At 54.4% G+C, this 82,074-nt stretch carries 67 protein-coding genes, 1 pseudogene and 3 riboswitches; of the genes and pseudogenes, 53 read left to right on the top strand and 15 right to left on the bottom strand.

The window, feature by feature from the left end:
• The first annotated feature begins 201 nt into the window (after positions 1–201).
• The 5 genes from FPZ49_RS23065 (at position 202) to arsC (ending at position 3,378) form a co-directional block, all read left to right on the top strand.
• Positions 202–423 carry a hypothetical protein gene (locus FPZ49_RS23065; RefSeq protein ID WP_144851474.1) on the top strand — a complete coding sequence of 74 codons (222 nt, stop codon included), beginning with the start codon at positions 202–204 and terminating at the stop codon, positions 421–423.
• A 143-nt stretch (positions 424–566) separates the two neighbouring features.
• Positions 567–1,724, top strand: coding sequence for a hypothetical protein (locus FPZ49_RS23060; protein ID WP_144851472.1), 1,158 nt, complete (start codon positions 567–569; stop codon positions 1,722–1,724).
• 176 nt (positions 1,725–1,900) lie between these two features.
• Complete coding sequence (locus tag FPZ49_RS23055) at positions 1,901–2,245, top strand: ArsR/SmtB family transcription factor (RefSeq protein ID WP_144851488.1); 345 nt, start codon at positions 1,901–1,903, stop codon at positions 2,243–2,245.
• A 59-nt stretch (positions 2,246–2,304) separates the two neighbouring features.
• A complete protein-coding gene (locus FPZ49_RS23050; protein WP_144851470.1) occupies positions 2,305–2,943 on the top strand; it encodes an MIP/aquaporin family protein in 639 nt (212 codons plus the stop codon).
• Between the two features lie 12 nt (positions 2,944–2,955).
• Complete coding sequence (arsC, locus tag FPZ49_RS23045; protein WP_144851468.1) at positions 2,956–3,378, top strand: arsenate reductase (thioredoxin); 423 nt, start codon at positions 2,956–2,958, stop codon at positions 3,376–3,378.
• 186 nt (positions 3,379–3,564) lie between these two features.
• Here arsC and FPZ49_RS23035 read toward each other — a convergent pair whose 3' ends face one another.
• Complete coding sequence (locus tag FPZ49_RS23035) at positions 3,565–4,257, bottom strand: CAP domain-containing protein (protein ID WP_144851466.1); 693 nt, start codon at positions 4,255–4,257, stop codon at positions 3,565–3,567.
• Between the two features lie 8 nt (positions 4,258–4,265).
• Positions 4,266–4,406, bottom strand: a riboswitch (cyclic di-AMP (ydaO/yuaA leader).
• Between the two features lie 233 nt (positions 4,407–4,639).
• On the opposite strand from FPZ49_RS23035, the gene FPZ49_RS23030 reads away from it, so the two are divergent.
• From FPZ49_RS23030 to FPZ49_RS23005, 6 genes are all read left to right on the top strand, one after another.
• Positions 4,640–5,968: an extracellular solute-binding protein gene (locus FPZ49_RS23030; protein ID WP_144851464.1), complete on the top strand. Its 1,329-nt coding sequence runs from the start codon at positions 4,640–4,642 to the stop codon at positions 5,966–5,968.
• A gap of 74 nt (positions 5,969–6,042) precedes the next feature.
• Entirely contained in the window at positions 6,043–6,918 is an 876-nt protein-coding gene (locus FPZ49_RS23025) for a carbohydrate ABC transporter permease (protein WP_144851462.1), read from the top strand.
• Positions 6,919–6,947: 29 nt separating this feature from the next.
• Positions 6,948–7,814 carry a carbohydrate ABC transporter permease gene (locus FPZ49_RS23020; RefSeq protein WP_144851486.1) on the top strand — a complete coding sequence of 289 codons (867 nt, stop codon included), beginning with the start codon at positions 6,948–6,950 and terminating at the stop codon, positions 7,812–7,814.
• A gap of 148 nt (positions 7,815–7,962) precedes the next feature.
• A complete protein-coding gene (locus FPZ49_RS23015; protein ID WP_315899202.1) occupies positions 7,963–9,633 on the top strand; it encodes a cache domain-containing sensor histidine kinase in 1,671 nt (556 codons plus the stop codon).
• Complete coding sequence (locus tag FPZ49_RS23010) at positions 9,630–11,204, top strand: response regulator transcription factor (RefSeq protein ID WP_144851460.1); 1,575 nt, start codon at positions 9,630–9,632, stop codon at positions 11,202–11,204. Before FPZ49_RS23015 ends, FPZ49_RS23010 begins: the two co-directional genes overlap by 4 nt.
• Positions 11,201–13,714 (top strand): beta-mannosidase, encoded by a 2,514-nt coding sequence (locus FPZ49_RS23005; RefSeq protein ID WP_144851458.1) that lies wholly within the window; start codon positions 11,201–11,203, stop codon positions 13,712–13,714. The genes FPZ49_RS23010 and FPZ49_RS23005 overlap by 4 nt, the downstream gene beginning before the upstream one ends.
• A 57-nt stretch (positions 13,715–13,771) precedes the next feature.
• Here FPZ49_RS23005 and FPZ49_RS23000 read toward each other — a convergent pair whose 3' ends face one another.
• Positions 13,772–14,086, bottom strand: a complete 315-nt coding sequence (locus FPZ49_RS23000; protein ID WP_261381554.1) for a glycoside hydrolase family 73 protein — start codon at positions 14,084–14,086, stop codon at positions 13,772–13,774.
• A 204-nt stretch (positions 14,087–14,290) separates the two neighbouring features.
• Here FPZ49_RS23000 and FPZ49_RS22995 point away from each other — a divergent pair, with 204 nt between their 5' ends.
• Positions 14,291–15,313 carry a glycoside hydrolase family protein gene (locus FPZ49_RS22995; protein ID WP_261381553.1) on the top strand — a complete coding sequence of 341 codons (1,023 nt, stop codon included), beginning with the start codon at positions 14,291–14,293 and terminating at the stop codon, positions 15,311–15,313.
• Between the two features lie 63 nt (positions 15,314–15,376).
• Here FPZ49_RS22995 and FPZ49_RS22990 read toward each other — a convergent pair whose 3' ends face one another.
• The gene (locus FPZ49_RS22990) at positions 15,377–16,369 is read right to left on the bottom strand and encodes a Gfo/Idh/MocA family protein (protein ID WP_144851454.1); all 993 of its coding nucleotides are present in this window, start codon (positions 16,367–16,369) and stop codon (positions 15,377–15,379) included.
• Between the two features lie 133 nt (positions 16,370–16,502).
• Positions 16,503–16,586, top strand: a riboswitch (cyclic di-GMP riboswitch).
• 100 nt (positions 16,587–16,686) lie between these two features.
• Here FPZ49_RS22990 and FPZ49_RS22985 point away from each other — a divergent pair.
• From FPZ49_RS22985 to FPZ49_RS22965, 5 genes are all read left to right on the top strand, one after another.
• Entirely contained in the window at positions 16,687–17,049 is a 363-nt protein-coding gene (locus FPZ49_RS22985) for a response regulator (RefSeq protein WP_144851452.1), read from the top strand.
• A gap of 12 nt (positions 17,050–17,061) precedes the next feature.
• Positions 17,062–17,532, top strand: coding sequence for a GNAT family N-acetyltransferase (locus FPZ49_RS22980; RefSeq protein ID WP_144851450.1), 471 nt, complete (start codon positions 17,062–17,064; stop codon positions 17,530–17,532).
• A 243-nt stretch (positions 17,533–17,775) separates the two neighbouring features.
• Complete coding sequence (gene helD, locus FPZ49_RS22975) at positions 17,776–20,151, top strand: RNA polymerase recycling motor HelD (RefSeq protein WP_144851448.1); 2,376 nt, start codon at positions 17,776–17,778, stop codon at positions 20,149–20,151.
• Positions 20,132–21,892 carry an ABC transporter ATP-binding protein gene (locus tag FPZ49_RS22970; protein WP_144851446.1) on the top strand — a complete coding sequence of 587 codons (1,761 nt, stop codon included), beginning with the start codon at positions 20,132–20,134 and terminating at the stop codon, positions 21,890–21,892. Before helD ends, FPZ49_RS22970 begins: the two co-directional genes overlap by 20 nt.
• The gene (locus FPZ49_RS22965; protein ID WP_144851445.1) at positions 21,889–23,649 is read left to right on the top strand and encodes an ABC transporter ATP-binding protein; all 1,761 of its coding nucleotides are present in this window, start codon (positions 21,889–21,891) and stop codon (positions 23,647–23,649) included. Before FPZ49_RS22970 ends, FPZ49_RS22965 begins: the two co-directional genes overlap by 4 nt.
• A gap of 275 nt (positions 23,650–23,924) precedes the next feature.
• Here FPZ49_RS22965 and FPZ49_RS22960 read toward each other — a convergent pair whose 3' ends face one another.
• On the bottom strand, positions 23,925–25,460 hold the full coding sequence (locus tag FPZ49_RS22960) for an LTA synthase family protein (protein WP_144851443.1): 1,536 nt from the start codon (positions 25,458–25,460) through the stop codon (positions 23,925–23,927).
• A 226-nt stretch (positions 25,461–25,686) separates the two neighbouring features.
• Here FPZ49_RS22960 and FPZ49_RS22955 point away from each other — a divergent pair, with 226 nt between their 5' ends.
• The 4 genes from FPZ49_RS22955 (at position 25,687) to ndk (ending at position 31,376) form a co-directional block, all read left to right on the top strand.
• A complete protein-coding gene (locus FPZ49_RS22955) occupies positions 25,687–26,382 on the top strand; it encodes an FHA domain-containing protein (RefSeq protein WP_144851441.1) in 696 nt (231 codons plus the stop codon).
• Positions 26,383–26,422: 40 nt separating this feature from the next.
• Entirely contained in the window at positions 26,423–27,721 is a 1,299-nt protein-coding gene (murA, locus tag FPZ49_RS22950) for a UDP-N-acetylglucosamine 1-carboxyvinyltransferase (protein ID WP_144851439.1), read from the top strand.
• A gap of 474 nt (positions 27,722–28,195) precedes the next feature.
• Positions 28,196–30,865, top strand: coding sequence for a pyruvate, phosphate dikinase (ppdK, locus tag FPZ49_RS22945; protein ID WP_144851437.1), 2,670 nt, complete (start codon positions 28,196–28,198; stop codon positions 30,863–30,865).
• A 64-nt stretch (positions 30,866–30,929) separates the two neighbouring features.
• Positions 30,930–31,376: a nucleoside-diphosphate kinase gene (gene ndk, locus FPZ49_RS22940; protein WP_144851435.1), complete on the top strand. Its 447-nt coding sequence runs from the start codon at positions 30,930–30,932 to the stop codon at positions 31,374–31,376.
• A gap of 70 nt (positions 31,377–31,446) precedes the next feature.
• On the opposite strand, the gene FPZ49_RS22935 is transcribed toward ndk, so the two are convergent.
• Both FPZ49_RS22935 and FPZ49_RS22930 read right to left on the bottom strand, forming a co-directional pair.
• Positions 31,447–32,562 carry an aminopeptidase gene (locus tag FPZ49_RS22935; protein WP_144851433.1) on the bottom strand — a complete coding sequence of 372 codons (1,116 nt, stop codon included), beginning with the start codon at positions 32,560–32,562 and terminating at the stop codon, positions 31,447–31,449.
• 76 nt (positions 32,563–32,638) lie between these two features.
• Positions 32,639–33,505, bottom strand: coding sequence for an AraC family transcriptional regulator (locus FPZ49_RS22930; protein WP_144851431.1), 867 nt, complete (start codon positions 33,503–33,505; stop codon positions 32,639–32,641).
• 142 nt (positions 33,506–33,647) lie between these two features.
• Here FPZ49_RS22930 and FPZ49_RS22925 point away from each other — a divergent pair, with 142 nt between their 5' ends.
• The 4 genes from FPZ49_RS22925 to FPZ49_RS22910 all read left to right on the top strand — a co-directional run bounded on the left by FPZ49_RS22925 (position 33,648) and on the right by FPZ49_RS22910 (position 38,050).
• Entirely contained in the window at positions 33,648–34,934 is a 1,287-nt protein-coding gene (locus FPZ49_RS22925) for a Gfo/Idh/MocA family oxidoreductase (protein ID WP_144851429.1), read from the top strand.
• 137 nt (positions 34,935–35,071) lie between these two features.
• Positions 35,072–36,136, top strand: coding sequence for an AbrB family transcriptional regulator (locus tag FPZ49_RS22920; RefSeq protein WP_144851427.1), 1,065 nt, complete (start codon positions 35,072–35,074; stop codon positions 36,134–36,136).
• Positions 36,137–36,198: 62 nt separating this feature from the next.
• Positions 36,199–36,516 (top strand): hypothetical protein, encoded by a 318-nt coding sequence (locus tag FPZ49_RS22915; RefSeq protein ID WP_144851425.1) that lies wholly within the window; start codon positions 36,199–36,201, stop codon positions 36,514–36,516.
• A gap of 13 nt (positions 36,517–36,529) precedes the next feature.
• Complete coding sequence (locus FPZ49_RS22910; RefSeq protein WP_144851423.1) at positions 36,530–38,050, top strand: protein adenylyltransferase SelO; 1,521 nt, start codon at positions 36,530–36,532, stop codon at positions 38,048–38,050.
• Positions 38,051–38,117: 67 nt separating this feature from the next.
• Here the strand turns inward: FPZ49_RS22910 and FPZ49_RS22905 are convergent, their stop codons facing one another.
• Positions 38,118–39,110, bottom strand: a complete 993-nt coding sequence (locus FPZ49_RS22905; RefSeq protein ID WP_144851421.1) for an MraY family glycosyltransferase — start codon at positions 39,108–39,110, stop codon at positions 38,118–38,120.
• A gap of 131 nt (positions 39,111–39,241) precedes the next feature.
• Positions 39,242–40,123: an AraC family transcriptional regulator gene (locus FPZ49_RS22900; RefSeq protein ID WP_144851419.1), complete on the bottom strand. Its 882-nt coding sequence runs from the start codon at positions 40,121–40,123 to the stop codon at positions 39,242–39,244.
• 184 nt (positions 40,124–40,307) lie between these two features.
• Between FPZ49_RS22900 and FPZ49_RS22895 the strand changes: the two genes are divergently transcribed.
• Both FPZ49_RS22895 and uxaC read left to right on the top strand, forming a co-directional pair.
• Positions 40,308–41,807, top strand: a complete 1,500-nt coding sequence (locus FPZ49_RS22895) for a tagaturonate epimerase family protein (protein WP_144851417.1) — start codon at positions 40,308–40,310, stop codon at positions 41,805–41,807.
• Between the two features lie 38 nt (positions 41,808–41,845).
• Positions 41,846–43,258: a glucuronate isomerase gene (uxaC, locus tag FPZ49_RS22890; RefSeq protein WP_144851415.1), complete on the top strand. Its 1,413-nt coding sequence runs from the start codon at positions 41,846–41,848 to the stop codon at positions 43,256–43,258.
• Between the two features lie 113 nt (positions 43,259–43,371).
• Here the strand turns inward: uxaC and FPZ49_RS22885 are convergent, their stop codons facing one another.
• From FPZ49_RS22885 to FPZ49_RS22870, 4 genes are all read right to left on the bottom strand, one after another.
• The gene (locus tag FPZ49_RS22885; RefSeq protein ID WP_144851413.1) at positions 43,372–46,392 is read right to left on the bottom strand and encodes a response regulator; all 3,021 of its coding nucleotides are present in this window, start codon (positions 46,390–46,392) and stop codon (positions 43,372–43,374) included.
• Positions 46,389–47,546, bottom strand: coding sequence for a BMP family ABC transporter substrate-binding protein (locus tag FPZ49_RS22880; RefSeq protein ID WP_144851411.1), 1,158 nt, complete (start codon positions 47,544–47,546; stop codon positions 46,389–46,391). Before FPZ49_RS22880 ends, FPZ49_RS22885 begins: the two co-directional genes overlap by 4 nt.
• A gap of 16 nt (positions 47,547–47,562) precedes the next feature.
• Complete coding sequence (locus tag FPZ49_RS22875) at positions 47,563–48,579, bottom strand: diguanylate cyclase (RefSeq protein ID WP_144851409.1); 1,017 nt, start codon at positions 48,577–48,579, stop codon at positions 47,563–47,565.
• 124 nt (positions 48,580–48,703) lie between these two features.
• Positions 48,704–49,867 (bottom strand): acyltransferase, encoded by a 1,164-nt coding sequence (locus FPZ49_RS22870; protein ID WP_144851407.1) that lies wholly within the window; start codon positions 49,865–49,867, stop codon positions 48,704–48,706.
• A gap of 96 nt (positions 49,868–49,963) precedes the next feature.
• Positions 49,964–50,161: riboswitch (cobalamin riboswitch) on the top strand.
• A gap of 171 nt (positions 50,162–50,332) precedes the next feature.
• Here FPZ49_RS22870 and FPZ49_RS22865 point away from each other — a divergent pair.
• The 11 genes from FPZ49_RS22865 (at position 50,333) to FPZ49_RS22815 (ending at position 62,770) form a co-directional block, all read left to right on the top strand.
• Entirely contained in the window at positions 50,333–54,319 is a 3,987-nt protein-coding gene (locus FPZ49_RS22865) for an S-layer homology domain-containing protein (protein ID WP_144851405.1), read from the top strand.
• Complete coding sequence (locus FPZ49_RS22860) at positions 54,316–55,101, top strand: DUF4430 domain-containing protein (RefSeq protein WP_144851403.1); 786 nt, start codon at positions 54,316–54,318, stop codon at positions 55,099–55,101. The genes FPZ49_RS22865 and FPZ49_RS22860 overlap by 4 nt, the downstream gene beginning before the upstream one ends.
• Complete coding sequence (locus tag FPZ49_RS22855; protein ID WP_144851401.1) at positions 55,098–55,967, top strand: energy-coupling factor transporter transmembrane component T; 870 nt, start codon at positions 55,098–55,100, stop codon at positions 55,965–55,967. Before FPZ49_RS22860 ends, FPZ49_RS22855 begins: the two co-directional genes overlap by 4 nt.
• Positions 55,964–57,619, top strand: coding sequence for an ABC transporter ATP-binding protein (locus FPZ49_RS22850; RefSeq protein ID WP_261381556.1), 1,656 nt, complete (start codon positions 55,964–55,966; stop codon positions 57,617–57,619). Before FPZ49_RS22855 ends, FPZ49_RS22850 begins: the two co-directional genes overlap by 4 nt.
• Positions 57,589–58,278 (top strand): ECF transporter S component, encoded by a 690-nt coding sequence (locus tag FPZ49_RS22845; RefSeq protein ID WP_391563854.1) that lies wholly within the window; start codon positions 57,589–57,591, stop codon positions 58,276–58,278. Before FPZ49_RS22850 ends, FPZ49_RS22845 begins: the two co-directional genes overlap by 31 nt.
• Before the next feature lie 188 nt (positions 58,279–58,466).
• A complete protein-coding gene (locus FPZ49_RS35955) occupies positions 58,467–58,667 on the top strand; it encodes a hypothetical protein (RefSeq protein ID WP_186446018.1) in 201 nt (66 codons plus the stop codon).
• Positions 58,668–58,799: 132 nt separating this feature from the next.
• Positions 58,800–59,828 (top strand): metallophosphoesterase, encoded by a 1,029-nt coding sequence (locus tag FPZ49_RS22835; protein WP_144851395.1) that lies wholly within the window; start codon positions 58,800–58,802, stop codon positions 59,826–59,828.
• Between the two features lie 20 nt (positions 59,829–59,848).
• Positions 59,849–60,412, top strand: a complete 564-nt coding sequence (locus FPZ49_RS22830) for a hypothetical protein (protein WP_144851393.1) — start codon at positions 59,849–59,851, stop codon at positions 60,410–60,412.
• A 56-nt stretch (positions 60,413–60,468) separates the two neighbouring features.
• A complete protein-coding gene (locus FPZ49_RS22825; RefSeq protein ID WP_261381552.1) occupies positions 60,469–60,879 on the top strand; it encodes a hypothetical protein in 411 nt (136 codons plus the stop codon).
• An 11-nt stretch (positions 60,880–60,890) separates the two neighbouring features.
• Positions 60,891–62,363, top strand: coding sequence for a hypothetical protein (locus FPZ49_RS22820; protein WP_144851391.1), 1,473 nt, complete (start codon positions 60,891–60,893; stop codon positions 62,361–62,363).
• Positions 62,360–62,770, top strand: a complete 411-nt coding sequence (locus tag FPZ49_RS22815) for a hypothetical protein (protein WP_144851389.1) — start codon at positions 62,360–62,362, stop codon at positions 62,768–62,770. Before FPZ49_RS22820 ends, FPZ49_RS22815 begins: the two co-directional genes overlap by 4 nt.
• A gap of 11 nt (positions 62,771–62,781) precedes the next feature.
• On the opposite strand, the gene FPZ49_RS22810 is transcribed toward FPZ49_RS22815, so the two are convergent.
• The gene (locus FPZ49_RS22810; RefSeq protein WP_144851387.1) at positions 62,782–63,720 is read right to left on the bottom strand and encodes a hypothetical protein; all 939 of its coding nucleotides are present in this window, start codon (positions 63,718–63,720) and stop codon (positions 62,782–62,784) included.
• 124 nt (positions 63,721–63,844) lie between these two features.
• Between FPZ49_RS22810 and FPZ49_RS22805 the strand changes: the two genes are divergently transcribed.
• The 5 genes from FPZ49_RS22805 (at position 63,845) to FPZ49_RS22785 (ending at position 70,543) form a co-directional block, all read left to right on the top strand.
• The gene (locus FPZ49_RS22805; RefSeq protein WP_261381551.1) at positions 63,845–64,453 is read left to right on the top strand and encodes a DUF1345 domain-containing protein; all 609 of its coding nucleotides are present in this window, start codon (positions 63,845–63,847) and stop codon (positions 64,451–64,453) included.
• A 246-nt stretch (positions 64,454–64,699) separates the two neighbouring features.
• Complete coding sequence (locus FPZ49_RS22800) at positions 64,700–66,385, top strand: efflux RND transporter periplasmic adaptor subunit (RefSeq protein ID WP_261381550.1); 1,686 nt, start codon at positions 64,700–64,702, stop codon at positions 66,383–66,385.
• A 24-nt stretch (positions 66,386–66,409) separates the two neighbouring features.
• Positions 66,410–67,135 carry an ABC transporter ATP-binding protein gene (locus tag FPZ49_RS22795; RefSeq protein ID WP_144851383.1) on the top strand — a complete coding sequence of 242 codons (726 nt, stop codon included), beginning with the start codon at positions 66,410–66,412 and terminating at the stop codon, positions 67,133–67,135.
• Positions 67,132–68,307, top strand: a complete 1,176-nt coding sequence (locus FPZ49_RS22790; RefSeq protein ID WP_144851381.1) for an ABC transporter permease — start codon at positions 67,132–67,134, stop codon at positions 68,305–68,307. The genes FPZ49_RS22795 and FPZ49_RS22790 overlap by 4 nt, the downstream gene beginning before the upstream one ends.
• Positions 68,308–68,359: 52 nt before the next feature.
• Positions 68,360–70,543: a hypothetical protein gene (locus tag FPZ49_RS22785; protein WP_144851379.1), complete on the top strand. Its 2,184-nt coding sequence runs from the start codon at positions 68,360–68,362 to the stop codon at positions 70,541–70,543.
• 87 nt (positions 70,544–70,630) lie between these two features.
• Here the strand turns inward: FPZ49_RS22785 and FPZ49_RS22780 are convergent, their stop codons facing one another.
• The gene (locus tag FPZ49_RS22780) at positions 70,631–73,744 is read right to left on the bottom strand and encodes a beta-galactosidase (RefSeq protein ID WP_144851377.1); all 3,114 of its coding nucleotides are present in this window, start codon (positions 73,742–73,744) and stop codon (positions 70,631–70,633) included.
• 187 nt (positions 73,745–73,931) lie between these two features.
• Here FPZ49_RS22780 and FPZ49_RS22775 point away from each other — a divergent pair, with 187 nt between their 5' ends.
• Together FPZ49_RS22775 and FPZ49_RS22770 are read left to right on the top strand one after the other, a co-directional pair.
• Positions 73,932–74,972, top strand: coding sequence for a LacI family DNA-binding transcriptional regulator (locus FPZ49_RS22775; protein ID WP_144851375.1), 1,041 nt, complete (start codon positions 73,932–73,934; stop codon positions 74,970–74,972).
• A 113-nt stretch (positions 74,973–75,085) separates the two neighbouring features.
• Positions 75,086–75,293: pseudogene (locus FPZ49_RS22770) on the top strand (chromate transporter); the annotation flags it as partial.
• A 55-nt stretch (positions 75,294–75,348) separates the two neighbouring features.
• Here FPZ49_RS22770 and FPZ49_RS22765 read toward each other — a convergent pair.
• Positions 75,349–75,531, bottom strand: a complete 183-nt coding sequence (locus FPZ49_RS22765; protein WP_144851373.1) for a hypothetical protein — start codon at positions 75,529–75,531, stop codon at positions 75,349–75,351.
• Positions 75,532–75,994: 463 nt separating this feature from the next.
• Here FPZ49_RS22765 and FPZ49_RS22760 point away from each other — a divergent pair, with 463 nt between their 5' ends.
• The 8 genes from FPZ49_RS22760 to FPZ49_RS35950 all read left to right on the top strand — a co-directional run bounded on the left by FPZ49_RS22760 (position 75,995) and on the right by FPZ49_RS35950 (position 81,924).
• Positions 75,995–77,035 carry an ABC transporter substrate-binding protein gene (locus tag FPZ49_RS22760; protein ID WP_144851371.1) on the top strand — a complete coding sequence of 347 codons (1,041 nt, stop codon included), beginning with the start codon at positions 75,995–75,997 and terminating at the stop codon, positions 77,033–77,035.
• A gap of 133 nt (positions 77,036–77,168) precedes the next feature.
• Positions 77,169–78,071 carry an ABC transporter permease gene (locus FPZ49_RS22755; RefSeq protein WP_144851369.1) on the top strand — a complete coding sequence of 301 codons (903 nt, stop codon included), beginning with the start codon at positions 77,169–77,171 and terminating at the stop codon, positions 78,069–78,071.
• Positions 78,071–78,865 (top strand): ABC transporter ATP-binding protein, encoded by a 795-nt coding sequence (locus FPZ49_RS22750; protein WP_144851366.1) that lies wholly within the window; start codon positions 78,071–78,073, stop codon positions 78,863–78,865. The genes FPZ49_RS22755 and FPZ49_RS22750 overlap by 1 nt, the downstream gene beginning before the upstream one ends.
• 49 nt (positions 78,866–78,914) lie before the next feature.
• Positions 78,915–80,108, top strand: a complete 1,194-nt coding sequence (locus FPZ49_RS22745; RefSeq protein WP_144851364.1) for an MFS transporter — start codon at positions 78,915–78,917, stop codon at positions 80,106–80,108.
• Positions 80,109–80,214: 106 nt separating this feature from the next.
• A complete protein-coding gene (locus tag FPZ49_RS22740; RefSeq protein WP_186446017.1) occupies positions 80,215–81,036 on the top strand; it encodes a TolB family protein in 822 nt (273 codons plus the stop codon).
• Positions 80,979–81,506 carry a hypothetical protein gene (locus FPZ49_RS22735; RefSeq protein ID WP_144851359.1) on the top strand — a complete coding sequence of 176 codons (528 nt, stop codon included), beginning with the start codon at positions 80,979–80,981 and terminating at the stop codon, positions 81,504–81,506. Before FPZ49_RS22740 ends, FPZ49_RS22735 begins: the two co-directional genes overlap by 58 nt.
• A 4-nt stretch (positions 81,507–81,510) precedes the next feature.
• A complete protein-coding gene (locus tag FPZ49_RS22730) occupies positions 81,511–81,765 on the top strand; it encodes a hypothetical protein (protein WP_144851357.1) in 255 nt (84 codons plus the stop codon).
• 6 nt (positions 81,766–81,771) lie between these two features.
• Positions 81,772–81,924, top strand: coding sequence for a hypothetical protein (locus FPZ49_RS35950; RefSeq protein ID WP_186446016.1), 153 nt, complete (start codon positions 81,772–81,774; stop codon positions 81,922–81,924).
• Positions 81,925–82,074: the final 150 nt, after the last annotated feature.

The raw sequence follows: 82,074 nt of genomic DNA, 5'->3' as shown, positions 1-82,074 counted from the left end.
TCAAAGAACTCGGATTCCTATTCTTTTCTGATTATTACCGACAAGTCACAACGTAAACTTAGGAACCGCCGTATACCGAACGGTACGTACGGTGGTGTGGGAGGTCGGCTGCTCAATTAATGAGCAGCCTCCTACCCGATTTATGATAGACTGTGTATACGAAACGAATCATCGTCTAAGCCCAAGGAGTGAAGGATCAAGATGGAACATTATGCAACATTGATTGGCGTCGTGCTGGAAAAGCTCGAGCAAACGTACAAAGACTTGAAGTTTAACTATGAAGGACTGGATAGTATTTTGAAGCAGCATTCGCTAGAAGAGCAGGCGAATACACCGGAGCTGCTGACGATCGCCCATCTGCGGGACGCCTACGGGGAGTTCATCCAGAGCGTCGAGTCGCGCTTTCCTGGCATCAAGGGATAAATATGGCTAGGGACTGAATTCATTTCCTTTTCAGCTAACTTTTAGCTAAGCCTAAGGTTGATTTCAGAGAGATTTCATAAAACCTCGGTATACTTCAAAGTGTAGAAGGCAAGCACAAAAATTTACCGAAGGTGGATGAAACTATGAAACCAATGAATAAGAAAATTTTAGCAGGAACGATTGCCAGCTTTTTACTCGGAGGCGGTTTTGTAGCACTGCTTCAAACCCCTAACGCGCAAGCGGCAGATGCAACTCAGACACCGGCGGTAACGAAAGATGCAAGCCAAGGTCAAGGACAACGTGGACAATTCGGCCGCGGAGAGATGAACTTCAAAGGCAACTCGTTCTTTAAAACGCTCGCAACGGTGCTCGGCACGGACGAAGCTACGATCGCGAGCGACCTGAAAGCAGGCAAAACGATCACCCAAATCGCCCAAGACAAAGGGTTGACAGTGGATACGCTGCTGCAAAAGCTGACGGAAGCTGAGACGAAGAGCATTGACGATGCGGTAACGGCAGGTAAACTCAAGCAAGAGCAAGCAGATAAAATGAAATCCGGATTGGCAGACCGCTTGAAGCAAATGATCGAGCATCCGATGATGATGGGTGGTAAAGGCGACGGCCGCGGCGGGTTTATGAGTGGTGCTCCTGGCTTCGGTGCGGGTCCGATCTTTAAATCGCTTGCAACCATCATTGGAACGGATGAAGCGACGATTCAAACCGAGCTGAAAGCCGGCAAGACCATCGCCCAAATCGCTCAAGAAAAAGCCAACCTGAGTGAGGATGCGCTGATTCAGAAGCTGACCGAAGTAGAGACCAAGTCGATTGACAACGCTGTAACGGCTGGGAAGCTGAAGCAAGAGCAGGCCGATAAAATGAAGGCTGGTCTCGCAGACCGCTTGAAAAAAGAGGTTGAGAACAAAATGCAGTTCGGCGGCAAGGGCCAAGGTCCACGTGGCGGGATGCAGCACCCAGGCTTTGGCCTTGGCGGCAGCCCGGACTCCATTGCCAAAATCATCGGCATTACTACGGATGAGCTGAACACCCAGCTGAAGGACGGCAAGTCGCTGGCTGAAATTGCAGATGCAAAAGGCATTACGAAGGACCAGCTGATCAGCAAGCTGAAGGACAACATGACTGACGAACTGACGAAGCTCGTAGATCGCAAAGGCGGCGTGAAGATGGACGGCGGCCACCGCTCGAACGGTCAAGGACCAAGAGGCAACGGTGAGTGGAAAAAGGATAACAAAAAGCCGGCTGCAACCGACAGCAGCAGCACTGGCACAACTACACAGCAATAAGTAGGCGAGAGGGCCTCCGCGATATGTGGGGGCTCTTTTTAGTTGCGTTGTCGCTTAGCTCAGTTCAATATTAATAAAACAAATTATTTTGATTAACGACTTGACGTTGCTGGATAAAAAAGATAAATTTGAAACATCAAAAAAAGTTGATGAAGTAAAGGGGGGTAAAAACGATGATGAAAGAAATTCCTGTCATTCAAGTAAATCCACCTAGCGTGTCCTTCAAGGCGTATGAATCCAAATTCAAAGCGCTGGCCGATGTTAAGCGTCTGCAAATCATGTATGAGCTGACTCAGCGTGGTAACACCTGCGTGTGCGATCTGATGGAGATCGTTGAAATGCCCCAATCCAAGCTGTCGTATCACCTAAAAATATTGCTGGATGCCGGTATGATCACTAAGGAGACCCGCGGCACCTGGAGCTACTATGAAATTAATCAGGATGAAGTCAGCCGGATTCTCTCCGAGCAGCTGTGCTGTATTTTTAAGCCTGCACGGAATGACGGGACAGATTGCTGCTAATTTTTTTTACTCATTAAATCAAATTAAGTTGATTTAATTCTTGGAGGGTGTTCAATCCCATGCAAAAGAAGTTCATTGCCGAGTTTATCGGCACCTATTTTTTGGTCTTTGCCGGTCCCGGTGCGATGGTCATTGACGATATCACCAAAAGTATTACGCATGTGGGTGTCGCGCTCACCTTCGGGCTTGTCGTTATGGCTCTTATCTATACGTTCGGACATATCTCCGGCGCTCACTTTAACCCCGCGGTCACCATCGGTTTTTGGGTAAGGGGTGATATTACTCCAAGAGAGGGTCTATTCTATATCGTCACTCAGTTTGCCGCGGCAGTTGCAGCAAGCTGCACCCTGCGTATGCTCTTTGGCAACGTCTCGAATTTGGGAGCGACGCTGCCGCTAGGAACGGAAAGCCAATCCTTTGTTTTGGAGTTTATTTTGACATTTATCCTGATGTTAGTCATTTTAGGCTCAGCCGTTCACGGGAAAGCGGTGAAAAGCTTTGCTGGAATAGCGATAGGAGGTACCGTCGGACTGATGGCTATGTTCGCAGGACCTATTTGCGGAGCCTCCATGAACCCGGCACGGTCACTGGGACCCGCCATCGTTTCCGGAGCAACGCAGCATCTCTGGCTATACTTAGTGGCAACCGTGCTAGGTGCTGTTGCTGCTACTTTAGTATATAAACTACTTCACGAATAAGGAGTTAGAAAAATGGACAAAAAATTAGTTTATTTTCTTTGTACGGGTAATTCCTGCAGGAGCCAAATGGCGGACGGATTTTTGAAAGCACTCGGCAGCGATAAATATGAGGTAAAAAGCGCGGGTCTGGAGGCGCATGGTCTGAATCCCCGTGCAGTACAGGTCATGAAGGAAGCAGGCATCGATATTTCGAATCATACCTCGGACGTGATCGATCCGCAGATCCTGAAGGATGCGGACTATATTATCACGCTCTGCGGTCATGCTAACGACAATTGCCCGGTCGTGCGGAACGATAAAGCGGAGCGATGGCACTGGGGCTTTGATGATCCGGCAAAGGCGACGGGGACGGAGGAGGAAATCATGGAGAAATTCCATGAAGTCCGAGACGCTATTAAATACCGGATGGAACAATTTGTGAAAGAGGGGAAATAAGCATGATCAAACGGATGCATGTGGCGGTAAACTGCAGCAACCTCCAACGTAGAACCGACTAAATTCAAGGACAATTACGCTAAGTTTGAGCTCGATGGTCCTGCTCTGCATTTTTCACTGAATGTCAAGAAATAAGTAAAAGACCGTCCGCAGACGGTCTCTTTTTTTTGTTAAAATAAAATTCGATTAGTTCGCAATAAACTCCTGAACCCATTCGCCGTTATAATACGCTACGCCGATTTTTGTGTAGTTCGGGCTCAAAATATTTTGACGATGGCCCGCACTGTTCATCCAAGCGGTCATCACCTCTTGCGGTGTGCGCTGACCCATAGCGATGTTCTCGCCTGCATAGGTGAAGCGGATTCCGTACGATGTCATCATGTCAAACGGCGAGCCGTACGTTGGCGACGTATGATCGAAGTAATGGTTGTTGTACATGTCTTTCGCTTTATCCAAGGCCATGCCTGTCAAGGCGCTGTCACTGGTCAGCGGTGCTAAGCCGGCTTTCGCGCGCTCTTGGTTTACCAAAGTGACCACTTGGCTGGCAAAAGCGGAAGTGCTGGTCGTTGCTGTGCTGCCTGTTCCCGGTTGAACGGTGGATCCAGTGGAGCCAGTAGTAGTTCCAGTGTTGCTCGTGCTAGGAGCTGCACTTGTGCCTGGAAGATTCAACTTCATACCTGGCCAAATGATGTTCGGGTTCGCTACCTGTGGGTTCGCCTGAATTAACGAAGTTAAGCTCATGCCATACTTCTTCGAAATCAGCCACATCGTATCGTTGCCGGACACCGTGTAAGACGCAGGCGCGGCAAAAGCGGCAGTAGCTCCAACCAACGTACTCAGTGCAAGGGCACCTGTTAATACGGATTTCTTAAAACGCATAAAAATCATCCTCTCCTTTTTGACGGCCTACGAGGTTAGCTGACGGATTCGGGTCAAAGAGCAATCACCCGGCTGCTGCATGCACAACAGCTTCACCCCAAAGATAGGTTCCCCCGCGCTTCGCATTGAAGCTTCGGCCTTTCATTCGATATGACTCATCAAGCATGATCGCGGCCAAGGCGGCATGTCTTTCTGAGTTCGTTCCATTCTAGCACGGGATAAAAGGATGGTCATTGTTTAATATTTTCCAACTCTAGGGAAATTGAATTTGTCACCGTGTCCAAGCCGATATTTCTCCCCCCTACTCCTGATCATTTTCCCCTTACCTATCCTGAGCCTGCGAGATAGAATGAAAAGCGAAAGAACAGGGGAGGTTAATTATATGAACAAACTAACGAAAATCGGACTAAGCATGGCAGTGTCCGCTTCATTACTAGCAGGCTGCGCTGGCGGTCAGCAAGCAGAAGACAAAACAGCAGCAAGCGGTGGCGCTTCCAAAGCGAAGGCGAAAGTAACCGTTTGGCATAACTGGACAGGGCAAGACGCGAAAGCGATTGCAATGAGAAAAATTTTGGATGACTTCCAAGCGCAGCACCCTGAGGTTACGCTGGAAGTAGAAGGACTTCCGACAGACGGCTTGAAGACACGCTTGCGTACTGTAGCAGCTGCGGACGAAATGCCGGATCTGTTCGTGATGTGGCCGGATGCCATGACGAAGGAATTTGTAAAAGGCGGCCTGCTGCAGCCGATCGATGAGTTCTTGAACTCCAAGCCGGAGTGGAAAAACAACTTCATTCCGAACGCGCTCGACGGCTACACGGTAGACGGCAAAACGTACTCCGTACCGATGAACCTGGCGCCAAGCTCCTTCATTTATTATAACCAAGCCATTTTCGATAAGTACGGCGTGAAGGTTCCCAAAACATGGGACGAGTTCAAGACGGCTATCGATACCTTCAATAAAAACAACGTGACTCCGATTGCGCTCGGCAACAAAGCAAACTGGGTAGCACAATCCACAATCTTCAGTACGATTGCTGACCGTGTAACAGGTACGGACTGGTTCTTGAAAGCAGCGACGCAAAATGGCGCGAAATTTACCGATCCGGAGTTTGTGAAGTCCTTGTCCATGCTGCAAGATCTGGGCAACGCAAAAGCATTCCAAGAAGGCTTCAACAGCATCGACGAGAACCAAATGATGCAGCTGTACTTCCAAGGCAAAGCGGCTATGTTCATGGACGGCGGTTGGGCGCTGGCGAACCTGGTGAAAAATGCGCCGAAGGAAGTGCTGGATACGACGCATATCACGGTTTTGCCGGCTATTGATGGCGGTAAAGGCAGTGCGCAAATGACAGCGGGCGTTGTTGGTACGGGGATGGGCGTAAGCAAAAAGCTGACGGGCGCGAATAAAGACGCTGCGATGCAATTGCTGTATGCACTCTCTGGACCGGATGGTCAAAAAGCGACACTTGAAAGCAGCACTCTGGTAAGCTACAAGATCGATCTGGACAAAACCAAAGCACATCCGCTCTTTGTTGAGCTGAACGAATTGATGAAAAATACGAAAATCAGCCCGGTATACGATTCCAAGCTTAGCTCCGCGGCAGTAGACGTAATCAACAACGGTCTGCAAGAGCTGCTCATGGGCGGCAATCCGGAAGCGATCGCGAAGAAGATTCAAGACGCACAAGCGGGCGCGATCGGCAAATAACTTAAGCGCGCACCAACCCCCAGCCCTCCCTTGCGGAGGGCTAACTATTTCACAGAAGGAAGTGAATGATTCGAATGAATACTTTGCGAGTCCGTCGGTTTATGACGCTAGGGCTACTGCCCTCGATGCTCGTGTATACGCTGTTCGTGTTTGTGCCAGTCATCTGGTCTGCCTACTACGGCTTCTTCGATTGGAAAGGGATCGGCGCGGCCAAGTTCATCGGGCTCAAGAACTACGTGGAAGTAATTCACGATCCGGTATTTTGGCGCGCACTGAAAAATAACATCATCTTCGTCCTCGCTTCGCTGTTCGGGCAAGTGCCGCTGGCGCTCGTGCTGGCGATCGTGCTCCACAAGAGCAATGGGCTGCAACGGTTTTTGCGCTCCGCGATTTTTATGCCGATGGTGCTGTCCTCGGTCATCATCGGGATGATCTGGCAGTACATTTACCATCCGCAAATCGGGATTTTGAATTTCCTATTGGATAAGCTGGGATTGTCCAGCTGGAAGCTGCAGTGGCTGTCGGATGGGAAGATCGCCATTTACTCGCTGACGCCGCCGCTCATTTGGAGCTTTGTCGGCTTGTACCTGATCATTTTTATTTCCGCACTGCAAAATATCCCCGGTGAAATCCACGATGCGGCGAAGATTGACGGAGCTTCCGGCCCAACCAAGCTGCTCAACATTACGCTTCCAATGATTTGGAGCACGGTGCAGGTAGCGATCGTACTTTGTATTTCCGGCAGCTTGAAGTCGTTCGACCTGGTCTATGTGATGACCAAAGGCGGCCCTGCGCATGCTACGGAGCTGCTCGCCATTTACATGTATAACTCCACGTTCTCGTCATACCGTTACGGCTTCGGGAGCGCGATTTCGACGACGATTATCATCATCAGCCTGCTCTTCATCGGCACCAGCCAGTGGATCACGAGCAGAAGAGCGAAGAAATAGGAAAGGAGGACAACCAGTTGGAAAACACTATGACGCAGTACAATCCGGCCTCTTCACATAAATGGGGAGCTTCAGTGAAAAAATGGAGACAAGGCATATTTTGGCTGTTCCTGATCATCTATGGACTTTTAACGTTATATCCATTGTTTTGGCTGTTCATCAGCGCGTTCAAAACGAATGCCGAATTCATCAACCGTCCGTTCGGACTGCCGGAGACGTGGCAGCTTGAGAATTTCGCTCGAGCGTGGAAATCGTCCAAGATGGGCGTCGCGTTCATTAACTCGCTGATCGTTTCGCTCGGCTCGCTGGCGGTTACCTTGTTCATCTCCGCTTTAGCGTCCTTCGTCCTGGCTCGCTTCCAATTCAAGAGCAAGGGCTGGATCATGGGCTTTTTCGTAGTCGGAATGCTTATTCCGATTCACAGCACGCTCGTTCCGCTGTTTATTCTCATGAAGCAAATGTCGGTGCTGAACACGTATTGGGCGCTGATTTTGCCTTATACGGCCTTTGCGCTGCCGACGGCGATTTTCGTGCTCACAGCCTACCTTACCTCGGTGCCGAAGGAAATTGAGGAAGCGGCGTTTATCGACGGAACCGGGCTTTGGGGCGTGTTTCTGCGGGTGATGCTGCCGATCTCGCTTCCGGCGCTCTCGACGGTGACAATTCTTAGCTTTTTGCACTTTTGGAACGATTTCTCGTTCGCCTTGGTTTTTATCAGCAAAACGAGTCTGAAGACTTTGCCTCTAGCGATTGCTACGTTTTCTGATGGCAATCAGACAGACTATGGCTTAACACTGGCAGCGATGACGATCGCGGTCATTCCGACGATTATCGTCTACCTGATGTTCCAGGAGCAGGTCATGAAAGGCATGACGGCCGGCGCGGTTAAAGGGTAATCGTTATATAAACAGAATTGAACGGGGAACGAGGGGGAGAACAGTGGGCATCAGGCGATGGGTCAGACACTCTTTGCAGCGGAAGCTATCGGTGATCATGCTCGTATCCACACTCATTCCCCTTCTTTTTCTGGGGGGATTTTCGTTTATGATCTCCTCTAAGACGACGGAGGAAAAGACGAAGCAATCCGGGATCAACACGCTGCTGCAGATGGAAGGCAAGCTCCAGTTCGTGCTTCAGGATGTGGAGAACATGTCGCTGTTTCTGATCGGGCAGCGGGATATTCAGCAATATTTGAGCAATCCGAACGAGGATAAAAACGCTACGGCAACCCGGATTCTGGGCTTTACTACGAACTTGGTCAGCTCCAAAGAGTACATCTCCAATATCACGATTTACCCTGCAAGCTCGGATCCGGTGCTATCGACCACGACAATCTATGATTCGGAGCTAGAGCAGCATGTCAACATTCATGAAGTGAAGCGCAAAATGTGGACGGAGCTGTATGCGATCCGCAACTATGCCGGTGACCGCAAGGTGATCACGTTTGTGCGTCCTCTGCGCAGCACCGACAATTATCAGACGCTGGGGTGGCTCGCGATCAGCTTGGATGAGCAGGTCCTTTCCCGCTATTGGTCCGTTCCAACCTTAGGCTATGGCGAAGGGCAGGTGGCGCTGCTGAATGATCAGAGCGTCATTCTTTCCGCGACGGACAAGAGCTGGCTGGCGAAGCCGCTGGAGGCCTTGTTTCCTGGTGAAGCGGCGCAGCTCAGCGGCGACCCGGCGGTTAGCGGCAGCGTGACCTACAGCCTGCACGGCACGAAGAAAACGGTGCTGTATGTTAAGGAGCCGACGGTTGGATGGACGCTGATCAGCATCATCCCGTTCGAGCTGTACAGCGCGCAAAGCCGTTATATCCTGCAGCTGGCTGCGATAGCGGTCGGACTCACCGTGCTGATGAATGCCGGGCTCATCATCTTCCTCGTTCAACGTGTGACGAATCCACTCACTGTTCTTACGCGTCTGCTTACCCGCATCGATCCGAACGAGCCGCTGCCGGTCTACCTACCGGAAGCGTCCGATGAGATCGGAAGGCTCGCGGAGAGCTACAACCTGCTGGGCCGACAGATCGAGACGCTGAAGGAGCAGGTGATCTTAGGCGAGACGCGGAAAAAGGAAGCGGATTTACGAGCGCTGCAGGCGCAGATCAACCCGCATTTTTTGTATAATACGCTGTCCTCGATCCACTGGATCGCACTCATGAACGATGAGGCGCGGATCGCGGACATGGTGGAGGGGCTCAGCGATTTTTTGCGGTTCAGCTTGAATAAAGGGCAGGACTATTGCCCGGTCTACCAAGAGCTGGCTCATATCAAAAATTACACGCGCGTGCAGTCGATCCGTTTTCCGGACAAATTCGATCTCGAATGTGTGGTCGATCCCGACCTGCAGGAGAAATTTATGCTGAAGCTGCTGCTCCAGCCCTTGGTTGAGAATGCAATGATTCATGGCATCCAGAAAAAAGAAGGAAGGGGGACGATCACAGTGTATGTCGAGCGAACGGGGAACCGGATGGGCTTTCATGTGCTGGATGACGGCGTAGGCATGTCCGAGGAGAAGCTAAAGACGCTGCTAAGTCATCTGCAGCAGCCACAAGAAAATGAGCTGACTACGAGTACGGGAAGCTACGGCCTGCGCAATGTGAATGAGCGGCTGCAGCTGCATTACGGCGCCGAGTCGCAGCTGGTGATTGAAAGCCGGCCGAACGCGGGTACACGGATTTCGTTCTCGATTCCGATATTGGAGGCCAGCCCATGAGAATCATGATCGTAGATGATGAAGTCATTATCCGGACAGGACTCGCGAAGGTGATCAAGTGGGATGAGCTGGGCCTTGAGCTGCTCGTACCGGCAGCGTCTGCTGAGGAAGCGATGGAGCGCATCCCTTCGGAGCGGCCGAACATTTTGCTTACCGACATTCGAATGACCGGCAAAACCGGCCTGCAGCTGGCGGAAGAAGCCAGACAGGTGCTTCCGGACCTGGAAGTGATCATCTTGTCCGGTTATGACGATTTTACCTATACGCAGCAGGCTATCCGCCAAGAGGTTGGCGATTATTTGCTCAAGACGAGCAAGCCCGAGGAAATCATTAAAACGGTGCTGCGCGCCAAGCAGCGGGTAGAGGAACGACGGGCGGCCAGCAGCCAGGAGCTGTTCAAAAGCAAGGAAGCCCGCGACCGGATGTTCGAGCGGTGGGTGATCGAGGGCGACACGGACGACCTTTGCCCGGAGCTGCAGAAGGTATTTTTGGCCCGGCTGGAGGAGCCCTTCACCTCCTTCGATGGGAGTGACCGTTATCAGGTTATTCTCATTACTGCCGAGGGCTGGGAGGAGTCGCCGTCTTCGGGAGCGCTGCTGCTGTTCGCAGTGGAGAATATGCTCCGCGAGCTGCTGCCATGCGAAACGCTGATTCAGAAAAAGCGCATTGTCATGGCGATCCGGGCGGATGAGAGGCAGAACGCCAGCTTGCGGCAGTGGAGCTCCTATTTAGCGAAAATCCAAGCCATGCTGAAGTGTAACCTGTTCCTCGCGGTCGGCAAGCAAGTGGAGAAGCCGGAGGCGCTGCACGAATCGTTCGCAGCTGCAGAATATACGCTGGGCTACGAAGGCTTGGTGAATCAGCAGGTGCTGGACTATGCCGATATCGCGCAGCGCAAGGGCGGTAAAACGGTCTGCACGCAGGAGGAGGAGCGAGAGCTGTCTTCCATTTTGCTGGAGGGCGATGCGGTGAAGCTCAAAGGCTGGGTGCAGCAATTTATTCAAAGCCAGCTCGACGATCCGCAGATGACGCTGGAATCATTGGAAGCCTCCGTCCGCTCGGCGGCGCTGTCGGCGCACCGGTGGCTGGAGCGTGTGCTCACGGCGACCGGTCGCGGGAATACGCCGGAGGATGGGGCGCTGCATTTTCAGTTCCAGTTGCGGGCGTTTCCTCGGGATGCACTGTTTCAGCATTTGTATTCGGTCATGAAGCTGTACCACACCCGGCTGGCGGAAGGGCAGGCGACACATGCGCAGAAAGCGATGGCCTATATCGAGGAGCATCTGGGGAGCGATGTGGGGCTGCAGCAGGTAGCGAAGCATGTGCACTTGCATCCGAGCCACTTGAGCGAAGTGTTCAAGAAAGAGACCGGCATGACCTTTGGTGACTTCGTCACGAAGCAGCGCATTCGCCGGGCAATGCAAATTTTGACCATGTCCCCGGCCAAGGTCAGCGAGATTGCTGCGGAGGTCGGGTATGAGGATGTCAAATATTTTGGCCAATTATTTAAAAAGATTACAGGCAAAACACCGAGCGAATATCGGGAGGATAAAGGGAGAGAGAACCGATGATTCTGAATAGCCTTTGGAGAATTCAGCCTTACGATGTGGGACAAATGAGACCGCTGGAGGTTGCAGCTGCCGGTCTGGACGACCGATTTTGGATTACGGCGAAGGTACCTGGGGACGTACATTCGGCGCTAATCGAACGCGGCATTATCGATAATCCGTACTTCGGGCATAACGATGCCAAGAGCCGGTGGATCGAGCAAAAGGAATGGTGGTACCGGACACAGTTCGACTATGACAAAGGGACGAATCCGGATGAGAGGTTTGAGCTCACCTTCGAAGGCTTGGACACCTTTGCGACGATCTACGTGAACGGTCTCGAGATTGGCCAAACCGATAACATGCTGATGGCACACACCTTCGACGTCACGAAAGTGCTGCGCAGCGGCAAAAATGCGATTGCGGTGAAGTTCGATCCGCTGTATTTGCACAACCGGGATAAAGAGCTGTTTCAATGGTCTTCTTATACGAAGGAGCGTCCATGGCTGCGCAAAGCGGCGATGAACTTCGGCTGGGACTGGGGTCCTCGCATGGTTACCGTCGGCATCTGGGGCAACGTCCGAATTGAGCGCAAGCGCTGGGCAAAGCTGGACAGCGTATTTGTCCGTACACTGGCAGCGGATGCTAAGGAAGCTACGCTGCGCGTCGATGTAGACGTTAAGGCATACCGCAGAGAACATAGCCGGGAGTGCTTGGTCAAGCTGTTGAACCGCGAAGGGAAGCTTGCGGCTAGCGCACGCATTCCGGTCAAAGGCAGCCACGGAACCGTCGATATGAACGTGACCGATCCGCAGCTGTGGTGGACGCATGATTTAGGCGAGCCATACTTATATGAAGTGGAAGTCGAGCTCTATGCAGGTGGAGCGCTGGTGGATTCCTACCGGACGTCGTTCGGGATCCGTATGATCGAGCTTCAGTTGAAGGATGAGCTGGGTCAGAACGCGTTTGCCTTTATCTTGAACGGGGTCAAGCTGTTTGCCAAGGGCGCGAACTGGATTCCGGCCGATCATCTGATCGGGGCGATTCCGGATGCCCGTTACCGCGATTTGATCGACTTGTCCGTCGAGTCTAATATGAACATGCTTCGCGTTTGGGCCGGCGGTATCTATGAGAAGGACGTATTCTATGAGGAGTGCGATAAGCGCGGAGTGTTGGTATGGCAGGATTTTGCTTTTGCCAATGCGCTCTTCCCTGACTTTAACCGCGATTTCATGACCAATGTACGCGAGGAAGCGGTGTATAACGTCAAGCGGTTGCGCAATCATGCCTCGCTGGCGCTCTGGTGCGGTAACAATGAGATTGATTGGCTGTACGATATGAAAACCTCCGGCGGCGACATTACCTGCCCATTCTACGGGGAAGCGATCTATCACGAGCTTCTTCCGGAGGTGCTTGAGGCATACGATGACAGCCGCGCTTATTGGCCGTCTTCTCCGTTTGGCGGCAACGACGCCAACGACCCGGATGTCGGCGACCGACACAACTGGCAGGTTTGGCACGGCTCGGTGTACCCGCGTAAGTTCGGCGAAGCACCGCTGCTTGATTACAGCATTCAAGGTGTTACGTTCAAAAACTACAAGAACGACTTCACCCTCTTCAGCAGCGAGTTCGGTATGCATGCATCAGCCAACCGATATACGCTGGAGAAAAACATCCCTGACGGCCAGTTTTATTGGGGCAGCGTCGAGATGGCGTACCGGAACAAGGATACCAACCATCAGAAGGGCATCCTGTTGATGGAAGGGTTCACCGGCATCCCGCAGAACATCGAGGAATACATGAACTACTCGATGCTGACGCAGGCCGAAGGGCTCAAATACGGCATCGAGCACTACCGCCGCAACAAGCATCGCACGAGCGGCTCGCTGGTATGGCAGCTGAACGACAGCTGGCCGGGGACAAGCTGGTCGCTGATCGATTACGAGCTGCTGCCGAAAGCGTCGTTCCATTACGCGAAAAAGTTTTACCACCCGCTGCTGCTGTCACTGGAGCATGAGCCTGGTCAGCCGCTGAACGTTTGGGTCGTAAACGACCGCGTTGAAGCGTTCGAGGGCAAGGTGCGGCTGTCGGTGTATGATTTTGCCGGTGCCGAGGTGTACTCTACCGCCTTCGATGCGAAGGTGCCAAGCAATGGCGCGGTGCAGCTGGGCAGCGTAACCGAGGCGAACGCGTTGAATGGCCGCAGCGCAGAGGACGTGATCGTCAAGCTGACGGCCGAAGGCTTTGAGGCGCCGGACAACGTGTACTACCTGCGGGACCCGAAGGACCTGCGCATGCCGGCCGCGGCCTTGAAGACCGAGGTGAACGAAGAGGAGCAAACCGTTACAGTCGAAGCTGTAGGAAGCGTGGCGCGCATGGTCAAGTTAGACCTGCCGCAGGGCAATATCCGCTTCAGCGACAATTTCTTCGACCTGCTGCCGGGAGAGCGTCGGACTGTGAAGATCAGCCATCCAGAGGGCGAGAAGGTATCGCTGCAAGCTCTGCAAGTTAGCGCATTGAACGTGTCCTTATAATATCTATGTATCAGCCGTACGGACCGAGGAACCATCCTTAGTCCGTACGTTTTTTTATCATCGGAATCCATCCTCCTTCCTCTGCTGCCTGCACCAGCGTAATCCAACGCTCGGCAGTGCTCGAAGAAGCCAGCGTTCGCTATGGTCGTGCACACTGTCCGCCCAGCTGTCATAGGCACGGAAATTGTCCACGGTTTGGATCCATTGCCCGTTGATGTATTCCGCGGTCGGTTGATTGGCGGCTCGCTCGTCGCCGGTGGCTTTTATCCCGAACAGGTTGTTGCCTTTGGCGAACTGGCCGTATCCCGTCTTCAGGGCGGCTTGCGCAATCGTAATGGAGGCAAGCACCCCGCTGTCCTGTTGATCCTCCACCGCCGCGGGAATAAGGGCATCAATAAACTCCTGTGGATTTACCGCATCTCACCTTCTCTGCACAGATGGTAAACTATGATCATAGATATTCAAGGGAGGCTTGGAACGAATCGATAGCAAAAAACCATATCCCACCGTAAAAAAACGCATATCCAACGCTTTCAAACCGCGCTATGATGAAGCAAATGATAGAGGAGGATGTCTATGATGAAATGGAACATGCTGCCCGCTCCAAAAGACGGGGGATTTCGCATGGAAGGGTATTGGGTGTGGTGCGGCTCGGTCGTGAAAGGCGAGGACGGCAAGTATCACATGTTCGCCTCCCGCTGGCCGAAGACGCTGCCGATGCATCCCGGCTGGCTTGTAGCTTCGGAGATTGTTCGGGCGGTGTCCGACACGCCGGAAGGACCTTATGAATTTCAGGAGATCGTCCTGCCGGCCAGAGGAGCGGAATATTGGGATGGGCGAAGCACGCACAACCCGCATATCGTCAAGCATAAGGACACGTACCTCTTGTTCTATATGGGCTCGACACATCCGTTAGCAGAGCCGAATCCGGACACCTTCGAGGGGCTGCAGGACCCGAAGACGATCGTAGCTCGCGCGAACAAGCGGATTGGACTGGCTACTGCGCCCAGCGTGTTCGGTCCTTGGACCCGGCGCGATGCGCCGATTCTTTCAACGCGTCCGGGAAAGTTCGACAGCTTCTTGACGTCGAACCCGGCGCCCAGCGTAAGCGAAGATGGCTCGGTGCTGCTGATTTACAAGGCGCGCAAGTATGAAGGCCACGAGCATGGCAAAATGACAATCGGCGCCGCACGCGCAGACCATTATGAAGGGCCGTACCGAGTCATGCAGGAGGGTCCGATTTTCTCGTCGGAGTATCACCTCGAGGATCCTTTTGTATGGAAGAGCTCAGATGGGTACGAGCTGATCGCCAAAGATATGGACGGCAACATTTGCGGGGAAAAATACGGCGGCATCCACGCCCGCTCAATCGATGGGCTGCGCTGGGAGCTCTCCGACACCCCGCATGCTTATTCGCGCTCCATCGTATGGGACGACGGTACGCGTACCATGCTCGGCAATCTGGAGCGGCCTTTCCTGTTGTTTGAAGACGGGCGGCCGACGCACTTGTTCGGCGCGGTATCGGATGGGGTGAAGGGCTTCTCCGACGCGAAGAATACGTGGAACATGGCTTTTCCGCTCGAGGAGAATCCGCGATAAACCAAGAAAAAGCAGCTCATGGTGTGCTGAAACACAAACATGGGCCGCTTTTTCTTTCATTTACTAGGAATTCGATTTGGCATAATAATTCTGCAGCATCGCATCCATCACGCGGCTCGTGCGCATCGCGGATTCAGGTCGGCTCGGACAATGTCCTTTGCCCAGCAGCTCGTCTACAATTGTCTGAATGAGGGGCTGCTGAATGTGAGCCGGATGGTCGATGAACAGCTCCTCGATGCCGCTCTCGCGAATCAGCCGGATCGGCGCTTCCGCGAACGTGGAAAAGACAATCCGGCCTTTGCTGCCGATAATTTCGTTCTGCTCCAAATTCATCCCCGCATTAAAGCACCAGGTTCCTACGCCTTGCGCACCGGACTCCAGCGTATAGCATCCGCTTACGATATCCTCTGCCGCATAGATTCCCTCCTGATTGGAGGCGAAGCCGCGCGCTTCTGCGATCGGTCCGAGCAGGAAGTCGAGCAGATCCAGCGTATGGCTGCCCACATCGACGAAATACCCGCCGCCGGACAGCTCCGGCTGCACCCGCCAGACCTCGGCGTCCCCGCTCAAGTCCCTCGGGTGCGTTTTCGCCAGGTGTGTGGTCAGCACCGTGCGGATATCGCCAATCGCCCCGTCTTCCAGCCATTCCTTGACCTTCAGGAATCGCGGCAGCGCCCGCCGGTAGTAGGCGATAAACAAAGGCACCCCCGCCTCATGGCAAGCTTGCATCATCGTTTCGCATTCCGCTGCGTTCATGGCCATCGGCTTTTCCACATAGACCGGTTTACCGGCCTTGGCTGCATCCAGCACGTACGGCATATGGGAGGACGGCGGTGTGGCTATGTAGATGGCATCGACCTCCGGATCCGAGATCAAAGCCTCGGCACGATCGTACCATTTGGGCACCTGATGACGTCTGGCATAATCTTCAGCAAGCGCTCCGTTCCTGCGCATGACTGCCGTCAGCCTCGACCCGTTTGCTTTTTGCAGGCCTGGACCGCTTTTGACCTCCGTCACATTGCCGCATCCAATGATTCCCCATCGAATTTCGTTCATTTTGGCTCATCCTCTCCGCTTTTTGGGCTCTAGCTCCTATTATATCAACAGCAAGTACGAAATGGCGATTGTTAAGATCATTTTACTTGTATTTTCGCTGCAGGATGCTATAATACTACTGAAACTCGCTAAATCGACGAAGTGGCAAACTTGGTGAAAACCAGGGACGCAAAGCTAAAGGGACTAACGTGTTACGCTATGTCAGCCAGCTGCCGAAGGATATGAGGAAACATTCGAGATCAGCCCTCCCTTTTGGCATATTGGGGAGGTCTTTTTATTTATACCATTAAGTATGTGATTGGGAGGGCCCAGAACACGTGAAGAAAATTTTGATCGTCGATGATTCGTTATTTATGAGAATGATCTTGAAAAACGTGATTCAAGAGCTCGGGTACGAAACAATCGCAGAAGCAAGCAACGGCTTGGAAGCGCTGACACTATACAAGGAGCACCAGCCGGACTTGGTCACGCTCGATATCACGATGCCAGAGATGGACGGAATTACGGCGCTCAGCGAGCTGAGAAAGATGGATCCGAACGCGAAGGTCATTATGGTTTCGGCGATGGGCCAGCAGGCGCTGCTCATTCAGGCGATCACGATGGGGGCCAGCGATTTTATTGTGAAGCCGTTCAATAAAGACCGGGTGATGGAGGCTTTTAAAAAGGCTTTTATGCTATAATGAAGAAGTCTAATGAGATCATCTATAAGGAGCTTGACGCAAGTGGAAATCATCAAGGTACATACACAAGATCAATTACAGGAATGCTTTTCCGTCCGTGTGGAAGTGTTTGTCGAAGAGCAGCAGGTTCCGCCGGAGCTGGAGCTGGACGAGTTTGACGCATCGCCGGAGGCGAGCAAGCATTTCCTGGTGCGCGATGAGGCAGGGGTACCGATCGGTGCCGCGCGTTGGCGGATGTACAATAATGAAACCGCAAAGCTGCAGCGGATTGCGGTACTGAAGCCGTACCGGGGCAAGGGGATCGGGCGACTCATTATTGATGCGATGGAGAAAGATATCCAGGCGGAGGGCGTTCCAGCCGTCATTTTGGACGGGCAGACGCACGCGGAGGATTTTTACAAGAAGCTAGGGTATGTGACGATCTCACCGGAGCCGTTTGAAGAAGCGGGCATCATGCACGTAAGAATGCGCAAAGAACTGTAAGCAAGCGGAGGAGCGAATCCTCCGTTTTTTTCTTTTTTTTCGGCATTTTGCATAACAATCGTCTAAATCTGGAAAAACAAAAAAAGCCCCGTTGATTTCGGCAGCTGCGGGTGCTACAATATGTTTTGGTCTCTCTTTTTTTGAAGATAGACGGGATGAAACAATACTTATCTACAGTAATTATAACACCATGGCGCTTACTTGTCAAACCTGATGATTATTCGCTTAAAGAGGAGTGATTCGATGAGCATATCAGAGAAAGATTGGCGGGAAGAGCAAGTACGGGTGGATGAGGTGACCACGAAGATCGCCGGACAGGTCGAGCGACTGGAAGCTCAGTTTGGGGAAACCAAAGCCGATATGGTGGACATTCGCAAGCACTTTTGGGATGAAGTGACCCTCAACTTTAGCAATATGGAAGAGGTCATGGACACGTACTTCAGCATCAAGCAGCAGGCGGATGTCCTGACCGAACGGGAGCGCAGCTATCGGAATTCCGCGGCGGCGGCTGCGAAGCTGAGGCGGATGATCGATTCGCCTTATTTTGGGCGGATTGATTTTCGAGAGGCTGGAGAGCCGAAGGAGGAGCCGATCTATCTTGGCATTGCTTCCTTCGTCGATGAAGCGAGCGATACGTTTTTGATCTACGACTGGCGTGCGCCGGTTTCGAGTCTCTATTATGATTACCCGCCGGGTCCGGCTGTGTATCAAACTCCGGGCGGCGATGTCGCAGGAGAGATGACGGTCAAACGGCAGTATGTCATCCGCGGGCATGAGATCAAGCTGATGTTCGATACGGGCATCACGATTGGAGATGAGCTGCTGAAGCAGGTGCTCAGCCGCAGCTCCGATGCGCAGATGAAAACGATCGTGGCCACGATTCAGAAGGAGCAAAATCGGATTATCCGCGATGACAGCCACCGAATGCTGATTGTACAGGGCGCAGCTGGGAGCGGCAAAACATCGGCGGCGCTGCAGCGCGTAGCGTATTTGCTCTATAAGCATCGGGAGACGCTCAAGGCGGATCAGATGCTGCTGTTTTCGCCGAACCCGCTGTTTAACAGCTATGTATCGACCGTGCTTCCGGAGCTCGGGGAAGAAAATATGCAGCAGACGACGTTTCAGGAGTATTTGCAGCACCGGCTCGGCAAAGATTTTGAGGTGGAGGACCCATTCCAGCAGCTGGAGTACGTGCTCTCGGGAGTGAACGACCCGGACTATGCGGCCCGCATGGAAGGGATTAGATATAAATCGTCGGTAAGCTACTTGAATGCGATTCGTGCGTATTACGAGCTGCTTGGGCAGGAGGGAATGGCATTCCGCTCCATCCGGTTCCGCGGGCGAACGGTAGTTGCAGCTGGTACGATCAAGGAACGGTTTTACTCGTACGATCGGTCGATTCGGCTGCCGAATCGGATCGTTCTTCTGCGGGATTGGCTGCTGGAGCAGCTGGCGTCGTTCGAAAAAGATGAGTGGAAAAAAGCCTGGGTCGAAGAAGAGATCGAGCTGCTCAGCACGGAGGATTACCAGCGGGCTTACGGTAAAATGCGCCGTATGAATCGAGCTCAAGGCCGTGAGGTGTCGTTCGACGATTTCGAGAAGGAAAAGGAACTGCTCGCTCGTATGATCGTTCAGGAGCAGATCAAGCCGGTGAAAAATCGCATCAAAAACCTGCGCTTTGTGCACGTGCAGGCGCTATATCGGCAGCTTTTTCAGGAGGAAGGCGTGGGTCGCAGCTTGATCGCTTCAAACGAGCTTCCGCCACTTTGGTCACATATCTGCAAGCAGACGCTGGAGCGGCTGGAGCGCTCGGAGCTGGCGTATGAGGATGCGACGCCGTATCTCTATTTAAGCGAATTGCTGCTGGGCTTCCAAACCAACACTTCGGTCCGTCACGTCATTGTGGATGAGGCGCAGGACTATTCTCCATTTCAATTGGAGTTTCTGAAGCGGCTGTTCCCGCGGGCCCGGATGACGGCGCTGGGGGACATCAACCAGGCGATCTACGCGCATGGCTCCGTGCTGCACGAGCTCGATCCGATCGTGGCCCTCTATGGACCGGAGCAGACCGAGATCATCCGGCTGACGCGCAGCTACCGTTCAACGCAGGAGATTGTGGAATTTACCCGCGGCATGCTGCCGGGCGGAGAGGAGATCGAGCCGTTCCAGCGCAGCGGAGAGAAGCCGACGATGAAGGTAGTGCATAGTACAAACGCACTGCATGAGGAGATCGCACGCGATGTCGAGTCGCTTCGCGCCGAAGGCTTTGCGTCAATCGCGATCATCGCTCAATCCGCGGAAGAAAGTGCCGCGGCCTATGAAGCGCTGCGTGAGCGGCTGGAGCTAAGGCTCATTACCAAGAGCTCCCCGTCCTTTGAGCAGGGCACGCTGGTCATTCCCGCCTATTTGGCGAAGGGGGTGGAGTTCGATGCAGTCATCCTTTACAATGCCTCGAAGGCGCAGTACAGTAGGGAGGAAGTTCGGAAGCTCTTTTACACGGCCTGCACCCGGGCAATGCACCAGCTGCGTTTGTACTCGCTCGGCGAGCCGACTCCGTTCGTAACGGAGCTTGCGAGGGACACTTGGGAGGATCGGACACATGAAGAGGCTAACAGGTAAAATACCGGTTCGGGAGTACACCCTTCTGCTCCAGCGGTATTTAAAGCCGCAGTGGAGAAGCATCGTTTGGCTCAGCATTTTGCTGATCGGCGGCATCGGGATGCAGCTGGTCAATCCGCAAATTATCCGCTATTTCATCGACACGGCGCAATCGCAAGCCAGTTCCCGACCGCTGCTGTATGCAGCCGGGTTGTTCATTGGGGTGACGCTGCTGCAGCAGGTGGTATCGGTGCTGTCTACCTATGTCGGGGAAAACGTAGGCTGGATCGCCACCAATCAGCTGCGGGGGGACGTGGCGTCCCACTGCTTGAAGCTGGATATGAATTTTCACAAGTCTCAAACCTCCGGAGTTATTATCGAGCGGGTGGACGGGGATATCAACAACCTGGCGAACTTTTTTTCCCATTTCGTCATTACGCTGCTGAGCAACTTGCTGCTGGTGGCCGGGATGCTGGTGCTGCTGTTCCGGGAAGGCTGGCTGATTGGTGCCGGGATGCTCGTGTTTGTCGTGTTTGCGATTTGGGCGATTCAATATATTCGTCAGTTCGCCGTGCCCTTTTGGGGAAAAATGAGGCAGATTAGCGCGACGTTCTACGGTTTCTTGGGCGAGCATCTGGAGGGCACCGAGGACACCCGCGCCAATGGGGCGACCGGGTATGTGATGCACCGGTTTCATACGCTGATCCGTGAATGGCTGCCGCTTCGGGTCCGAGCGTTCTTTGGCTGGGCGATGATGTGGATCACGACGCTGATCGTGTTCGCAATCGGCAACGCGGTGGCGTTTGCGCTCAGCTATTATTTATGGAAGCAAGGCTCGATCACGCTGGGTACGGTGTATATGATCTTTTATTACACGGAGCTGATGGCCAAACCGATCGAGAATATCCGCACGCAGATGGAGGATTTGCAAAAAGCGGACGCCAGCATTATGCGGGTGCGTGAGCTGCTGCAGACGGAGTCCGAGATCAAGGACGGCCCTGGGGTGCCGATTGACTCGGGTCCGCTGCCGGTCGAGTTCGACCGCGTCAGCTTCGGCTATGACGAGAAGAGCACGACGCTGCAGGACGTCAGCTTTGTGCTGGAGAAGGGCAAGGTACTGGGCCTTCTAGGGCGCACGGGCAGCGGCAAGACGACGCTCGCTCGGCTGCTGCTCCGCTTCTACGACCCGCAGGAAGGCAGCATCCGGTTCGGTGACAAGGAGCTGCGCGAGGCCAAGCTGCAGGAGCTTCGCAGCCGCGTCGGTATGGTGACCCAGAGCATTGAAATTTTTCAGGGGTCGGTGCGGGATAACCTGACGTTTTTTGACGAGTCGATCAGCGATGACCGTGTCCGACAGGTGCTGGGCGAGCTAGGCATGGAGCCATGGCTCCGCTCGCTTCGCAGCGGACTCGATACGCTGCTGGAATCGGGCGGCGGCGGGTTGTCCGCGGGGGAAGCACAGCTGCTGTCGTTTGCCCGCGTGTTTTTATCCGACCCGGGGTTGGTCATTCTGGATGAAGCGTCCTCGCGCCTCGATCCGGCCACGGAGCAGCGTATTGAACAGGCGATCACCCGGTTGCTGGTGGATCGGACCTGCATCATTATTGCGCACCGCCTCGCAACGATCCAGCGTGCAGACCGCATCCTCATTCTGGATAACGGACAGATTGTGGAATACGGCGACCGGGCACACCTCGGCGCCGATCCGGAATCCCGGTACAGCCAGATGCTGCGGGTAGGATTGGAGGAGATGCTGGTATGACGACCTTCGCATTTTTGTGGAAGCTGACGCGCTATCGGCTAATTCTGTACATACTGAATGCTTTGGCTTGGACGCTCATCTATTTGGCTCCGATTGTGCCCGGGCTGCTCACGAAGCAGTTCTTCGATCTGCTGTCGGGCAGCTCACCGTATGGGTTCGGTGTCGGGGCGCTGATCGCGCTTCTGCTGGCGGCGGCGCTCGCCCGCGTGGTGCTGATCGTGTTCGGCTTCATAACGGACGTTCAGTTTCGCTTTCGCATCGGGGCGCTGCTGCGACGCAATTTGCTGCGGCACGTGCTGAAGGAGCCGGGTGCCAAGGCGATCCCTTGCTCGCCGGGCGAGGCGATCAGCTCGTTTCGCGATGACGTCGATCAGGTGGAGGAAACGGTCAGCTGGTCAGTTGACGCATTTGCGATGACGTGCTTCGCGGCGGTGTCCTGCTTCATCTTGATCCGCATTAATGCGCAGATGACGATGTGGGTCTTTTTGCCGCTGGTTGTGGTCGTCTCGATCGCACAGCTGTCCACCGCTATGCTGCAAAAATACCGCGCTGCCAGCCGGGAGGCGACAAGCCAAGTGACGGGCGCGATCAGCGAGATGTTCAGCTCGGTGCAGTCGATTCAAGTGGCCGGCGCCGAGGATCGCGTTATCGACCGCTTCAAAGCATTGAACGAGAATCGCCGGGAAGCGATGCTGAAGGATAAGCTGATGAATTCCATGCTGGATTCCGTGTTCTCCAATGCAGTCAATATCGGGACAGGGCTCATCCTGCTGCTTGCCGCGCAGTCGATGCGTGACGGCAGCTTTACCGTCGGGGATTTTGCCTTATTCGTCTATTACTTAAACTTCGTTACGCAATTTATCCAGAATTTTGGTAAATTTCTAACCTACTTCAAGCAGTGCACGGTTTCGAAGGGGCGGTTGGAGACGCTGCTACAAGGAGCGGAGCCGACGAAGCTGACGGAGTACCACCCGCTTTATCTGCGGGGAACGCTGCCGGAGCCGGAGGCGGAGGCTCGCCTGACACCGGGGCAGGAGCTGGACGTGCTGGAGGTGCGGGGCTTAACCTATCGATACCCCGAGACGGGACGCGGCGTCGAGGGGGTCGATTTGACGCTGGCGCGCGGGTCGTTTACCGTTATCACGGGCCGGGTCGGCTCGGGGAAAACGACGCTGGTGCGCGCCTTGCTCGGTCTCCTGCCGATGCAGGCAGGAGACCTGCGCTGGAACGGGGAGCCGGTGGGCGCCCCGGGCGATTTCTTTGTGCCGCCGCGCAGCGCCTACACGCCGCAGATTCCGCGGCTGTACAGCGATACGCTGGCGAACAATATTTTGCTCGGGCTGGTACCCGAGCAGGGGCAGCTCGAGCGGGCGATCCGCTCGGCCGTGCTGGAGCCGGACCTCGAGCGGCTGCCGCTGGGGCTCGAGACGGTCATCGGCCCGCGGGGCGTCAAGCTCTCCGGCGGGCAGGCCCAGCGGACGGCGGCGGCGCGCATGTTCGTCCGCGAGGCGGAGCTGCTCGTCTTCGACGACCTGTCAAGCGCGCTCGACGTCGATACCGAGCGCAAGCTCTGGGAGCGCATCGAGACGCAGCGGCAGGGCGCCGCGTGCCTCGTCGTCTCCCACCGTAAAGCCGCCCTCGCGCAAGCCGACCGCATCATCGTCCTCAAGAACGGGCGCGTGGATGCCTCCGGCAAGCTTGAGGAGCTGCTTGAGACGAACGAAGAGCTGCGCAGCCTCTGGTACCGTGAGGAGTAGGGTGTGATGGCTTGCCGCGCTCCCTGCAGGGGAGCTGGCATCTCGCGCAAACCCTACATTTCCCGGGCAAGCGCATGTTTCGACAGCTTTAGGCATAAAGCCGACAAGTCATCGCACCGGCCAAAGTAAGGTGAATATCCCTTACTATGAGCCCGAAGCCGCGCAATCCGGCCTCAAGAGCGGTAAATTTACCTCACAAACTAAAAAAGTGGCTATCCCAATCAGGTTTTTCTTAAACCAGATGGGATAGCCACTTGCCATTTAGCCGAGCTGCGCTACGGCGCCGCTGTTTTCTCCACCACCGGAACGGTGAGGACTTGCGATTGACCGAGTACGTGGTTCTTCGAGTCGATCGTCTTCACTTGCACGTCCAACCTGCCTGGCTTCGCATACAGCTCCTTCGGGAGCGAGACGGTCAGCGTCTCTTCGCTCTGCCACTGGCTCTGCAGCTGCTGCCCGTTCACGAACACGGTGCTGCCGAGGCCGAAGCGGCCGCCGCGCAGCGTCAGCTGTGCTTTGCCGAAGGTGTCGCCGCGCACCGTGACTGCCTCGGGCGTGATCTGCTTGACCACCGGATCGCCGTAGCCTAGCGTAAATGGCGGATCGCTCGCCAACGCATTATTTTTCTCTGCCTCCAAAATCGCATTCTGCCGCGCCTCATACTCTTTCACGAGATCCACGTCAATGTGGTAAGCCTCATAATGATCCTCCGGCGGGACAATCGGCATCTTCTTCGACAGCTCAGATAAGTAATCGGTATAGGCGCTGCCTTTGCGGCCCGCCAGATGCAGGATGTATGGACTTAGGAACGAAGGGCTGATATGCAGCTCATCCGTTTGTCCCGGAGGTAAATAGTTGTTCCATACGATGACGGGCGTGCTGTGCATTTTTTCCAAGAAATCGGGGTCGTCCTCCCCAGTAATATACTTGGACTCCTTGTACACCAAATACTGCTCCAGCGACGGCAGATGGTCACCGAAAAATACAAGCACCGTAGGCTCCTTCACCTGACTGAAATGGGTCACAAGCTCCTGCAGCATATCATCAGCGCCCCGCATGCCTTGTGCGTAGGTTTCGGCGATGCCCAGAGCTTCATTCGAGCCCGTTCCGGAAACATCGATCGTATTGCGCTTAAACTTGCCCGGCCAATAATGATAGTGATTTTCCATCGTATTGGCAAAGATGAAATCGGGACCCGGATTTTTCTCGCTTTCTTCAATAATCCGTTTGGCCACCGCATGGTCGCCGATATAAGGCCCGACATATTCATCGGGATTGAAATATTCCAAGCTGATAAATTTGGAGAACCCGAGATGCTTGTACACCTCCGAGCTGTTAAAATACCAATTATAAAACGGGCTGATCGCCGTCGCCTTATACCCCTGGGATGAGAGGATAGTGGCCAGGGAGGCGGTGGGCTGCTTGATGTACTGCTCATAAACGATCGACCCTTCCTGGAAAAAACGGTACGAGTGACCGGTCAGCACCTCCAGCTCGACATTCGCCGTACCTCCGCCGAACATGGGCGAGAGCATCGTGCCATGGGTATACCGCTCTTGCAGCGCATGGAAAAATGGAGCCGGATCCTCGCTGAATTTCAAATTGGTCATTTGAGTGATGTCCCAGAACGCTTCGCTAAGCACGATGATGATGTTGGGCGGCTTGCTTAGTTCTTCCTTCGACCAGTCGGTTTTCTGCTCAATGACGGGAGGAGACTTGGGTGTAAGCGGTTTAATAAATTCCGACGATTGGAACGTCAGGAGGGCCAGCGACCAGAGGGCAGTCGTCAGCAGGCGAATGAGCAGCGGCATAAAAGGAAACTCCCCCGTAGTATGATTAGGTCCTAAATCATTCGTATTATATCATAAGGCGATTGTCTCTGATAATAGGCTGTCAGTGACTTGTGAGCGACACGTCAGCGCAAAAGTATTTACCTTGAAGCCAAAAATGGATATGATAGGGAATGGATTCATTTTCGCAATGGAAGAGCTTGGAGCTATGTTCTTAACATCAAGAAGGCTCGGGAGGGAACGCAACTTGGATACTTTCGCTTGTCTGTATGTGATTCGAGGCGAGCCGTTCAGGCCTGGGACATGTCTGAATCTGGCCGCTTCTGAAACCGTGATCGGTCGAGCGTCCAACGATTATTCGCCGGATTTTGCTTTTACGAATGCGTTCTTGTCGCGGAAGCATTTCTTGATTCGCAAAGAAGGGGACAAAGCCGTCCTCTACGATCTGGGAAGCCGGCACGGCACAGAAATCAATGGCGTTCGCGCAGAGCCGCATAAGCCCTATCCGCTGCAGTCGTTCGATATTATTAAACTGGCCAAAGGGATGACGGTCATCCACTTTTCATATATTTTTGCCGATCAGACGCTGGAATTGGAGCCGCTCAGTGTGACGCAGCGACTGACCGTGCCTGTTGAGCCTCCGCTGACGATTCACTGGGAAAAGCACGAATGCACTGTCGGCGGCAAACGGATTGCGATGTCGGAGAAAGAGTTTTTGCTGATCCAGCTGCTGTATGAGCAGGCCAATCGGCTGGTGCCGATTGAAGAAATCAAACAGAGCGTTTGGCCGGAGCGCACGGTGGGGGTGGACGGTATTCCCGATGTCAGTATGGATGAGCTCAACGCTCTAGTGTACCGAATTCGTAAAAAATATGGCAAGGACACGTTCCTGATCAGTGCGGTTCGCGGCAGCGGCTATGTATTGGAAATGGATTCCAAATAAAAATAGAACGTTACAGTAACTTCCGAAGGTGGGTACTTTGATGCGATACATTCAAGTAGAATCGGCAGGACCGCTTGTTGGCAGTGTACAAATCCCGGGCTCCAAAAACAGCTCGCTAGCCCTGCTGGCAGCAGCATGCTTGGCTGACGATGTGGTCACACTCGAGGGGATTCCGAAAATTGATGATGTCAAAGTCATCGCCCGCATCGCGCAGGATATCGGTTTAGAGGTTCGGCGGGAGAGTAATGGAGATGTGGTCATCGATCCCCGCTGGATTCACAGCGCCGTGATTGATCCGGGAAAAGCGGCGGCATACCGCGCTTCGTATTATTTTGCAGGGGCACTGCTCGCCAAATTCGGCCGTGTGACGATTGGGTTTCCAGGCGGAGACGATTTCTCTTCGCGTCCGATCGATCAGCATATTAAAGCGTTTCAGGCGCTGGGTGCAAAAGTAGTGTTTCATGAAGATTATTACGTCGTCGAAGCTGCTGAGCTTCGGGGTACCGATATTTATTTTGACACGATCACCTCAGGGGCGACAATCAATAGCTTGCTCGCTGCCTGCCGGGCCAAAGGCCGCACCAATCTGTACAATGCGGCGGTCGATCCGGAGGTCGTCGATACGGCTACGCTGCTCAATCGGCTAGGGGCGCGGATTTATGGCGCGGGAACGGACCGCATTCGCATCGAAGGTGTGCCATACTTAAACGGCGGAGGCCATGCCGTCATCCCTGACCGGCTCATTGCCGGCTCGTTCTTAATGGCGGCCGGCATTACAGGCGGTCGTGTGACGGTGCAGGATGTCATTCCGGAGCATCTGGGCTCTTGTATCGCCAAGCTGAAAGAAGTCGGTCTAGGCATCGAGATGGACGAGAGCAGCATCACCGCGTACGGTCAGGACGGCATTCGCGCGACTAGGGTACGAGCTTCGATGTATCCGGGCTTTGCCACCGATCTGCAGCAGCCGGTGACCGCATTGCTCACGCAGGCGAAGGGCAAAAGCATTGTCACCGAGCGCGTGTACCCAAACCGGTTTAATCACGTGCCGCAGCTGAGACGGATGGGCGCGGACATTGAGGTCAGGCAGGAAACCGCGTTTATTCGCGGTGGGCGGCCGCTGACCGGCTCCTGGGTGCATGCGACCGATGTTCGGGCGGGTACATGCCTGGTGTTAGCCGGGCTGGTGGCCGAAGGCGCGACTCGCATCACGGGTGTGGAGCACTTGGAGCGGGGCTATGACGACGTGATCGGCAGCTTCCGGTCGCTCGGGGCGAACATTACATTGCTGGAGCGAGATTTGGAGCAAGAGCAGGAGGCCCGTTCGGTGGGCTCACTGTAGGCAGGGTAATGGATGAAGAAACACCGTAGATTCCTTTCGAGGAATTTGCGGTGTTTTTTGTTGCGTTTGAGGAGCGAGGGGTGGTACTTCGCAAGAGTCCTTTTCTCTATTATCCCTTTGACTCAGGGCTAGATTGGTAAAAGAGGCAGCGCAAAAAAAAGGTTAGCGGGGCTGATCCATATGAGTATGCTTTGATGATGGTACGTTGATTGCATTCATCGCCCATTGCTTCTCCGTCCCAAGGTTGGTGGTGACATGACCAGACCTGAGTGATGGGGATAATGGGTAAAAGGAGGAAAATAAGAGGGGGTACTGTAGGGATATAGGACTCACATTTCAATTATAAAATACATACTAAATACAATTAATACGCACTATTTACAGTATATTATTATGTATGATATGTTTTATATAACAAGATATTTACCGAAAAACTGTGATTTATGTATCCTAATTCATGGGGGGATCATCATCATGCCTAACATTGTTTCGTTTCAGCAAGGGAATGCCGCGATGAAGCAGCTGCTTGGAGGTAAAGGCGCCAATCTCGCTGAGATGACGCGTGCTGGTCTGCCGGTGCCGCCGGGGTTTACGATTACGACCGAGGTTTGCCGTCGATTTTATGATGGGGGTGGGCAGCTGCCGGCAGGCCTCATGGAGGAGCTTAATCAATCGATGCGAGAGCTGGAAGCCGCCAAACAACAGCGCTTTGGGGACCCGATGCAGCCGCTTCTGGTGTCGGTTCGTTCGGGCTCCGTGACCTCGATGCCGGGGATGATGGATACGATCTTGAACCTGGGGCTGAACGACGAGACGGTTAAGGGGCTCGCTGTCATGACCGGCAATGCCCGGTTTGCCTATGACTGCTACCGCAGGCTGATTCAGATGTTTGGCAATGTGGTGTTCGACATTGAATCGCATCATTTTGAGCTGGGGCTGCGTCGGTTGAAGCGGAAGCTCCGGCTGGAGCAGGACAGTGAGATCCCGGCCGAGGGCTGGATTGAGCTCATTGCGAGCTATAAGGCGGTTATCGCCAAAGAAGCCGGCAGACCGTTTCCACAATCGGTCAGCGAGCAGCTTGAGCTAGCCGTCGCAGCGGTGTTCCGCTCGTGGAATAATCATCGCGCCCAGTTTTACCGTCGGCTCCATCACATTCCTGATGAGCAGGGTACGGCGGTGAACATTCAAGCGATGGTGTTCGGCAACATGGGCGGCGATTGCGGTACAGGGGTGCTGTTTACACGCAATCCGTCCACGGGTGAGGATGTGTTGTACGGAGAATATTTGATGAATGCGCAGGGAGAGGACGTTGTAGCAGGAGTGCGGACACCTGTTCCAATTGCCAAGCTAAAAGCAGAGATGCCTGACATATACGAGCAGCTCTTCCAAACGGCCAAAGCGCTGGAGCTGCACTACAGAGATATGCAGGACATCGAGTTTACCGTCGAGCAGGGGAAGCTGTATTTGCTGCAAACGCGAAGCGGCAAGCGCACGGCTCAAGCGGCCGTGAAGATCGCCGTCGAGCAGGTCAAGGAGGGCCTGATCTCGCACGGTGAGGCTATACTGCGAATCGAGCCTTTTCATCTGGATCAGCTGCTGCACCGTGCCATAGATACGGATCGGCCGTTAGACGTGCTGGCGACAGGATTGCCCGCCTCACCGGGCGCCGCCACCGGGCTGGCTGTTTTTGATGCGGACACGGCGGAGGCTTGGGCACGCGAGGGACGCAAGGTGATTCTCGTCCGCTCGGAGACGACGCCGGAGGATATTCACGGCGTACTGGCCGCCGAGGGTGTATTAACGAGCCGTGGCGGTATGACGAGCCATGCGGCGGTGGTGGCGCGCGGGATGGGGAAGCCGTGCGTATGCGGCTGCGATGCGGTGGGCATCGAAGGCCGCGAGTTCAGCGTGAAGCTGAGCGACGGGCGGACGGTGACAATCAGCGAAGGCGATCAAGTCTCCATCGATGGCGCCAGTGGGCGGGTCATTCGCGGAGCCGTCAGCCTGCGCGAGCCGGTACTCACCGCGGAGCTGAGCGAGCTGCTGGCTTGGGCGGATGAGATTCGTACGCTGCAGGTGTATACGAACGCCGACACGCCGGAGGATGCGGCGAAGGCGCGGCATTTTGGGGCGGAGGGCATCGGCTTGTGCCGGACGGAGCATATGTTTATGCAAGCAGCCCGTGTGCCTGTAGTGCAAAGTATGATCCTTGCTGAGACGGCGGATGAACGGGCTAAGGCATTGCAGCAGCTGCTTCCTATGCAGCAGGAGGATTTTGAAGGCATCTTCCGCGCCATGGATGGCTTGCCGGTGACGATTCGGCTGCTGGATCCGCCACTGCATGAGTTTTTGCCGAATCTGGAGCAGCTGGTGCTGCAGCAGGAACGGATGAGCCATAACCCGGCTGTAGAGCCGGAGCAGAGGGCGAAGCTCGATTCGCTGCTGCGCAAAGTGCGGACGCTGCACGAAATGAACCCGATGCTCGGTACCCGGGGCTGCCGTCTGGGCCTTGTGCTTCCGGATATATATGAAATGCAGGTCGAAGCGATTTTTCGTGCCGCCGTGCAATGCAAACAGGCTGGAATGGATGTGCGGCCGGATATTATGATTCCGCTGGTAGGCCATGCCAATGAGCTGAAGCGGATGCGGGAGCTGGTCGTGCGAACCGCTTCGGAGGTCCTGGGTAAGCTTAACCATGCCGCAGACTGCATTTCCTACCAGATCGGGACGATGATCGAAGTGCCTCGTGCGGCCATTACTGCCGGGCAAATTGCGCAGCATGCGGACTTTTTCTCCTTCGGTACCAATGATTTAACGCAGATGACATTCGGTTACAGCCGGGACGACGCCGAAGGGAAATTCCTTACGCATTATGTGGAAACGGAGCTGCTGCCGAATAATCCGTTCCAGGTGCTCGATCAAGACGGGGTAGGCCAGCTCATGGAATGGGCCGTCGAGCGGGGCAAAACTGTGAAGCCGCTGCTCAAAACCGGCATCTGCGGCGAGCACGGCGGCGATAAGCCGTCCATCTTTTTCTGCCATGCCATCGGACTGGATTATGTGAGCTGTTCTCCATACCGCGTACCCGTGGCGAGAATTGCCGCCGCTCAGGCACAGCTAACTGCACCAAACGTCTGGAAATAACCGGAAGTGGGCATACTAAGCAGTACGCTAGCGTTTACAACTTCAGAATGGGAGTGTGGTACACATGGAAAAAACGTTTCTGATGGTAAAGCCGGACGGGGTGCAGCGTCATTTGATCGGCCGGCTGGTGCAGCGGTTTGAGGACCGGGGCTTCGAATTGATCGGGGCTAAAATGTTTCGCATGACGAAAGAGCAGGCCGAGTATCACTATGCAGAGCATAAAGAGAAGCCGTTTTTCGGCGAGCTGGTTGATTTTATTATTTCCGGACCGGTATTCGGGATGGTGTGGCAGGGCGAAAACGTCGTTGCTCTGTCCCGGGTGATGATGGGCAAAACCAATCCGCTCGAAGCCACACCAGGCACGATTCGCGGTGATTTCGCCGTCGATAAGGGCAGCAACGTCATCCATGGCTCGGATTCCGCCCAGAGCGCGGAGCGGGAGATTGCGAACTTTTTTCGCCCGGATGAGCTGATGCTGCAGGAGCCGCCGGCGCTTCGAGTCGTGCAATAACTAAGTGATATACTGACAAAGAAAACCCTCTTGAGATCCGTGTCTCAGGAGGGTTTTGCAGTTCTCCAGCCTATTTCAAATTCTCCGGATTTAAGCATTCCAGTTCAGGGATCACGAAACGACCGTCCTTGCGAATGAGCTTGTCGTCGAAGTAGATTTCGCCCCCGCCATATTCAGGCCGCTGGATGACCACCATATCCCAGTGAATGCTGGAGACGTTGCCGTTGTAGGCCTCATCGTAGCTTTGTCCTGGGGTGAAGTGGAAGGAGCCGTCAATTTTTTCATCGAACAAAATATCCTTCATCGGCTCTTGAATGAATGGATTCACGCCGATCGCAAATTCTCCGATATATCGTGCGCCTTCATCCGTATCAAAGATTTTATTGATGCGATCCGTATCATTGGAGGTTGCTTCCACAATTTTACCATTTTCAAAACGAAGCTGAACGTTATCGAATACAAAGCCGTTATAAGGGCTTGGCGTGTTGTAGGAGATGACCCCATTCACGCTATCGCGAACTGGAGCTGTGAACACTTCACCGTCAGGCAGGTTCATTTCGCCGGCACATTTGATCGCTGGAATATTTTTAATGGAGAATGTCAGATCCGTGCCTTTAGCCGTCAACCGCACCTTGTCGGTTTTATTCATCAGATCGACTAAAGCGTCCATCGCTTTGCTCATTCTCGAATAGTCCATGGTGCAAACGTCGAAATACAATTTCTCAAATGCTTCCGTGCTCATGGACGCTAGCTGCGACATCGAGGAGGTTGGATAGCGGAGAACCACCCATTTGGTTTTCTTCACTCGCAGGTTCGAATGGACTTTGTGATTGTATAAGGCGTTGTATAATTTCATTTTTTGGTCCGGAACATCTGACAGCTCATAAATATTAGAGCCGCCACGCACTCCGATATATGCCTGCATCATCGACATTTGGGCCGCATCGAATTCCGCCCACGTCTTCATTTGCTCTTCGGTGGCCTCCTTAACCAATTCACGGATGACTTGGTGGTCCCGAAGGTTTACGAACGGTCTGCCTCCGGCACTATGTATTTTTTGAACAATGGCTCTTACCAGCGCATTATCAATTCCAAACGCTTCAACTAATACATTTTCCCCGGGCTGCACTCGCGTCGAATAGTTCACAAGGACATCCGCTAATCGTTCTAATCGTGGATCTAACATTTGGCTCACCCTTTTATCATAGATTCAGTATTATTATATTCAATTTTTCCCAAGAATCCTAATTACATATGTTTCGTTACCCATCAGAGGTGACCGATTTGCGGTACTGGAGCGGGGAATGGCCCGTGAACGACTTGAACACCCGGCCAAAATGCGTCCCACTGTCAAAGCCGACTTTGCCCGCCACATCCGAGATCGGCAGGGCGGTGGTCTGCAGCAGCTTTTGCGCTTCATGCACCCGCAGGCGCTGGATATACTCGACGAGGGTAAAGCCCGTCACCTCTTTAAAAATGCGGCACAAATAATAAGGGCTGATGTGAAAATGCTCCGAGAGCGTCTTGAGCGACAACGGTTCGGGGTAGTGCTCGTTAATGTGCCTGACGATGTCGGACACCTTGCGGTGCAGCGATGTCGGATGCTCCGCCCGGGCGGTTTGTTCGGCAGAGGTAGCCGCCGCATGGCGGAATAACCAGATAAGCAGCTCGGTCATCAGCAGCTTGATGTAGCCTTCGGAGCCGGGATCTTTTTTATCCTGCTCGGTTAGCATGGCCGTGATCAGCTGCTGCACATGCGCTTGATCGCGTCCTTCGGGCCGCACGATCGGGAAGCCGCTGAAGACGGAGAGGAGATCGATCTCCATCTCGCTGAGCATGCTTTTGAGCCATACCGGCTTGAAATTGATGAGCACTCTCTCGTGCTGGGGGCTGTAGGCCTCAATGGTTTTGTGCAGCACCTTCGGCTCGATCAGCACTAAATCGCCTTCACGTACGAGATAGGAGCGATCTTTTATAAAATAGTACCGGCTCCCCGATTTCATGTAATAAATTTCATATGAATCGTGCGAATGGTTCTGCTGCATGTTGTAGCTTCCGGTGCGCGAGGCGTGCTCGAGAAGAAAACGGGCTTCCCCGGGGTTCCCAGTAAGTGGTGGCTGATCGGGCATTTGACATGTTCCTTCCTTCGAACTCTTCAGGATTAGGGCAATATATGTTGAAAAAGTGAAAATTTAAGCAAATTAAGTGCTGTTTCCGCTATAATCTTGCGCTATACTGCAACTATATCATATTCCTGAGGAGGAACCCTAGATGTCGAAGCGTAAAACCTATGCCTTAATAGGGACTGGCGGCCGGGCACAATTTTTCTATAAAGCGATTGTTCGTGATTTCAATGACACTTCCGAGCTGGTCGCCTTCTGCGATGTGAACCAAACACGAATGGACTATGCCAACAAGGTGATTGGCGAGCTGGGCGCAAAGCCGGTTCCAACCTATAAAGCAAGCGAGTTTGACCGAATGATCGAGGAGATCAAGCCGGATACATTGATCGTGACCACGGTGGACCGTACGCATCATCAATACATTATTCGTGCGATGCAGTTGGGCTGCGATGTCATTTCGGAAAAGCCGATGACTGTGGATGAAGAGAAGTGCCAGGCGATTTTGGATGCGATTAAGGAAACGGGCCGCAACCTGCGCGTGACGTTCAACTACCGTTACTCCCCGCACAATACGAAAATCCGCGAGCTGATCATGGACGGCGCCATCGGCGATGTAACCTCGGTTCACTTCGAGTGGCTGCTCAATACGAAGCATGGCGCGGACTATTTCCGCCGTTGGCACCGGGATAAGCGCAACAGCGGCGGCCTGTTGGTCCATAAGTCGACGCACCATTTCGATTTGGTGAACTTCTGGCTCGGATCGCAGCCGAAGACGGTGTTCGCTCTGGGAGATCTGCGTTTTTACGGCCGTGAAAATGCCGAGCAGCGCGGTGTAACCGAGTTTTATTCCCGTTCCCATGGCAGCAAGGCGGCCGAGAATGATCATTTTGCTCTGCATCTGGAGAAAAATGAGAACCTGAAGGCGATGTACCTCGACGCGGAGCATGAAGACGGCTATTTCCGCGATCAAAGCGTGTTCGGCGACGGCATCAACATCGAAGATACGATGGGCGTTACGGTACAGTACCGCAATAAGGCACTTTTGACCTACAACCTGTATGCATACGCACCATGGGAAGGGTTCCGCGTCGCGTTCAACGGTACGAAGGGCCGGATCGAGATGGACGTAGTCGAGGCTTCCTATGTCAACTCGGGCGGCGATCAAGCGCTCGAAGGTGCTGTCGTTGGGAAAAAAATCACCGTGCACCCGATCTTCGAAGCGCCGTATGAGGTGAAGGTGGAAGAAAAGAAAGGCGGACACGGCGGCGGCGACCCTGTGCTGCTCAACGACTTGTTCGGAACACCGGAGCCGGACCGCTTCAACCGTGCGGCTTCGCACGTTGACGGTGCGATGTCCATTCTGACCGGCATCGCCGGCAATAAATCGATTCGTACCGGACTTCCGGTTCAAGTTGCAGACTTGGTTCGCTTCTAGGAGTTAGGGCAAATAACAGGAATTGAAAAAACGCCGGTTCAAGCATATCCTTAGAAGGGGAGGCTTGAACCGGCTTTGTTTTTTTGAAGGGCACTTGTTACTATGGTTACTATGGGAACGGAAAGAAGGTCGTCTTCATGATCAACCTATTTGAGACGGTGGCGGTGACCTTGCTCGGGGGATGGCTGTTCAGCCTGGTGCACATCCCGCTGAGCTGGATGCTCGGACCGCTGACCGCCGTTTTACTATGGCAGGGCTTCACTAAGCGCTCGCTGGCTTGGCCGATCAGCTACCGCAACGGCGGGCTTGTGCTGCTCGGCTACAGCATGGGGCTGGCGTTCACCGCCGACAGCGCCATGCAGATCGTTACGCAGCTGCCGTCGATGCTGCTGGCGACCGTGCTGACCGTCAGCTTCAGCATCGCTTCGGCCTTTGTCATTTCCCGCCAAAGCGGCATCAGCCTGTCTAGCGGCATCATCGGCAGCATTCCCGGCGGCCTGTCGCAGATGGTCGTGCTCAGCGAAGAGATCGAAGGCGCGGACCAGACGGTCGTCGCCTTTATGCAGACCATCCGGCTGCTGAGCGTCATCTTCGTCGTGCCGTTCCTCGCGGTACACGGGCTCGCGCACCCTGACGCGACGGCGGCGCTGCCGCAGGCCGCCGCAGCGGCGACCGCCCACCCGATGCCGTGGTGGGCGATCCCGATCGTGGCCGCGTTCGTGCTGGCCGCGGCCTGGCTCGCCGTGCGGCTGAAGCTGCCCACGCCGTGGTTTCTCGGGCCGATCCTAGCCTCGGCCCTGCTCACCATCGGCGGCTGGCCGCCGCCGCACCTGCCTACGCCGCTCATCCTCGCGGCGCAGTGGAGCCTCGGCATCTTCCTGGGCCTCGGCATCAAATTCAGCGCGCTCGCAGGCTGGCGGCGCTTATTGCCGTACTCGCTCGCCGGCGGCATCGCGATTGTGGCCTTCTCGCTGGCGCTATCGTACGGCCTCAGCCTGGTGCAGCCGATCAGCATCGTGACCGGCTTCCTCAGCACCTCGCCCGGCGGTATGACCGAGATGGGCGTCACAGCCACGGCGGTGCAGGCGGACGTATCGATGGTCGTAGCTTATCAAATGTTCCGCATTTTGTTCATCCTGTTCGTGGTGCCTTATGTGCTGCGTTGGGGGTTACGAGGCCGGCGCGAGCTGAGCAGCAAGTAAGCAGGGGAAGGTTGTTTGGGCTATTGAGGTTATTTTGAATGAGCTGGAGGCAGTAAAGAATTATGAGTCAACGCTATCGTATTACAAGGGAATTTCGTGAGAACAGCGGAAAGGATGCGCAGCCGCAGACTATAACGCTGGAAGAATGCAAGCAATATTTTGCGTTCAAGCCGGACTTTTCGTATACCTCCATATATACCGTAACCGGACAAACGACGATGTCCGTTGAAGGGGATTTCTTTATGTGGAGTCTGGAGGAGGCGAAGATCCCGTTCCGGTATTTTCAAGGCGATATTTATGTGTTGGGAACGAATGAAGCCGTCATTCCGATGATGCTCGAGGTGGCAAGCGAGCTGGGTGCGGATGTGGCGGAAGGATAAAGGAGATGCTCCAATGACAAAACAAGATGAAAGTCTCCAGCCGGGCTGGAACCCTCATGCGGTACCAGAGCAACATGAAGGTCTCCAGCCGGGCTGGAACTTCGATAACAGCTACGCTCAGCTGCCTCAGATTTTCCATACCGCTACGAATCCGACACCGGTCAACGAGCCGAAGCTGATCGTGCTCAATCGTCCGCTTGCGGCCACGCTAGGACTTAACACGAAAGCACTGGAAAGCGAGGAGGGCGCAGCGGTGTTTGCCGGCAACGCGATTCCCGAAGGGGCGTCACCTTTGGCAGAAGCGTACGCAGGGCATCAGTTTGGGCATTTCACGATGCTGGGGGACGGCCGGGCGCTGCTGCTCGGCGAGCAGATCACCCCGCAAGGGGAGCGGGTGGATATCCAGCTCAAAGGCTCGGGGCCAACGCCGTACTCGCGCCGGGGAGACGGCCGTGCAGCCGTAGGACCGATGCTGCGCGAGTATATCATCAGCGAAGCAATGCATGCGCTGAGGATTGCAACGACTCGCAGCTTGGCAGTGGCAGCGACCGGCGAGACAATCGCGCGGGAAAAATTTCTGCCCGGCGCCGTTTTAACCCGCGTGGCGGCCAGCCATATTCGCGTCGGGACGTTTCAATTCGCGGCCCGCTGGGGGACAGTGGAGGATCTTCGCGCACTAGCGGACTACACGCTTCAGCGGCATTACCTTCACGTCAAAGCGGATGAGAACCGCTATCTTAGCCTGCTCCAAGAGGTGATCAAGCGCCAAGCGGCGCTGATTGCCAAGTGGCAGTTGGTTGGCTTTATCCACGGGGTGATGAACACCGACAACATGGCGATCAGCGGTGAAACGATCGATTACGGCCCATGCGCGTTCATGGATACGTATGATCCGGAAACAGTGTTCAGTTCGATCGACCAGCAGGGCCGTTATGCTTATGGCAATCAGCCGTATATCGGCGGGTGGAATCTCGCGCGGTTCGCGGAAACGCTTATACCGCTTCTGCATGACGATCAGGAGCAGGCGCTACAGCTGGCTCAGGATGCGATATCGGGCTATACGCCGCAGTATCAAGCGAATTGGCTTGCAGGGATGAGAAAGAAGCTGGGCCTCTTGAACGAGGAGGAGCAAGACGAAGCGCTGGTCGAGGAATTGCTCAATCTGATGCAAAAATACGAAGCGGATTTCACCAACACCTTCCGTGCGTTAACGTTTAGCAAGCTGGAAGGGGCCGTCTTGTTCGAGACCCCTGAATTCACCCAGTGGCATGAACAGTGGCAGGCGAGACTCGGCAGGCAGTCAGAATCGCAGGAGGCCGCGCACCAGCTGATGCGCAGCAGCAATCCGGCGGTGATCCCTCGGAATCACCGGGTGGAGGAAGCGCTGGAGGCGGCGATGGAGCGCCAAGACTACAGCGTGATGGAGCGGCTGCTCGCAGCTTTGGCCAATCCCTACGCGCACTCCCCTGAGCAGGAGGAGTACACGACACTGTCAGCTTGCACTTGGCCTTACCAAACATTTTGCGGCACGTGATTTGGAAAATACCACCTGACACGAACAAAGACCCTGACCACCTCTGGCCAGGGTCTTTCACATATGTTCACACCGATAGAAGCAGCAAAATGATCGACGTCAAGCCGAAGCACGTGTTGATCAAGCACAAGAACAGCACAACCTGCTTCGGGCTCAGTCCGGTTTTTAGCAGCCGGTAATGCGCTTGGCTCGCGTCCGCCAAATAGATAGGCTTGCCGTTCTTCAGCCGCTTGAAGACGACGAACAAATTATCGAAAATCGGCACGCCCAGCGCGAGAATCGGAATGAGCAGCGACAGCACCGTGGCTTGCTTGAACGCTCCATCAAGGGCAATGACCGCGAGCAGGAAGCCGAACAACGTCGCTCCCGCGTCGCCCATGAACACCTTCGCCGGCGGCTTGTTGTAGCGAAGATACGCCAGCGCTGCACCGACCAAGATGATCGCCATCATCGCGGAGTCCGTTTGACCCTTTGCCACGGCGACGATAAACAGCGTGACGGCGGCAATCGCCGATAAGCCCCCGGCCAGTCCGTCCATCCCATCGGAGAAGTTGATCACCGTGGTCACGCCAAAAATCCAAGTGACCGTAAAGAAAAACTGCAGCCAAACCGGCAAAATCAATTCATTGCCTGTAAACGGGTTATGGAAGCCGTAAAACACAACGCCGGAGCAGTACACGATCACAGCCGCCGCAACCTGCACGATCAGCTTCGGCAAAGCGGGAAATTCCTTGCCGCGCGTTTTATACCAATCATCGATGGTTCCGATGGCGAGGATCAGCAGCGAGCCCGATAACAATCCAGCCGTCTGCTTCCAGTCGTCCTTCACAAAGAACAGGTACGCGCAGACGAACCCGGCAAAAATGGCGAGCGCCGCAGTTAAGGGGATCGGATCGCGGTGTATTTTTCGCTCGACATTGGGCTTAGGCTTGTCCACGAAGTCGATGCGAAACGCAAGCTTGCGTAAGGGAGGAATGAGCAGCAGAACAATGAAAAAGGACACTAGAAACGCTAACACGTACAGCAATGGAATCCCTCCTGATGGTGATAGGTGACACATTACGCAGTATAGCCAAATTATAGCATACGGGCTGCAGCTTACAATCTTCTTGTGGTGATATCAGCGTTCCGTCAGCATCCGAGGTCTTTTCTCATAATCTCCGCGCATCCCGCGCCGAGCTTGCTAAGCAATTATCGGTTCAGCTTCCGGTACTCCAGCGGGGTCAGACCGGTCAGCTTCTTAAACATGCGGCCGAAATGAGCAATATTTTCAAATCCGACGGCGTCTGCGATCTCGATAATCTTGAGCTTCGTTTCCTTCAAGAGGCGCTGCGCTTCCTTGATCCGGGTCGTATTGACATACTCCACGAACGTGAAGCCCGTCACCTCCCGAAACGCACGGCTTAAGTAGTAGGGGCTCATGTAAAATTTCTCCGACAATCCGGCCAGCGTCATCGGCTCATCGAATTTGTCGTTTATATGCCGGATCACCTCGGATATTTTCTTATGCATCGGGCTCGCTTGCTCGAAAGCCGCCGTTTCCTGCCGCTCCGCGCATCGTCCGGCAAACAGCAGAAGCTCCATCAAGAGCAGCTTGACATAGGTTTCATAGCCTGTCGCTTTGTCCTTGAGCTCCTGCGTCATTTTGTTCATCAGCTGCTGGACGAAAATCTGCTCCTGCAGCTTCAGCCGAAACACCGGAGTAGACTGGGAAAATGCGGCGAATAAAGCAGGCGTATACAGGGGATGCTCTTTCCCGGGGGTGAAGTCCGATTTCGCCTGACTCATGCCTAGGAAACGGTCACTAAAATTAATGACAATCCGCTCATGGCCCGGCTCGCCGACGTCCTGCGTTTTATGCAAATCCAGCTTATCTACGAATACCAGATCACCAGGGGAAATGAGGTAGGATCGGTCTTTAATGAAATAAGTGCGCTGTCCCGCCAGCAAAAAGTAAATTTCGTACGTCCCGTGATAATGATTCGTCCGCTCAAAGGGCTCCGTCCGTTTTACATGCTGGATATAAAAATCGTCCTCCTCCGCGCCGTAATTCAGCTCGATGGTTTCGCTCATCGCTGTCTGCCTCTCTTCCGTAGCTACTGTGGTCACAATGCTTTTATTGTAGCAGAAAAATTCAAAAAGACACAGCAAGAAAAGCATATGTTGCACGTTAAACGAGCAAGATTAGTCATGAAATTAAACTATTTTTGCGTTAAAATAAGTGAGGAAACATATTCTCTTGAGGAGGTCCTATTTCATGGGCAAGTTTCAACCGATTATCGAAGCCCTGGCCGCAGGAAACGTAACAGGCATCAGCGGCGGCGAAGTGAAAGTATACGCGCAGTCTTTGGAGGAGTCCGGCTCCACCAAGCTGCTCATGATCAAGGACAACGCAAGCCACACGAAATACATAGTAGCTGTGGGCGAAGGCGAGCTGTACGATGCGCTTGAAGGCGAAGTACAGGATGGCGGCAAATTGTGTCCGCTTACACACGCGAATCGTCTGGTGCTCAACAAGTACTTCCCATACACGGCTCCACGTGCATTCGGTACGCAAATCGCAACCATCGGTCTTGGCGATCGTCTGGGCATTGCTTCCCCTGGTCACATCAGAACGGTCAAAGGCCGTGACGTTCGTCCGATCCTGGCGCAGCAAAGTATCCGCGAGCTGAACCTGACTGGCCGCGACTACAAGCAAGTCGTTGACGCAGCTTGCTACGCAGCATTCCAAGAAGGCTACAAAGACGGCTTCGGCGCAGACGGCGACCACTTGAAGGTGGAAGCGGACATCGAGATGTCCATCGGTCTTGGCTTCACGATGCTTACGCTGGACTGCTCCGAGAAAATCGACAACAGCATTGAAGGCAGTTCTGCTGCCGAGCAAGAAGCGAAGTATAATCAGCTTCCAGAATCCGTACGCAGCCACTACGAAGCACGCTACTTGAACCAAGCGTTCCCGGCAGCAGGCACGACGATCTCCTTTGATCGCGAGACGCTGATCAAGAACGTTTTGATCTATGGCGCAGCTATCGACTTCATGGAGCATGTGTATAATACTTACATCGTTACCGCAGGCCGCGAAATCGACTTCGAAATCTCGATCGACGAAACGGCTACTCCTACAGCGCCTGAATCGCACTTCTTCGTTGCTAAAGAGCTGTACAGCCGCGGCATGACGATCTACAGCATGGCTCCACGCTTCTGCGGCGAGTTCCAGAAGGGGATCGACTACATTGGCGACATCGCGCAATTCGAGAAAGAATTGGTTATCCACGCTGGTTTGGCCGACGACTTCGGGTACAAGCTCAGCATTCACTCCGGCAGCGACAAGTTCAGCGTATTTGCCCTGATCGGCCAATACACCAAAGGTCGTTTCCATGTGAAGACAGCCGGCACCAACTGGCTCGAAGCCGTTCGCACGTTGGCTAAAGTGAACCCTTCCCTGTACCGCAAAATGCATCAGTATGCGCTGGATCATTTTGAAGAAGCTACGGCTTACTACCATGTTAAAGCTGAGCTGGACAAGATCGCTCCGCTGAGCGAAGTAGCTGATGCCGACCTGCACACGTACATGGACGAAGAAAATGCACGTCAATTGATCCACATCACCTACGGTATCTTGCTGCAAGCTAAGGATGCACAAGGCAATTCCTTGTTCAAGGACGAGTTCTTCCGCACGCTGAGCGAGCAAGAGGAAGCTTATGCGCAATCGCTGATCAGCCACATCGGCAAGCACTTGGATCTGTTGGGCAAGTAAATCAGTAAAACAAACTAACTAACGGGAGGCGTTCTCGAATGAAACCGTTTTTGGATGATAACTTTTTGCTGAATAACGAAACGGCAGTGAAGCTGTATCATGAATACGCAAAGCAAATGCCGATTATCGACTACCACTGCCACTTGAGTCCGCAAGAAATTTATGAAAACATTCGTTTCTCCAACTTGACGGAAGCTTGGCTGTATGGTGACCACTACAAGTGGCGCGTCATGAGAGCGAATGGGGCAGAAGAGCAGTACGTTACTGGCGGCGAAGGCGCAAGCGACTACGATCGATTCCTGGCCTATGCCAAAACCGTTCCTAACGCCATCGGCAACCCGCTGTACCACTGGTCCCACCTCGAGCTGCAGCGCTTCTTCGGCGTGTACGAGCTGATTAATGAGAAGAACGCTCCGGTCATCTGGGAAAAGGTTAACGCACAGCTGAACGGCGAAGGCTTCGCAGCCCGTGATTTAATCACCAAGTCGAACGTTAAAGTGGTCTGCACCACTGACGACCCGACGGATTCCTTGGAGTACCACATCAAGATCAAGGATATCAAGGATTTTGAGTGCAAAGTATTGCCGTCCTTCCGTCCTGACAAAGGCCTTGAGATCAACCGTCCAACATTTGTGCCATGGGTACAAAAGCTTGAGCAAGCTGCCAGCCAAAAAGTAAGCAATTACGATGAATTCCTGGCTGCCATGGAATCCCGTGTACGTTTCTTCCACTCGATCGGCGGCCGCGTATCCGACCATGCTTTGGACTTCGTGCCATTTGCTGAAACGAACAAAGACGAAGCAGCAGCGATTTTTGCCAAAGCGCTGCAAGGACAAGCCGTTAGCTTCGAAGAAGAGAATAAGTACAAAACGTATACTTACACGTTCCTCGGCAAGCTGTATGCTGAGCTCGGCTGGGTCATGCAGTTCCATATCAGCGCTCACCGTGCGAACAACACTCGTATGCTCGCGAAGCTGGGTCCGGATACGGGCTACGACTCGATCAACGACACGAACATCGCCGGTCCGCTTGCAAGGCTGCTGGACGGCTTGGCTAGCACCGACTCGCTGCCAAAAACGATCCTGTACTCGCTTAATCCGAAGGATCATTACGTCCTTGCCTCGTTGATGGGCAGCTTCCAGGGCGGCGGCGTAGCTGGCAAACTCCAGCTCGGATCGGCTTGGTGGTTCCTCGATACGAAGCTCGGCATGATTGAGCAAATGAACGCGCTCGCGAACAATGGACTGCTCAGCCGCTTCGTAGGGATGCTGACGGATTCCCGCAGTCTGCTGTCTTACCCAAGACACGAGTACTTCCGCCGCATTCTTTGCAACCTGATCGGCGAATGGGTCGAGGACGGCGAAGCGCCTAACGACATGGAGCTGCTCGGAAACATGGTCCAAAATATTTCCTACACGAACGCGAAGGAATACTTCGATTTCGGTCTCTAATATTTAAGTTTTATTGCATAAGTAAAGAGGACGGCCAGCAATGGCGTCCTCTTTTTTTTGCATTTACATCACAAAAAGGCCTCCGCTCGAAAGCGGAGACCTCTGTGCTCTTATTACACATAAGTAATCTCCAAATGCGCCAAATACTCCCGCATCGCCTGCACGCTGATCCGGATCCAATCGGCGTTCCGGTCCTTAGCCGCTTGCTCGAGCTCCGCACCGATGTCGCTGATGCGCTCGAGGCCGTAGCTGGCGCCGGAGCCCTTGAGGCTGTGGCCGAGGATGCGGATGCTTTCATAATCGCCTGCAGCAAGCCACTGTGGAATCGTGATGAGGTTTGAACGGCGCTTCTCCAGGTAGCCAGGAATCAAGTGCTGAAAGCCTGCGTTCACATTGACCGTATTCGAGTTCGGCTGCAGCGAAGGAAGCTGCGGCAAGCTCGGTGAATGGTTAACGCTGAATTCATAGATCGCCTGCAGCAGCGTGTGCTGTGTGATCGGCTTGGTCAAATGCGCGTCACAGCCGGCATCCAGGCACTTTTGCCGATCTTCTTTAAGAGCATGGGCGGTAAGCGCATAGATCGTGAGCGGCGTCTGTCCAGTTGCTTGCTCCCAGCGCCGAATCTCCTGCGTGGCCGTATAGCCGTCCATGACCGGCATCTGCATATCCATCAGCACCAGATCGTACGTCTTTTGCTTGACCTTCTCGCAAGCCTCAGCGCCGTCGCTGGCGACATCCAGTTGATATGGCGTTTGGCCCAGCATCGTTTGAATAATGAGCTGGTTGTCGTCATTATCTTCTACGAGCAAGATGCGAAGCGGCAGCAGCGGCTGTGATGCCGGTTGGGATTGCAGGAGCTCGGAGTACAGCTGCTGCTTTTTCTCCAGCGCTTCCTTCATCATCGTGAGCAGCTCCATCTGCTTGATCGGCTTCACTAGGAATCGCTCGATCCCGAGTCGTTCCGTCTGCTTCACCGTGGTCGAAATGTTATCGGAGGAGAGCATCAGAATGGTGGTTTTAATATCCTGGTACTGCTCCTTGATTTTTTGGGCTACGTGCAGGCCGTCAAAGTCAGGCATGTGGTAGTCCAACAGGATGAATCGGTACGGATCTCCGCTGTCGATCGCATCTTTAATTTTATCCAGTGCGGTCAGCCCATGATCGGCCTCGGATACCCGGGCGCCTCGACTCGTTAATAGCTTGCTCAGAATAAACAGGTTGGTGGAATTGTCGTCCACAACCAGGATGCGAAGCCCCTGCAAAAAGTCAAACGAGGCAGGAAACGGCTCTGAAGCAGGATCGATGTCCAGCGGCACGGATAGGGTAAAGGTGCTACCGATGCCGTTCACGCTCTTCACGGTTACATCGCCCTTCATCAAGCGGGCCAAGTCGCGGGAGATCGTAAGACCCAGCCCGGTTCCGCCATATTTGCGTGTCGTCGATGCGTCGACTTGGGTAAACCGGTTGAAGATGGACTCCAATTTGTCGGCTGGAATGCCGATCCCCGTATCCCGAATGGAAAAAACAAACCGGCCGCCCTCATTTTCAAGCTGCTGATGCGTAACCGTCACGCCGATTTCTCCATTAGGCGTAAATTTTATGGCGTTGCTGACCAAATTAATTAAAATTTGTCTCAGCCGCTCCGGATCCCCGGTCACTTTATGCGGCACAGCAGAGGCGATGTCGCAGATTAGCTCCAGCCCTTTGGAATGGGCATTGATGGCCATGATTTCCATCGTTTTCTCGACCAGCTCGATAAGATCAAACGGCTCATCTTCCAGCTGCAGGTGGCCTTCCTCGATTTTGGACAAATCCAGAAGCTGATTGATTAGCTGTAAGAGCGAATCCGACGCTCGAAGGAGCGATTGCAGATAGCTGTGCTGCTGCGACGTAATCGGCGTATTTTGCAAAATCTCAGCCATCCCGATGATCGCATTCAATGGCGAACGCATCTCGTGACTCATCGCGGCTAGAAATTGGCTCTTCACCGAGGAGGCTAAGATCGCTTCATCGCGCGCAGCGGTGAGCTCCGCTTCATATCTGTTCCGCACATCCTCTGCCAGCTTCCGCTCGGTGACATCATTCAGAATGCCGGTGATTTGGTAATGGGAACCGTCAAGATCGAAGATCGGTGTGATGACGCTGTGAATCCAGCGCAGCTCGCCGTCCGGCCGAATAATTCGGTAATCTCGATCCGATTTCAGCCCCTGTGTATATTCCTCCCGCGCAGCCTCATAGATCGGCAAATCCTCCGGATGCACCAGTTCCTTCCAGCGCCCAACATGGTTGAAAAAATCTTCGAGCGGAACCCCAGTAATGGTTTCAACCGCAGGAGAAAGCTGCAGCAGCTCCATGGTTTTGAGGTTGGTGGAGAAGGCGGCGACCTCCATGCTGTCGAAAATGTTCTTCAACTGCTCTTTCGTTTGGAACAGCTCGCTATTTTTATTTTCCAGTTCCTTGGCATTTTTGCCGAGCATGTAATTTTGTTTATGGATTTTGCGGAAGGCACTGGCGATAAACCGTGAGTTGATCACCGCAATCGCAAGGATAATCAGAATGATCATTAAAGACACGATGATGACGGTCAACAGCAGCGTATGGCTGGCATCCAGAAGCTGATTGCCGGAGGACAAAATCCGTTCTTCACTGTCATCCTTCAGCGTGCTGAGCTTGTCGAACAGCGTATCCGATACTGGACGCACAAATTCCCGAAACGTTTCCTGGGCAACCAGAGGGCTGCCCCGGTCGTACACCTTGAATACCTGCTCATCGATCAGGCCGCCCATCTTTTCATTGTCCTTGATCAGCTGCGCGATTACATCCGTCGATTGACCGTTCGGGTGGTCGAGAAGCTCTTTAAAATGCTGTCCCATCGCCATCGTAACGGTGAGGTATTTTTTCTTATCCAGCTCATTGCCGGATAATAAATAGCTGCGCACGAGGGATCGCCGCTCCGAGAGCTCAAACAGGAGCTTCTGGTTCAAGCTCAAGGTCGGAAGATCGGAGGACAGCATCGTTTGCACGTTTTTGTTGAACAGGGTCATTTGATCATAGTTATACACCAGCTTACCGAGCAGCAGTATAATGACGACGCTGAAGGAAACGACGAGGAATCGCACATGGAATAACTTCATTTTGGTATCTCTCCTATGACGCCTTCAACAAAATAGTTCGTTTTATTGAGCTCTTCTTCGGTGGGCGATGCGCCTGCTGCAATGCGAACAGCTCCCGCCTGATCCTTGATGGGGCCTACGAGCGGCTTTAGCTTACCGGATTGAATGTCGCTGAGCTGGCGGCTCATGAGGTGCTTCAGCTCGTCAGGGACGCTTTGACCGAAGCTGGCCATTTGGATTACTTTTTCCGTGTCATTCTGCAAAATCAGCGACCCGTCATAGCGGCTTCCAGTGAAGCGCCCTTCTTGAGCCGTTTTGACCATATCGATGAACAGCTTGGAGCGATCGAACACGAGACCCGTCAACCAGCTTTTGGGCGCAATGTTCGAGCCGTCGACTTGATAGCCGATCGTTTTGATGCCTTGCTTTTCCGCGATTTGGTGAATCGTCTTCGTACAGTTCTGTACCTGCGTAATGACGTCAATGCCTTCATCGATCAGGTTGGTTGCTGCATCGGCTTGCTTCACGGGATCGCACCAGTTGTTAATAAACACGACCTTCGCAGTCGCCTTCGGCTGGGCCGCGCGCAGCCCGACCGTGAATGCGTTAACCTGCAGCAGAAGCCGGCTGGAAGGAAAAGCAACGACGAAGCCTGTCTTACCGCTTTTCGATTGCTTGCCTGCGGCATAGCCCATCAAGTACATCTCTTTCCAGAACGAGAAAGCAAAGGTTCCCATATTCGGAAGCGTCTGATCCCCGCCTTGCACGTAAAAAATCACTTCCGGATGCCGCTTGGCCACATTCGCTGCGAATTTCGTATAGCCGCTGGAGGTCGCAAACACGATTCGGGCGCCGGACTTGATCATATCCTCCATCGCTTTCTCCGACTCCGCGGACTCGGGAATATTCTCCTTGCGGATGATATTGAGGTCGGGAAAGGCATTGTCCACCGCGACCGTTGATTGATAAATCGCTTGATTGTATCCGAAGTCATCGGTGCCGCCCACGAACAAAAAGCCAACCGCCTTGCCATTCATACCGGGCGCCGCAGGCAATGATGATTCCGCACTAGGCTCTGCCGAAGGACTTGCCGACGACGGCTTCGCAGGGTTAGACGTACAGCCTAGTAGGAGGGAAAAAGTAAGGAAAAGGGCTAGGAGCTTTCTCAGCCTCATGGAACAGATCAGCCTTTCAATGGAATTTTAGTGGTGAGGCGTAAACCTGCGCGCGGTTTCGACCTGCTGCCTTGGCTTCATACAGCGCTTGATCTGCAGCGGCGATAACCGCACTCATGGACGTGTCGTCCGCAGGCCGAATCGAAACGACGCCTAAGCTGATCGTCACAAACGAGCTGACCTTGGACTGCGAATGCTCAATCCGCAAGCCCTCTACTCCGGTTCGCACCCGCTCTGCGGTGGCCACCGCAGCCTCTGAAGTCGTTCCAGGCAGCAGGAGCACGAATTCCTCGCCGCCGTAGCGCGCTGCCAGCACCCCAGGCTGCTTCGTTTCTCGCCGCAGCACCTCAGCTACCCGCTGTAAGCAGCGGTCTCCCTCCACATGGCCGTATATATCGTTATACTGCTTGAATTGGTCCACATCGAGCAAAACAAGGGAAAGCGCATCGTCCAGAGAGGCATCAGCTTGTCCTTGCATGAGACGCTCAAACTCCCGAGCCCAGTTCTCGTCGAAGCCCCTCCGGTTGGTGAGTGCCGTTAATCCGTCGGTTAAGCTGACCTGCCTTAAATTCAATACGGCGTCTTCCAGCAGGCTTGTAACACGAAGCAGCTCGGCTTCACGCTCTTTTCTCCGATCAATTTCGCTCTTCAACCGCAAGGCGGAGCGGATCCGAACGAGCAGCTCGACTTTTTTGAACGGTTTCGTTATGTAATCGCTGGCACCGGCATCGAACGACTGCTTCAGTACCTCGTCGTCCGACATTCCCGTAACCATGATGATAGGCACATCTTGAAGGACCGGGATGCTTTTCAGCCTGGAACACGTTTCGATCCCATCCATCACCGGCATCAGCACATCCAGCAAAATCAGATCGGGCTGAGCCGTCTGAGGAGGAGCGTCGCCAAAGCCCATCATCGAAAGGGCCTCATGGCCGGAGTTCATAGTATCTATGTAGATGTAGCCTTCGGAACGAAGAATCGTTTCGAGCAAAATACTTGTATCTTCATCATCGTCAATGATTAAAATGCGCATGGGTCATACCGCCTTTCTCTTAACCTATCATTCTAGCATTTACTATTATATCACAAAATTCGACATAAAAAGGGAATAGAAGCATAGGCTTCTACTCCCTTTGAGGGCGCTGCATCACGCCAAATTATCTGGATTCCGTTTTGCCCATCGGCGCATTCGAATTTGTACGAGACAGGATGCGGCGGGCGCTGGCGGATAACCGGCGAATTGCGGCCGCGGCGGCAACGGACAAAGCGCTGCAAATCGCAAAAGCGGCCAACGTGCGAAGCGTCGGATTCATGAAAAACAAGAAGTCGTCTGCGATCAGCGTAGCTGCGACGAGCATCAGGGCATGGGCCAAATAAGCGACATACGAGTACGACCCGATGATGGACATGAAGCGCTGGAGGGCTGCCGAAGCCCGCTCTGTGAAAAAGATCGCAGCAAGGTACATCGCAGGAATGGAAGCTATTAGTACGATAGCCATCTTCGGCTGGATCAAGAGGGTGTCGTTGTATTGGATTTGGAGCTCGGGAACGGTTTGAAAATGTTCAACGATACGATACCAAGTCCAGAGAAGCAGCACCACGAACAGCCCGATCAACACCTGCTTATAGCGAAGCAGCAAGCTTTTGAATCGCTCCAGGTGGAGCCCGGCGAAGGCGCCCAGCACAAAGTAATAAAAGAAATAAAGGACATTACGGTCGCTATATTCGCCAAAGAAATCTCCGACACCAGGAATGCCCTCGGTCCAATGCCCGATCAGCGAGACTTGTCCGGTCAGCCCGATATAGAGCAGTCCGAGCCCTAGGAGTGTCCAGCCCCAGCCGGAAGCCGTGAGACGCTGATTCACCTTGAGCACAATGCCATGGAGCAAGGGGAACAGCAAGTAAAATTGAAACGTCATAATCACATACCAAAGGTGATAGCTGGCCGTACCGGTAAACAGCTTGGTTCCCATGTCGGACATATGCTTCAGCGGACTGATCAGATGATCGCCCTCGATGGAGGCATACAACACAGCCCAAGGCAAATACGGCAGAAAAATATCTTTTATACGCTTGCGCAAAAAAGGGAATAAGGGGACGGGTTCCGTCTTATATCTATAACATAGCACCATGCCGGATATAAAAATAAAGATCGGCACGGCGAATTTGGCCAGCAGCAGCAGACCGCCCAGCATGACACCATCGGCCAGCGTCGTACCTGGCGCATAGGCATAATGTCCAATCGCGTGCTGCAGCACCACAGCGAGAAAGGCGAACGCCCGGAGGATCTCGAGCTCGGCGATTTTGTTCGTTTTCTTCATGAAATTCAATCCTATCAAATGGTTTGAGAGTTTTTATTATATAAAAGCTATAGACAAAAAGGGAAGCAAAAGTTATGATAGTCGATGAAAATTGAATAAATCGACTCATTAAAGGTGCAACCATACCATTTGGATGTTTGCTTAATAGGGAAGTCCGGTTCAAGCCGGCGCGGTCCCGCCACTGTAGATGCAGAGCGAAGCTTGACAATGCCACTGTGCTGAAGATTAGCATGGGAAGGCCAAGCGAAGCGATGACGCATAAGCCAGGAAACCTGCCTTTATTTGAATAGTTTCTAATTCTTCGGGGGGTGGGAATTATGAAACGAGAAGGCTATGCTGTGTGCATAAGCTTTTTGAATCACGGATGTGATGTACATACGTTAGGATAGGCTGCCCTTGCTTTATGGAGGGTGGCCTTTTTGTTATGCCTAAAGATTTCAGGAACAGGAAGAGGGTAGGAAGATTATGAGGTTACGTTATTTATCCAAATCATTCATTGCACTTGTCATGTCGTTTATGCTTCTATTTTCGACATTGAGCTTTACCATGCTACCTGCAAGTCAGGTTCATGCGGCAGAATCCGGTCAGGGTGGCGCTGTAACGGTGACCGAGGCGATCTATCAGGCTGCCGATCTGCTTCTAGGCAGCGGCGAGCTTTCCGATTGGGGGGCAGTAGGCATCTCCCGGACGCCTGACAGGAAGGTCCCGATCAGTTATTTAACCAATCTCGATGCAGCTGTGAGGGCGGCCAACGGCACATACTCGAGCATTACGGAGTACGAACGTATTACGCTCGGTCTTACGGCCGCAGGCGCGAACGGGACCCAATTTGCAGGGTATAACCTGGTCGAGAAGATTTACAACAACACGCAGATGACGGGACAAGGGCTGAATGGCCCGCTTTACGGGTTGCTGGCACTTGACTCCGGCAATTATGAGGTTCCATCGAATGCATTATGGTCGAGAGACCAGCTGCTCGATACGATCTTATCCGGGCAAAAGGCAGACGGAGGCTTCGCGATTTCACTTGGCTCCACCGGCGCCAGCGACCCGGATTTCACGGGCATGGCCTTGAGCGCTCTCGCGCCATATACTGCCAAACGAGCAGATGTAAAAGCAGCCGTCGATCGGGCGGTGGATTGGCTCGCGACGAATCAAAATGTGGATGGCGGGTACACCTTCCTTGGAGACCAGGCCGGAGAGAGTGTCGCCCAAGCGATTATTGGGCTGACGGCAAACGGTGTGGATCCGAAATCGGATCGATTTACGAAGCAGGGCGGTAACCTGATTGAACGCTTGATGTTGTTCCGCACAACCGACGGGGGATTTGCGCATTCGATTAAGGGATCTACCAATGGAATAGCGACGGAGCAGGCGTTGACTGCGCTCGTAGCGTATAATCTGTTTAATCATGGCGATCGCAGCTTATACAGCTTAGTGCCGCCGGGACAGGTTCCGCCAACGATTGTACAGGTTAACGTACAAGTCGAAGGACCGCAGAGCCATATTGCGGACGGCACCACGTTTGCGACTACGGCGCTGGAAGCGGTAGAGAAAGTGCTGCAGGAAAAAGGAATGCCATATCAAGTGATAAGCTCATCATATATCGGCTCGATCAATCACATCGCGGGCGGAAAATACGGTGGCTGGGACGGATGGTATTTTGCAGTTCAGAAGAATAACCTCTGGAGCATTCCGCCTGTAGGAATGGCGGATTATAACCTGACCGCGGGAGAACGAATCACCGTTTACTATGGCGGAGAAAAAACGAATCCCATCGATCAGATTTCTTTTGATAAGCCGAGACCAACCGCGGGTGAAAGCTTTACGGCAACCATTACGCAGTATGTTTTCGATTGGTTGAACTATCAGCAAGTCATTCCAAGTCCGCCTGCCCCGGAGGGTGTCAGCGTGACTGTCGGAAGCACAACGGTGAAAACGGACACGTACGGGAAAGCTTCGTTTAGCGGGCTCCCTGAAGGTACTTATCCGGTTACCGTTACAGGCTATGTGTATAACGATACCGCTCCGCCGAAAGTAGTACGCGCTGTGTCGGAGCTGATTGTTGCTCCTAGTACCACTACACCTGGTGGTGGGGGCGGAGGTGTTGTTCCACAGACTAAGACGATTACTTTGTCCGTGGAAGGCGACAGTCAGAAGGGGACGATTCTGGACTCTACTTCGGTGGAGTTGTTAACCGGCGATACGGCTTACAGTGTGCTCGCACGGAAGCTTGGCAGCAGGGTTTCGTCGAGGGGCTCTGGATCCTCCATTTATGTGAGCTCGATTGATGGATTGAACGAGAGCGGCAGTCAAAAGGGTTGGATGTATTCGGTCAACGGCACGTTCCCGAACTATAGCGCCGGAGCCTACACGCTGAAGGATAAAGATGTGGTGGCCTGGAAATATACCGAGAATTTGGGCAGCGACATTGGCGCTGGAAGTTCGGGCAGCAGCGCAGCAGTAGTCGGTATTGCTCCCGGAAGCACGATCGATCAAGAATTGAACAAACTGTCATTACCGCTGAATAATACGGAATCGATCGGAAATGTAGGTAAAACAACCGCGCTGCTCAATCCTGGGGAAAAAATGAGTGCTTCCCAAGCAGAGCAGCTCCAAAAGGATTTGAAGGGGCAGACGGTAGCTTTAAGCAAAGCGACTTCGACATCCGCGGATACCGAATTAAAAGACGAAAAAGAAGAGGTGCGCTTTGTCGTTCCGGCGGCGGCCTTAAGTCAAACGGTTCAGATCGGCGTCGACGAGCAAAGCTCGGCGGATCGGCCGGAGCTCGTATCTGGTTTGTATGAATTTTCGCCAAGCGGCACAACGTTTTCTACGCCAGCTGTAATGGCGATTAAAGTACCGGTTCAAACCGATTCGCCGGATAATTTGGCTTTAGTTTGGCTCAATGAAACGACCGGGCAGTGGATCCCGGTTCCCGCAGTGCTGGATGTGAAAACGGGTATCATCACCGCTAAAGTCACCCATTTTACCAAGTATGCCGTTGTTGACCGTAGTAAGCTAAAGGCCGAAGAGAAGCCGCAGCTGCGCTCGGCGGCAGTGGAAATTTCGGCGGCGGCCCAGCAAATTCTTGCCGGTGATACGCTGTCCGATTGGGAAGCTTTCGGGCTTGCACGGGCTGGAAAGACGGTGCCGTCGAGCTACCTTGCTCAAACGGAGCAGCTGGTGAAAGAACAAAATGGGAAATTCCGCAAAGTAACGGATTTGGAGCGGATCGCGCTGGCCGTGAAGGCGGCGGGAGCAGAACCGACGAATATAGCTGGCTTTAACTTGATTCAGTTGATAGTAAATCATGAGAAGATGACCGAGCAGGGTCTGAACGGACCGATATTCGCGCTTCTCACGCTGGATAATGTCACGGGCGGCGCTCCGTCGAATGCCGTTTGGACGAAAGAGAAGCTGATCACCTGGATTTTGGAGCAGCAAAACGCGAGCGGCGGGTTCCCGCTGGTGAAGGGTGAGGAAGACAACTCGGATATTACGGCGATGGCGATTTCGGCCCTAGCTGCTCATCAGGACCGTGCCGATGTGAAGAGCGCGGTAGATAAAGCGGTGAGCCGTCTTAGTCAAATGCAAGCCTCCGATGGAGGCTACGCATTATACGGAGAATCGAACAGCGAAAGCGTATCGCAGGCCATCATTGCGCTCGCCTCTGCGAATATCAGCATCAAGGATGCACGGTTCGTGAAATCCGGCACCGATCTGCTGAGCAAGCTGTTAAGCTACAAAAATGCGGACGGCGGCTATGCCCACACCGCAGGTCAGGCTTCCAATGAAATTGCAACCGAGCAGGCGCTCATGGCGCTGGTGGCCTACGAGCGTTATATACAAAACCAGTCGGGCTTGTTCCAGCTCCAGCCTACAACGGCATCGAAGCCGGCTGCCGACGGTTTTGTAGATGAAAGCGAAATTGCTTCGTGGGCGCTCGATAGCGTACATAGCGCGTATGCCAGCAAGCTAATGACAGGCATTAGCGAGAGCGAGCTTCGCTTTGCTCCGAAGCAGGAGATGACCCGCGCGCAATTCGCCGCCATCATCGTCCGGCTGCTGAAGGAAACGCCGGATACGGGATCGCAGCAGCGGTTTGAGGATGTGCAGCCGGGCAGCTGGTATTACGGCTTCGTGATGAAGGCGCAGCAAAAAGGCATCATCCAAGGCGTATCGGAGACAAAGTTCAATCCGGATCAGCCGGTTACGCGGGAGCAGATGGCGACGATGATCGCCAGAGCTTTGAAGCTCGACGTCGGTGCAAAAGTAGAGCCGGTTGCAGATCAAAGCGACATCAGCCAGGAGGCCTTGCCGTACGTAAACGCCGTGCAGCAGCACGAGCTGATGGAAGGCTATAACGGCAGCTTCTACCCTGCAGCGCCGGTAACAAGAGAAATGGCGGCAGTCGTCGTCATGCGACTGGCCGCGATGGAGGCTCAATGATGCAGGGTAAGCATCAGAAACGATTAGGCGGCTGGCTGCTTGCCATCCTGCTGCTTTTGATGGTCGGCACCGGCTGTGCCGCTCCGGCGAACCATGCGGCGGAGACGCCGCCGCCGGCTGCAGAGCAGGGCAAGCTTCAAGCGAGCGGAGCCGGGCAGGCAGTGACGGAGCCGAAAGCAGCCGAAGCGAAGGCGGAAACGCCTAAGGCAGCTGAAGCCACAAGCGCAGCTGAGCCCAAGGCAAGCGACGCTAAGCCGAATGCAGCAGCTGCTGCATCCAGCACGTCACCTTCGCCGTCGCCAGCTGTCACACCTGCGGCCAAGGAGGAGCCAACGGCTGCTCCTGCTGCGCCCGCGCAGCAGCCGAAGCAGGGGGCTGAGTCTGTCGCTCAGCCTTCCGCTCCAAGTGCTCCGAAAGAGACGCCGCAGCCGCAGAAAAAGACCGTCACGCTGTCGATTATCGGCGATAAAAAAGCCGGGACGATCCTGAAGCCGACCGAGGTTGAGGTATCCGAGGGCGATACGGTGCTGGATGTGCTCAAGCGAGGTACACGCAGCCTGAAGATCCATATGGAGTTCCGTGGTACAGGAAGCGCGGCCTACGTGGAAGGCATTGACAATTTATATGAATTCGATCAAGGGCCGAAGAGCGGCTGGATGTACCGGGTCAACGGCGAATATCCGGGCAAAGGCGCCGGAAGCTATCCCGTGAAAGCGGGCGATAAAGTAGAATGGCTCTACACGCTTGATCTCGGTAAAGATATTGGAGGAGAGAGAAAATGAGCAGCGGATTCGCATCTCTTCACCCTTTGCCATGCTTTTTATATTACGCCGGGGTGATGCTGCTTTGTATGCTGCTGTTTCATCCCATCTATTTACTCACGGCGCTCATCGCGCTGGATATTCTTTGCGTGCTCCATCATCAGGGTCAGCGGCTGCTAAAGCTGCTGCCCTTTTACCTTGTTATGGGGGGCTCCGCGATCGTGCTGAATCCGCTGTTCTCGCATCGGGGCCGACATATTTTGTTTTATTTCTGGGATCAGCCGATCACCTTGGAAGCGGTGCTGTATGGCTTAACCGCAACACTGTCCATGCTGGCGGTACTGATCACCTTTCAATCGTTCAATTACATCATTACGCCGGATAAATTTATGTACCTGTTTGCCAGAGCACTCCCGAAAACGTCACTGCTCGCGCTGATGACCATCCGTTTTGTCCCTTTGTTCAAAAGAAGACTGAGGCAAATCGAGCTGGTCCAGGGGCTGAGAGGCGTAAGTGTGCGGCAGGGCAGTTTGCGAAAAAGGATGCGAGACGGCATGACGCTGCTGCGGGTGCTGTTAGTCTGGTCGCTGGAGGACGCGCTGCAGACGGCCGATTCAATGAAAGCGAGAGGCTACGGCACAGGCAAACGCAGCGCCTATATCGTGTACCGAATGGATCGACGGGACATCCGTGTGCTGCTATGGCTCAGCCTGACGGGCGTCATTTGCGCGGTGCTATGGCTGCAAGGCTTCGGGACGATGAAAATCTATCCCCGACTGGAACCGTTAACGCTGACTTTAGGGGAAGCGGCCCAGTATGTGTCCTTCTGCGCGTTTCTGCTTACGCCCGTCGGGCTTGAATGGAAGGAGAGATTAGCTTGGAAATGATCAAAGCGGAGTCGTTTTCCTTCTGGTACCCGGATGAAGTGCAGCCGGCGCTGGAGGAGGTTTCCTTTCACGTGAATGAAGGGGAATTTGTCGTCATCTGCGGCGCGTCGGGCTGCGGAAAAACCACGCTGCTCCGCCATTTGAAGCCGGGGATTACACCGGTCGGAACGCGTTCGGGAAGCCTGCACTATTCGGGCGTGCCATTCGATAGCCTATCAGCTAGACTTGGAGCCGAGCAGATCGGCATTGTGTTCCAAAATCCCGAAAACCAGATCGTGATGGATACGGTGTGGCATGAGCTGGCATTTTCGATGGAAAATATGGGCTGCGAGCTGACGGTCATGCGCAAGCGATTGGCGGAGATGGCTCATTTTTTCGGCTTGGAGCCGCTGCTGTACAAGTCCGTGCATGAGCTGTCCGGCGGGCAAAAGCAGCTGATCAATCTAGCCTCTGTCTTGTTATTGCAGCCTAAAGTGCTGCTGCTGGATGAACCGACCTCGCAGCTCGACCCGGTGGCGGCCCGTGAATTCGTGCAATTGGTCCACCGGCTGAACCAGGAAATGTCGATGACGGTCATCATGAGTGAGCACCGCTTGGAGGACGTGATGCCGCTAGCGGATCGGGTCATCGTGATGGAGCAGGGGCGGGTGAAGTATAACGGGAGCCCCAAGGAGATCGCCCGCCAGATCGGCGTGGAGCTCCGTTCGGAGGAGCTGGATTATTTGCCTTCAGTGACGCAGCTGTATTTATCGCTGCCGACGGAAGAACCGCGGAGCTTGGAACGAATTCCGCTGACCGTACGGGAAGGCAAGCAATGGCTAACCCAAAGCGGTTGGCCTGCCAGGCTGAAGCCCTGTGCCGAACCGGCGAAGCAAAGTCAGTATCCCGACTCCGAGATCATTCTCACCTGCCGAGAAGTGACGTACCAGTATGAAAAAGGAGCGCCCGAGGTGCTGAAAAAGCTGTCGCTCGCCGTATTCGAGCAGGAGTGCTTGGCCATCGTCGGCGGCAACGGAGCGGGGAAATCGACCCTGCTGCAGGTGATGGCCGGATTGCTGGAGCCGCAGCGGGGCAAGGTGATGTCGAAGCTGAAGGGGAAGATCGGCTACTTGGCGCAAAATCCGCTGGTCTACTTCAACAGCGATACCGTAGAGGAGGAGCTTCGGCAGATTGCGCGATACGCCGGCTTACAGGAGCCGGACGCGGAAATCAACAGCCTGCTGCGAACCTTGCAGCTGGAAGAGACGCTGCTCAAGCATCCGCACGACCTGAGCGGCGGACAGCAGCAGAAGGCGGCGCTGGCGGGCGTATTGCTGCAGCGGCCGGTGCTGCTCATCCTCGACGAGCCGACGAAAGGGCTGGACCCGGCGGCGAAGAAGCAAATGGCCGCTTTACTGCGGAAGCTTCGCGAGGCGGGAATGACGATCGTCATGGTGACCCATGATGTGGAATTTGCCGCTTGCCATGCGACGCGCTGCGCGATGCTGTTCGATGGCGCGATTACGGCTGCGGGTGCACCGTCTCTGTTTTTCAGCGAAAATTATTTTTACACGACGGCGATGAACCGGACGCTGCGCGAGTGGCTGCCGGGTGTGCTGACGTTAGAGGAGGCGCTGCAGCAGTGCAAAGAGCATCCCGCTTGTTCTTCCTAAGCATCGGTTTGTTTATCGTCGGGCTGGCAGTTTCCGCTGCCGTTACGGATGAGCATTACTTACTGCTGAGCTTCGTGCTGATTGCGGTGGCGATGCTGCCGCTGTTTGCCCGCTTTGAGCGCCGCCGAGTGGAAGCCCGCGAGCTGGTGCTGCTGGCCGTGCTGTCCGCGATCGCAGCGATTGGGCGGGTGCCCTTCGCGCCGCTGCCGAGTGTGCAGCCGACCTCCTTTGTCATTATCATCTCCGCGCTGGCGTTCGGTGGAGAAGCGGGGTTCATGATCGGAGCGATTGCCGCGCTGGTGTCGAATGTGTTCCTGGGGCAAGGGCCGTGGACGCCATGGCAAATGTTCTGCTGGGGAATGATCGGCGCGACTGCTGGGTGGCTGCGAAATACGCGAGGGATGAAAAGCCGTGTCGGGCTGCTGCTGTTTGGCTTTGCGTGGGGATTTTTGTTCGGGTGGATTATGAATGTTTGGTACTTGATCAACCTGCCGGATGCGCTAAGCTGGTCTTTGGTGGCGGTGGCGTATGTCCAAAGCTTTTACTTCGATTTGGCGCATGCGCTGTCGAATGTATTTTTTCTGGCCGTGCTCGGCGGAAGCTGGGGGAAGGTGCTGCAGCGCTTTCGTAAAAAATACGGCTTGCTCGGTGCAGAATAACTGGATATCAGCTGGAAAAAAGTAAACCCGCTGCAGTGGAGAGGTCCGCTGGCGGGTTTGCTTTTTTTAAGAGGCCGAAATATTTTATTGATGGCCGGATCCCATCCAGTAGGAGCCATGCCAGTGGTGGTGAGGAAGCATGTGCGGATGATGGTACATATAGGGATGATAATGGTGGTAGTGATAGTATGGATGGTATGGATAATGGTGGTGCGGGTAATGCGGATAGTGATGCGGATAGTGATGCTGCTGCATCCCTCCGCCGTGATAATGCTGCTGTTGCGGCTGCTGATATGAACGTGTTTCTTTTTGTTTTGCCATGGTCGCACGCCCTTTCTTTTGTTTTCATTGTGGTGATGCTACAACAGACTATGTTCATTTGCGAATGAGGGATGCTTATCCCGTAAAAATAGGCTGTAAGCGGACGACGCTGCCGTTTAGGCAACTACTAGACTTTCCCAGAGGGATGGCATATAATAGGCTGAATTTCGAGATGCAGGATGAAAGGGGAGCAGTAGAGGATGGCATGGGGAACCCGTAAAAATTCAGCAGCGGGACTGCTGATCGCGCTAACACTGCTGTCCGGATGCAGCTCCGCCCCGACAGAGAAGCCAGCCGATTCGACGGCCGTGATGCCTTCGCAGCCGCCGGCTGTGGTTCAGACACCGTCACCGCTGCCAACTCCAGATCAGGCGAAGGACAAGCCGTTTCGGTTCGTCGTCATGGGCGACAGCCGCGGCTCTTCGAATGGTACGAATGAAACGACGCTGCGCGCACTGCTGAGTAAAGTGAAAACGCTGCCACCCCTTCCGAGCTTTCTGCTGTTTACGGGGGATCAGGTGTCCGGCGGCTCGAATGTAGCGGTGCAGCTGGAGGCCTGGAAAGGCATTGTCGACGATTATTTTCCGATGACCTCGGTGTATCCGACACTCGGCAATCATGAGCATAACGAAGCGGTGTTTAGCACGGTTTTCTCTACACTGCCTAACGAGCAGCTGGCCGGCTATGGGCGAACGGTGTACTCCTTCGATTATGAGAATGCCCGCTTCATTACACTCAATACCGACCGGAAAAACAAAGCTAAGCAATACGTCGTCGATGCCGATCAGCGTGCCTGGCTGGAAAAGGAGCTGCAAGAGAGCGGGATGCGGCATGTGTTCGTGCAGTTTCATGAACCGGCGTATCCGATCGGGACGCATTTGGGCGAATCGCTCGATGCGGATTCGGTTTCGCGCGATGCGCTGTGGTCGATTTTTGACAAGTACAACGTTACTGCCGTTCTCGTTGGTCACGAGCACAACTACAACCGGCGTAAGGTGGATGCTGGCTTTGATGGGAACGGGTACCACTTTGAACATGAGCTTTATCAGCTGACCATTGGAGGGGCTGGGGCGCCGCTCTATACGCTCGGGAAGGATCTGAAGCAGGTCATCGTCGGACCGAAGGTCAGCTATCATTATATGGTGGTGGATGTGAACGGAGCGAAGGCGACCTTCCGTACCTACGATTTGCAGCAAAATGAAATCGATTCGTTTACGGTGGAACGGTAAGATGAAGGAGGGGAGCACGCATGAAAAACAGTACACCCTTCCGTGATTTGGCCGCTGCTCAGGGGCTGATTGCGGTCGTGCTATTTTTGTTGATGCCGCTGGCCGCCGCCTTCGGTCCAGGCAGTCACCCCGCCGCAGGGCTGCTGCACGGTCTTGGCGCATCGTTCACATTGCTGATGGCGACGTATACGCTGCATGCCTATGTCGGCTACGCTAGAGGTAACGCCAAGGCGGAGACTGCGCTGCGCCTGCGGCTGCTGCTGACCAATGTGCTGACGCTGTGCACGATCGTTGCGGGCAATTGGCTGTATGTATACTATCAAGCGCCGGATGGTGCGTCGGAATGGCTCCAGCTGCATGTGCCGGCCGGACATTGGGTGCTGATGGAATATAAAGAGTTCGTTTCGCTGCTGGCTTTTCCGTTTGGCGTAACGGCCAGTGTCCTGCTCCAGCGGCAAGTGCGAAGCAAGCGGCCGGCGGTAGAATTTCGTTATGTCATTGGCTTGCTGCTGACCTTGGTCTGGCTGAGCTTACTGATCGGCTTTGTGTTTGGCTTGGTGCTGGCTCGGTGGCGGACGGTGTAGAGAATGGGAAGACACAGGTAAAGGCTTGTAGGCTGGATCTGAAGGGGAGTGAGTAGATGCTCGAGGAGGAACAAGCAGGCGCTATGCCGGAGAGGCGCAGGAAAAAAGACTCCGACAGCGAGCGGGCGTCAGGTGAGGTTGTCGCTGCTTTGCTGTCGCTGCTGTTTGGCATAGCTGCACTTACGTTGACTCACTGGTGGAGCATCGCCAATCCGTCCGCGGGAGCCATGACGCTGCTGCGCATAAGCTCCTACCTGCCGAACGGGCTTCGAATTGGTCCCTACGGGGGCAAAGAAGTGACGGCACTTGCCGCTTGGCTGGGAAGCTGGCTGGTGCTGCATGTGCTGCTCGGAAAACTGGAGCTGCGGCTGCGCTTCTGGATTCCGGTCTTTGTGGCTGGTGTTTTTGTGCTGCTCCTGCTGCTGTGGCCACCGGTGTATCACCGGATTTACGGGTGGCCGGCTTGAAGGGGGCGAGGATGGAGTTGGATGGACATCGTGAAAACCCAATAAAGTTGCTGGGGATTGTTCGTCGCGGGTATTGGCTGACTTTGGTGATGCTGCTGTTTTTTGCGGGTTTAGGAGCGGCGCTTTGGTGGTCGAGGCCGCCGGTGCTCGGCGTGGCGGAGCCGGGTCTTGCGCCTGCGCATCCGGGGTGGCGCATCGGCTATTTTGCCGGGGCCGCGCTGACGGATGCGACGCTTCAACAGGCGGTTGTGCAGCAGCCGGAGGTGCTGTTTTTTGCCGGTCCGGCTCCTGAAGCCGGACCTGGGGCGGGGCCCGCTCCACGCACGTTTTTCCCCGTGCTGGACGGGACGCGCGCTGCGGCGGCGGAGCTGGCCGCCCGGTTTCCCCATCTCCCGGCGGATCAGCTGCCGGGGTATGGCCGAACCGCGTATTTCGTGGACTACGGGAATGCGCGGTTCTGGTTTTTGGATGCGGCGCGGCTGGCGACTGAGCCCGCGGCGCAGCTGGATTGGCTGGCGCGGACCGCTGCGGAGCTGACCGATCCGGCGATGCACCGGATCGTCCTGCTCCGCGAGGAGCCCGCGCAGCCGGAGGTTTGGCGTCGGCTCGCGGCGAGCGGAGCCGACCTCGTGCTCATCGGCGCGCGGCTGTACGCGCCGGAGGCGGCGGTAACCGACCGGCCCGCGGCCGGTTACCGCCCTTCCGCCCACCAAGGGTGGGCGGAGTGGACCGTGAGCAGCAGCGGCGACACCCCGCCGCCGCTGCTGCTCACGCTCGAGGGCCGCGGCAGCCGCCTCGCGGCCACGGACCCCAGCCGCCCGCAGGCGCGGCTGGCGGTGGAAGCCGCCGGGCTGCGCCAAGCGGCGGCGGGGCAAGACCGGGCGCCGGTGGCCATCGGCGCCACGTGGCGCTACACCGCGGACGGAGCCGCGGTGCGCGCCGGGATCCCGCCGCAGCAGGACCCGCGCGGCGAAGAACCCATCGCCGGGCGCTTTCAGCTCCCGCCCGGCGATTGGCGCAGCCCGGTCTATGACGACGCGGGCTGGAAGGCAGGCCCTGCGCCGTTCGGACGGTCGCAGGACAGCGCCAAGCGGCGCAGCCTTCGCACGCCGCTCGAAGCGCGGCCGGAGTCGCCGACCGTCTATTTTCGCAAATCGTTCGTCCTGGACGACGACCCGGCGCGATACACCGACTGGCAGCTCCAGGTCGCCTTCGAGGACGGCTACATCGCCTACTTGAACGGAACGGAAATCGCGAGGGATTCGATTCGCGAGGGCTGGGTGAACGCCCGATCGCTGGCCGACCCGCACGAGGGAGGACGGTTCGAAGCGATCCCGCTGGGCAGCCATCGCGAGCTGCTGGTGAAGGGCGTCAATACGCTGGCGGTAGAAGTCCATACGAGCCATCCGGACGCGCCCGAGATGTGGTTCGATCTGACCTTGACGGGAAAAATCGCGGCAAACGCGAAGGGGGATTCGGAATGAACCGGGCGGCTAGAGCCATCGAACAAAGAGAGCAGGGGAGAATCCGGCTGCGGCTGGGGATGCTCCTCGTGCTGCTAATCGCCACCGTAGCCGGCACGGTCTACTGGATTAGCACCTCAACGTCAAAAAACAGCGAGTCCAACCTCACCGTAAGGCTGGCGTTTACCCGAAGCAGTGTGATCATAGAGAACGGGGATACAGACCTCTGGAGCGGCGTAACAATCCGGCTAAACGGGGAGTACACCTATACAGTGGACAGGCTCCCCCGCGGGGCCGGCAGCGTGCCGTGGACCGCCTTTCACAACGCGGCGGGAGAGCCGTTCAATGCGCAGCGGACAACGGCGCATCAGCTGACGCTCGAGGTAGAGGAAGGCCCCGGCGGTAAACCGGGGCATTGGAAATGGTAATAGCGCAAAAATTATAGCATCAGCAGCCGTTCGATCCCGATCGCACTGATCATCATCCGTTCTTTTTTATTGCCCAGCAGCTGCTGCGGCCAATCGACCAAGCCGCCGTCGCCGATCTGCAGCGTCTGGCCGTTCAGGGTGACGATCAACGTGAATTGCAGCCCTTGATAATAGAGGTTGTCGGTTTCCGTCTTGTTCTCGATAACAGAAAGACCCGGCACAGCGTTCGCAATAAAGTCCGCCGTTCGTTCCACCAGTCCCGCGCTGTCCTTATAGCCGCCGCGGCGGTTCAGGCTGACGGTGAGCTCGGTGTCATAGATCGTTTTAAAGATCGTTTGGTACACCCGCAGATGCTCCGCCAGCGTTTGCTTTTCAAAGCTGTAGGAGCCTTTGTCTTTTCCCGAGGAGACCATGCAGAACAAGTGAAAATGCGGCAGCAGTCCGGGCTTGGAAAATTGCTGTGCCCTCACATGCCGATGCGTCGTGCTGAAGCGAAGGGGCTCAGGCTCGTTGCTCATGGCTCCGGTCTTGATGCCGTGGCAAAGCTGCAGTGCCAGCGCATTGGTGGCATCCGCCACGACTTCCGTTCCCCGGAGGGCGGAAATGATTTTATTTTGATCCGCTGAGGCCACGATGGAGCACGATCCCAAAGGGGCAACCGGGGATAGCTGAACGGGAGCAAAGGAATGGGTCTCGGCGATTTCCAGGAGCTGAATCTCCAGCTTTTTTAGCGCAATCGGATGTAGGGCCGACGGTGCGACGAACCGGTTGGACGCGTACCGCTTGAGTAAATCCGCCGCCGAGGAATGACCAGTCGTCTCGCGGAACACCTCGAGCAGCAGCGTGCTTAAGTCGGATAGCGAGAGCCGCTCGGTTAACGCTTCCACGGCGTGCTCAAGCCCTAGCTGATTCAAAATGCGTTGCAGTTCTTTTCGCGGGTCATAATCCATAAGTTTTCGCTCCAATTCACAGTAAAATGGGCATTATCGCTAGGTAGGACAAGCGGATGAATTAGAGAATATCTTACCATAGGTTTCCATTTGTAGGTTATTTTTTTATGAGGAGAAATGTCACGTGCGTCGTACTTCCTATGCTATCGCGATTATGGCGATTGGGCTGCTGCTTAGCATCGTATTGGATTCCTTGACTGGGGGACCGAATTGGATCCTGCCGCTGCTCGCCGTCGCGCTGTTAATTCCATTTTCTATCGCGGTACTAAGAGAGCATCACGAATGGACACGGCTGATTGCGATTGTAATTGCTGTCGTCGTGACCGTGGGGCTGATCGCCAGCGTCATCTTCCTGATCAATGCGCTGTTCACGCATGCGGCCGAAGGGCAGGAGCTGTTTCGCGATGCGGCGCTGCTTTGGGTCATCAATGTGGCCGTGTTCGCGGTTTGGTACTGGGAGATCGATCAGGGAGGGCCCCAGCTGCGAAGTCATAGGGAGAGTCGGTCGACCGACTTTTTATTCCCACAGATGACGAGCGACGCCGAGCAGTGGAGAGGCTGGAAGCCGGAATTCTTGGACTATTTGTTTCTAGCGTTCAATACAAGCACCGCGTTCAGCCCGACCGATACGCTCGTCATGTCCCGCCGCGCCAAGCTGCTCATGATGACCCAAGCGTCCATCTCCCTGGTTGTAATTGCCGTCATTGCCGCGCGCGCAGTGAACATTGCCTGAAGTTCCGAAGCGCTTGAGCCCCTCGTTTCTCCATTTTTGGCTTTACTTAAGTGCTTGCTTTGCCCCCCTCTTTTTTTCACGACAATAACACCCATGAATTCCCTACCATTCGACATAATTCCACATTTACCAGTAACCCGTGAAAATTTTCAGCTTGCTTTAAGCTTGATTTCACCTTGATTTCACAAACGGAAGTTACCCTTAAAATATGAGAAATCAGTAGTCATGTCGGGAGGTACATCACTCGTGAACAAAAAAAAGACGATTATTATCGTGCTGGCCGCCATCCTCGCCGCAGGCGGAGGCTCAGCAGCCTATATTTATCAAGGCAAAACTGCTGCGAAGAAAACAACGGCCAGCGCTCAGCAAACCGTAAAGGTGACCCGGGGCAATCTCCGTTCGACCATCACCGGCACCTCCCAGCTTGAGGCTCAGGATGTCCAGATGATCGTCCCGCCGAAGGAAGGGGTCATCAAAACGCTCAATTTAACCCGGAACCAGCCGGTGAAGAAGGGCGACCTCTTGCTGGAGCTGACGGATTCGACGATTACGGAGAAAATGGATTCTACCCAGCAGCAGCTAAGCACCTACCAGTCCGATATGCAGGATCTATTGTCACAGCAAGGTGCGCTAAAGACGCTGGCTCCGGTCAGCGGCAAGCTGATTTTAGCGACGAACCTCAGCGAAGGCACCTCCGTTTCCAAAACGACCAAAATTGCCACCATCGCCAATCCGGATACGCTCACAGTGACGCTGCCGTTCGTTCAAGAGGAAGTGTCGCAGCTTCATAAAGGCGATACGATTGAGCTGACGATCGACGGATTTATGCTGACGAAAACCGGCACAGTCGATTCCATTTCGACCGGGGCCAATGCCGACGCGAAAGGCAACCGGCTGGCTAGCGTGACGGTTCGCGTGGATAACGACGGCACGATGGATGCGGATCTGAACGTGCAGGGCGCTGTCATGGTGAACGGGCTGAAGGTGCAATCGACGGCCAAAGCCAAGACGCAATATCAGACCACTACGCCGGTGTTCGCGAATGTGAACGGAACCATCAGCAAGCTGGAATATAAAGACTCCCGCAGTGTAAAAGCAGGCGAGCTGCTGGCGACAATCGTCAGCGACAGCTTATCGAAAGATATTACGAGCAAGCAGCAGCAAATCGATCAGGCCAATAAATCGATCGCCGATTTGACGGACCAGCTGAACAATTTGAAGGTATACGCGCCGTTTGACGGTGTATTCTCAACGGATTTTGCCGATCCAAAAAAAAATGTCCTGACCTCGTACCCAGTCGGCACGACGATTGAGAGCGGAACCAAGCTGGGCGCCGTAGCCAGCCTCGATACGCTGCAGCTTCCAATTAGCGTGGATGAGCTCGATCTGCCGAAAATCAAGACCGGACAGAAGGCGGTTGTTCGAGTCGACGCAATCTCAGGAAAAACGTTTGATGCCGAGGTTACGCAGGTCTCCACTGTGGGAACAACGACCAACGGCGTAAGTACCTATACTGTAGTGCTTAGCATGAAAAGCTCTCCGGAATTAAAATACGGTATGACTGCGAGCGCGGATATTATTATTCAAGATAAACAAAAGGTGCTCACACTGCCGATTCAAGCGGTGCAAAATCGCGGCGGCAAGCATTTCGTTTCAGTCCAAGGCGCAGACGGAAAGCTGGAGCAAAAAGAAGTGAAGGTCGGCGTCAACAGCAGTACGATGATCGAAATTACCGAAGGGCTGAACGAAGGCGATCAAGTTGTCGTTCAAGGAACGACCACCAGACAAAACAACCTGTCGCAGCAGCAAATTGACCAGCTTCGTCAGCAATTCCAGCAAGGAGCTGGCGGGGCAGGCGGCGGCGGATTCCCAGGTGGAGGCGGATTCCAGGGCGGCGGCGGTGGCGGTGCCACTCGAGGAGGCAATCGATAAGGCCGGAAAGGAGGGCTTGCTGTCATGAGTATGATCGAACTGAAAAATATAGTGAAAAGCTTTAAGCGCGGCGCAGAAGAATTGACCATTCTCAAGAGTATCTCGCTTGAAGTGGAGAAGGGTGAATTTATCGCCATCGTCGGTCCCAGCGGCTCGGGTAAATCCACGCTGATGAATACGATCGGGCTGCTCGATGTCCCAACCTCCGGCTCTTATATGCTGGACGGCGTGGCGACGGAGAAGCTTCGGGACGATCAGCTGGCCGAGGTACGCAACCGGAAAATCGGATTTATTTTCCAGCAGTTCAACCTGCTGCCGAGATTAACGGCGATTGAGAATGTGGAGCTGCCGATGATTTATGCCGGCATTTCGAGGAAAGAACGGCGGGAGCGCGCGCAGGCGATGCTCGAAAGTCTGGGCATGGGCCAGCGCTCTCACCATCGTCCGAGCGAGCTGTCCGGCGGTCAGCAGCAGCGGGTCGCGATCTCCCGGGCGCTGGCGATCGGACCAGCGATTCTGCTAGCGGACGAACCGACCGGGGCGCTGGACTCGAACACGGGGAAAGAAGTGCTCGAGCTGATGATTCAGCTCAACGAAGCGGGCAATACGATCATTCTGATCACGCATGATCTGCATATTGCGGAGCATGCGAAGCGGGTCGTGACGATCCGTGACGGAGAAATCGTGGGAGATCGGCGCACTGAGCGTACAGCATTATCCGAGCGGCAGCTGACGGAGGTGCACCGATGAAATTTTCAGAGTTAATCAGCATGGCGCTCAAGACCGTCACCGCCAGCTGGATGCGGACGCTCTTGACCATGCTGGGTGTTATTATCGGGGTTGCCTCCGTAGTGACCCTGGTCTCGATCGGTCGGGGGACGACGGAAGCGATCGAGAAGCAATATGAGAATCTAGGTACGAACCTGATTACCGTTAATATTTTGGGTCAGGGCCGCGCTACACAGCTCAATTACGACAAGACGATGCAGCTCGAGGAATTTCCCGAGTTTAATAACATCGCTCCGGCGGTGTCCGGCTCGAACAATGTCAAATTTGACCGTACTCAGCAATCGTACAATGTGATCGGCACGAATGACCGCTACCTGGACATTACCAAAACCCAGCTGGCCACCGGCCGATTCTTATCGGATGGCGATATCAATTTCCGCACGAACGTAGCGGTGCTGGGAAGCACGGTGGTCTCCGAGCTGTTCGGCAAGGTCAACCCGATCGATCAAAAAATCAATATCAAAGGGTATGAATTTACCGTCATCGGCACCTTGAAAACCAAGGGCAGCGCGATGGGCGGAGCGTCGGTGGACGAATCGATCATCGTACCGCTGCCAACCGCCCAAAGACAGTTAGGCATGGGTAACATTCGCACGACCTATATTGAAGCAGCAAGTAAAGACGATATCACCAAAGCCCAGACGACCTTTACGAACTATTTAACGACGGAGTTTAAGAGCTCGAACGGCTTCCGGGTTCAGAATCAGGATTCCCTGGTCCAGGCTAGAACCGAAGCATCGAGTACCCTTACCGGCCAGCTGGTCAGCGTAGCCTGCATCTCGCTCCTTGTCGGAGGCATCGGGATTATGAACATCATGCTCGTGACGGTCACGGAACGGACCCGGGAGATTGGGATTCGTAAATCGATTGGGGCCAAGCGGCGCAACATTTTGCTGCAATTCCTGGTGGAAGCGGTCGTCATCAGCGGCTTGGGCGGCTTGATCGGGCTGGTGCTCGGGATTGGCTTATCGCTGCTGTGGCCTAGCATTAATCCGAAGCAGCTTACGGTCATTTCATGGGACATCAGTGTTTACGCCTTTTTATTCTCCGTCGCCGTAGGTGTTGTGTTTGGTTTATATCCGGCAAACAAAGCATCCAAGCTTCGACCGATTGACGCGCTTCGTACAGACTAACTTAGAACCCGCATCCTGCGCATGGTCAGACTTTTTTAAGGAGGCAACATCATTGAAAATGCCATTCAGCCACAAATCCGATAGACGGATGAAGTATCCTGCTATTGCACTCGTTTTTACGCTCATCGCCATGCTGTTGTACAATGTCGTTCCCGGTATTACCTATGCGGGCAAAGAAGGGGTATTCCTTAACAATTCAGTATATTTTACGCTGGAGGAGGTAGCTCTATCCAAGGGCACCAGCAGCCAGACGATGCAGTTCCGCGTCATGCTGAACAATGACAGCGACGCCAGCGTTGACTTCAATCAATACGGCGTACAAGTTGTAACGACCGATGGAAGAGCCTACTACGCCCAGCTGAGCGAAAAAGCGAACGCCGTCGTTGCCGGCCACTCGGCCCAATCCTTCTCGTTTATCGCGAAGGTAGCACCGGGGCTGACGGCAGACCAATTGAGTGTCGACTTCTTCAACCGCGGCAGCGGAAACCAGGATATGGGTGCACTCTCGGTACAGAAGGCGATGTCCTTCCTGCAGACCGACCACCAATTCGTGTTTAACCTGACCGATGCGGACCCTACGTTTACAGGCAATACCTTTGTGTCGGTGCAAGCGGTGAATGCTTTTGCCGTGCCAACCGATGACCAGTATAAAATTACCTTGGATACCAAGGTGAAGGTGTCCGGAACGGATTCTTGGAATCCGACGAGCCTGGCCTATGTGCTGAAGGACGGTGCAAACCATACCTTCGCACTGAAAGCTGCCAATGCAGAATCCGTGCAATCGGACGGCGTATCGACTTATCGCGTGCTGCTGACGACGATGCTGGATACCCAGCCGGACCTGCAGACACTCAAGCTCGACATGAACAAAACTGATGGTACCAACCTCGGCACGATCGATTTGCAGTCGCTGTTCACAATGGTCAATGTGGGTGATAAGGCTTCCTTTAACAGCCAAGGCCGTGAAGGTGTTACGCTGGTCGTTGATAAAGCCGAAGAGATGAATCAGTCCGGCAAGCGCCAAGCGCTGGTCACGGCAACCCTGCATAATGACGGGAAGCGTACAGTAGCCAATCCAGTACTGGCAGGGATGTTGGTCTCGAAAGACCAGCAAATCTCGCTCGCTACCGAGACCGTAGTTAAAGACACGGATAAGTACACCTCGGCCGGCAAAACGACCTCTTACCAATTTGTCGTCGAGCTTCCGGATGAAGTGGTTTCCGGTGCTTATGAATTCTACGTATCCGAGCAAAAATCGTCTACCGCAGTATCTAGCGCCTCGTCTTCCTCCAGTTCAACTAGTGGAACGACAGGGTCCACGACGGGCACTTCCAGCAGTTCGCAGTCGAGCTCGCAATCCGGGTTGACGACTACGATTCCGGTCATGGCGGTCAATCTTGATGCAGGCTTAACGGCTAGCACAGGGGTAGCGCCATCGGGCAGCTCCTATGAGCTGGGCACACCGTTCGTCTTCAAGACGGACAATAAAACGATTGATCCGAAGCTGGACGTTTCGCTCGTGGAAATCAACGCGCATACCAATCCGGATAACGGCTATCAAACCGTGGTTGCCAAGTTTAAATTTATGAACAACAGTCAAGAAACGCTGGATCTGCCGACGTTTGATACCGAGCTTCAGGATGATACCGGTACGTCTTATCCTGGTGCACGTCAAACGACGACGCTGAAGCAGCTGATTCCGCAGTCCGCTTATGTGTACAGCTATGCTTATCTGATGCCGCCAACGGCGAAAGGCACGTTCAAGCTGAGCATTCTGGAGCCTACGTCTTCGAGCCTGCTGAAGCTTCCAATTTCCGCGGTTCAAGTTGCAGTCCATTCGACGGATGATGACGCAGCTAGTGTACTTGGCAAAATGGCTTCGTTCTATCCTTATACAGTAAATATCCAAGATTGGAATCTGGGTTCGACGTACAGCGGCGGTACGTACTCGTACAAATTAAAGCTGAGCCTGGATATCAAGAAGGATACTACGGTCTTGGTAGACGACTCGTTCTCTACAATGGAATTTGAACTGGTGGACTCCAACGGCATCGTGCTTGGTAACTCCGTTCAAACCTTGCAAGGGACGAATAAGCTGATTAGCGGTCTGCAATCCATTAACTTCTCGAGCGTCAAGGCCGAGCAGTTTGATTATCCGCTCACAGTCAACGTATATGAAGACATTACAACGGCTAACGGTACCGCCAAGCGCTTGATTGCCAAGCTGCAGCAGTAATGCCATAGCCCAACGGAAAGAAGCCGGGAACATCCCTTCGAGGATGTCACCGGCTTCTTTTTTTGCCCAGCAGCACAAAAAGGCGAATTAGCTGACTTCAACCTGTACTTGCTCAGGCCGGTATACGGTTAACAGCTTGCCTGCGCTATCGACTGTAAACAGCACCGAGCGCTCGCTGGGCAGTTCGAACGCATAGGTGCGGCCCGTTGCGGGGTCGCACACCTTGACCGCCGTGTCGCAGCCATACTCCGACACGAAGACGTACAGCGCGCCGGAAGCGAAGCTCAGCTTCCGGCCGTACACCCCGGCATGGCTGCCTCCTTGCAGCCATTGCAGCTCTGGTGCTACGCCCGCTTGGGCCAACGAGAACTCGTACACGGCACGGATCGTGTCCGTGTTCTCGCTTAGCTCAATCGGCAGCGGGCACCAGATCAGCTTGCCCTGGCCCAGCGGGGCAAGCATCACTTCGGCGGCTCGCCCTGCGGAGCCGGCCGGCAGCTCTTTCACAAGCTCGGCGATGCGTCGAGCGCCGAACGAGACCGGCATGGAGCGGCCTTGCAGCTCCAGCGTTTCCTCGCGCAGCAAGTTGCCTAGCTGGGTAGGACCTACAAGATCGGCCAGCCGCTGGACCGGCTGCCAATAGGCGTCCAGGCTGACCGGACCCGTCATAAGCAGCGCAGCTCCCGAATGGCGAACATAGGCTAGCAGCCGGTCCATAGCTTCGTCGCTGAAATTGTGAGCGCTCGGTACGAGGATCAGCTTCGGCTGGGTTTCAGCTCGGCCGCTGTCATCTCCCAATGCGCTTAGCTCGTATTCGCTCAAGGCACGAAAAGGGACGTTCATTTGATAGCTAAGCACGCGCGTCATCCGTGTGGTGGCATCAAAGGCCAGCTTCCGGTTGGAGAAGTCGTTCGAATAAGGGAATATCGCCGCTACTTCTTCCAGCTTCCTTCCTTCAAAGATCGAGGCGGCTTCCTTCATGAAGCGGCCGAAGTCGTAAGAAACGTCGGCCTCCGGCTTTTCCGTTCCATCCGCGCGCAGGGCGCCGATGTTGGACTCATTCACGTTGTCCATATAGAAGTTCGTATTCCATATCCACTGCACGGCGCCCGCACCGCCGGTAGAGAAGGAATACGCATACTTGCGCTCCAGCATGTTGCGAAGCTCCGTCTCTGACCGTTTCGCCCGGCCATCGGGCGTTTCGACGTACATGATGCCGGTTTCCTGTACCAGGCACGGCTTATTCGGCGCTTTTGCAAAAATCCCGTCCCAAACCAGCTCATCATTTTTCCACCAGGAGTGGACCGTTGTGTAATCGACCGCTTCCGCATAAAAAAGCGGTGAAGGACGCTGCGCTCCGAGCCCTTCGTCCTGGCCAACGGTCACAAGCTGCATCGGCTGTATCGCATGGATCGTAGCCGTCAGCTCGCGCGCCCATTGGTTGTGCATCTCCATTGTGAATAAGGTGTAATCGAGCCATAGGCTGCCTTTTTTCGCTTTGGCCATATCCTCTATATGAAGGTTGATGTCTTCCTGCTCCGGCATCCTTACGGCGTCATAATCCGGAAGCTGGTCCGGCGTCATATTCCATCGCTCCTGCAGCTCCTCTATTGTGGCGTGACGCTGCCGAATCCACTGCTGGAACGCTTGGCGTTCAAAAGGGTCCTGAGCAGAGCGCGGTCCTTTAAAAATCCGTTTCGGATCGAACATGGAAGGCTCATTAATTAAGTCCCAATGAACGTTTTTCGTATCGCGATGACGGGAAACTACAGCAGCGATGAATCGTTTTTGCGCTTCCACGCTGCGCGGGTCCAAGTACGGGTTCACGCCGTCCCAAGCTTCCGGGGTGAAGGCGAAAAAGTTGAAGGTCACTTCCAGCTCATGTCGTTTGGCTGTCAGGATAAAGGCGTCAATGGCACGAAGAATATCCTCATTCGGATGTCCGTCGATAAACATGATCGTCCTCCATGCTGTCCAGATGCCGGTGCGAATCAGGTTGATGCCGGCCTTTTTCATTTGGGCCATGTCTTTTTCCCATACGGATACGTTCGGCAGGTGCAGGAAGCGGCGTGCGACGTCGGACGTCATATAGGTCATCCCGACGACGGGCAGCGGCTTGCCCTGTTTGTGGAAGTAGTCGCGGTCGCAAGCCAGGAACTCGCCTTCGCCTAGAAGCTCATCGTCAAAGCCCCAGAAGCCTTGCGTGAGCTGACGCACTTCCCCGGATGCGGATGATACTGTACCAGCCAGCTCGTAGTATCCTTTTTCCAGCTCAACGGGTACGGAAATCCGCGTGAAATGAATGTCCCGATCGGCTTTTAGCTCCAGTGCAGTGGACCATAGTGTAGAACCGTCAGCCTTCTTGCGCAAGCTTAGCTCTAGCATCCATGCCTGTCCGAATGCGGACTTGTTTAAAGCTTGCAGCTGCACGGTAAGCGCAGGTCGTTCTCCGGGAAAGTAAGATGCGTAATTCGGCTTCACCCACATTTCCGTTACACCGCGACCGGTAAACTCCGAAAGCTCCTGCAGCAATGAAACTCCGCCGTCTTTCCAGAATGCCTCGTCCAGCTCCTGGTTTATGAACAGCCAGCGTCCGCCTGCGAAAGGACCTTTCGTATGCTCGAGCAGCACCACGGGAGCGGCCACTTCCCTGCCTTCAGCTGAGATGCCTTTGAGCAAGGGATACAGGTGCGCGTCCATCGGTCCGCCGGAGCCGCATTGCTCGGGATGATCGCTGACGCGGGTCACATGCAGAATCAAGCTATAAGTTGGAGCAGGAGTGAACAGTCGCTCTTGATTTTGCAATAAAGGGATTTGCGTGGAGGCTTTCAATGATCGAATCGGTGCGGGGTCCACCTTCATCGCCTCATGGATATGGAGCTGCTGGTGGTAAGCGGTTTGCTCCCGTTCCGGCGTCCAGACTCCATTTTTACGCACAACCGGGCATTTGAACGGAGCGCCTCCAGCATGCAGAAGGCCTCCGCCATGGCGAACATGCTTGAGGATGGAAGCCCACGCTGCTTTGGGGAAATAAGACCCATGGAGCATAGCCAATCCCGTATGATCTTCCGAGCTCAAAGCTTCTTGCAGGCCATCGGCATTCACGATACGAAAAATGGAAGCCAGCGCCTCTAGTTGAGGGGCGTTCGGACGAACCCCGGAGTAAGGAAATGCTTCATCGTAAAATAAGAGCAAGCTCATCAGGCAGCGCCTCCATTGATGGATGATTTGTTAGGTTTGTTAGGTTCCTTGTTGTTTTCTGAAGTCAACTTAGAAGAAAGGGAAGTCGTTGTCAACCGCTTTTTTTCTTGACAGATAGGGAAGCTGAGATTAATGATTTATGTTAGGTAAAATGGTTAATTGTTAAGCTTCTACAGGAGGAAAAGGGATGGCCCACAAAGTTTCTATGCAGCAAATTGCCGATTCGCTTGGGGTTTCCAAATATACGGTATCCCGCAGCTTGGCCGGTAAATCCGGCGTTAGCCTAGAGACGAGAGCGCGCGTCCTGGAAGTGGCTAGAACGATGGGGTACCGCAGTAGGGCTCCGATTGATGAGATCACCCCGATCATGAAACCGATCGATGGCCTCGGTGATCCCCCATACGTCTTGATCTGGATACGCGCCGATCATCGGAGTGAGGGGCTGTTCTGGGGGAAGGTGCTCTCGGGTATGCTGGAAGGCTGCAAACGACAGGGATGGAATCACGTGATCATGGCTGTGGAGTCAGGCGAGACCGTAGCCGAAGGAATCCCGGCCTACCTGGACCCTGCCCATTGTGTAGGACACCTCATTGCCGGAGAGCTGCCATCCGCCTTGCTGCTTACTTTATCCCGAAAGGGCCTGCCGATGGTGCTTGTGGATCACGAGGAGTCTGCATTATCCGTGGATTGCATTGTGAATGCCAATATGCAAGGAGGCCGATGGTTAACGGCCCGCATGCTTCAAGCTGGGTGTACCTCCTTGCTCTTCGTGGGCCATGACGCGTTCTCGGTCAGCTTTAAAGAACGTTGGTTTGGCTGCAAGCTGGAGATGCAAGAAGCGGGGAAGAGGGCGGAGGTGGCTTTGAGAAAGTGGAGCATTCCTTATGGAGCACGGAATTGGCAGGCGGTGCTGGAGCGAAAGCTGGAGCAACTGACGGAGAAGGAATGGCCGCACGCCATCCTCGGGGCTAACGACGATATCGCTTTGCATTGTTTATCGATCCTGGACAAGCTGTCGATGGCCGTTCCGGCGCAGTGCAAGGTGGCAGGGTTTGACAATATCGAAACGGCAGCGCTATCCAGACCCGCTTTAACGACCGTAGACTTTGGTAAGGAGTTTCTGGGCTATCGCGCCGTGGAACAGCTTCGTCGTCGAATGGAGCATCCCGGCCAGCTGACGGAGAAAATCACGATCTCAGCTCGCATCGTCTGCAGAGTATCCGGTTGACAGACAGGATGTACTCTTTTTATTTCATCCATATATCATTCGTGTGAGGTGCTGTTTCGATGTCCAAGATTGAAACAAAACGGGTAAGCGTATGGGAGCTGCTGCGCGTTTCCGCCAAGTTCGACAGCTTTAACCGATCCGGCTAGCTGGTCTTTGGCGGAGGGCATGTTATACTTTCTGCTGCTGGAGCGGGAAACGGTGCCGTCCGGCTGGGTGATTGCAGCTTATGTGGGTGCCATTACGGGTGGTCTTTCTGGGGAGATCATCGCGACGTTGGCGATTTTTCTGCCTGCGTTCTTGCTGGTGGTAGGTGCGCTGCCGTCGGGGGGGCATGGCGGGGGAACGCTGGGATGCAGGGGGCGCAGTCATCTCTTACTTATTCTGAGTCTTTCTTCCTTCGGAAAAAGAGGCCGATGATTTCAGAGCCGAGAATGATGACGGACAGCGTCCCGAGCGCGTAGGGCACAATCAGCGGGATTGCCCGCAGATCGGTAATATGCACGAGATGAAGAAACAGCGGGTACATCAGCATCAGGATGATAAAAATGGCGATTTTCAAACGCTTCGTCTCCTTGTGAGTCACTGAAATGGTTTTTTATAATACTAGCCTCGAATTGTACTTCCTCGAAAGGGCTCCGATCAGGAGCGACCGGTCTAGTGCACTGCTAGCAAAGCGGAAAATCCGCCTAGGAGCCCGCGACCGGTCTAGTGCACTGCTAGCAAAGCGGAAAATCCGCTTAGGAGCCCGCGACCGGGCATCACCGAGCGTCCCTTCTTTTAAACCTGAGACTAGGTGGTTGTTCCAGTCCACCTGGTCTCAGGCTTTGCTATAATTATACATAAATCATGAGACTGTAGCTCATTCGAAAAAAATATGTAAATAAATGGTGTTATCATAAGCCGCTGCAGAGGGCTTTTTGCTCGTTCCGGCTTATATTTTCATTGACGGAAACAGGCAAATCGTAATAATATATACATTATTGCTTTAAAGCATGTTCACGTTAAATGGGAGGTCAATGTCTATGAAATCTATCAAACTCTTAACACTGCTAGTCGCCGTGCCGTTGATCTTCGCAGGCTGCGGATCGAAAGAACCCGCACAGAACGCGGGAAGTGCCGCTTCCAAGCCGAACGACAAGAAGGTCTTCAAGATCGGCATTACGCAAATCGTCGAACATCCGTCGCTGAATGCGACACGGGAAGGTTTTCTCGCTGCGCTAAAAGACAGCGGTTTCGTAGATAAAGAAAACCTCCAGGTCGACTATCAGAACGCACAGGGAGATCCGACGAACAATTTGACCATTGCTCAAAAATTTGCTGCAGATAAGAAGGATTTGGTCCTTGCGATCGCTACTCCTTCGGCTCAAGCTGCCGTGCAAAATGTAAAAGATGCACCGATCGTATTTGCAGCCATTACAGATCCTGTCGGCGCTAAGCTCGTGAAGAGCTTGGACAAGCCGGGCGCTAACGTAACGGGCGCAGCCGATACAGCTCCGGATGCGGTGGATAAGCTGGTTGATTTTATCTCCTCCGACTTCCCGAACATCAAGACGGTAGGGATTATCGCCAACGAAGGCGAGCCTAACGCGGCAGTCATGGTGAAAAACGCTGAAGCGGCCATGGCCAAGAAAAATATTAAGGTGGTCAAAGCTGCCGCTGCGAACAGCTCCGAAGTAAAGCAAGCCGCTGAGTCGCTCGTGGGACGCGTGGACGCATTCTACATTACCCTCGACAACACCGTAGTAAGCGCAGTGGAATCGATCATTAAAATCGCCAATGAGAAGAAAATTCCGTTCTTCTCCAGCGACCGTGATACGGTTGAGAAGGGTGCACTTGCTACTTTCGGCTTTAAATATTATGACCATGGCTACCAAGCAGGCAAGATGGCGGCTGAGATCTTGAAGAACGGCGCGAAGCCTGCGGACATGAAGGTCAGCTTCCCAGACAAGCTTGATCTTATCATCAACCAGGATGCGGCCAAAGCTCAAGGCGTAACCATTACCGACTCCATGAAAAACAAAATGCAAGACAAAAAGAACCTGATCAGTGGTTCTGGGAAATAAAGGTTTACAATCGGAGTGACCTTTCTAGTATGATTAGGGAAGGTCATTCTTTATTTACGTTGACAGTAGCAACACATTGACAACTGCTATCGTCTTAGCTTCAATATCAGTTGCAATAAGGAGGATATCAACTATGCTTTCAGCGCTGACGGGGTCAATCGAACTCGGCTTGTTGTATGCCATCATGGCCCTAGGTGTGTACATTACGTTCCGGATATTGAATTTCCCGGATTTGACGGTAGACGGCAGCTTCACGACCGGCGGGGGGATTGCAGCGATGATGATCGCAGGCGGGCATTCCCCGCTGCTCGCAACGATTGTCGCTTTTTTAGGCGGTCTGGTGGCAGGTGCGCTCACTGGCGTGCTTCACACGAAAGGAAAAGTGAATGCGCTTTTGTCCGGTATTTTGATGATGATCGCGCTCTATTCCATTAATTTGCGCATTATGGGCAAGGCCAATATTCCGCTGCTCGGCGAAGACACGCTGCTGACGAATGTGCCGATCCTGTGGGTGATGCCGTTTGTTATTCTGGCCGTGAAGTTCGCGCTCGATTGGTTTTTCCGCACGGACTTAGGGTTAGCGCTGCGCGCTACAGGGGATAACCCTCGTATGATTCGCAGCTTCGGGGTCAACACCGATACCACGACCATTGTCGGTCTGAGCCTGTCCAACGGGATGGTGGCTTTGGCAGGCGGACTGATCGCTCAGTATCAGGCGTTTGCCGAAATTACGATGGGGGTAGGGATGATCGTCATCGGTCTGGCTTCCGTTATTATCGGGGAAGCGATCTTCGGCTCCCGTACGGTCATGAGAGCGACCTTGGCCGTTGTGCTGGGTGCTATTGTGTACCGCCTGGTTGTCGCGCTCGCGCTCCGCGTCGGGCTGCAGCCGACCGACATGAAGCTGATGACGGCGCTGATCGTTATTGTTGCGCTTACGCTGCCGAAGGTCCGTGGCTCGTTCAAACAGAAGGCGCTGGTTCGCAAGCGCACAGCACAATTGCAGACGAAGCTGCCCCAAGGAGGTGAAGGCTAATGCTGCGCATACAGCAAGTTACGAAGCTGTTTAATCCAGGGACACCGGATGAGAAGGTGGCGCTCTCCGGCATTAACCTGCACCTGCGCGAAGGCGACTTCGTCACGGTGATCGGGAGCAACGGCGCCGGGAAATCGACGCTGATGAATATCGTATCCGGCGTCATGACCCCGGATCTAGGCACGGTCTCGATCGCGGGCAATCCCGTCGAGCACATGCCGGAGCATCGCCGAAGCGAGTGGATCGGCCGCGTCTTCCAAGACCCGATGGCCGGTACGGCTCCGACGATGACGATCGAGGAAAATTTGGCGATGGCGTATGCCCGCAGCAAGCGCAGAGGCCTCTCCATCGGCGTGAGCGGCAAGAAGCGGACGATGTTCCGCGAGCAGCTGAAGCGCCTCGGCATCGGTCTGGAAGACCGGCTGAACGCGAAGGTCGGGCTGCTGTCGGGCGGGGAGCGCCAAGCGCTGAGCCTGCTGATGGCGACGTTCACCGAGCCGCGCATTCTGCTGCTCGACGAGCATACGGCAGCGCTCGATCCTGCCCGAGCGGAGCTCATCACTACGCTCACGGAGCAGATCGTGAAAGAATTGAACTTGACCACCTTGATGGTTACGCATAATATGGAACAAGCGATCAGACTCGGCAACCGCCTCATCATGATGGATAAAGGCGGCATCATCCTGGATGTGCCGGAATCGGAGAAGCAAGGCTTGACCGTGGACGGTCTGCTGCACCAATTTGAGCGGATCCGCGGTGCGAAGTTCGCCGATGACCGTGTCGTGCTTGGATAAGGCGACAGCTGATTCTCGAACGCATTCCAAACAAAGGCGATGAAACCACATGCAGGTGACGGGACAGATCAAACGGCTGCTGATGATGAACGCAGCTTCGAACATTATTTTCAACTACATCGGGATTTTCATTAATCTGTACATCTGGGAAAAGAACAAAAGCATTTTTGATGTCACGTGGTTCAATCTCATCTTGTTTATTCTATGGAGCATTGCGTTTGCAGTCGGCTCCCGCTTGCTGTCCCGCTTCACCACGCGTCTACTGATCCGAACCGTAGCGATCTCCGGCGCGCTGACGTTCATCCTGTTGTCCTTTCTTGAGCTGGACAATCGGCTGCTGTGGATCACCATCATCGCCATACCGATTGGCATTATGTGGGGCTTTTACGCCTCGGCGCAGAACATTACCCTCTGTGTTTTCGGCAAAGGGAAAGATTTCGAGGGCTACTTTTCGGTGGCCAGCATCATTGGCCAAGTGATCTCGATTATTAACCCGATTGCATTCGCGTTTATTATCCGATGGGTCGGGTACTCCGGATCGTTCCTGCTGATGTTTTTGTTCGTCGCGATTTTGCTGACGGTGTCGTTCTTTATCCCGCCGATTACGCTCGCGAAGGAGCCGGAGCCGTTGTTCCGCAACATGCGGTTCAGCCAAGTGTTCTCGTATACGTCGCTTCGATGGATGGCTCCGTCCTGTTTGGCCGCCGGCGTTTTCCTGCAATTTCAAGGCTTGTTTGCACTCATCTACACGTTTTCCGTTTCGAGCGATAAGCTTGTCATAGCCTTGCTGAACGTGATGTACGCTTCCTCCACCATCATCGCAATGATGCTGTACCGCAGGCTGAAGACGGGGGAGGGCGTCTGGCTCATGATCGGAATGCTGTTCATCTCCGCCGGCTTCCTGCTGCCGCTAATGCCGAGGGCGCCGCTGCTAGTGGCTTCGAACATCCTGACGACCGTCGGCATGTTTTACTTCGGAACAGTGTGGAACACCCGGCAGTTCCGTGTCATCAGCAAGCATACGGCTATTGAGCAAGCACGAATCTTGCTATGGCGAGAATGGTTCCTCAACATCGCGAGAATTACGATGCTGGTGCTTATTTTGTTTGTAAAAGAACTCAGCGGAGCAGTCTTCGTGACGCTCATCGCGTTCGCGCTCGTGTGCGCGTTATCTATTCCGCTCTTTTCCCGCAACAGCTCGGCAGCCTTCGATCAGAAGCAGCCTGCAGAAAGAAGTCTTTGATCCTCAGATCAAGGGCTTCTTTTTTTTGCACATAAATGGAGGACGCATTTGGAAACATATCCCTCAGAGACGGATCGTTGACGACAAAAATGGGGGTTGCATGCACATGGGCAAAAAGTGGGTTGTATTGTCGATGGTACTAGTTCTGCTCTGGTGCGGCGCTTCGGAAAGAGCGTATGCGGAACCGCAAGGCGGAGATGAGCGTCTCAAGGCCGCTTTTATCCGGGAAGGGAATTTGTGGGTCAAGCAAGGTGCGGTAGAGCGGAAGCTTACGACGGACGGTCATGCGGAGAGGCCGAAATGGTCGTTTGACGGAGCGTATATCGCTTATACCGAAGGGCGTGGGGAGCTGCGGGTGTACTCGTTTTCATCCAATCGGTTCTTCACTGTGCATCCGGAGGGCGGGCAGCATTACGAGTGGTCTCCGAACCAGTCAACTCTCGCCTTTCAGCTCGACACGGTGCTAAATACAGCGGGCGTGCGTCCGCAAGGGGCGGAGCCGTTCGTGAATGTGTCGCTGGGTGTAGGCAACTACACCTGGCTGCCTAACGGCCGGGGCTTTCTCGTCTCTTCCGACGCGAAGCAGCAGCCGACCGGATGGACCGGAGTCACGCTGTTCCTAGTGCCCGCAGACGCCAAGGGCGATCAGGCAAGGATTCGGAAGCTGTACACGCTTCCTGCACAGAGTGATGACTTCTTTGCCGTCCATACAAGCACGTTCAAATGGTCGGCTGATGGACGCTGGATCGCTTTTCTCGGCATGCCGACGGCTTCTTTATCAGCGGACAGCAACACGCTCTGCCTGCTTCGATCGGATGGGAGCGGCTTTCAGCAAGTGGATCACATGCTGAGATACGAAGATTGGTTTCAATGGCTCCGAAGCTCAGTAAGCTGGGATACATTCAGGGTGAAGGACGCTTTGCGATAAAAGACAAACAGCTTCGAGTCAAGCTGCTGCCCATGCTTCAGCAAGGGTCTTACACGCCAAAAGGCGATGTGGACCGCGGCCTCACCTGGCTCGATGATCGGCAGATCGTGGTTTCCCGGTCAAAGGAGCAGGAGTGGTCTACCGAGCCGGCCCAGCGTCCTCTTCCGTCGTTGGTGAAGGTGGATACGGCTGTCAAGGCACCTCAAGGTCAAATAACATTCTCGACACCTCCGGAGCAATGGGGCGATTATCAGCCGCAATGGGTGCGAAGTGCGTCTCGAGTGAGCTGGATTCGCACTGACCGGAAGCAGGCGGATGTGTGGCTGGCTCGCCCGGACGGACAGGGGGCTGAGCGCTATATTGCCGGGATTGGGACTGGAGCTGGGTCGCCGGAGCCCGTCTACTACGAGGCATGGGACTGGAGCTCCGCGCTGGCTTGGTACGATCCTCCCGTGCAGCGTAGCGAATAGACGAATGACAGCGACCAAACGCCGGGACGGGGTATTCGCACCGCACGTATCCTATAGGGAGCACGAAGCAGAAGGAGGCCCGGTCATGGTCCGCTCGCACGTGAAAACCTATAAATACCGCGTCGGCAAAAAGAGCATCATTGTCATCCATATTCACCAGAAAGCTACAGCTGCCGCAGAGCAAGGAAACGTCCTCGCCAGCAATGCGGTCAATGTGCAGATCGTTCACAAGCACAAAGGCCGGAAGAAGAGGAGGTGAATCCGCTTGGCCAAAGTGAGGAAAGTCAACAATCAAAAGTTCAATAACGGAAAAACCAAAGTCCATTCCGAGCAAAAAGCATCAGCCAAGATCGGACAAGGAGGCAACGCCTTCGCCATCAACGCGTCGGAGGTCGCCGTCATCCGCCCTCAAAACTAAAGCTGCCAAGCCAGGCAGCTTTTTTTTCTACAGCGGAATAACCAACACACTATGTTTGTTTTCAAGTTTTTGAAGGTATGCTAAGGGATCTTTTCTAAATCTTCTTCGAAGTACACTTTCGTTCAGTCTGTTGTTCCATCTTTTCTTTTG

It is taken from the genome of Paenibacillus cremeus (genome assembly GCF_007786445.1).
Classification (GTDB): Bacteria; Bacillota; Bacilli; order Paenibacillales; family NBRC-103111; genus Paenibacillus_G; species Paenibacillus_G cremeus.
The sequence above is the reverse complement of the archived record's forward strand: the minus strand, read 5'-3'. Positions and strand labels throughout refer to the sequence as shown.

Excerpts from the sequence above, each read along its gene's own strand:
- FPZ49_RS22870 (WP_144851407.1), bottom strand. The coding sequence starts at position 49,867 with ATGAAGAAAACGAACAAAATCGCCGAGCTCGAGATCCTCCGGGCGTTC.
- ndk (WP_144851435.1), top strand. The coding sequence starts at position 30,930 with ATGGAAAAAACGTTTCTGATGGTAAAGCCGGACGGGGTGCAGCGTCAT.
- FPZ49_RS22810 (WP_144851387.1), bottom strand. The coding sequence starts at position 63,720 with ATGGATTATGACCCGCGAAAAGAACTGCAACGCATTTTGAATCAGCTA.
- FPZ49_RS22790 (WP_144851381.1), top strand. The coding sequence starts at position 67,132 with ATGAAATTTTCAGAGTTAATCAGCATGGCGCTCAAGACCGTCACCGCC.
- FPZ49_RS22855 (WP_144851401.1), top strand. The coding sequence starts at position 55,098 with ATGAGCAGCGGATTCGCATCTCTTCACCCTTTGCCATGCTTTTTATAT.
- FPZ49_RS35955 (WP_186446018.1), top strand. The coding sequence starts at position 58,467 with ATGGATGGTATGGATAATGGTGGTGCGGGTAATGCGGATAGTGATGCG.
- FPZ49_RS22795 (WP_144851383.1), top strand. The coding sequence starts at position 66,410 with ATGAGTATGATCGAACTGAAAAATATAGTGAAAAGCTTTAAGCGCGGC.
- arsC (WP_144851468.1), top strand. The coding sequence starts at position 2,956 with ATGGACAAAAAATTAGTTTATTTTCTTTGTACGGGTAATTCCTGCAGG.
- FPZ49_RS22775 (WP_144851375.1), top strand. The coding sequence starts at position 73,932 with ATGGCCCACAAAGTTTCTATGCAGCAAATTGCCGATTCGCTTGGGGTT.
- FPZ49_RS23010 (WP_144851460.1), top strand. The coding sequence starts at position 9,630 with ATGAGAATCATGATCGTAGATGATGAAGTCATTATCCGGACAGGACTC.
- FPZ49_RS22865 (WP_144851405.1), top strand. The coding sequence starts at position 50,333 with ATGAGGTTACGTTATTTATCCAAATCATTCATTGCACTTGTCATGTCG.
- FPZ49_RS23005 (WP_144851458.1), top strand. The coding sequence starts at position 11,201 with ATGATTCTGAATAGCCTTTGGAGAATTCAGCCTTACGATGTGGGACAA.
- ppdK (WP_144851437.1), top strand. The coding sequence starts at position 28,196 with ATGCCTAACATTGTTTCGTTTCAGCAAGGGAATGCCGCGATGAAGCAG.
- FPZ49_RS23025 (WP_144851462.1), top strand. The coding sequence starts at position 6,043 with ATGAATACTTTGCGAGTCCGTCGGTTTATGACGCTAGGGCTACTGCCC.
- FPZ49_RS22885 (WP_144851413.1), bottom strand. The coding sequence starts at position 46,392 with ATGAAGTTATTCCATGTGCGATTCCTCGTCGTTTCCTTCAGCGTCGTC.
- FPZ49_RS23035 (WP_144851466.1), bottom strand. The coding sequence starts at position 4,257 with ATGCGTTTTAAGAAATCCGTATTAACAGGTGCCCTTGCACTGAGTACG.
- FPZ49_RS22970 (WP_144851446.1), top strand. The coding sequence starts at position 20,132 with ATGAAGAGGCTAACAGGTAAAATACCGGTTCGGGAGTACACCCTTCTG.
- helD (WP_144851448.1), top strand. The coding sequence starts at position 17,776 with ATGAGCATATCAGAGAAAGATTGGCGGGAAGAGCAAGTACGGGTGGAT.
- FPZ49_RS23030 (WP_144851464.1), top strand. The coding sequence starts at position 4,640 with ATGAACAAACTAACGAAAATCGGACTAAGCATGGCAGTGTCCGCTTCA.
- FPZ49_RS22960 (WP_144851443.1), bottom strand. The coding sequence starts at position 25,460 with ATGCCGCTGCTCATTCGCCTGCTGACGACTGCCCTCTGGTCGCTGGCC.
- FPZ49_RS22935 (WP_144851433.1), bottom strand. The coding sequence starts at position 32,562 with ATGTTAGATCCACGATTAGAACGATTAGCGGATGTCCTTGTGAACTAT.
- FPZ49_RS22930 (WP_144851431.1), bottom strand. The coding sequence starts at position 33,505 with ATGCCCGATCAGCCACCACTTACTGGGAACCCCGGGGAAGCCCGTTTT.
- FPZ49_RS22755 (WP_144851369.1), top strand. The coding sequence starts at position 77,169 with ATGCTTTCAGCGCTGACGGGGTCAATCGAACTCGGCTTGTTGTATGCC.
- FPZ49_RS23015 (WP_315899202.1), top strand. The coding sequence starts at position 7,963 with ATGATCTCCTCTAAGACGACGGAGGAAAAGACGAAGCAATCCGGGATC.
- FPZ49_RS22995 (WP_261381553.1), top strand. The coding sequence starts at position 14,291 with ATGATGAAATGGAACATGCTGCCCGCTCCAAAAGACGGGGGATTTCGC.
- FPZ49_RS22880 (WP_144851411.1), bottom strand. The coding sequence starts at position 47,546 with ATGAGGCTGAGAAAGCTCCTAGCCCTTTTCCTTACTTTTTCCCTCCTA.
- FPZ49_RS23060 (WP_144851472.1), top strand. The coding sequence starts at position 567 with ATGAAACCAATGAATAAGAAAATTTTAGCAGGAACGATTGCCAGCTTT.
- FPZ49_RS22750 (WP_144851366.1), top strand. The coding sequence starts at position 78,071 with ATGCTGCGCATACAGCAAGTTACGAAGCTGTTTAATCCAGGGACACCG.
- FPZ49_RS22815 (WP_144851389.1), top strand. The coding sequence starts at position 62,360 with ATGAACCGGGCGGCTAGAGCCATCGAACAAAGAGAGCAGGGGAGAATC.
- FPZ49_RS22740 (WP_186446017.1), top strand. The coding sequence starts at position 80,215 with ATGGGCAAAAAGTGGGTTGTATTGTCGATGGTACTAGTTCTGCTCTGG.
- FPZ49_RS22825 (WP_261381552.1), top strand. The coding sequence starts at position 60,469 with ATGCTCGAGGAGGAACAAGCAGGCGCTATGCCGGAGAGGCGCAGGAAA.
- FPZ49_RS23055 (WP_144851488.1), top strand. The coding sequence starts at position 1,901 with ATGAAAGAAATTCCTGTCATTCAAGTAAATCCACCTAGCGTGTCCTTC.
- FPZ49_RS22910 (WP_144851423.1), top strand. The coding sequence starts at position 36,530 with ATGACAAAACAAGATGAAAGTCTCCAGCCGGGCTGGAACCCTCATGCG.
- FPZ49_RS22915 (WP_144851425.1), top strand. The coding sequence starts at position 36,199 with ATGAGTCAACGCTATCGTATTACAAGGGAATTTCGTGAGAACAGCGGA.
- FPZ49_RS22900 (WP_144851419.1), bottom strand. The coding sequence starts at position 40,123 with ATGAGCGAAACCATCGAGCTGAATTACGGCGCGGAGGAGGACGATTTT.
- FPZ49_RS22830 (WP_144851393.1), top strand. The coding sequence starts at position 59,849 with ATGAAAAACAGTACACCCTTCCGTGATTTGGCCGCTGCTCAGGGGCTG.
- FPZ49_RS23050 (WP_144851470.1), top strand. The coding sequence starts at position 2,305 with ATGCAAAAGAAGTTCATTGCCGAGTTTATCGGCACCTATTTTTTGGTC.
- FPZ49_RS22990 (WP_144851454.1), bottom strand. The coding sequence starts at position 16,369 with ATGAACGAAATTCGATGGGGAATCATTGGATGCGGCAATGTGACGGAG.
- FPZ49_RS22875 (WP_144851409.1), bottom strand. The coding sequence starts at position 48,579 with ATGCGCATTTTAATCATTGACGATGATGAAGATACAAGTATTTTGCTC.
- FPZ49_RS22835 (WP_144851395.1), top strand. The coding sequence starts at position 58,800 with ATGGCATGGGGAACCCGTAAAAATTCAGCAGCGGGACTGCTGATCGCG.
- FPZ49_RS22735 (WP_144851359.1), top strand. The coding sequence starts at position 80,979 with ATGGCTCCGAAGCTCAGTAAGCTGGGATACATTCAGGGTGAAGGACGC.
- FPZ49_RS22820 (WP_144851391.1), top strand. The coding sequence starts at position 60,891 with ATGGAGTTGGATGGACATCGTGAAAACCCAATAAAGTTGCTGGGGATT.
- FPZ49_RS22905 (WP_144851421.1), bottom strand. The coding sequence starts at position 39,110 with ATGTGTCACCTATCACCATCAGGAGGGATTCCATTGCTGTACGTGTTA.
- FPZ49_RS22730 (WP_144851357.1), top strand. The coding sequence starts at position 81,511 with ATGACAGCGACCAAACGCCGGGACGGGGTATTCGCACCGCACGTATCC.
- FPZ49_RS22850 (WP_261381556.1), top strand. The coding sequence starts at position 55,964 with ATGATCAAAGCGGAGTCGTTTTCCTTCTGGTACCCGGATGAAGTGCAG.
- uxaC (WP_144851415.1), top strand. The coding sequence starts at position 41,846 with ATGAAACCGTTTTTGGATGATAACTTTTTGCTGAATAACGAAACGGCA.
- FPZ49_RS23020 (WP_144851486.1), top strand. The coding sequence starts at position 6,948 with ATGACGCAGTACAATCCGGCCTCTTCACATAAATGGGGAGCTTCAGTG.
- FPZ49_RS22965 (WP_144851445.1), top strand. The coding sequence starts at position 21,889 with ATGACGACCTTCGCATTTTTGTGGAAGCTGACGCGCTATCGGCTAATT.
- FPZ49_RS22860 (WP_144851403.1), top strand. The coding sequence starts at position 54,316 with ATGATGCAGGGTAAGCATCAGAAACGATTAGGCGGCTGGCTGCTTGCC.
- FPZ49_RS22780 (WP_144851377.1), bottom strand. The coding sequence starts at position 73,744 with ATGAGCTTGCTCTTATTTTACGATGAAGCATTTCCTTACTCCGGGGTT.
- FPZ49_RS22895 (WP_144851417.1), top strand. The coding sequence starts at position 40,308 with ATGGGCAAGTTTCAACCGATTATCGAAGCCCTGGCCGCAGGAAACGTA.
- FPZ49_RS22760 (WP_144851371.1), top strand. The coding sequence starts at position 75,995 with ATGAAATCTATCAAACTCTTAACACTGCTAGTCGCCGTGCCGTTGATC.
- FPZ49_RS22745 (WP_144851364.1), top strand. The coding sequence starts at position 78,915 with ATGCAGGTGACGGGACAGATCAAACGGCTGCTGATGATGAACGCAGCT.
- FPZ49_RS23065 (WP_144851474.1), top strand. The coding sequence starts at position 202 with ATGGAACATTATGCAACATTGATTGGCGTCGTGCTGGAAAAGCTCGAG.
- murA (WP_144851439.1), top strand. The coding sequence starts at position 26,423 with ATGCGATACATTCAAGTAGAATCGGCAGGACCGCTTGTTGGCAGTGTA.
- FPZ49_RS22925 (WP_144851429.1), top strand. The coding sequence starts at position 33,648 with ATGTCGAAGCGTAAAACCTATGCCTTAATAGGGACTGGCGGCCGGGCA.
- FPZ49_RS22920 (WP_144851427.1), top strand. The coding sequence starts at position 35,072 with ATGATCAACCTATTTGAGACGGTGGCGGTGACCTTGCTCGGGGGATGG.
- FPZ49_RS22980 (WP_144851450.1), top strand. The coding sequence starts at position 17,062 with ATGAGATCATCTATAAGGAGCTTGACGCAAGTGGAAATCATCAAGGTA.